Annotated in this window: 81 protein-coding genes, 5 pseudogenes and 2 riboswitches (1 of these 88 only partly in view); of the genes and pseudogenes, 32 read left to right on the top strand and 54 right to left on the bottom strand. The window is 34.5% G+C overall.

Going from position 1 to position 110312, the window contains the following annotated elements; all coding sequences use genetic code 11:
* The 4 genes from BM350_RS17080 to BM350_RS17065 all read right to left on the bottom strand — a co-directional run.
* On the bottom strand, positions 1-1841 hold a 1841-nt coding region (locus BM350_RS17080; protein WP_139232927.1), incomplete at its 3' end, for a condensation domain-containing protein.
* Positions 1842-1859: 18 nt separating this feature from the next.
* On the bottom strand, positions 1860-9593 hold the full coding sequence (locus tag BM350_RS17075; protein WP_244548032.1) for a non-ribosomal peptide synthetase: 7734 nt from the start codon (positions 9591-9593) through the stop codon (positions 1860-1862).
* A gap of 16 nt (positions 9594-9609) precedes the next feature.
* Positions 9610-25164 (bottom strand): non-ribosomal peptide synthetase, encoded by a 15555-nt coding sequence (locus BM350_RS17070; RefSeq protein WP_090916528.1) that lies wholly within the window; start codon positions 25162-25164, stop codon positions 9610-9612.
* Positions 25165-25373: 209 nt separating this feature from the next.
* Positions 25374-26357, bottom strand: coding sequence for an ACP S-malonyltransferase (locus BM350_RS17065; RefSeq protein ID WP_090916530.1), 984 nt, complete (start codon positions 26355-26357; stop codon positions 25374-25376).
* Positions 26358-27575: 1218 nt separating this feature from the next.
* On the opposite strand from BM350_RS17065, the gene BM350_RS17060 reads away from it, so the two are divergent.
* Complete coding sequence (locus BM350_RS17060) at positions 27576-28271, top strand: 4'-phosphopantetheinyl transferase family protein (protein WP_090916532.1); 696 nt, start codon at positions 27576-27578, stop codon at positions 28269-28271.
* A 9-nt stretch (positions 28272-28280) separates the two neighbouring features.
* On the opposite strand, the gene BM350_RS17055 is transcribed toward BM350_RS17060, so the two are convergent.
* Positions 28281-29009 (bottom strand): thioesterase II family protein, encoded by a 729-nt coding sequence (locus BM350_RS17055; RefSeq protein ID WP_090916534.1) that lies wholly within the window; start codon positions 29007-29009, stop codon positions 28281-28283.
* A 742-nt stretch (positions 29010-29751) separates the two neighbouring features.
* Entirely contained in the window at positions 29752-30951 is a 1200-nt protein-coding gene (gene metK, locus BM350_RS17045) for a methionine adenosyltransferase (protein WP_090916536.1), read from the bottom strand.
* Between the two features lie 164 nt (positions 30952-31115).
* Positions 31116-31238: riboswitch (SAM riboswitch) on the bottom strand.
* Positions 31239-31456: 218 nt separating this feature from the next.
* On the opposite strand from metK, the gene pckA reads away from it, so the two are divergent.
* Positions 31457-33043, top strand: a complete 1587-nt coding sequence (gene pckA / locus BM350_RS17040; RefSeq protein WP_090916667.1) for a phosphoenolpyruvate carboxykinase (ATP) — start codon at positions 31457-31459, stop codon at positions 33041-33043.
* Between the two features lie 152 nt (positions 33044-33195).
* Here pckA and BM350_RS17035 read toward each other — a convergent pair whose 3' ends face one another.
* Positions 33196-33567, bottom strand: coding sequence for an ATP synthase subunit I (locus BM350_RS17035; protein WP_090916537.1), 372 nt, complete (start codon positions 33565-33567; stop codon positions 33196-33198).
* A gap of 378 nt (positions 33568-33945) precedes the next feature.
* Between BM350_RS17035 and BM350_RS17030 the strand changes: the two genes are divergently transcribed.
* Positions 33946-34167, top strand: coding sequence for a hypothetical protein (locus BM350_RS17030; RefSeq protein ID WP_090916538.1), 222 nt, complete (start codon positions 33946-33948; stop codon positions 34165-34167).
* 291 nt (positions 34168-34458) lie between these two features.
* The gene (locus tag BM350_RS17025) at positions 34459-36162 is read left to right on the top strand and encodes a glycosyltransferase family protein (RefSeq protein ID WP_090916539.1); all 1704 of its coding nucleotides are present in this window, start codon (positions 34459-34461) and stop codon (positions 36160-36162) included.
* Between the two features lie 71 nt (positions 36163-36233).
* On the opposite strand, the gene BM350_RS17020 is transcribed toward BM350_RS17025, so the two are convergent.
* From BM350_RS17020 to BM350_RS16990, 6 genes are all read right to left on the bottom strand, one after another.
* Positions 36234-36557, bottom strand: a complete 324-nt coding sequence (locus BM350_RS17020; protein WP_090916540.1) for an iron-sulfur cluster biosynthesis family protein — start codon at positions 36555-36557, stop codon at positions 36234-36236.
* 616 nt (positions 36558-37173) lie between these two features.
* Positions 37174-38814, bottom strand: a complete 1641-nt coding sequence (locus BM350_RS17010) for a family 14 glycosylhydrolase (protein ID WP_090916542.1) — start codon at positions 38812-38814, stop codon at positions 37174-37176.
* A gap of 627 nt (positions 38815-39441) precedes the next feature.
* The gene (locus BM350_RS17005) at positions 39442-39936 is read right to left on the bottom strand and encodes a DM13 domain-containing protein (protein WP_090916544.1); all 495 of its coding nucleotides are present in this window, start codon (positions 39934-39936) and stop codon (positions 39442-39444) included.
* 89 nt (positions 39937-40025) lie between these two features.
* Positions 40026-41084 carry a sensor histidine kinase gene (locus BM350_RS17000; RefSeq protein ID WP_139207684.1) on the bottom strand — a complete coding sequence of 353 codons (1059 nt, stop codon included), beginning with the start codon at positions 41082-41084 and terminating at the stop codon, positions 40026-40028.
* The gene (locus BM350_RS16995; RefSeq protein ID WP_090916545.1) at positions 41081-41794 is read right to left on the bottom strand and encodes a response regulator transcription factor; all 714 of its coding nucleotides are present in this window, start codon (positions 41792-41794) and stop codon (positions 41081-41083) included. Before BM350_RS16995 ends, BM350_RS17000 begins: the two co-directional genes overlap by 4 nt.
* A 328-nt stretch (positions 41795-42122) precedes the next feature.
* On the bottom strand, positions 42123-42503 hold the full coding sequence (locus BM350_RS16990; protein ID WP_090916547.1) for a hypothetical protein: 381 nt from the start codon (positions 42501-42503) through the stop codon (positions 42123-42125).
* A 534-nt stretch (positions 42504-43037) separates the two neighbouring features.
* Here BM350_RS16990 and BM350_RS16985 point away from each other — a divergent pair.
* A pseudogene (locus tag BM350_RS16985) lies at positions 43038-43232 on the top strand (transposase); the annotation flags it as partial.
* Between the two features lie 93 nt (positions 43233-43325).
* Here the strand turns inward: BM350_RS16985 and BM350_RS16980 are convergent.
* Both BM350_RS16980 and BM350_RS16975 read right to left on the bottom strand, forming a co-directional pair.
* A complete protein-coding gene (locus BM350_RS16980; RefSeq protein WP_090916551.1) occupies positions 43326-43700 on the bottom strand; it encodes a DUF1433 domain-containing protein in 375 nt (124 codons plus the stop codon).
* Between the two features lie 82 nt (positions 43701-43782).
* Positions 43783-44166 carry a DUF1433 domain-containing protein gene (locus BM350_RS16975; protein WP_090916553.1) on the bottom strand — a complete coding sequence of 128 codons (384 nt, stop codon included), beginning with the start codon at positions 44164-44166 and terminating at the stop codon, positions 43783-43785.
* Positions 44167-44224: 58 nt separating this feature from the next.
* On the opposite strand from BM350_RS16975, the gene BM350_RS16970 reads away from it, so the two are divergent.
* Both BM350_RS16970 and BM350_RS16965 read left to right on the top strand, forming a co-directional pair.
* Positions 44225-45421, top strand: a complete 1197-nt coding sequence (locus BM350_RS16970; RefSeq protein ID WP_090916555.1) for an alpha/beta hydrolase family protein — start codon at positions 44225-44227, stop codon at positions 45419-45421.
* A gap of 1 nt (position 45422) precedes the next feature.
* Positions 45423-45806 (top strand): hypothetical protein, encoded by a 384-nt coding sequence (locus tag BM350_RS16965; protein WP_090916557.1) that lies wholly within the window; start codon positions 45423-45425, stop codon positions 45804-45806.
* Between the two features lie 774 nt (positions 45807-46580).
* Here BM350_RS16965 and BM350_RS16960 read toward each other — a convergent pair.
* The 3 genes from BM350_RS16960 to BM350_RS16950 form a co-directional block, all read right to left on the bottom strand.
* The gene (locus BM350_RS16960) at positions 46581-48833 is read right to left on the bottom strand and encodes a cell wall-binding protein (RefSeq protein WP_090916559.1); all 2253 of its coding nucleotides are present in this window, start codon (positions 48831-48833) and stop codon (positions 46581-46583) included.
* 297 nt (positions 48834-49130) lie between these two features.
* Positions 49131-51419, bottom strand: coding sequence for a binary toxin-like calcium binding domain-containing protein (locus BM350_RS16955; protein WP_090916561.1), 2289 nt, complete (start codon positions 51417-51419; stop codon positions 49131-49133).
* Between the two features lie 133 nt (positions 51420-51552).
* Positions 51553-52386, bottom strand: a complete 834-nt coding sequence (locus tag BM350_RS16950) for a metallophosphoesterase (RefSeq protein ID WP_244548034.1) — start codon at positions 52384-52386, stop codon at positions 51553-51555.
* A gap of 851 nt (positions 52387-53237) precedes the next feature.
* Here BM350_RS16950 and BM350_RS16945 point away from each other — a divergent pair.
* The 5 genes and pseudogenes from BM350_RS16945 (at position 53238) to BM350_RS16930 (ending at position 59479) form a co-directional block, all read left to right on the top strand.
* Positions 53238-54557 carry a hemolysin BL lytic component L2 gene (locus tag BM350_RS16945; RefSeq protein WP_090916565.1) on the top strand — a complete coding sequence of 440 codons (1320 nt, stop codon included), beginning with the start codon at positions 53238-53240 and terminating at the stop codon, positions 54555-54557.
* Between the two features lie 70 nt (positions 54558-54627).
* On the top strand, positions 54628-55857 hold the full coding sequence (locus BM350_RS16940; RefSeq protein WP_090916567.1) for a hemolysin BL lytic component L1: 1230 nt from the start codon (positions 54628-54630) through the stop codon (positions 55855-55857).
* A 30-nt stretch (positions 55858-55887) separates the two neighbouring features.
* Entirely contained in the window at positions 55888-57015 is a 1128-nt protein-coding gene (locus BM350_RS16935; RefSeq protein WP_090916569.1) for a hemolysin BL binding component B, read from the top strand.
* Positions 57016-57882: 867 nt separating this feature from the next.
* Positions 57883-58017, top strand: a pseudogene (locus BM350_RS27655) (hemolysin BL lytic component L1); the annotation flags it as partial.
* Positions 58018-58078: 61 nt separating this feature from the next.
* Positions 58079-59479 carry a hemolysin BL regulatory component HblB gene (locus tag BM350_RS16930; protein ID WP_090916571.1) on the top strand — a complete coding sequence of 467 codons (1401 nt, stop codon included), beginning with the start codon at positions 58079-58081 and terminating at the stop codon, positions 59477-59479.
* A 425-nt stretch (positions 59480-59904) separates the two neighbouring features.
* Here the strand turns inward: BM350_RS16930 and BM350_RS16925 are convergent, their stop codons facing one another.
* The 5 genes and pseudogenes from BM350_RS16925 to BM350_RS27015 all read right to left on the bottom strand — a co-directional run bounded on the left by BM350_RS16925 (position 59905) and on the right by BM350_RS27015 (position 64415).
* Positions 59905-60471, bottom strand: coding sequence for a 2-phosphosulfolactate phosphatase (locus tag BM350_RS16925; RefSeq protein WP_244548033.1), 567 nt, complete (start codon positions 60469-60471; stop codon positions 59905-59907).
* Positions 60472-60788: 317 nt separating this feature from the next.
* Complete coding sequence (locus BM350_RS16920) at positions 60789-61442, bottom strand: potassium channel family protein (protein WP_090916572.1); 654 nt, start codon at positions 61440-61442, stop codon at positions 60789-60791.
* Between the two features lie 33 nt (positions 61443-61475).
* On the bottom strand, positions 61476-62819 hold the full coding sequence (locus BM350_RS16915; protein WP_090916574.1) for a TrkH family potassium uptake protein: 1344 nt from the start codon (positions 62817-62819) through the stop codon (positions 61476-61478).
* Between the two features lie 51 nt (positions 62820-62870).
* Positions 62871-64137 (bottom strand): annotated as a pseudogene (locus BM350_RS16910) (ArsB/NhaD family transporter).
* A gap of 104 nt (positions 64138-64241) precedes the next feature.
* Complete coding sequence (locus BM350_RS27015; protein WP_170857732.1) at positions 64242-64415, bottom strand: hypothetical protein; 174 nt, start codon at positions 64413-64415, stop codon at positions 64242-64244.
* A gap of 470 nt (positions 64416-64885) precedes the next feature.
* Here BM350_RS27015 and BM350_RS16900 point away from each other — a divergent pair, with 470 nt between their 5' ends.
* From BM350_RS16900 to BM350_RS16890, 3 genes are read left to right on the top strand one after another with little or no spacing between them, the layout of a single operon-like run.
* Positions 64886-65887, top strand: coding sequence for an ABC transporter substrate-binding protein (locus tag BM350_RS16900; protein WP_090916576.1), 1002 nt, complete (start codon positions 64886-64888; stop codon positions 65885-65887).
* A gap of 11 nt (positions 65888-65898) precedes the next feature.
* Positions 65899-66663: an ABC transporter ATP-binding protein gene (locus BM350_RS16895; RefSeq protein ID WP_090916578.1), complete on the top strand. Its 765-nt coding sequence runs from the start codon at positions 65899-65901 to the stop codon at positions 66661-66663.
* Positions 66656-67462 (top strand): ABC transporter permease, encoded by an 807-nt coding sequence (locus tag BM350_RS16890; protein WP_090916579.1) that lies wholly within the window; start codon positions 66656-66658, stop codon positions 67460-67462. Before BM350_RS16895 ends, BM350_RS16890 begins: the two co-directional genes overlap by 8 nt.
* Before the next feature lie 22 nt (positions 67463-67484).
* Here the strand turns inward: BM350_RS16890 and BM350_RS16885 are convergent, their stop codons facing one another.
* The 5 genes from BM350_RS16885 to BM350_RS16865 form a co-directional block, all read right to left on the bottom strand.
* Positions 67485-67883 carry an RDD family protein gene (locus tag BM350_RS16885; protein WP_090916581.1) on the bottom strand — a complete coding sequence of 133 codons (399 nt, stop codon included), beginning with the start codon at positions 67881-67883 and terminating at the stop codon, positions 67485-67487.
* A gap of 177 nt (positions 67884-68060) precedes the next feature.
* A complete protein-coding gene (locus BM350_RS16880) occupies positions 68061-68426 on the bottom strand; it encodes a hypothetical protein (protein ID WP_090916583.1) in 366 nt (121 codons plus the stop codon).
* A gap of 52 nt (positions 68427-68478) precedes the next feature.
* On the bottom strand, positions 68479-69564 hold the full coding sequence (locus BM350_RS16875) for a hypothetical protein (RefSeq protein ID WP_090916585.1): 1086 nt from the start codon (positions 69562-69564) through the stop codon (positions 68479-68481).
* A gap of 375 nt (positions 69565-69939) precedes the next feature.
* Entirely contained in the window at positions 69940-70419 is a 480-nt protein-coding gene (gene ytkD, locus BM350_RS16870) for an RNA deprotection pyrophosphohydrolase (RefSeq protein WP_090916587.1), read from the bottom strand.
* An 81-nt stretch (positions 70420-70500) separates the two neighbouring features.
* Positions 70501-70815: a hydrolase gene (locus BM350_RS16865; RefSeq protein ID WP_090916589.1), complete on the bottom strand. Its 315-nt coding sequence runs from the start codon at positions 70813-70815 to the stop codon at positions 70501-70503.
* Positions 70816-70924: 109 nt separating this feature from the next.
* On the opposite strand from BM350_RS16865, the gene ytzI reads away from it, so the two are divergent.
* Complete coding sequence (ytzI, locus tag BM350_RS16860) at positions 70925-71074, top strand: YtzI protein (RefSeq protein WP_090916591.1); 150 nt, start codon at positions 70925-70927, stop codon at positions 71072-71074.
* A 1-nt stretch (position 71075) separates the two neighbouring features.
* Positions 71076-71309, top strand: a complete 234-nt coding sequence (locus BM350_RS16855; RefSeq protein ID WP_090916593.1) for a DUF3953 domain-containing protein — start codon at positions 71076-71078, stop codon at positions 71307-71309.
* Between the two features lie 434 nt (positions 71310-71743).
* Here BM350_RS16855 and luxS read toward each other — a convergent pair whose 3' ends face one another.
* On the bottom strand, positions 71744-72217 hold the full coding sequence (luxS, locus tag BM350_RS16845; RefSeq protein ID WP_090916597.1) for an S-ribosylhomocysteine lyase LuxS: 474 nt from the start codon (positions 72215-72217) through the stop codon (positions 71744-71746).
* A gap of 129 nt (positions 72218-72346) precedes the next feature.
* On the opposite strand from luxS, the gene yidD reads away from it, so the two are divergent.
* Entirely contained in the window at positions 72347-72577 is a 231-nt protein-coding gene (yidD, locus tag BM350_RS16840; RefSeq protein WP_020061405.1) for a membrane protein insertion efficiency factor YidD, read from the top strand.
* Here the strand turns inward: yidD and BM350_RS16835 are convergent.
* Positions 72574-73137, bottom strand: coding sequence for a beta-class carbonic anhydrase (locus BM350_RS16835; protein WP_090916599.1), 564 nt, complete (start codon positions 73135-73137; stop codon positions 72574-72576). The genes yidD and BM350_RS16835 overlap by 4 nt on opposite strands.
* 218 nt (positions 73138-73355) lie before the next feature.
* On the opposite strand from BM350_RS16835, the gene BM350_RS16830 reads away from it, so the two are divergent.
* From BM350_RS16830 to BM350_RS16820, 3 genes are all read left to right on the top strand, one after another.
* Positions 73356-74702, top strand: coding sequence for a cytochrome ubiquinol oxidase subunit I (locus BM350_RS16830; protein WP_090916601.1), 1347 nt, complete (start codon positions 73356-73358; stop codon positions 74700-74702).
* Positions 74692-75720, top strand: a complete 1029-nt coding sequence (gene cydB / locus BM350_RS16825) for a cytochrome d ubiquinol oxidase subunit II (RefSeq protein WP_090916603.1) — start codon at positions 74692-74694, stop codon at positions 75718-75720. Before BM350_RS16830 ends, cydB begins: the two co-directional genes overlap by 11 nt.
* Positions 75721-75932: 212 nt before the next feature.
* Positions 75933-76964 carry a YdcF family protein gene (locus BM350_RS16820; protein ID WP_090916605.1) on the top strand — a complete coding sequence of 344 codons (1032 nt, stop codon included), beginning with the start codon at positions 75933-75935 and terminating at the stop codon, positions 76962-76964.
* 52 nt (positions 76965-77016) lie between these two features.
* Here BM350_RS16820 and BM350_RS16815 read toward each other — a convergent pair whose 3' ends face one another.
* The 4 genes from BM350_RS16815 to BM350_RS16800 form a co-directional block, all read right to left on the bottom strand.
* On the bottom strand, positions 77017-77826 hold the full coding sequence (locus BM350_RS16815) for a DUF4247 domain-containing protein (protein WP_090916607.1): 810 nt from the start codon (positions 77824-77826) through the stop codon (positions 77017-77019).
* A gap of 15 nt (positions 77827-77841) precedes the next feature.
* Positions 77842-78348 (bottom strand): DUF4178 domain-containing protein, encoded by a 507-nt coding sequence (locus BM350_RS16810; RefSeq protein WP_090916609.1) that lies wholly within the window; start codon positions 78346-78348, stop codon positions 77842-77844.
* A 22-nt stretch (positions 78349-78370) separates the two neighbouring features.
* Positions 78371-78775, bottom strand: coding sequence for a DUF350 domain-containing protein (locus BM350_RS16805; RefSeq protein ID WP_090916611.1), 405 nt, complete (start codon positions 78773-78775; stop codon positions 78371-78373).
* A gap of 281 nt (positions 78776-79056) precedes the next feature.
* Positions 79057-79722 (bottom strand): PspA/IM30 family protein, encoded by a 666-nt coding sequence (locus BM350_RS16800; protein WP_090916613.1) that lies wholly within the window; start codon positions 79720-79722, stop codon positions 79057-79059.
* A gap of 427 nt (positions 79723-80149) precedes the next feature.
* Here BM350_RS16800 and BM350_RS16795 point away from each other — a divergent pair, with 427 nt between their 5' ends.
* Complete coding sequence (locus BM350_RS16795; RefSeq protein ID WP_090916616.1) at positions 80150-80728, top strand: lipoprotein BA_5634 family protein; 579 nt, start codon at positions 80150-80152, stop codon at positions 80726-80728.
* 41 nt (positions 80729-80769) lie between these two features.
* Here the strand turns inward: BM350_RS16795 and BM350_RS16790 are convergent, their stop codons facing one another.
* Genes BM350_RS16790 through BM350_RS16780 form a run of 3 tightly spaced genes read right to left on the bottom strand, consistent with a single transcriptional unit; the run spans position 80770 to position 83166 of the window.
* The gene (locus tag BM350_RS16790) at positions 80770-80937 is read right to left on the bottom strand and encodes a FeoB-associated Cys-rich membrane protein (RefSeq protein WP_139207685.1); all 168 of its coding nucleotides are present in this window, start codon (positions 80935-80937) and stop codon (positions 80770-80772) included.
* A 16-nt stretch (positions 80938-80953) separates the two neighbouring features.
* Positions 80954-82942, bottom strand: a complete 1989-nt coding sequence (gene feoB / locus BM350_RS16785) for a ferrous iron transport protein B (protein WP_090916619.1) — start codon at positions 82940-82942, stop codon at positions 80954-80956.
* On the bottom strand, positions 82939-83166 hold the full coding sequence (locus BM350_RS16780) for a FeoA family protein (protein ID WP_090916621.1): 228 nt from the start codon (positions 83164-83166) through the stop codon (positions 82939-82941). Before BM350_RS16780 ends, feoB begins: the two co-directional genes overlap by 4 nt.
* Before the next feature lie 204 nt (positions 83167-83370).
* Positions 83371-83472, top strand: a riboswitch (TPP riboswitch).
* An 86-nt stretch (positions 83473-83558) separates the two neighbouring features.
* Here BM350_RS16780 and thiT point away from each other — a divergent pair.
* Complete coding sequence (gene thiT / locus BM350_RS16775; RefSeq protein ID WP_090916623.1) at positions 83559-84158, top strand: energy-coupled thiamine transporter ThiT; 600 nt, start codon at positions 83559-83561, stop codon at positions 84156-84158.
* 139 nt (positions 84159-84297) lie between these two features.
* Here the strand turns inward: thiT and BM350_RS16770 are convergent, their stop codons facing one another.
* Genes BM350_RS16770 through phnD form a run of 3 tightly spaced genes read right to left on the bottom strand, consistent with a single transcriptional unit; the run spans position 84298 to position 87267 of the window.
* Positions 84298-84948 carry a response regulator gene (locus tag BM350_RS16770; RefSeq protein WP_090916624.1) on the bottom strand — a complete coding sequence of 217 codons (651 nt, stop codon included), beginning with the start codon at positions 84946-84948 and terminating at the stop codon, positions 84298-84300.
* Positions 84917-86380: a sensor histidine kinase gene (locus BM350_RS16765; RefSeq protein ID WP_090916626.1), complete on the bottom strand. Its 1464-nt coding sequence runs from the start codon at positions 86378-86380 to the stop codon at positions 84917-84919. Before BM350_RS16765 ends, BM350_RS16770 begins: the two co-directional genes overlap by 32 nt.
* The gene (gene phnD / locus BM350_RS16760) at positions 86377-87267 is read right to left on the bottom strand and encodes a substrate-binding domain-containing protein (protein ID WP_090916628.1); all 891 of its coding nucleotides are present in this window, start codon (positions 87265-87267) and stop codon (positions 86377-86379) included. The genes BM350_RS16765 and phnD overlap by 4 nt, the downstream gene beginning before the upstream one ends.
* A gap of 675 nt (positions 87268-87942) precedes the next feature.
* Between phnD and BM350_RS16755 the strand changes: the two genes are divergently transcribed.
* Positions 87943-89307: a phosphoglycerate transporter PgtP gene (locus BM350_RS16755; RefSeq protein WP_090916630.1), complete on the top strand. Its 1365-nt coding sequence runs from the start codon at positions 87943-87945 to the stop codon at positions 89305-89307.
* A gap of 158 nt (positions 89308-89465) precedes the next feature.
* Here the strand turns inward: BM350_RS16755 and BM350_RS16750 are convergent, their stop codons facing one another.
* The 3 genes from BM350_RS16750 to BM350_RS16740 form a co-directional block, all read right to left on the bottom strand.
* Positions 89466-89789, bottom strand: coding sequence for a hypothetical protein (locus tag BM350_RS16750; RefSeq protein ID WP_090916632.1), 324 nt, complete (start codon positions 89787-89789; stop codon positions 89466-89468).
* Between the two features lie 382 nt (positions 89790-90171).
* Positions 90172-91089, bottom strand: coding sequence for an ABC transporter permease subunit (locus BM350_RS16745; RefSeq protein WP_090916634.1), 918 nt, complete (start codon positions 91087-91089; stop codon positions 90172-90174).
* Entirely contained in the window at positions 91082-91984 is a 903-nt protein-coding gene (locus tag BM350_RS16740; RefSeq protein WP_090916636.1) for an ABC transporter permease subunit, read from the bottom strand. Before BM350_RS16740 ends, BM350_RS16745 begins: the two co-directional genes overlap by 8 nt.
* 140 nt (positions 91985-92124) lie before the next feature.
* On the opposite strand from BM350_RS16740, the gene hpt reads away from it, so the two are divergent.
* Positions 92125-92655, top strand: coding sequence for a hypoxanthine phosphoribosyltransferase (gene hpt, locus BM350_RS16735; protein WP_090916638.1), 531 nt, complete (start codon positions 92125-92127; stop codon positions 92653-92655).
* 69 nt (positions 92656-92724) lie between these two features.
* Here the strand turns inward: hpt and BM350_RS16730 are convergent, their stop codons facing one another.
* The 6 genes and pseudogenes from BM350_RS16730 to BM350_RS16700 form a co-directional block, all read right to left on the bottom strand.
* Positions 92725-94671, bottom strand: coding sequence for an ABC transporter permease (locus BM350_RS16730; protein WP_090916640.1), 1947 nt, complete (start codon positions 94669-94671; stop codon positions 92725-92727).
* Entirely contained in the window at positions 94658-95428 is a 771-nt protein-coding gene (locus tag BM350_RS16725) for an ABC transporter ATP-binding protein (protein ID WP_090916642.1), read from the bottom strand. The genes BM350_RS16730 and BM350_RS16725 overlap by 14 nt, the downstream gene beginning before the upstream one ends.
* A 569-nt stretch (positions 95429-95997) precedes the next feature.
* A pseudogene (locus BM350_RS26325) lies at positions 95998-96175 on the bottom strand (IS4 family transposase); the annotation flags it as partial.
* A 130-nt stretch (positions 96176-96305) separates the two neighbouring features.
* A pseudogene (locus BM350_RS28065) lies at positions 96306-96492 on the bottom strand (hypothetical protein).
* Between the two features lie 965 nt (positions 96493-97457).
* Complete coding sequence (locus BM350_RS16705) at positions 97458-98108, bottom strand: SdpI family protein (protein ID WP_090916648.1); 651 nt, start codon at positions 98106-98108, stop codon at positions 97458-97460.
* A 13-nt stretch (positions 98109-98121) separates the two neighbouring features.
* Positions 98122-98385, bottom strand: coding sequence for an autorepressor SdpR family transcription factor (locus BM350_RS16700; RefSeq protein ID WP_090916650.1), 264 nt, complete (start codon positions 98383-98385; stop codon positions 98122-98124).
* Between the two features lie 512 nt (positions 98386-98897).
* Here BM350_RS16700 and BM350_RS16695 point away from each other — a divergent pair.
* Together BM350_RS16695 and BM350_RS16690 are read left to right on the top strand one after the other, a co-directional pair.
* Positions 98898-99323 carry a thioredoxin family protein gene (locus BM350_RS16695; protein ID WP_090916652.1) on the top strand — a complete coding sequence of 142 codons (426 nt, stop codon included), beginning with the start codon at positions 98898-98900 and terminating at the stop codon, positions 99321-99323.
* Between the two features lie 205 nt (positions 99324-99528).
* Positions 99529-99885, top strand: a complete 357-nt coding sequence (locus tag BM350_RS16690) for a hypothetical protein (RefSeq protein ID WP_090916654.1) — start codon at positions 99529-99531, stop codon at positions 99883-99885.
* A 57-nt stretch (positions 99886-99942) separates the two neighbouring features.
* On the opposite strand, the gene BM350_RS16685 is transcribed toward BM350_RS16690, so the two are convergent.
* On the bottom strand, positions 99943-100596 hold the full coding sequence (locus tag BM350_RS16685) for a hypothetical protein (protein ID WP_090916656.1): 654 nt from the start codon (positions 100594-100596) through the stop codon (positions 99943-99945).
* A 211-nt stretch (positions 100597-100807) separates the two neighbouring features.
* Between BM350_RS16685 and BM350_RS16680 the strand changes: the two genes are divergently transcribed.
* From BM350_RS16680 to BM350_RS16655, 5 genes are all read left to right on the top strand, one after another.
* Positions 100808-101503, top strand: coding sequence for a response regulator transcription factor (locus tag BM350_RS16680; RefSeq protein ID WP_090916658.1), 696 nt, complete (start codon positions 100808-100810; stop codon positions 101501-101503).
* A 3-nt stretch (positions 101504-101506) separates the two neighbouring features.
* Positions 101507-102508, top strand: a complete 1002-nt coding sequence (locus tag BM350_RS16675) for a sensor histidine kinase (RefSeq protein WP_090916660.1) — start codon at positions 101507-101509, stop codon at positions 102506-102508.
* A 301-nt stretch (positions 102509-102809) separates the two neighbouring features.
* Complete coding sequence (locus BM350_RS16665) at positions 102810-104774, top strand: FtsX-like permease family protein (RefSeq protein ID WP_090916663.1); 1965 nt, start codon at positions 102810-102812, stop codon at positions 104772-104774.
* A 404-nt stretch (positions 104775-105178) separates the two neighbouring features.
* Positions 105179-105931: an ABC transporter ATP-binding protein gene (locus tag BM350_RS16660; protein ID WP_090920490.1), complete on the top strand. Its 753-nt coding sequence runs from the start codon at positions 105179-105181 to the stop codon at positions 105929-105931.
* On the top strand, positions 105928-107910 hold the full coding sequence (locus tag BM350_RS16655) for an FtsX-like permease family protein (protein WP_090920487.1): 1983 nt from the start codon (positions 105928-105930) through the stop codon (positions 107908-107910). Before BM350_RS16660 ends, BM350_RS16655 begins: the two co-directional genes overlap by 4 nt.
* A gap of 52 nt (positions 107911-107962) precedes the next feature.
* Here the strand turns inward: BM350_RS16655 and BM350_RS16650 are convergent, their stop codons facing one another.
* From BM350_RS16650 to BM350_RS16635, 4 genes are all read right to left on the bottom strand, one after another.
* On the bottom strand, positions 107963-108157 hold the full coding sequence (locus tag BM350_RS16650) for a YjcZ family sporulation protein (RefSeq protein WP_090920485.1): 195 nt from the start codon (positions 108155-108157) through the stop codon (positions 107963-107965).
* A gap of 316 nt (positions 108158-108473) precedes the next feature.
* Entirely contained in the window at positions 108474-108776 is a 303-nt protein-coding gene (locus BM350_RS16645; RefSeq protein WP_090920482.1) for a nucleotidyltransferase family protein, read from the bottom strand.
* Between the two features lie 4 nt (positions 108777-108780).
* The gene (gene menC / locus BM350_RS16640; protein ID WP_090920480.1) at positions 108781-109887 is read right to left on the bottom strand and encodes an o-succinylbenzoate synthase; all 1107 of its coding nucleotides are present in this window, start codon (positions 109885-109887) and stop codon (positions 108781-108783) included.
* Positions 109888-110312, bottom strand: partial view of an o-succinylbenzoate--CoA ligase gene (locus BM350_RS16635; RefSeq protein WP_090920477.1) — the end only. Its footprint extends 1021 nt past the window's final position; the window shows 425 of its 1446 coding nt (coding positions 1022-1446); the start codon falls outside the window, past its right edge — the gene reads right to left on this strand; it ends in the stop codon at positions 109888-109890.

The raw sequence follows: 110312 nt of genomic DNA, 5'->3' as shown, positions 1-110312 counted from the left end.
ACATATACCATATCACTTCCGTGATAATCTAAATCTAAATTAGGAACCGAGTTAACAACTGGCACTGATAACTCATCCTCGATTGAGACTATTTCAACATCTCCTAGACGAGATTCAAGCTCATCTTTCAAATGTCTTTGCGTTAAAACAAGATTCGTTTGACTATCTTCTATTAAATAGTTAAAACGTTCAGTTGGATCATCCGGCTGGATTGGTAAATACGCCCCGCCCGCCTTTAAGATGGCAAGCAAACCAATCATCATCTCAGGAGAACGATGTACGGCAATTCCTACAATTTGATTCTTTTCGACACCTTTTCCTCGCAGTACTCGGGCAAGATGGTTAGCTTTCTCATTTAATTGACGATATGTCAGCGTGCTTCCTTCAAATCGAACCGCAATATGATCTGGTGTTTTCTCCACTTGTTTTTCAAACAATTGATGAACCGTTTCATACTTAGGATACTCATAAGCTGTACGATTAAAGTCTTTCAGAAGAATCTCTTGTTCTTCTTTAGACACAATTTTCATATCCGAAATAGCAATATCGGGATTTTCTATTATCTGTTGTGCAATTCTCCTAAAATGCTTTGCTATCATTTTAATTTTGCTTTCCTTGTAAGCCAATGCATTGTAACTAAATTTAACACATAACTCTTTACGAGGAATAACAGAAATAGTACAATCATAATTCGTTTGTTCGAAACCATCCATATCTAAAACTTCAAAATTTTCCTCATAACTCCCATCTAATTCATCATTTCCTGGAAAGTTTTCAAATGCCATAATATGATGAATTAAATTATTTTTTAGAGGGCTAACATCTTGTATATCCGCTAAAGAAATGTAACCATACTCATTAGCATTTATCATATTTTGATGTACTTTATTTAATAAACTTGAAAAAGTTTCTGAAATTCCACTTTGTACTACTAAAGGAATCGTATTAATAAATAAACCGACCATATTTTCAATTCCTTGAATTTCTGAAGGCCTTCCAGAAATCACTGAACCAAAGGCTATACAATCTGTATTGTTGTATCTTTGTAATAGGACTCCCCACAATGTATGTACAACTGTACTTAAAGTTACCCTAAATTTCCGAGCAAGTTCTGTTAATCCTTCTGTCATTTCTTCACTTAAAGACATCGTATAATTTTCTAACATGTACCTATTATTACTACTATTACGTAAACTTGAAGGAAGTAAGCTTTTTTCCTCAATATCACTAAGATGATTTCTCCAATAAAACAATGCCTCTTCTTTATCCTGTTGCTCTAACCAATTTATATATCCTTTATAAGGAGAAACAGGTTCTAGAAGAACCGGTTTCTCCTTAAGAAGTAATTCGTAAACTTCAAATAAATCTTTTAAAACAATGTCTACGCACCAACCGTCCATTATAATGTGATGAAAGCTTAAAACAAATTTACAACTTTTATCATTCATTATAAGAACAGAAATTCTTAATAAATCATCTGTAAGTAAATTGAATCCTTTTTCTTTATCTTTTTTCAAGAACTGTTCAACAGATAATTTACATTCTACGTCATCCAGTTTTGAAAAGTCTTCAAATTGAATATGAGGAATTTTTTCTTTAAATACAACAAACTTCGGCTCCTCAATATTCTTGTAAAATATATTTCCCCTTAGATTTTCGTGGCGGTCAAACAGGATTTTTAAGCTTTTTCTTAATACTGTCATATCTAGTGTTCTATCTATCGTACAACTAACTTGTTCAAAATAAGCAAATGATTCTTTATCCATTAGCTCATGAAATAATATTCCGTTTTGCATAGGTGTCAAATTAAATACACTTTGTACTTGTAATTTAGGAATCAAACAATCCACCCCACATTTTTAATCATTATAAAAATTTAAAATACTATTTAGGTCTTCTATTGATAGATCTGTATTGCCAACATCATTAGGTGTTAGTTCCTTTTCAGTCCTATTCGTACAATGATTAATCACTTCCAACAAACGGTGAATAAATTCATTTGCCAGTTTCATAATATCTTCTATTGAAAATTGATACTTATTAAATTCAATTTTTATAAGTAATGAATCTTCTTCAACACTCCCATTAATATCTAAAGCAAACGGTGCCATAGCATTTGGACTTACAGATTTTCCTGTAGATAAATTTGAATTTACAAATATATGCGATTTAGTTTCTTGCTCTATCTGACCATGGTAATTAAATCTAATTTCTTGTCCTATAGCTTGATTTAATGTACTTGGATTTATATATCTGTAAATACCATAGTCAATTCCTTTATTAGGAATACGACGTAAACTTTCTTTTATATGTTTAATTTGATACGATAAATTTTCGCTAAACTGCATATCCAAATGAATAGGATACATTGTTGTAAACCAACCAACAGTTCTTGTGACATTCATATCCTTAAATAACTCTTCTCTACCATGCCCCTCAAGAGTAATGGTAAAATCAGATCGATTAAAACTACTCTTAAGAGCCATACCGAGTGCAGTTAATAATAAATCGTTTATTTCTGTCCCGTATGCATAATGTGCCTCACTCAATAAAAGATCCGTTTCCTTTTTGGATAAAGCCACTGTAAATTGGTCCATATTTTCAAAAGTTCGTTCTTTATCTGATACAGTTTTAAATAGATTATGATATGTCTTATTTTCACTACTACTCCAATACCCTTTATGTTTTTTAAACTCGTTTGTTTGAACATATTCATAAATTTCATTAACCCAATCTTTCCAAGAATTTGTCTTATCTTGAAAAACAATATCTTTTCCATTCACCCCTTGTATATAACCACTCTCTAAATCTTCTAGAATAACTCTCCAAGATATACCATCTATAACTAAATGATGAATAACTATTAATAGATAGTCCCCTTTTTCTGTTTGGAACACCTTCGTATGCACCAAAGGCCCCTCATATAAATTTATTTGTTTTTGAGTTTGATTTGCTATACGCTCAATTTCCTCTAAATAGTTACTATCTTTTCTTAAATCTACTACTTCATATGAATACGCAGTATGTGTAACATCATTTATTACACCTATATAATCTTTTTCTTCTATCTTATAAGTTGTTCTAAGAGCATCATGATGTTCTACCAATTTGTCGAATACTATTTTTAAAACATCTTTTTCTAAATTCATTTCACTGTAGAGCATAACAGATTGGTTCCAATGTTCCATATCTTCACATGACTCTTCAAAGAACCATTTTTGAATTGGTGATAGTTTAACCTTTCCTGTAACTATTCCTTGTTCGATTTTACGACGCTCTTCTTTTATATAAGGCGAAAGCGCTGCTATAGTTTGAAGTTGAAGAAGATCTTTAATATTTATTTTTAAATTATATTTATTTAATCTCGTTGCAACTTGAATTGCCTTAATTGAGTCTCCTCCTAGTTCAAAGAAATTATGATGAGTTCCAATTTCTCCATCATAATTTAGTACTTCACTCCAAATGTTCACTAATAATTCCTCAATCTCATTTGCAGGTGGCACATAATTAACAGTAACCTTTAATTGTCCTATTGGATCTGGCAAAGCTTTACGGTTTACTTTACCATTTGATAGAAGCGGCATTTGTTCTAGTTGAATATACAATTTTGGAACCATATACTCAGGTAATCGCTTATTTAAATAGTTCCTAAATGCTATTTCTGAAATTGGTGTATGACTTACAATATATGCACATAATATTGGACTTTCATTTTTATTTTGTTTAGCTAAAACTACAGTTTCTTGAACCGTCTCATGTTGTAATAACGTTTGTTCAATTTCTCCTAACTCGATACGATGGCCTCTAATTTTCACTTGGTGATCAATACGCCCCAGATATTCAATTTCTCCATTTTCTTTCCAGCGTACAAGGTCACCTGTTTTGTACATTTTTTCCCCTTCAACAAATGGATCATTCACAAAAGTCTTCGCTGTTAATTCTTCCCGGTTCAAATATCCTCTTGCGAGACAATCGCCTGCAATGTGTAATTCACCGGAAACCCCAATTGGTACAACTTGTTTATGCTGATCAAGAATATATAAACGAGTATTGTCAATTGGTCTGCCAATTGGAATTAAATCTGGTACAGCCTCATTTTCAGTAGGACAGTCATAATACGATACATCTACTGTTGCCTCAGTTGGCCCATACAAGTTATGCAATGTTGTTCCACATTCATGATGCCACAGATTATTGAACCGTTTTACATGTTCTGACATCAATGCTTCTCCACTGGCAAAAACATATCGTACACCTTTTAACCGTTTTGCCGTACCGCTTTCTTTCACGTACTCTAAAAATACATTTAACATAGACGGTACAAAATGAAGAATGGTTACTTTACTATCTTCAATAGTTTTTGTAATAATAGACGGATCTTTCTCACCACCTGGAGGTAAGAAGCTAACTGATGCACCTTGAAGCGCCCAAGCAAATAGTTCCCAAAGAGAAACATCAAAGGTATACGGTGTTTTTTGTAAAATAATATCATTTTGGTCGAATTGATACGCATCAATCATCCAATTCAAACGATTAATAAGTGAGGCATGTTCGACCATAACACCTTTTGGTTTTCCTGTAGATCCTGATGTATAAATGACATACATCATATCATTTTCATGATAATCCAAGTTTAAATTTTGGCTGGATTCAACAGTTGAAACTAACAACTCATCTTCAATTGAAACTATTTCAACATCTCTTAGACGAGATTCAAGCTCATCTTTCAAATGTCTTTGTGTTAAAACAAGATTCGTTTGGCTATCTTCTATTAAATAGTTAAAACGTTCAGTTGGATCTTCCGGCTGGATTGGTAAATATGCCCCACCCGCTTTTAAGATGGCAAGCAAACCAATCATCATCTCAAGAGAACGATGTACGGAAATTCCTACAATCTGATCCTTAGCCACACCTTTTCCACGTAGTACCCTGGCAAGGTGATTAGCCTTTTCATTTAATTGACGATAAGTCAACGTGCTTCCTTCAAATCGAACCGCAATACGATCCGGCGTTCTCTCTACCTGCTTTTCAAACATTTGATGAATCGTTTCATTTTTTGGATAGTATTTATTTGTCCGGTTAAACTCCCTAATAAGAGTATTTTCTTCTAATAATGACACCATATTAATTTGGTTAATCTTAGCATTTTGGTTCTCTAATAACCTATCTAAAATCTGCATGAAATGATTAGCCATTCTTTCCACACTCTGTGGATAAAATAACGCGGAACTATATTCAAAACTTAATTGTATTGTTTCATTATCCTCAGCTGCACTTAATGTTAAATCAAATTTAGATACTTCAGGATTGTAAGAAACTGGCGTAATTTGTGTGCCGTCTACTTTAATTTGCTGATTTCCTTCTTGCATAACAAACATCGTATCAAAAATTGGATTTCTATTAATATCTCTTCGCAAATCTAATTTCTCTACTAACATTTCAAATGGATACTCTTGATGTTCAAATGCTGATAAAGTATTTTCTTTTACTTCTAATAAAAACTCAGTAAAAGTCTTTTGTGCAGAAGGAAAATTTCTTAGAGCTACTGTATTAATAAATACTCCTATTGTATTATTAACTTTTGGATGCCTTCTCCCTGAAACAGGTGAGCCTATAATAATATCTTCTTGTCCTGAATATTTAGATAACAATACGTTATATGCTGTTAAAAGGACCATATACAGTGTCACATTTTGTTCCTTCATTACTTTACTAATTTTTTCTGTTATCTTTTTATCTAATATTCTAGTAATTGTCGATCCTTTAAATGTCTGTAGTGTCGGTCTGGACATATCCGTTGGCAAATTTAGAATCGGAATTTCATCTTTAAAAATGTTCATCCAATAGTTCTCTTGCTCTTTCATTCTCCCCTTCTCTACCTCTTCTATTTGCCATACTGCATAATCTTTGTATTGAATTGATAAAGGTTCGAGAGAATCACCACTGTATAATTTGTTGAATTCATTAACTAAAATTGATATAGATACACCATCAGAAACAATATGATGCATATCAATTACTAATAAATGCTTAGTTTCTTCAAATTTTATTAACGTTGCTCTTAGTAAGGGCGGAACTTCTAAATCAAATGAATGTATACAGCTTCTTATCTCATCCTCTATCATTACTTTTTCTAGTTTATTTTTTTCAGATATCGTTTTGTAATCTAATTCAAATTCAATATTCTCATGAATTTTTTGTACTGGTTGCCCTTCATTCCAATGAAAAGAAGTCCGAAATGCTTCATGTCTATCTACAATTTTTTGCAAAACTTCTTCAATTCGGCCTTTATTAATTTCACCATGAATCATTAGAGCTGCAGGCATGTTATAGGATAATTCAGTATCTTCTAATTGCGTTAATACCAATTGCCGTTTTTGTGAAAATGATACTGGATAATAACCTCTACCATCACGAATTGGATTAATTTCACTATATGCTAAACTTTGATCTTGTTTTGCTATTAAAGAACTCAGATCTTCAAGAGTTGGGTAGTCAAATATATCTTTTAATTTAAGGTTGATATTAAACTCACTATTAATTGCTACTAACAATAAAGTTGCCTTTAAAGAATGACCACCTAATTCAAAGAAATGATCTTTTATTCCAATATGATTAATATTTAAAACATTTTCCCATATCTTTACTAATCTACGATCTATTTCATTACTTGGCGGAACATAAGTAGTACTACTTACTACTTGCTCTGGTTTTGGTAACGCCTTACGATTTAATTTTCCATTTGATAAACGCGGTAATTCATTTAATATAATAATATGTGTCGGCACCATGTACTCTGGCAAAGAAAGCCTTAAGTACTCTTTAACCGCTTCAGGTTCTAAATCAAATTCAGTTACCAAGTATGCACATAAATACTTTCCTAATTTGTAATCATCATATGCAACCACAATAGCCTCTTTGATATTCCGATTATTCAGTAATTTAGTTTCAATTTCTCCCAATTCAATTCTAAATCCTCTAATTTTAACTTGGTGATCCATTCTACCTAAATATTCAATATTTCCATCAGGTAGCCAGCGAGCTAAATCCCCAGTTCTATATATTCGTTCATTTTCGACAGGTCCTAATAAAAACTTTTCTTCAGTTAATTTTCGATTATTTATATATCCTCTTGCCAAACCTACTCCAGCAATACAAAGTTCCCCCGGGATACCAATAGGCAATAATTTCCCAGCTTGGTCTACAATGTATAAACGAGTATTATCAATTGGTTTTCCAATCGGTACTATATTAACATCACCAGTTATAGGACAGTCATAATAAGTAACATCAATTGTCGCTTCTGTAGGACCATATAAATTATGCAACCTTGTCCCATTTTCTTCATATAATAATTTGTTAAATTGTTCAACATGAACTGGTAGTAACGCCTCACCACTTGTAAAGACTCTCCTAATACTGCGAAGTTCTTTACATACTCGCTTAGCCTGAACATAATCTAAAAATACAGATAGCATGGACGGAATAAAATGTAAGTTAGTTACTGAATACTTATTTATTGCTTGTACAATACTTTCTGGATCCTTCTCTTCTCCTGGTGCTAACATACATAAAGTTGAACCGCTTAATGCCCATAAAAAAAGCTCCCAAACTGAAACATCAAACGTATAAGAAGTCTTCTGTAAAATCACATCTGTTTCATTTAGTGGATATTTTTTTTGCATCCAATTTAGACGATTGATTAACGATTTATGTTCAATCATTACACCTTTAGGTCTACCAGTTGAACCCGAAGTATATATAATATACGCCAAATGATTTGGAGAAGCTACTGGCTCTAAATCAAGAGTATTATAACTCTTATCCTTATTGATATTAATAATATCTAATTGATTATCATAACCTCTTACTTGGCTTACAAACTGCTGTTGAGCTAATACCACTTTCGCACCACTATCTTGTAAAATATATCGAATCCTATCTACTGGATCATTCGGATTAATTGGTAAATAGGCAGCTCCGGCCTTTAAAATAGCCATTAACCCAATCATCATTTCACATGAGCGTGTTGTTGCGATTCCAATAACTTGATCAGCCCCTACTCCTTTTTGTCTTAGAATGTGAGCAAGATCATTTGATTTTTCATTTAATTCCTTATAACTAAGCTTCTCTTCTCCGGATACTATAGCAAGTCGATCAGGCATTTTCTTTACTTGTTCTTCAAAGAGCTGATGAATCATTTTGTCTTCAGGAAAACTTGTACTAGTGTTATTAAAATCGCATACAATAAGCTGTCTCTCTTCAAGATTTATCATATGAATATCTTCTAGCTTTATCATTGGATGCTCTGCAACTTGAAGGGCAATTTCTTTAAGATGAGATTTCAATGTTTCAATATGCTCTTGACTATAAATATAAGCATTGTATGCAAACTTAATCGTATATTCCTCTCCAGGTATAACCCCTATATTAAAATCATAATTAGTTTGTTCAAAACCATCCACTTCACCAACTTGAACAATTGTCTCTGTACCTTCACCTGATATCTCTTCAGATACTGGATAATTCTCAAATGCAATAATGTGATGGATCAGATCGCTTTTTATAGGACTAAGCGCTTGAATATCTGCAAGAGAAATATAATGATTCTTATTTGCATTCATCATTGTTTCTTGAACATGAAGTACTAATTCAGAGAAAGTATTAAGGTTTCTAGCTTGTACACGTATAGGTACTGTATTGATAAATAGCCCTACCATATTTTCAATACCTTCAACCTCAGGTGGTCGTCCAGAAACTACTGATCCAAAAACAACATCGTCTGTATAATTATATTTTTGAAGTAATATAGCCCATAAAGCATGAAAAACAGTACTCATAGTAACTTCATTATATTGAGCAATTTGAGTTAATTTGGAACTTAATTCCTTATCAAATGTAAAAATATTATTTTCTAATTTATATTCGGTAATTTTATTTAGTTGATTATTACCTGAAATTGTACTCTTACCTGTTACCCCCTCAAGATTCTGTTCCCAGTATGCTTTAGCCTCCATTTTATTTTGCTTTTCAAGCCAATGGATATACTCACTATATGGATAAACAGGATCCAAATTTAATTCCGTATTCTGCTTCATCGCCCTATATATTTGAAATAAATCTTTGATAACTGTTCCAATACACCAACCATCCATTATAATATGGTGAAAGCTAAGGATTAGCTTGCAACTGCTTTTATTTAAATCTAATACTGACATTCTAATTAGAATGTCCTTCTCAAGATCGAAACGATCTTGTCGATCTTGAGAAGTAAAATTTTCTATATATTTATCTTGATCTACCTGCGATAAATATGAAATATCCTCATATTTAACGTCTACGTCCCGCCCCTCCAAAATAATTTGGAGGGGTTGTTTCGTTTCTTTATATACAAATAAAGTTCGTAAAGCATCATGTCGATTAACTAGCAATTGAAAACTTTTCGTAAATAAATCTAAATCTAGCTTTTCTTTGATTGTAATAACAGTCTGATCAAAATAGGCTTCAGATTCATTATTCAACATGTCATGAAATAGTAGCCCTTCCTGCATAGGAGTTAATGGATAGATATTCTTTATAGCTACCTCGTTCAATGTGCTAACCACCTTTTTAAGATTTTAGTTTTAGAGACAATTTATTAGCAAGGTTCCCTAATTCCTCAATAGATAATTGATTATAGGTAAAATCTGTTGGTGTCTTTTCTACAGCTGTCTTATTACAACAATGATTAATAATTTCAATTAATTTTTGCTGATACAACTCTACAAGTTGTTGAACAGTACTCTCTTTAAATTCTTTTGTATTGTAATTAAAAACAACAGTTAACTGCCCATCTTTAATCATACAATTAATATCTAAAACAACTGATCTAACAATATCCTTACCAATTTCTTGACCACTTGAGATATTCGAATGGTTAAATAAACTTGTATTTACGTCCGTATCAAATTGACCAAGGTAATTAAAACTAACTTCTGGTTTTTGGTTTAACTCTACTTTAGCTGCTTCATTCAAATATTTCAGTACAGCGTAACCGAACCCTTTATTAGGGATGCGCTTAATACTATCCTTCACCTGCTTTATTTGGTAAGAAAGTTCCTTTTCCACATCTATATCCAGTAATACCGGATATAAAGACGTAAACCATCCAACTGTTCTAGAAATATCAATATCTTCTATAAAGGATTCTCTCCCATGACCTTCTAAGTAAATTAATGTTTGTCCAGATTTTTTCCACTCCGCCATACTTAATCCTAATGCAGTTAATAAAATATCACTGATTTCTGTGTTATATACTTGATGAGCTTCATTTAATAGTTTTTTAGTGTATTCATTATCTAAAGTAAATTCGATATTTGAACTTACACCAAAAGTATCATCTTCTGCATATTTATCTTTTTGAATTAAGTGAGCTGGATCTTGTTGAACATTTAACCAATATTCTTTTTCTACTAAAAGTTCTTCACTTGTAGCATATTCATAAAGGTGATTTGCCCATTTTTGATATGAGTCCGTTTTTGGTGGTAATTGAATTTTATTTCCTGTAATCAATCCTGTATACAGGGATTCCAAATCTTGTAATATAATTCTCCACGATACACCATCTATTACAAGATGATGAATAACAATTAATAAATGATCTCCATCACTTGTTTTAAATAAACCCACTTTCATCAATGGACCTTCAAAAATGTTTAAACTACTTTGTATTTGATTTGCCTCTAATTCTATTAATCCATCAACATTATCATAATCTTCAAAATTCTTGACAATTAAATCTACAGTAATATTATCTATACCTGTATTCGTTTGTTTAAATAAACCACTTTCATTTTCATACTTCATTCGCAATGCATCATGATGTGTTAATAGTTTTTCAAATACAAGTTTAATGTAATCTTCATTAAAACCTTCGGAATTAAATAACATTACAGATTGATTAAAGTGATTCAGACTTTTTCCCTGTTCTTTAAAAAACCTGCTTTGTATCGGAGACAGAATCACGTCTCCTTCAATAGGACCTTGATTTGGTATTCTTGCATTTTTTTTCACGTATAGTGCTAGATTTTGAATCTTTGGGTTTTGGAATAAGTCTTTTAACGTTAATTCGTAACCCTTAGCCTTTAGTTTTGAAATAATTTGCAAACCTTTTATTGAATCTCCACCTATATGAAAGAAGTTATCATGAGTCCCTACTTCTGATATATTTAAAACTTCTATCCAAATTTGCGTCAATAATTCCTCCATCTCATTTTTAGGAGATTCATAAGAGACTACACTATCCGTCCAATCAAACTTCGGCAATGCTTTTCTATTCGCTTTACCACTAGAAGCAATTGGGACTTTGTCTATTTGCATTAATTTAGTCGGAATCATATATTCAGGCAATTGTTTTGCCAGCGCTTCGAGAATTTGTTCTAAATCGATGTTTTTCTCTCCGACAACATATCCAAATAAGAACGTAGTACCATTTATTTCTTGAGTTGTTACAATCGCTTCGTTAATTTCTTCAAATTGTTCTAAATAAAATTCAATTTCATTTAATTCAATTCTATATCCTCTAATTTTAATTTGAAGATCTGATCTTCCGAGATATGCAATATTTCCATCCGGCAAGTACTTTGCTACATCACCCGTTTTATACATTTTTTTATAGCCTTCTGTTCCATAAGGGTTTTCAATATAGGCTTCCCGTGTAGCTTTCTCATTATTTAAATACCCAATTGCAAGTGGTTCACCTGATATATATAAATGCCCTGGAACACCCACTGGTACGCGTTTTAAATATTGATCTAGAATATAAATCTTTGTATTATCTATTGGTTTACCAATTGGAATTTTATCCTCATGACCATTAACTTCATAGAATATACAACCAATACTCGCTTCCGTAGGACCATATAAATTTGTAACTTTTACATGTGGAAATACCTTAATAAAATATTGAACAGTCTTAGGTGTAATTTCTTCTCCCCCAATAATGACTTGCATAAGAGATTTTAACTTCTCATGAATAACCTGATTTTTTTCAAGTTGACTTACTATCGTATTGAACACAGATGGTACAAAATCAGTCATTGTAATTTTCTGTTCATGTACAATTGAACAAATGTAATCAGCATTTAAAGTATCTTCCTTATTTGTAAGAGTTGTCTTACCACCATTCATCAACGGCCAAAAAATTTGCCAAACTACACTATCATAAATATGATCAGTTGTTTGAAGTACGCTTTTTGCCGATTCAATACCATAATAATCATTCATCCAAAGTAAACGATTTATCACACCTCTATGCGGAACAATTACTCCTTTAGGCTTTCCTGTTGAACCAGAAGTAAAGATGACATAGAGAGGATCCTCTTTATCTACTTCTACATCAGGATTTTTATCTACTCCTGAAAAGTTTTCCAATTGGATATAATAAAATTCATATGGTAGTTCCCCATTAACATTAGTTAACTTTTCATTTGTGATAACCACTGGACTCTCTAGTTCTTTTAAAACATCTATTTTGCGATTAATTGGCCAGTTTATGTCTATAGGTGCAAATGCAGCACCTATCTTCATAACCGCTAACATTGATACAACTACTTCAAGGTCCCTGTTCATAATAATTGGCACTCTATGCGATGCATTAATCCCTTTACTTAGGAGCAAGTTTGCTAGTTCATTGGCATAATCATTGAGTTCTTTATAAGTTAATTTTTTATCTTCAAATACTACTGCAATCTCCTTAGGGTTATTTCGTACTTGCTCTTCAACATAGTAGTGTAGTGGTTGACTTTCCTGACGATCTTTAAAAGTATTATTAAATTTGAAATCCATACTCGCTTTCTCTTTATTATCCAAAATTTCTATTTGTGAAAGCTCTGTATCTCCTTTTAAGATTACTTCCCTTAATACCTGAATATAGTGACGTCCAAGCTGTTCAATAGTCTCTGACTTAAATAATTTTGTGCAGTATTCAAATTCTAAATAAATGTCATCAGCTTTTTGCTCTGCATTTAAAACAAAATCAAATTTAGAAATATTTGTTTTAAATTCATACGGTTTAATACTTAAATCTTTTGTATCCCATTGCTGAGAATCCGTATTGAAAAACGAGAACATTGTATCAAACAGGAAATTACGACTTAGATCTCTCGTTAATCCTAATTTGTTGACTAAATTTGAAAAAGCATAGTCTTGATGATCTAAAGCGCCTAAGATTGTTTCCTTTACTTCTGCTAGGAAGTTATGAAAAGATTTATTTGCCATTGGATAATTTCGAATAGCTAATGTATTTACAAATAAACCAACAATACCTTTTGTATCTTCATGCATCCTTCCAGCAGCAGGAATTCCGACAATAATATCCTCTTGGCCGGTATACTTAGAAAGTAAAGTGTGATAAGCAGCTAGCATAATCATAAATAACGTTGTATCAGTTGTCTCACTTAAGGTTTTTAAACCTTCTTTTATATCATCTGGTAACATAAATTTGTACGTGTCACCTTCAAAACTTTGCATTTGAGGTCTCAAATAATCAGTCGGCATATCCAATATTGGAATTTCGCCTTTAAACTGATCTAACCAATATCTTTCTTTTTCTTGTATATCATTTTGTTCTTTAGTGTTAGCCCAAGATACATAATCTTTATATTGTACTCTTAACGGTGGCAATTCTTCTCCATTGTATAGTCGGCTCCATTCAGAAATAATTAAATCCACCGATATGCCATCTGCAATAAGATGATGCATATCTATATTGAGCAAGTACTGACCTTTTAATTTAATAAGTTCTACACGTAATAGTGGTGCCTGATTCAGATTAAAAGGACGAATAAATTTACGAACTAAAGGCTCTAATTCATCCGCATCATCAACTTCTAAATAATCTATTTTAAAAGTAATATTCTTAGATATTCTCTGAACTGCTTCTCCATTTACATAATCAAATTCTGTGCGAAAAGCATCATGTCTCTCCACTAAAGTGTTAAATACTTTCTCTACACGCTCTTTATCTACTTCTCCTTCAAGAATCAGTGCCGCCGACATATTATAAGCTAAACCAGTTTCATCCATATTCTGAACTGCAAGCAATCTTTCTTGAGAAGAAGAGACAGGATAATACTCCTGCTCCTCCATAACTTCCATTGGCTGGTATTTAGTCTTTTGTGCTTTTGATACAACATCTAAATATTGATTAAATGTTGGCGCTTGAAATAACTCCCTCGAAAGCAATTCTATTTCAAACTCTTGATTTACCTTAGCCGTAAGTAACGTAGCCTTTAAAGAATGCCCACCTAATTCAAGAAAATGGGTATCTTTTTCTAAATGGTCTATATCCAATACTTCTTTCCACACCTCAACTAATTTAGCCTCAATATTATGGGATGATGAGTTCTTATCTTTTTGTTCTAATGATTTTATGTCTAACTGACTAAGTGATCTTTTATCTATTTTCCCATTTGGCGTTAATGGTATATTACTAAGGAAAATAATATTAGTTGGTATCATATACGTAGGTAGTTTCGTCATTAAATATTTCTTCAACTCGGCCTCTGATAGAGGATGAACAAGTACTACATAAGCCCATAATTCTGTATCACTGCTACTTTCCTTTGCTAGAACTACCGCTTCCTTAACAGCCTCATGTGTCATGATTACACTCTCAATCTCAGAAGGTTCAATGCGATGTCCTCTAATCTTAACTTGTTCATCAATTCTACCTAAATATTGAAATGTCCCATCAGATTGTTTACATACTAAATCGCCTGTACGATAAAGTTTTGATTTTTTATAGCTTGGGTGAGCAATGAACTTTTCGTTAGTAAGCTGTGTATTATTTAAGTACCCTCTAGCAAGTCCTTTTCCTCCTACACATAATTCACCTGGTACATTTTCTGGTTGAACTTGTAAGTGTTCATCTAAAACAAAAATATCAGTATTGTCAATTGCTTTCCCAATATTATTAAGCTCTTTGCTACTCATATTTCTATTAAAAGTAGTAATAACACTATACTCTGTAGGGCCATATTCATTAATTAATTCAATATGAGGTAACTTTGTTTCACTACGTTCTAATAATTGTTTACTTATTTTTTCTCCACCTAAAGTAATAGCACGTATTGATTTAGCTTCTTCAACTGTTAGGGCCTCTAAAATTGCTACATAAATCGAAGGTGTGCATACTATATGCGTCACTTCTTTATTTAAAATTAGTTTTTTTATTAAAACGGGCTCTCTAACTTCATCATGAGTTGGTAGAATTACTGTTATACCTGACAATAAAGGAGTAAATAACGCTGAGACAAATGCATCAAAAGAACTGGACACAAGCGGCATTACTTTATCCGTTTTCTTAAATGCATACTCTTCTTTTCTCCATAGTAATGTGTTGGTAATTGCTGATTGCTCTATACAAACCCCCTTAGGTAGACCAGTAGTTCCAGAAGTATAGATAATGTATGCCAAGTGACTAGGTTCATAAGTCACTTGTAAATTAGCTGTTTTTTCTTCCCTGAACCAAGATGAATCCGCTATATTTAATACCTTACAAGATAAATCTTCTATATCTTTAAATTGATCCTGTACAATGATAAAATCTGCTTTACTTTCTGAAAGCATATGTTGCATTCGCTCTTTAGGAGTATTAGGATCAATAGGTAAATATGCGGCGCCTGCTTTTAACACACCTAACGTACTAATTAAATTATCAATCGAACGCTCTTGTATAATACCTACTACGTTTTCATTACTCACTCCACGACTTGTTAGAGCGTTTGCAATTTGATTTGCTTTTGCATTTAATTCTTGATACGTCATATTTTGACCATCAAATGATACTGCAATTTGATTCGGGCTTTTCTCTACTTGTAATTGGAAAAGTGATTGAATCGTCATGCAATTTTGTTCTCCTATTTCCAGTTTATTATGCAATTCCTCAATAGTAGATTCACTATTAACAGCAATTGATTTAAGTAAGTACTTGTACTGCTCCATTAAATTATTTATTGTTTCATCCTTAAATAACTTTGAAGAATAATTCACTCTTACAGCGTAATTTCCTCTCCACTCGTCAATACTAAAAATCAAATCAAATTGCGTTACACTTGGAATAATTTCACTAGGGGAAAAAGTGATACCTTTAGCTTCTTTCTCTCCCATATCAAAGTTCTGCATAACAAAAAGTGTATCTATAAGTTGCCCCTCACTTAAATCAATTTCTCTTCTTAAGTTCTCAACTAACTCTTCATATGGATACTCTTGATTTTCAAATGCTTGAATACAATTTTCTTTCATTTCATTTAAGTATGACAAGAATTCTTTTTGAATATTCGGATTACTACGAATGACTAATGTATTGACAAACATGCCAATAATACGTTCAAAATCCAAGTGTGTTCTTCCAGCTGCTACCGTTCCAGAAGAAATATCTTGTTCTCCTTTTATTTTAGATAATAATATATGGTACGCTGCCATAAATACCATGTATAGTGTTGCACCATTTTTATTAGCTATCTCTTGTAAACAATTAATAACTTCTGAATCTAAATCATATTTTAATACTGCCCCTTCAAAATCTTGAAATTTTGGTCTTGCAAAATCAGTTGGCAGTAATTTATTTGGTTGCCAGTTATCCTTTAATTTATTTACCCAATATTCACCTTGTTTCGCTTTTTTATCATGAAAAAACTTAGAATTTTGCCAATGAGCAAAATCTGTATATTCTATTTTACATACAGGTAGTACTTTCCCTTTATATAAGTCTATTAATTCTTCTATAAAAATTGACATTGAAACCCCATCAGCAATAATATGATGCATATCTAGCATTAGAACATATTGCCTTGGATTTATACAAAATAATTCTACTCGAATTAAAGGCGCTTTCTTCAAATTAAATGGTCTTGCAAAATGAGTAACCACCTGATTTAATTCAGATTCATTAATATTAGTCACTTTAATATCAAATTCTATGCTCTTATCTATAATTTGAACAATACGATCTCCTCTAACTTCAAACGATGTTCTAAACGATTGATGTCTTTCTAACAATTCATTTAATACTGCTAGAAAATGAGTTACATCTAGCTCTCCGCTAATATCTACCCTACCAGTGATGTTATATGCTGTACCACCACCCATATCATTCATAATGAACATCCGTCTTTGAGCTGCGGATATATCAAAATATTCCCTGTCCTCTAAATGAATGATCGGTTGATATATATCCTCTTTGGCATCATCTATAAACTCAGCAAGTTCTTTTATAGTTTGAGCCTTAAAAATTGTACTAATTGGCAACTCTTTTTCAAACTTACCTTGTAATCGCGCAAGTATAGTTGTTGCTTCTAAAGAGCTCCCACCTAAATTAAAGAAATTATCATCCTTACTAATATCATGAGTCTTTAACACATTTCTCCAGATTTCTAGTACAGCTTGTTCAGTCTTTGTTAATATTTCAAATTCAATAGATTTTGCTTTATTTCTTAATGATACAAGCACCTGTTCATCAATATCTCCGTTTTCTTTTTTAGGAAATGTATCAACAATTATTATCTCCTTAGGTACATAATATTCAGTAATTTCATCTGACAATTGTTTTTTCAAATGAGCAGCATCGCTATTACTATGGCCTTTAACAAAAGCTATTATTGCTTTCTCTGTTTCATTATCTTCTATATATTCCATGACATACGCTTGTTCTATTTCTTCTTTAGATTCTAAATAGGACCGTAGATTACTTAAATAGACGTTATGCCCTTTAATCAACTTGCGCTCTTTTACAGATCCCATATGAATAAATTTACCATCCTCATTATATAAACCTAGTAAATCAGTAGATTTCATTTTATTAGGTTGATGTTTATCCGCTTCATAAAGTTCACCTACTACACCGACTAAAGATGGGTTTCCATATTGATCTAATAAATGAGTGCCGCTTTCCAACTTATCCCGATTTCTTAATTCTTCATTTGTCAAGAGGGATATATTAGATATCTCTTCATTGCTTTCATTTATTAAGCTCTCAATTAATTTAGTAAAATAGTTTTTCCAACATGAAAGTATTCCTGGTGTCACAATATCCGTATTTACATCAAAGTCAAAGCTCAGTTCACCACTTTGTTCCATAACATTTAAGAAAATATCGTATTTTGAACATTGGATTACAGAAGGAATTACATTTACTATTGACTCATGAAAATATAACTGTTTTAATGGTCTATCCATGTTAAAAACGGCGTTAATTTCCGGTGCTATAGCATTCTCAAATTGTTCTGCTAAGCTAGCAAACGAGAAATTTTGAAACTTATTCATTTCTTTCATAACTTGTTTCACTTTAGATAAATAGTTAGTAAAGATCTCTTTCTCACTGATTTCAGTATAAATAGGTAATACATTTACACAGTTCCCAACTAATAGATGCTCGTCCATTTGTGCTTGTCCTGATGTTGGGACTCCAACAATCAGCCTTTTTTCCCCTGTTAAACGGTGAAGTAACACTTTATATACCGCTAGTAAAGTTACAAATAAACTATTGCCTTGTTGAAGGCTAAACTCCTTTAATTTCTTTGTTAAGCTTGGACCAATTTTTAAACTTTCCCTTTTTCCTTTAAAATTCTTCTTTATGATTCCACCGTGTGTAGAGGGTAAGTTCAATCCTATCGGTGATGCAGGTAACTTATTTTCCCAATAAGATAACGCTTCTTTACTTAATAAAGATGATAATTGTTCTTTTTGCCAAGAACTATATTCTTGAAATTGAACCGGGCTTGATAGTAAAACATTTCTTTCTCCTCGACAATACGATGTATACAGCTGCTCTAACTCTTTTACAATTAATGCAATTGACCAACCATCAATGATAATGTGGTGAAAAGAAGCAAATAGTGCATAATGATTATAGTCCAGCTTCACAACGTGCACTCTGAACAATGGTTTTTTACAATCAAAATCAAATGGAGCAAGCCCCTCTTCCTCAAACCACTTCTTTAATCCCCTACCTTGAGACTGCGATTCATTATTTGATAGATCTGTAAATTCAACAGGAATGTTGATACTTGATAAAACCTCTTGATATTCACCGTTCAAATCAATAACTGAGCGCAGTGCTTCATGACGCTCGACGATCGTTTCAAAGGCTTGATTTAAAATATCTATTTTTACTTCACCTTTAATTTCCAAGGCAACAGTTTCTATAAAAGCAGATGAATCAGATTCTCTAGCATTAACTGCAAACCATACTTGCTGCTGTTCTTTTGTTAATGGAATAATTTTATTTTTTTTGTGAGCATTTTCATCAAAAACGTGTTCATTTTTGCTTTCCTTCATATTCTTCTTAGGAAAAAAACCGATATCTTGTAATTCCTTAATTGTAGCTTCAACTGCTTGTATTATACGATTTATATCATCATCAGTATGGGCAATCGATAAAAAGCAGTTTCTGCCTTCCCATATATATATACCTTTATCAAGGAGTAAGTAAAAGAAAAGTTCTATATCACCAAAAGATACAAATCTAAATAATGATCCAAAGTTAACCATATAAATAGGAATCTCATTTTGTTTAAATACTTGGTTGAGTCTTTCTATTAACTGTTCACATCTTTGATTTAGTTTCTCCTGTAATTCATTTCCATGTTGCTTCATATACTCTAATACTTGAATAGCGGCATCCATAGTGAGTGGATGTGTACAGAATGTTCCCCCTACAAATGTCTTTTTATCCGCATTTACCGGATAAGATTCATCACCAAAATTCCAAGAACCTCCGTCTATTCCATCCATAAAATTAGCTTTTCCAGCAACAATTCCAAGAGGTAAACCACCCCCAACTATCTTTCCGTAAGTTACTAAATCCGCTTCGATATCAAACCACTTTTGAGCTCCGCCTAAATGAATTCTAAAACCAGTAATGATTTCATCAAAAATCAGTGCTGTGCCTGAGTTTCGTGTGATATCTCTTAGCTCTTGTAAAAATTCTTTTGGTTGAAGGTCTGGTCTTCTACTTTGGACCGGTTCAACTAAGACTGCTGCAATATCATGGGCTTGTTCTCTAATAATATCTAGAGATTTTGGATTGTTATAATTTAAAATAATTATATCTTCCATCATTCCAGCAGTTACGCCTGGAGCCATCGGCAATGCGTTCCCTTCATCACTATTCGGATCGGAAACTGCTAGTACACCATCAAACGTACCATGATACGAGCCTGCAAACAGAACGATCTTAGAACGACCCGTTTTTGCTCTTGCCAATCTCAAAGCTACCATAACTGCCTCAGTTCCTGAATTGTAGAAAGCTACGCGTTCAACACCAGTTAATTCACTAATTAATTGCGCCACTTTCCCTGCAGTATTAGACATAGGGCCTAATGGAGGGAAATCGGTATCAATTTTTCGCATTAATTCACGGTTTATAAATTTTGGATTATGACCAAATAAGTTAACTCCAAACCCCATAGTTAAGTCAATGTATTCATTTCCATCTAAATCCCACATTTTAGACCCAGATGATTTCTCTGCGATAATTGGATAATTTAATTCTTTCCAATAAGAACGAAATCCAGCAACATTTCGATTATTAGCATGTACATAACGAGTCTTTTGAGTATATTGTTTTGATTTTTCTGTACGTTTTGTATAATTTTCAATAAATTTATTAAGAAATTCCTTTTGCTCTAGTGTAAAGTTTCCCTCTTCTTCAAGAATGAGTGGCTGATACGGAATAAATGGCTTAGACTTTTCCTTCTCAATTACATTAGTTAGAATTTTTTTTTTTCTAGTTACCTCATTCCTTTTTTCAGAAGTTGGAATTTCTAAACTTGTCGCAACTTGCTCATATGCTGCAGACTCTACCGTTGTACGCTCAAGCCCTAGATATTGTAATTGCTGATTAAAAAGATTTGTCATGTTTTGTTGCTGCTGATTAAGTGTTGCAATCTGTTGACTTATAATCTCTCCCATTACTGAATTTTGAACGAACTGTGGTTTAGCCATCTGCTCAACTGGCTCTTCTAATTTATTAAACATTTCCATATCTTTACTATTAGTTTTTGATTCTATTATTTTCACATGTGGCTCAGATTGATTGACTATTGTTGCACCCGAATTAGCAATGAACATAGATAATTTATCCAACGTCGTAAGTGACTCAAAGAAATTTTCAACTGGAATTTCAATGTTAAATTCTTTTATAATCTCTTTTCTCACTTGAGTAAGCATAATTGAATCGAGTCCCATTTCTAAAAAATTACTCGCTTTATTAATCTCATCCAGCGAAAAGCCAGTTGTTTTTTGTATGATTTCTTTTAATACGGACATAACACGATCAGTTGATATCATATCTGGCACCTCTTCTGTTTTTACTATTACTTGCTCTTCTTGTTCAACCCAACATCTCTGTTGATCAAAGTGATAAACTGGAAGAGAAATTCTTCTCCTTTTTTGACCATCATTATATATATGTTCCCAATCTACTTCTTTCCCCAAAATATATAACTTACATAAATACGTTATAAACTCTTTTCTATTATTAGAATTTATTTTGCTCTTCTCTATAAGTCCATTTGTTTGCTGTAGTAAATCATACGACTCATTATCTACAGTTAATACATTAGTATACAGATAAGTATCTTCACTTCCTTGAATAAAGGAAGTCAACTTATTTATTAGTTCATCAATATTTTTCACCATGATTGCTAATCTATACCGCTCATGCCTTCTACCTGTATTCAACGTATAACATACATCCTCAAGAGACACTTCAGTATTCAAAAGAAGATATTCAACATGCTTTTGAGCCATTTTTTTCAAAGTAGCTACTGAGTGTGCAGATAAAGTGTACATATTTTCTAAATCCGCATTTTTTTTGTCCACATTTTTATCTTTTATAAACTCCTCTAAAACTATGTGACAATTCGTTCCACTAAATCCAAATGAACTAACTCCACATCTACGTGGATGGTCACTTGTTTTCCACATTGTCGGCTGTGTTGGAACGTATAATGGCGAATCTTCAAAATGAATTTTTTTGTTTGGTTTATTAAAATGAGTTAATGGTGGTATCATCTTATTTTTCATACACAATATAGCTTTTATTAAACCGGCTATACCCGCACACTCATAAAGATGGCCAATATTTGCTTTAACTGAACCAACTGCACAGAATTGCTTTTGATCAGTAAACTGTTCAAAAGCTCTTTTAATCCCTTTAATTTCTATCGGATCACCTAAAGAAGTACCAGTTCCATGAGCTTCTAAATATCCAATAGTCTTCGGATCAATTCCAGAATTTTTCCAAGCTTGGACAATAAGATCACCTTGAGCTTGAGAGTTTGGTGCTGTAATTCCAACGGTCGTCCCATCTTGATTAATAGCACTTCCTTTAATTACAGCATGCACATGGTCACCATCTTCAATTGCCTTTTTCAGTGGTTTTAATAATACAGCCCCTACACCTTCACCAAGCCCTGTTCCATCCGCTTCATTATCAAAAGGTCGAGCTCGCTGATCTGAAGACTCAATTCCAATTCCTACTTCCATAGGTAAAATTGTTGTTTTTACTCCTCCAGCTAAAGCAACTTCGCACTCTCCACTTAACAAACTTTGACAAGCTGAGTGAACTGCCACTAAAGAAGATGAACAAGCAGTGTCAATTGTCATCGCAGGACCTTTAAAATCTAATAAATAAGCAATTCGGCCAGAAATAATAGAAGCTAAGTTACCAACTGCATATTGTGCTAAAGATTCCGGATTATTTTCTGATAAAAGACGTTCATAGTCATATCCATTTTTAGAAAAACCTACAAAAGTACCTACAGATTTTTTTGAAAGCTTTCCTCCACCATATCCTGCATCTTCTAACGTATTCCAAGCTATTTGTAAGAATAGTCTTTGATTTGGATCCATCAAACTAGCTTCTTTAGGGGTCATATTAAAAAACGAATAATCAAACTTATCGATGTCCTCTAAGTATCCCCCTTCTAATAAGGTAATATCTTCTGTTCTCCAACCTAAACTACGAATAAAATGCTGAGTATCTTTAAGTCTTTGTGACGAAAGGGAATCAATGCAATCTTTTCCACCTACAATATTCCTCCAAAAAGTATCAATATTGTTCGATTTTGGAAACAACCCAGACATCCCAATTACAGCGATATCATCTTTAATACGCTTCTCTTTTTGTCCCTTCTTTTCTTTCTGTCTATCGCCTTCCAATTTCTCTATTGATTTAGTTAACAAGCTAATTGTTGGATTTTCAAAAAAATCAGACACTTCCAGACTAATATTAAGCTCATTTTCAATTGCTTCTGCAATTTGGACAAGTTGAATAGATGATATCCCCATTTCAAAGTATCTTCCGTTCACATCAACCTCATTCATTTTCAAAACACTTAAAAAAACTTGTTTTATTCTTTCTATATCAATCTTCTTATTACTCTCCGTCTCTTCCTTAAATTGCTCATCATTACTTGATATTAATTTTTTTAAATCATTAGAAATATCTTCATATTTTTTCTCTAAATAATCCTTAGCTAATTGATAACGTTGTACTTTCCCACTAGTAGTCTTTGGGATTTGCCTAATTGGTATTACATCAGAAATTTTCCATCCTGTACGTTCATTAATATAGCTACGAATCTCTTTTGCTAAATGTATAAAGTTATCTAAACTATTTTTATATAGAACAAAAATCACAATATCGTCTACTTGTGTTTCAGAATTCCTTACACCACAAGCAACTACCCTTCCCAGTTCAATTCCTTCAATATCTTCTGCAATTCTCTCAATATCATGCGGATAAACATTTTGTCCATTAACAAATATGACATCTTTCGCCCTACCTGTTACTACAATCTCCCCTGAACTTATATATCCTAAATCACCAGTTCTAATCCAACCATCACTTGTTATCACTTCTGCTGTAGCTTCTGGATTATTATAGTAGCCTCTCATTACATTTTTCCCTTTTATTTGCAAATTACCTAAAACATTTTCAGGTAATACTTCTTCGTTTTCATCACATACACGTACTTTACAATCATTGATAGGGAATCCTTCTTTCACAAATACTAGTCCCTCTTCACTCTGTGGCTTAACTTCCTCAACTTGTCTACCTACTTGCAAAATGTGCCTATTTAGATAAATCTTATCAAAGTGATAACGACCAATTGAAACTCCAACCGAAGCTTCAGCCATTCCATAACCCATATGCATTGAATCTTGCCTTAATCCGTATGGTTCAAGATATTTTAAAAATTCATCAACAAGATCAGCATTGATTGGTTCGGCACCATTTAAAATCACTTTCACACTAGATAAATCTAAATTCTCTAGTTTCTCTTTGTTTACTCTTTCTAAAAAATATTTATAGCCAAAGTTAGGAGATGAAAGAATAGTCGCCTTATGATCATGTGCTTTTGTAATCCAAAGCAAAGGTCTTCTTATAAATAGTGCAGTTGGCATCAAAGTCTGATTTACACCAGCAACAATAGGAGCAATATGAAAAGCGATTAACCCCATATCATGAGTCAACGGCATCCACGTTAAGAAACTATCTTCTATACCTACCTCCAAGCGAGCATTAAGTGCCTTTGTATTATAAATAAGATTTTTGTGCGTTAATGTTACCCCTTTAGGTAAACCTGTTGAACCTGAAGAAAATTGAATCATAGCAATATCTTCCTGATTTGCCTGATTAATACTAGCTTCTACGGTAGAATCGTAAAATTCTTCAATTAGAATTGCTTTTTGATTAATTTCATTTATAATCTCAATATCATCTAACTCTTTTGTATAAAAAAAGAGTTTATCTATAATTTGTTGAGTTGTAATAATATGAGGGTTGTTCATTATTTTCCATATATTAAACAATTTTTTTCTATGAATGCTATTACTCCCTACCGTAACAGGAACGGCAATAATTCCCCCAAGAATACATGCCCAATATACTGTCGAAAAAGCTCTTTGGTCATTTTCATTAATTTGAAATACAAGTTCATCTCCTGGCTTTAATCCTCTTAATTGTAAATTTGCTAGGACATTCATTGACTCCATATACAATTCACGATAAGATAAAAAAGTTTCTTCTTTTCCATTTTCTACAAAAGTAATTCCAGTTTTATTTTCATTTTTCAATCCCACTATGACATCTACTAAAGTTTGATTAGCTAGCAATAGAAATACACTCCTTAATTAATATTTCAAATATAGCCATTGTATTAAGGAAATATTCTTTAAGTGCCTTCTTGTTATAATCATACCGATTTTAATCATGACAAGGCCTCATAAAATATATTCCCTAAATCCTTCTCTAATATATTTTTTTATGTTAAAAATGAAATTTGATTTATAAGTCTAGATATGTAATTTCCTATTTCAACATCTTATAAAACAGTCGATGATAAAACTGCTTTAAATGATTCATCCTTATTTCTTTCTATATCACCAAGCCATTTTTTTGCTCGATTCATATCGTTTGAGTTTGTAATTGAAATAGCATGGTTTGGGCCATTTAATTGATTCCATAAATTTTTTAAAACCGCCCTTGGCCCCATTTCTATCGCTTTAATAATACGTTTTTCTCTAATATATTTCATTGTATTCCACCATTGTACTGGATGCGTAATTTGTAATATTAATCCCCTTTTAACATCTTCAGGGCAAAAATATGGTAATCCTTCTAAATTTGAAATGACATTACATCCCGATCCAAAATCAATCGCTTGGATAGTTTTAGTTAGTTTATTTGCTGCTTCTTGCATTAATAAACTATGAAATGCTCCTGAAACTTTTAAAGTTGTATACTTAATATTAAAATGCTGTAAAGATTGTATAACTTTATCTATTGCTTTTTTCTCTCCAGAAATAGTGTATTGATTTGCAGAGTTATAACAGGAAATCACAGCAAAATACCCTTCATTTTTTAAACTGTCACAAATCCCTCTTAAATCATCTAGCTTTGAATGAGAAATTGATATCATTCTACCATCACTGTCCTCAGAAGCTCGTTGCATTAGCTCCCCTCTTAACTTAACAAGCTTTAATCCATCTTCAAGTTTTAAAGTACCACTTGTAATTAAGGCGGAGTATTCCCCTAGACTATGTCCTGCAAAAATAACGGGTTTAATCCCAAATTCACTCATAAAGGCTTGATAAGCAGCTAAACTAACAGTGACTATAGCAGGTTGTGCATAGGATGTTTTCGTTAACAAATCATGTTCATTAAAACATAGCGATTTAATATTCATTCCTAAAAGATCACTTGCTTCTTCAAAGACTAAACGGGCTTCCCGATAGTTTTCAAACAAATCTTTCCCCATACCTATGTACTGTGAGCCCTGCCCTGGAAATAACATAGCAATTTCCATAAATAAATCACCTCTCTGGTTACATTTGAAATACAAATAAAAGCTGAGAATTTGGCTTCTTTTAATGACATTTAATAATCCAACGTTTACAATAACTAGAATCTAAATATTCAATTAATACTTCCAAAACCACAGGGCTGTTATAAAAATAACACACTATTTTGTATTTTTTTGTAAAATCATTGTAAATTTTTAGAATTATTTACAGATTATATTTGTTTTTTTATCCAGTCAATGTCTTTTTTTGTAGTAATTTGCCTTAAAATTTTATTATTAAAATCCTCACTATCCTAATATAAAAAAACATTTTTTATATAGCTTTACTGCTATATAATCCACATCAATATTCAAAAAAATATATAAACTTAATCCCCATACAAAAACAACTTATTGTATAAAGCAATAACACCTGTACTAAACTTTCCTACAAAATTATTATAAAAATAATTCACGTAGAAAATATTTATATTCTTATAGAATTATTTTTCTAGTTTTCAAAATATAGATAGCTGACATGCTAATAATTTTATAATATTTCTATATTTTAGATTAGCTATTTATTAATAAGTTAAGACATTAGACATGAGCATTTTAAAATTCACTACTCTTTTTTTATGCCTTGTCTATAATTTTTATTGACTTATTCAATTGAGATTCCCATCTTCAACCACTTGTATGTATGATTATCATATATCCCTTTACATATGATAATTATTGATTCCTTTCGTGATGATCCTAAATAATATAATTTATTTCTTTGAATGATGTATCAAATTTCTTGTTTAACATACAAACATCACTTGCCTGAGGTCCATCATTGCAAGGACTTCACTAGATTGCGTTCATACAACTACTCTCATCTTGTTATAGATTTAGAATATTATGGAATATTTAACACGCGGATTATATAATAAAGCTAAAAATCTCTATACTAATTTAGTTAGTATATATAAATACAAATTAAAAAATCGACATAAAACCCTCTTTCTTTTTAGGTGGGCGAGAGCATCTGGCCATGCATAGAAGCGGTCAGGGCCTTTTTCTGCCACATGCAAGGTTGAAAACAAAAGGAGAAAGCAAGTAGCGGTCATGTTGTATTCTGCATAGCAGTAATTATATGTAAGAAAATTAAAATAAATATATATAAATTTATTTTAATTTCTTCTTGGCTGAGTATATTATTATTTTTTTAATAATTCCAACAAAGGAGTGGGTTAAATGAAAATATATGCCGTTCGTATTGATAAATCACCTTCGGATGATGAATTTCAGCGTATGATGCAAATTATTTCATTAAGTACGCGGAGAAAAATAGAAAGATATAAATTTAGAGAAGATATGGAAAGGACTTTAATTGGGGAAATACTCGTTCGTCACATTATAAAAGAAAAGTTCGGAATCTCTAACCATGAAATTCATTTTTCTAATAATAGTTATGGCAAGCCATACGCTGTCAATTTAGAGTCCTTTAATTATAATATATCTCATTCTGGGTGTTGGGTTGTTCTTGCTGTAGATCATGCTCCTATAGGAATCGATATTGAGAAAGTAAAATCTATTGATTTAGATATTGCAAAACATTTTTTTAGCACAAAAGAATATTTAGATCTTATGAATACGGATATTTCTAAAAGAACTTCTTACTTTTACCAACTGTGGTCTATGAAGGAAAGCTATGTAAAACAAGTAGGAAAAGGATTAACAATTCCACTTAATTCATTTTCAGTCCAATTCGATCCAAAAAAGGGTGCCTCTATTGATGTACCCCAAATGCAACCCGATGTCTTTCTGAAAACTTATCTAATTGATATTAACTATCATATGGCTGTGTGTGCTACGAATCCATACTTTCCAAAAGAGATTATAATCAAAAACTATACAGATTTGTTTAAAATGAAAGAAGTAGGAACGTAACCTACTTCTTTAATAATGATATATCCCTATATTTTGAAGGATTTGTTGGATTTTTAATGCTACTTTTTCAGGATTTGACAAAGGAAACATATGCCCACCGTCAAAATCATGATAATTTATCGTCTGTATCCACTGACTCCATTCTGTTTGGTTATTAAAACATTTATAATCCTGCCTACCATTAAATATATGTACTGGTGTTTGAACTATTGTATGATTTTTATGTTTAAATTCTTCTAAAGCACGATAGTCTGACCTTAAAGAAGGTAAGAAATAATCCAAAATATCTTTATTTTCCAATAATTCTTCAGGTATTCCCCCTAATTTAGCAACATAATTCACAAACTCTTCACGGCCGAGTTGTGACATTTTCTTCCTTTTTATATTTGGAGCTTGAATAGCAGAAATAATAGCTACTTCTGGGTACACACCTTCCATCTCTAGTTCTTGCAAAAGACGGTAGACCATTAGTCCTCCCATACTATGTCCAAACAAAATAAAACGATCATTTCTGAATTCCAATAACATTTGCCTATATAAATTTACTAGATTTTCAAAATTAGATTCTAAAGGCATTGTGTTTGTACCATGTCCAGGTGGCTCTACTACATGCATTGTACAAGTATCTCGCAAGTATTTATGTAGCGGACGAAATGAGGCTGAATACCCTCCAGCAAATGGAAAACAAATTAGGTGTAAATCATTCATATCACTATCTAATCGTTTTAAAATTTTCATCAATTTAGCCTCCTTCAGTTTGTCATTTGTAAAGATAATTATTTAGCTTATACATTATTTAAACTAATAAAAGTTCCTTCTTTCATTCGCCAATCACTACTTTAAAAACGCAATTATATTTATCACCTACAGTCCATATATAAATACATGCTCTTTCTTAAAGAAGATTATAAAGCTTTAGCTAAATTGTGTCCATGTAACTATACAAGCTTTAAGCTTACTAATTAACTTAAAATCGGGTAACTACAGAAACATTTATTTCATAAGTTACTAAAAAATCAACATTAAAAATCGAGTATTGTTTCAAGATTCGACCGCTAAATTAAGTCATTTCTTGCATTTTTTTGTGAAACAACCATCTAACATAGTCAAACAGCCTTGCTTATTTTTAAAATAAGCAATCATTCTCTATAAGAATATACATCATTGTTTGAACACAGCTTATAAAGTGAAACTTCCGTCAGTGGGGGTTTTCTTCATCCCCCACCTATCTTCTTTAGAAAGGCGGAAGCGGCTCGCTCAGAATCGCAGGACGTTGGAGCCCCTGACAAAGAGGTGCTTTTTGCCTCGTCCGAGGGGGCGAAACGACCGGAGATTCTAGCCGCTAGAGCTGGACAACGCTTCTCTCTGAATCTTGAGGTGGGGGTCTTACTGCCCGTTAATGCGGGATAAAGAGAACTTAATGTATTTCCAGAAATAAAAAAAGCTTTGCGCACACGCGCAAAGCTTTTTTCTTCCTATATTATAGACCAGCTTGTTCTTTTAAAGTTTCAGCTTTGTCTGTACGTTCCCATGAAAGATCTACATCAGTACGTCCGAAGTGGCCGTAAGCTGCTGTTTGTTTGTAAATTGGGCGACGTAAGTCTAACATTTTGATGATACCAGCTGGGCGAAGATCGAAGTTGTTGCGAACTAGTTCTACTAGTACTTCTTCAGATACTTTACCTGTGCCGAATGTATCAACAGAGATAGATACTGGTTGTGCTACGCCGATTGCATATGCAAGTTGTACTTCTGCTTTGTCAGCAAGTCCTGCTGCTACGATGTTTTTCGCAACGTAACGAGCTGCGTATGCTGCAGAGCGGTCAACTTTTGTTGCATCCTTACCAGAGAATGCACCGCCGCCGTGACGAGCATATCCGCCGTAAGTATCTACGATAATTTTACGACCTGTTAAGCCAGCATCCCCTTGTGGTCCACCGATAACGAAGCGGCCAGTTGGGTTAATGAAGAATTTTGTTTCTTCATCGATTAATTCAGCTGGTACAACTGGTTTAATTACAAACTCTTTTAAGTTGCGATCGATTTGTTCCCAAGCAATTTCTGGATGATGTTGCGTAGAAATTACGATTGTATCGACGCGAACTGGTTTACCATTTTCATCATACTCAACTGTTACTTGTGTTTTACCGTCTGGACGTAAGTATGGTAATGTATCATCCTTACGAACTTCCGTTAAACGACGAGCTAATTTATGAGCAAGTGAGATTGGAAGTGGCATTAATTCTTTTGTTTCATTACATGCGAAACCAAACATTAAACCTTGGTCGCCAGCACCGATTGCTTCAATCTCTTCGTCAGTCATTTGACCTTCGCGTGCTTCTAACGCTTGGTCAACACCCATTGCGATGTCAGCAGATTGCTCATCGATAGATGTTAAAACTGCACAAGTTTCTGCATCGAATCCGTATTTTGCACGAGTATAACCGATTCCTTGAATTGTTTCACGAACGATTTTTGGAATATCTACATAAGTAGAAGTTGTAATCTCTCCCGCTACCAATACTAAACCAGTTGTTACTGTTGTTTCACAAGCTACACGTGCGTTTGCATCTTTTGCTAAGATTGCATCTAAAATAGAATCAGAAATTTGGTCACAAATTTTATCTGGATGTCCTTCAGTTACAGATTCAGATGTGAACAGATGACGTTTTTTTGTCATGTGGTAAACCTCCCTACAGTAATTGTATATATTGTACGGAACTCATCCTTAATTTGCCACAAACTGCGACATTCATGTATTTTCCCATACAAGTGCAAAAGAAAAACCTTTCCTTATAGAGGAAAGGTTGTATTTGCTACTTGCATACTGCTTTTTGCCCTTCGCTCTTATCGTTCGAGACCATTAGCCTCGCACAGGTTTAAGCACCTATTCACTTGTTTGTCATTCATACAAGTGAGGTTGCCGGGCTTCATCGGGCCTGTCCCTCCGCCAGCTCGGGATAAGAGAGTATCCGTCCTCAACTATACTAAAGAAATGACTTTCATTTGTCAATCCATATACACATATTCCTATAAGTTTTTAACCACAGAAATTTATGGAAAAAATAAGATAATAACACAAACAAAAATAAATAAATAGTATACATTATTTATATGATTGTGTTATACTTTTAGTGGGGATTACGATGAATATTCATAAATCAAATAAAGGATGGTATATAAATATGAGTACTGCGAATGTCCAAATTGGATTACATGAACTATTGAACGGAAGCAATGCACAGGTTCAATTGAGCGTTCCGCAATTAACGGAAAAGGTATTAATGAGAAAAGAAGGTCGATTAACTTCTACTGGCGCTGTTTCTGTTTCAACAGGAAAATATACAGGACGTTCTCCGAAAGATAAATTTATTGTAGACGAAGCATCTGTTACGGATAAAATTGCTTGGGGATCTGTAAACCAACCAATTTCTGAAGAGCATTTTAATAAATTATATGCAAAAGTGCTAGAATACTTAAAAGATAAAGAAGAACTATTCGTATTCAAAGGATTTGCAGGAGCAGACCGCAACTCCCGTCTTCCTCTTCAAGTTATTAATGAATACGCTTGGCATAACTTATTTGCGCATCAATTATTCATTCGTCCAACTGAAGAAGAATTAAAAAGTCATGATGCACAGTTCACAATTGTATCTGCACCAAACTTCAAAGCAGATCCAGAAGTCGACGGCACGAATTCAGAAACGTTTATTATTGTTTCTTTTGAAAAGCGTATCGTGTTAATCGGGGGTACCGAATACGCTGGTGAAATGAAAAAGTCAATCTTCTCTATTATGAACTACTTACTTCCAGAGCAAGATATTTTATCTATGCACTGCTCTGCAAACGTAGGTGAAGAAGGCGATGTTGCTTTATTCTTCGGTTTATCTGGAACAGGGAAAACAACATTATCTGCTGATCCGCACCGCAAATTAATTGGTGATGACGAGCACGGCTGGTCTGATAACGGTGTATTTAATATCGAAGGCGGTTGCTATGCGAAATGTGTGAACTTATCTCGCGAGAAAGAGCCACAAATCTTTGACGCGATTAAATTCGGCTCTGTTTTAGAAAACGTTATGATTAATGATCAGACACGCATTGCAAATTACGATGACACTGCATTAACAGAAAATACACGTGCAGCTTATCCAATTGATGCAATTGATAACATCGTATTACCTAGCGTTGCAGGTCATCCAAATACAATTATTTTCTTAACTGCTGATGCATTTGGCGTATTGCCTCCAATCAGTAAATTAACGAAAGAGCAAGCTATGTATCATTTCTTAAGCGGTTACACTAGTAAACTAGCAGGAACTGAGCGCGGTATTACTTCACCACAAGCAACATTCTCAACATGCTTCGGTTCTCCGTTCTTACCGCTTGATGCATCTCGCTATGCAGAAATGCTTGGTGAAAAAATTGAGAAACATGATGCAAAAGTATTCTTAGTGAACACTGGCTGGACTGGCGGCGAATACGGCGTTGGAAAACGTATGAACTTAGGTCATACACGCGCAATGGTGCAAGCTGCATTAAACGGCGAGCTTGATAACACTGAAACAGTAAAACATGATATCTTTGGCCTTGAAGTACCACTTCATGTTCCTGGTGTACCTGATGAAGTATTAATGCCAGAACAAACATGGGCTGATAAAGAAGCTTACAAAGTAAAAGCAACTGAACTTGCAAATAAGTTCAAAGAAAACTTCAAGAAATTTAATACTGTTTCTGAAACAATTGTAAACCTTGGCGGTCCAATCGCTTAACCTGACTTTACTGTGAAATATCCTAAATCATGTGAATAAGTATGTTGTTATTGCAAGAAAACAAGTACTCACCGACAAAGCCCACGTTTTCTTGTCATTGCACATACTTACATATAAAAAGAGGCTTACGAGTAATCTCGCAAGCCTCTTCCCTATTTCTTCGTATCTTTCATACTATAATATGCTAAATTAATAACGATTAATATATATCCGCCCATAATCCCGACAGCAAATGCCCACATTACCATATGATGCTCAATTTCGTACATAATAATAGCACCAAGTATCGCTGCTGCAAATCTGTTTATTATACCAAGAGTTGGTGATTTACTTTTTTTCACTATACTCTCTCCAATTTTTTCAATGCGGCGTCCTAAAATCCAAACACAATATGTGCTCACCAGAAAACCAAGACCAATTCCTAAAAAGTGCGGAGAAAAAGGAGTAAATGCCCAGCCTAACAGCATAAGTGCTAAAATATAATAAGTTTGTACTTTAAATGTTTGTAACGACATGCTAATCATGTTGTGACTCCTCTACTGCAAAATCTCTATATCAAACTTCATCCAAATTGAAAAAACACTTTTTTAGGTGGGCGAGAGTGATTGGCCATGCATAGAAGCGGTCAGGTCCTTTTCCTGCCACGTGCAATACAAAAGCAAATTACTTCTCCATAACAGTGATTTATATATTGGATAATCAAAACAGTTTTTACTATTCCTATAGTGTTTACGTTATTAAAATATTTGTGAGAAATAACATTATATAAGATTTCTTTTGCGAGCAGCATGACGAATTGTGTCGTTTTTGTAAACATTTTTTATGATTCTTGCAAAATACGATATCAATCTAACAAAATATGGATATGATATAGTAAGTACACAATAAAGGAGGGACTTCCATTGCTCTTCTTTCTCATCGCTCTTATTCATTTCGTTATCCCGGCTCTCGTCGGCTTAACATTATATTGGTACACACCTAAGCATAGTGTTTTCTATGCCGTCCTCAGCGTTCTTCTCACCGGCATGATTCTCGTCACTTATTTCCGCTTCCCTTTTCTTAACTGGATTCCATTTGTTATAGCTATTTTGTATCTAATTTTATTACCGAAAATCAAAAAATAAGAAAGCAGATCTACTCTGCTTTCTTATTTTGATATAATTTCTTTTACAAGTTACTGTTTCTCTGACCTTACAAACCATAGGACCATTGAACTACTCCCACCTATCTTCCTCGCTTCTCTCTGCATCTTGAGTACTATATTTATAAGTGATACCTTTCTCTTCCTTTCATTTGCGAATTCGACAAAATACGACAAAGTATTCACCGTTTATTTGCTAAGATAAGTTAGGTAAGACAACCTTATATTCCTATATAATATATGAAAAATCAAAATATACGGGGGATAAAAAATCGTGAAGTTAATAAAGGTTAATAAAAAAGATGCTTTAGCATTCTCCGCTATCATATTCTCTATATTAATATGTTCTATTATTCAAATGAATTTATTTTGGGACAAAGATTTAGTATTGACGGGAGATGATATAGGATTCCATTTAAATCGTGTATTTGGATTAGCTGAAGCAATCAAAACATCTCACTACCCATTTTATATTGATAGTACCTTTTTAAATGGATATGGTTACGCAGCAAATTGGTTTTATCCTAACCTCTTTCTATTTCCAATAGCTATTTTATTGAATTTAGGATACAGTTTAGTAGTTTCCTATAAAACTTATATAATCCTTTATACAATAGCAACAGCATGCGTAACTTATTATTGCACCTATAAAATGAGCAAAAAAGTAACTTCATCAAGCTTTATGACTATATTGTATGTTTTTTCGCTCTATAGAGCATTTGATGTTTATCAAAGAGCCGCGCTTGGGGAATCATTGGCGTTTATCTTTCTCCCTGTTATATTGTATGGAATTTATGAAATTTTATATGGACATAAGAAAAAGTGGTACATTTTAACGATTGGATTTACTGGAATCATTTATACTCATGTTTTATCAAGTGTATTAGCTTTTTGCATGCTACTGCTCTTCCTGCTCCTTTCAATTCATAGACTCCGGGAGGATAAAACAAAAATAATTTATTTTGTTGTTGCTGGCGGAGTAACAATTTTATTATCAGCTTTTTTTATTTTTCCAATGGTAGAGCAAATGACATCGAATACCTTCTATCTCAATACATATACTTTGACAACACCTAGCAATACGACATATTCACTCGGGGCATTATGGAGAAGTATTACATTATATTATAAAGATTCTTCAATTATAGGATTAGGATACGTTCTATTTTTACCATTAATATACAGATTTAAAATTAAAAAGAAGAATACAATAATAAATTTTGCTGACAAATGCTTATTAATCGCAATGATATTTTTACTAATGACAACAAGCTATTTCCCATGGCAACACTTCCATACGTTAGACGTTATACAATTCACATTTAGGCTTTTTGCACTTGTAACGTTATTAATGGCATTTAGCTGTTCGATTTATGTAGGCTATTCTGTTAAGAAAAAATATCATTCAATCGGTTTGCTATTTATTGTTCTTTCCCTATCAATCAGTAATGCATCGACAATAGCTCAATATTATAAAGATTTTCGCATACATGACAAGAATCAAGTTAGAGGAGAGCAAACTTTTAAAGATTCATACAATATAGGCGCAGGTTCTGAATACCTACCTTCTGTTACAAAGATCGATGTTTTAAAATCACGAAAGAAAGACGAAGTGAAAACAAAAAATCGTACAACGAAATTAAGTCATATAGTAAAGGAGGACAATGAACTTTCTATACATTTTGATGCAAAGAATAAAGATATCTTAGAACTTCCAATGATTTATTACAAAGGCTATGAAGTGAAAATTAACAACAAAATCGTTCCGATAAAAATGTCTAACAACGGATTGATAGAAGTACCAATCCAAGGAAAAGGGAAAATGGAAATATCATATCCAGGAACAGGTATTCAAAAATTCTCCTTTTACACGTCTATTACTACTTTCATTTTATTGATGATTTTCATTCTTTTAAGAAGTATTATAAGAAATAAAGAACAGCAGCATAGTGGGGATTCTATAATGAAATATGCATAAAGTGAAACTTTATATTGAGTAATAAATTAAAGAAGAAAGCAAATTTTATCTGCTTTCTTCTTTTCCAGCAATTACACCCGAACATGCAATTTCATATTCGGATTATAATATTGACTCGGGCTTTTTAATTGAAAAGTTCCTCCAGATTCAGAAAAATCAACAGTCAAGTTATCATCCATAAAAACAAGCTTCGTTCGATCGGCAATAAACTGGAACTGGTTTGATGAAATTTCTACGTCGCGCTCATCTTTTTCAGATACAGCGACTAAGTCAATAATCCCACTCATTACACAGCCGCATCCTTCTGTATCGTAAAATAATTTTATATATTTTGCCTCACTTGGAATCATCTCTTTTATTTTCGCATATGCTGCGTCCGTCACTGTAACATTCATTGGTTTTCCTCCTACATATATCGAGATTATCCTATTGTAGCATTCTTTTTTTATAAATCGATTCGATTTTTATATACAGAAAATTCGTTATCAATGAGATACTTTATTTTCCATAAACAAATACGGAATAGGCCCTACATTTAGCCGCTTTATTCCCGCTGTTTCTAATCCTATTTCGTTTCCGTGGCAAAATTTCTTTGAAGATGATTTCGTAACATACTTTAACGGAATCATGTTAAGAGGAGCAGATACTGTTCACAACATCTTTTTAGCTGTATTTCCAACCGACGAGGTACTAAATAGATTTCTTGCTGAAGGAACCGCTAGAGACTTACTATTCATGCATCATCCGTACTCGTTTTCTCCTTTTGTTTTAATTGCATGTGGTAGGAAAAGGCCCTGACCGTTTCTATGCGCGGCCAGATGCTCTCATCCCCCCTAAAAAGAAAAGGTTTTTATGTCGGTTTTTTAACTTGTATATATAGAAAGCGGTATTCTTTCTGTATGAAAAAAGCAACCAAATTTATCATATATTTGGTTGCTTAGTTTGCTCTTATTGTTTACTTCAACAAAGCCACTATACTTTCATGTTAAAAAATTCTTTTAAGCAATGAAACTACCACAAATCCGTATACACAGTAGAAGTCGCTGGAATTGGCGTCCAATATTGCTGATTTGGCTGCCATGCTTTAATCGTTCCATCTTGGCGCTTAATAAACGCTTTGAATTGAACATTGCGTTCAGCCGGTAAATAAACTGTGCCTCTCCAATCTCCGTAAGTAGAGTTGTATGATAATTTAATAGGGTATGACGTTGTATCCCATTGTCCTAACTCGGCACGATCTCCAGTAATATACACTGTATCTCCAGTAGCTGTTGGCGCATTTTTTACAACAATTGTTTGCTGAGTAGGAGTGACTCCTAAAATATCTTTAAACTGCCCCATCAATGTATTATTGTACATAACATCTTGATAACGAAGCAGTGTAAATCCCGCAAAATTATAGTTAAAAGCCATTTCAGCTGTTTTCTTATATTCATTGTCGCTTCCTATGCTTAACGCATTTTCGCCATTTAGTACAATCCCTTTTTCATTCGCAAGCTTAGCTACTTGTTGTACAAGTGTTTTTGGCATTGAATATTCTGGATATGTTCCCTTATCTGACATCTCTAAGCAAGTAAATGTTAAATCTAATTTTGCACTCTTAAAAGCGTCTAATAAACTACTGTAATCATTATATCCCGCTGGTTTTTCAGCGCTGTGCGGAAGATTTGAATTGTTGTATTGCCAGTGAACGCCGGCAACTTTTGCTCCAATTGGTACATGGAACGTATTATCAAATGCAGAATGAGCTAACTCTCCTATCAATTTTGTATGCTCTTCTAACACACCTTCATACCACTTTAAGAAATCTTCACCGTACTTTGTTTGATAACCGCTTGCCAAAAATTGATATCCATCAGATGGTGGAAGTACTTGTGACATAGCAGTCAAGTTTGTCCCCCAAGCTTTGTTTATTCCTGCTAAAGATCCATATTTTTGTAATGTCCAAGAACGAAATTGTGCTTTCGCAAATTCTGTATAAGCTTGAAACTTTCCTCTAGACGGATAACCTGATCCATCAGCTGACGTATAAGATGGATAACGTGTTTCTCCAGCCGGCCCGCCTGATAAATAAACCTTCGCAATGACATCTTTATACGGAGCCATCGCCTGTGCAAAAGCATTATATAATTCTCCGTACTGCTTTCGAATTACGTCTGAAGCTAGCGGATTTAATGTTTCTTTATTAATTGTTCCTGTTTCCGATTTAAAATACAAACTATCATCTGATTTTTGATTCCATATCCAAGAAGGAAGCGGTACATTACAATCATCTCCAACATTACCGCCGCATTGATGCGTTGAAATAATCGGAATCATTTTCATACCAGCATTTCTTACAGATTGTGCAAAGCGCTGCGCATAAGAAAAATCAAATTGTTGATCTCCATTCTTCTCCATATCTCCCCACCAAAAATCAACAGTAATAGCAGAGAAACCGTTTTGTTTTGCCCAGCGTAAATCATTTTCAAACGTCTCCCATGTCATAATATCCGGCACTTTCTTTAGCGGTGCCATAATATATGCTTTGTAATTTCCGTTCATTGATTGCCCGTTTACAGCTGCATGACTCTGGCCCGAAAATATTGAAGAAACAAGCAACATAAGAACGGATAACATGGCAATACTACAGCCTTTTAAATATTTCTTCATACGCTCTCCCCTTTTCTGAAAATTAAGACTAACAGTAATAAAAAAGTCGAATGAAAGCAAAGGGTTTCATTCTATGTTTGTAATTACAAATATACGTGTATACGCTTACATATTATCATTTATTGCAATCGTTTGCATTATTTTTTTATATTTTATTAGCTTTTTATATGCATATAAAGTGAAACTTCCATCAGTGGGGGGCTTACTGCCCGTTAATGCGGAATAAATCCATTTTCATTTTTCGACATATAAGTCACTGCTATGCAGAACACAACACGACCTGCACTCGCCTCCTTCCTTTGTTTTAACCTCGCATGTGGCTGACCGCTTCCGTGCACCGCCCCCCTAAAGTTTTTATGTCGTTTTTGCACTTATATATAGAAACAAACTTCTGTAAAAAGTAAAAAAACAGGTAATAGATTTTGATTCTATCACCTGTTTTTTATATAAATCTATTTTCATTTTTCGACATATAAGTCGCTGCTATGCAGAATCCAACATGACCTGTACTTACTTGCTCCCTTTGTTTTAAAGCTTGCACGTGGCAGAAATAGGCCCTGACCGCTTCTATGCATGGCCAGATGCTCTTTCCCACCTAAAAGAAAAGGGCTTTTAGGTTAATTTTTTTCAATTTGTATTTATATAAGCTGCACCAAAGTTCTCATTAAATCTCTTACACCATACAGAAACTGCGCCGTATGCACTTACGTCAATCCCCTCAGGAATCTCATAGTTTTGGTCGCCTTTGTTTCCCTTTAACTTTCCTAATTCAATATACTTATAATTTTTAACATCTTCATTATTTTTCAATTGCTTCGTAGGAACTAATACAACTCGAACGTCTGGACCGTTAGAAGTTGAAAAATGAGTAAGGCGTAAAATACGTTTTCCATCTGCTAATTGATAGATTGTTGCTGTTCCAGTTGTTTCATGAACACCGCTTTGAAACTGTCCTTCGCTTATTACTTGTTCTTGCTTTGTTTCTTTTGACTTCATTTCTGTTTGCGGCAATGTTTCATTTACTTTCTTATCAATAAATAATTTCTCTGGGCGGAACAAAGACCACAATATCCCCCCAACAATTAAAAATGCTCCTATAAAGAATATATATTTTCTTTTCATAAAGTAAGTCCCCTCCTCTAACACTTATATGTTAGCAAGAAAACCTCTCATTTTCATAACATAACTATTACAAAAGTCTTTCAGCGATCTTATTTCTTTTCTGATGTAATAGGAAGGGTAAACCAAAATTCACTTCCTTGTTTCCCATCTGAACGATCTCGCACACCAATTTCTCCTTTGTGCATTTCAACTAATGATTTTGCGATAGCTAATCCAAGCCCTGATCCTCCAGATTGCGAACTTCTGGACTGATCCGTTCTATAGAAACGTTCGAATATGCGTAATTGATCATTGTATGCGATACCTTCTCCTTCATCACGCACAATAAATTGAACATGTTGCTGCTGCTTATTTTCCTTCACAATCAAATCAATTGTGGAAGATGCAGGAGAATACCGGATTGCATTATGTAACAAGTTGCTAATAACCCGTACTATTTTACACGGCATAATCCAAAGCCGAGGCAATGTATCAGACACCTGCACTTCTAAATACATCTGTTTTTCCTCTAGTAAGATAGAATGTGAATCTAGTACTTCTAATAGTACTCTGTCCACATGTGTTAAACTTGGATGAAACTCTTCTTGTCCAAGTTCTAACTTGGACAGATCAAATAAGTTATTAATTAAGCCATTTAATCTTTGCATTTCCTTTAATATTGTCGCTAAGTACTGCTTTTTCATGTCTGGGTCTGTAATTACATCATCTTGTAGTGCTTCTATCATCAATTGTATGCTGGCTATAGGTGTTCGTAAGTCGTGTGAAATATTTGCAATCAGCTCTGTACGCGCTTTTTCCCCTTCTTCCAACTTCGTAAACCCTTCTTCTAACTTTTTAGCCATCTTTTGAAAAGCTGTTGCTAATTCTTTAAACTCTTGTGGTTCCTTTCCAATTATATACATCGTTCCAAAATGTCTATCACTAAATTGTTGCGTTAATGCAATTAGATTTTGAATGGATCTCATAATCGGACGTGTTAATAGCCAGTAGATAAAAGTTGAAAGAATCATTGCTACAATCGCAATTCCTGTTAATAACCGTGTTTGTTCCGGCTCCAACAGCATTTTTCTATCACCATACCATATCGCAATGACCATGATACTTGTGCTTAATACATTCATCAGTAACAATTGATAACGTAGTTTCATGTTTCATTTCCTCCATTTGGATCAAAGCGATACCCTATGCCCCAAACTGTATGAATCCAACGGTTCTTTGTCGTATGTTTATCTAATTTTTCACGTAAACGACTCATTAATACCGTTACTGTATTGGTACATCCTTCATATTCAAATTCCCAAATTTGTTCAAGAAGCTGTGACCGAGAAAACACTTGTTTTGGATGTTTTGCCATCGTATAAAGTACTTCAAATTCTTTAACTGTTAAATCAACTGCATGCCCACAAACAAACACACTTCTCTTCGTTGGATAAATCTTCAAATCCGGAAACTCCATCATTTCTAATTCAGGTTCTTTCGTTTGCACGACTGGTTGATTTCCTCTTCTTAATATAATTTGAACCCTTAATACTAACTCACGAGGCGAAAACGGCTTTGTCACATAATCATCCGCTCCCATTGTTAAACCTAAAATTCGATCCCTTTCCTCTCCCCTAGCAGTTAACATAATAATAGGAACGTTAGATTGTTCACGAATTTCCTCACATAGTTCCCAACCATCTTTTTTCGGCATCATCAAATCTAAAATAATTAAATCTGGCTGACATTGTTGAAATATATCCCAGCCTTCCGCTCCATTTTCAGCTGTATATACTTCATATCCTTCTCTCTCTAAATACCTTTTACATATTTCTCTAATATTCTCTTCATCTTCTACAATTACAATTCTTTGCTTCATATGTAGATCCCCCGCTGCTCTTTTCTAATAATGTGAAACCATTTTTCTTATTTAAAATACTTATAGTAATCTTTCATATAGATATAATAATTAGCAATCTGTTCATTCCAAGTGAAGTGCCATAGTCATACATTCACTAAAAATTATGAAAAATAATTATGTAATTTAGGTGACATACTTAAAAGAAGAATACTGTATATTTACAATCCTTGAAGGATTAAATATCGAAGTTTTAAACTTTAGGCATAGAAGTGGAAAGGCTTTATTACATAATATAAGTCTCCATTGCTATCAACGAAGACCTTGTTACAAATGATCAATACTATAATCAATTTCTACTAAGCTTAGAAACATCTTGTAGCAAAAATACAAATGTTATGATAGCCATCCCAAAATTGACTGCAAGAGCTATTATAACAGATAAATCAGTGATATATGATAACACAATACAAATTGAAAAGATTGAAGCAAGAAAAGGAATAATTTTTCTCGTTGCTGTTACTGCATATCCCTTATTCTTCTGAAGATAAATCATAATGACTCCAATACTTAGTAATAAAGGAGCAGTAATCAAAATCCCAAACCAACCGAAAGCATCCTCAACAAACCAAGGTAAAAAACGCATCGTTGAAGAGAAGATAAATAAGTTAAGTACGAAAACAAATAATTGCATGATAGATAATTTTATATTTAAGCTTTTTGGATTCATGGTGTCAAACTCCTAATGAAGTGTAATTTTACACTATTTTATTAATCATCCACTTTTATGTCAATATCATTTTTCAATATATAAGTCGCTGCTATGCAGAATACAGCATGACCTACACCTGCTTTTTCCTTTTGTTTAAAATCTTGCATGTGGTAGGAAAAGCCCGGACCGTTTCTATGTGCGGCAGATGCTCTCGTTCCACTAAAAACAACCTTTCCTATAATCTCTAAAAAATTTATTATCACTTCTTATGATTTTATTATTACATTTAAACGTTAAGCAAACTATCTAATAACCTTACATAAAGATGACAGTTCTGTAAGAATAAAAATTCCAACAGCATGAAATGAAGCGAGGAGAGTTTTTATGTATGTTACATATTCCATGAAACAAGTTGAAGAGAATCGAAGGTACTATGAAATGATGTATGATGCTTCATTTCATCTAGTAAAGGTAGATCAAATAATGGATTAGGATTTTGTGACAAGGCAGTTAGAAGTGTTTTATCCACATCATATTGGTCGTCTACCTATAGTGGAATTGAGTTTTGCACATAGTAAAAAACTCCACGGTTTGCGCTATGCGCGATACCGTGGAGTTCAAAAGGTTAAAGCACAAGTTTTGATGACGGCCATCATACAAAACTTAAAAAAGTGGACCAAACTTCGCTCACTTAAGCAAGTTGGTTTACACCTAACAAATCAAATTATAGAAGAAACTACTTTATAAAACAAATACAAATCAAAGAAAATGCAAAAAAAATTTGGCATTTTCTTTGACATAATCTTTTTTCAACAAAGTGGGCAAGAGTAGTTATAAAAACTACTCTTGCTTCTTTTCTTTTTCTTCTTTTTCTATTTCTGATACGGATTTTGCTGGATGTTTACTCAATTCATCTAGTTCACCAGAGCATCCAAATTTATTCTCAAAATCTTTCGTAGTACTTATACTAGCTACAAACCATAGTTTTTTATCATTGTTTATATATCCATTTATATGAGGAATTCCCATAGGAGTTACCTCTCTTTTTGTAAACGTAATAGATTTCACATTATAACGAATATACTTTTCTACTCTTGCTTCTTGTGTCTTCCAAAATTTTTCTTCTTTTTCCTTTTGTTTTAAGTATTCCATCGTAATATACCCTCCTGCTATGATCAACACGGCGGATATAATCAATATCATTACTTTCTTCATTTGGAATTCCCTTATATTACAAGCTCATTCACATATGTTTTTTCTAGAAATAAAGAAAAGACATCAAGAGTAGTTATAAAAATTACTCTTGCTTCTTTTCCTTTTCTTCTTTCTCAATTTCTGATACAGGCTTTTCTGGTTTTTTTATAAGTTTCCCCAGTTCTCCAGAACGTGAAAATTTATCCTCAAAATTTTCTGTAGTACTAATACTAGCTAAAAACCATAATTCCTTATCATTGTTTATATATCCCTTTATATGAGGAATTCCCATAGGACTTATCTCTCTTTTTGTAAACGTAATAGATTTCACATCTTTCACATTATAATGAATATACATTTCTACTCTTGCTTCTTGCACTTTCCAAAACTGTTCTTTTTTTTCTTTTTGTTTTAAGTATTCCATCGTAATATACCCTCCTGCTATAATACAAATAATGGATAATATAATTACCAGCTTCTTCTTCATACGGAAACCCCTAACATTTAAATATAGTTAAAATATACCATGAAATGAGTTGAAACATATGAAAGAATTTTTAAAAAATCCTAGTGCGACAGAGGAAGATTATCTTGATTTATCAGATCAAGTCTATGATAATGTTTTTTTGCATAAAGGAGCAGAGATAAAAGGTACTAGTGGTAAAGTGTGGAAAGTTATAGAATACATAGATGCAAATGGGCCTAAACAAGTAAGAAATGGATTACAAGCTATTGCAGTAGTACCGGCGGACGAGTATGACGAAAATAAAACGCATTATGATAATATCATCTTGTCATTTCGTGGAACAAAACCAGCGGAACTTGATGGAGATACCACTACAGACCTTGAACAACTTGGATTAGGAATAAAATATCATACAAAAACAATGACGCCAAGTAACAGTGATACTATAAAACCTGAACTTTCATCATTTGATTCTGGATTAAAATGGGCAAAAGAAGATATCGTAGAAAAATATGATCCTGATTCTCTTCATACTACTGGACATAGTAAAGGTGCCGCAGAAGCTCATTATGTAGCTGCCGAATTAAATTGTTATGCAACTACATATGCCGCACCAAATGCTTATCGTTTACTTAGTGCTGAAGCAAAAAGACGAGTAGATGCGGGAGTAATGGATCCAAAAGTTGTAGATTTAGCCCATGATAATGACAAGATAGGACTTTTGGATTCGTTTGGTGCACCTTTAATCGGTAGACAATATATAGTTAAATCTAATGGTACAAAACATGGATTAATGGCTTTATTTGGTATAGAGGGACATCCAACAGATACATTTACAAACATGTTTCATGCCAATGGAAGTCCTATATTACAATTAGAACCAGACGAAATTATTAGAGAAGCAGATCAACTTCAAGCGATAGGTGATACACTACTAAATATTGCAAAAAATATAGAAGCGTTTCAAGAAAAAGAAGAAGCAGCCATTGCTGAATTAAAAAGCAAATTAAAGCATGAGACAGGGCCAGGCGGGAAATATCATTTGTTAAGTGAACACGATATAGACGAAGCAATTACTGAAATTGCTAAAGCCAGAAGAAATGGAAAAGATTATTTTTATGATATCGATTTGGCTGAAGAATTAATTAATTGCTTACGAAAAGAACAAAAGAGTTTAATTGATTTTGGAGGAAGGGTTGCTGATGCAGCAAAATCATTGCGAGATGAAGATGGTAGATTAGCGGAAGAAAATTTCCATGGGCTAGGGAGTAGATAATATGGTTGATTTTATTGGGGAAATTAAAAAAATTGAAAAAGAAATTGAAAATGCAGCGAAAGATGTCGCGAGCCATGTCGTTGATGAATTACAAGCTGCTAAAAAACGTCTGGAAACAGATATGGAACGAATGCTTTTAAAAACAGAAGTGTCATTTAAAGTAAGTGAAATGATACATGAACAGCAATATATGATTCGAAAAAATCAAGATTTATTTCATGATGTATGTAAAGATTTAGCAGATAAATCTGAAGCCTTAAATAAAAGTTTTGAAAGTCGAACAGGAAGCAACATACAAAAGGAATTAAATGAACATTTGAGTAAAATTCGCAATCAATTTACTTCAACTTATTATGAGTTTTATAACAGTTGCGGAAAGAAATAATTCATTAAAATGTTATTTTATTGAGTATGAAATAATCCTTTCCTTATTGAGGCTCCGTATGTGTGGAGCCTATTTTTTTTGAATAAAGTTACTTTGTTTATTTCCACTCAGCTTCATAACTTAAGATTTTCGATAAATAGAAAGTCTTAGAAGCCAACTTCCAACAAATGTATTACCGTTCAGAATATGATATTTCATTGACAATACCCCCATATGAAATATTGCATACTAAAACGTATTAATAAAAATATAAACGTTTACTATGATAGTGATATAAAGATAAAACCTATCATAGTACCAACAAAAAAGGAGGAAATCATATCGAAATCGCAGTAGCAGTTTTATCATTCTTAGGTGGAGTACTTCCATTAGTAACACAACTTTTAAAAGCATTTATGTAAGTTCATGATTCCGCAATTATTTATAACTAATTATCATACAAATGATCTGTATAGCAAAATTGAATTGTTGTGCAGATCATTTGTATGAGCAAGGTCCCTTTAAATATTTATATGAAGGGACCTTTTGGGATTTCTACATACTTGGACTACTAATAAGTGAAATTCTGTTACCTAAGGGGTATAAAATATATAATTGAGTAATCATACATAATAGAATAAACACAGAGATTACCATAAAAAACTCTATCATTACAGTGTTTTTTCCAATCACTTATGGAATCATCCCAAAATAGAAATAGACCGCAAAGCTTTCTGAAAGAAACGCTCTGCAGTCTTATAATTTCTTACTTCATCTCATATTTTGGGTATTATTCTAACTATTCCATTTCACCTTATAATGTCCATTATGATCAAAGACAAAGTCCCTAGGTCCATGTTTTGTATCAAGTCTAACAGTTTCGTTTTGATAAATTGAACCATCGTCTTTAGCATAGTACTGGAAGTATCCATAATAAGGGAAGAAGTATCCCCAAACTTGGAATTTTCCTATCGCAGCTTCTCCAGAATCCTGGAAGTAATACCACTTACCATTGATTTCTCTCCAACCTGTTTGCATTACGCCTTTATCATCATAATAGTAGATCTTACCATCAACTTTATCAAACCCTGTTATCTTAGCTTCTCCGTCATGGTTAAAATAATATCTTTTTCCGTCAATTTCTTGATGACCATCGAAAGTATAATTTGCACCATCTTTAAAATGGTATTTTTTACCATCAATTATTTTCCAACCAGTATAATTAGCGCCATCTTCTAAGCTATAATAGTGGATTGCATCCTTTTTCGTTCCATCAGGTTGAGGGAACGCTCTCTTTCCAGTCAATCCTGGTTTTCTACTAGAACCTTCGTTCTCAAATGTTACTTGTTTTCCGTCAAGAGTAACCGTTTTAGGACTAGTTAGTGCGTTTCCGTTCAAATCAGTAGCTCTCTCAAGCACACCTTTGTTAGAAAAGTGAAGGATGACATGTTGCTCTTCTAGACGTAGTTGCTTTGTAGTAGGCTCGTAATTTTGGAAATAATACGTTTTTCCATCGATTTCTCGGAAACCTTCTTTAATAAACGCTCCAGACTCGTCAGAATAGTTTTGATCTCTCCACGCTGATCGTTGCAAAGCACCTTTATCATCAAAATGGTAGTGCTTCCCATCAATCTCGTGATTCCCATTCGAGCCACTTGTCGATAATACTGCCCCGAAATGATCTGGATGGAAATAATATTTCTTACCTTCAATTTCATGCCAACCCTTTAAGAAAACTCCATCAGAACCTGCATAATAATAATCAGAACCTCGGTTTACCCAACTGTTTTTTATCACGTTCCCAGAAGAATCTTTTGCAGACCATTTCGTAAGATCCTTTTCATCATCTTTGATCTCTACTTCGTCATATTTCTGTTTTTCATTTTCTTTCCCCGGATACCAGTCTCTTAACCAGTTGTGAATTTCATTGTTGTTTTTTGAAGTGAAACGAATTTCAGATTTGAAACTCCAATCAGTACCAAATTGTTGAACGTAAGCATTACCAGCCAAACGTACTCCATTTTTATTTACTAAATGGAACTGGAATGTCCCCTCATAAGAATTGCCTGTCTGAACAAGTTCAAACACTTCATCATCACCAATCGAATCGGAATATTGAAGCGCTTTTCCTTCTTTCCCTGAAAGATATTTTGAACCTGTTTTTACCAATACCTTATTCGTCCCTTTTTTATAAGGGATAATTTGATAAGATTTACCGTCATTTAGTGTACTGAATGGTAGTGCAATAGATGTTTCTAAGATATTAGTAGATTCCGCCAATATATTCGTTGATCGGTCATTAAAATCTGCAAGAGCTTGAGGGTTATTCATCACATAATTAGAAAGAACTTCTCTTCCTACTGGATGCGAAGTCAATGTTGCTACCTTCTTTTGTTCTTCTGTTAAATAAGAAAAACGGTCTACCCCTAAACCTTTAAAGCCGTCAAGAGAATTTGCTCCAAATCTCTTCTTATAAAACTCATCAACAAGAACTTTATTTTGACCAGATGTTTTTTCTACATATAAGGTGATCTCTTGATTAAGCGCAACTCCAGTTTTTCCTTCATCCAATTGTGCTTGTGTAATGTAAAGAAGATCGTGTTCTGAAGTAGATTTTGCATAGGGCTTTAAATCTACAATTGTACCCGCTTCTGTAATTTTAAGCTGTTGTCCTGATTTTAATTTGTGAATTTCACTTTTTCCATTTGGATAGAGTACTTTAACTGGTTTAGTAAAATTCGAATCATCTTTCGTATGATGCATAGAAATATTAAATTCTCCAGGTTTAAAACTAGGAGCTCTATAAGATACATTTTCTGCATAAGGGCCAGTGTAATCTGTTAAGTCAGGATCCCCCACCTCTATCCCAAGTGCTTCATAAATGTCTTTCACTATGCCTAATGAAGTAATCCCCACATCTAGCACAGTAGCTATACTTGCGCTAGCCTTATTCTCTGCAATAGGAGCCATAGAAAAAAGAATACCTAATGCCGCTGTAGCAGGAATTATTTTCTTTCCAATTCCATTTGTTTTAAATGTTTTTTTCATTTTCGTTGTCCTCTCTCATTCATGTTGACTTCATCATATCTAACAAATCTTTCATTTCTCTCTCGTAAATATTACAAAAGTCTTGCAAATATCTTTCATAATTATTATGACGTTATCAATTCTTTAGAGAAAAAACAGGTGCGCAAAACAAAACATAACCTGCTCTCGCTTGCCCCCTTTATTTTCACCTTTGCATGTGACAGTAACAAACCCGGACTGCTTTACTCTCACCCAAAAATAAAAACAGACCGCAAAGCTTTCTGAAAGAAACGCTTTGCAGTCTTATGATTTCTTACTTTACTTAATACTTTCTAATTCCCATTTATGGTTGTTACCTGGTGAAGTTGTGTGATCAGGTTTTAAAATATATTCAGTAACACTTACAGGTGGAAAAATCCCATTATCTGCGACACTACCAACCCATTTATTGAATCCATACGTAATATAAGTCGAATCAGATTTTAGATAGAAATTCTTTTCATTCGTAACTTTATCTAATTTAATTGTGGATCTGTTGCGTTCTTGATCTAACCAGCTATAATCATATCCATTTCCAACGTTAAGATACTGATAGCCGCCATGAGTACTGTTTGTAAACTTAAGGAATACTTCTTCATCTTTTCGAATTGGCTCTCCTGGTTTAGATTGCCCTTTTCTCTCAATGATTACTGGTGTAGCTTGAATGTCATTTCCATGTATCTCCTGATTCTTCGGTCCAAGTCTTAATCCATCCCAGTTGTTCCCTTTTACATTAAAGTGTACATATTTCCCGTTTACACTTTGGAATAAAGTACTTACATGCCACTCTTCTCTTACATTCTCACCACGAATTTCTGAACTAGATGTTTTCAAATAATATGGTTTTCCTTCTACAATCAATTCACCTGCGTTATCCACTAATAAGTTATCAAACTCTTTATTATACTTAACAACTGTAGAGACTTTTTGTGTCGGAAGTTTCTTTTGTGCATCATTGATTTCAAATGTAACTTCTTTTGATGGATCGAATTGATCTAAACTTACAGTTTCTTTAGACTCATATACGTTTCCATTTTTCACTAATGTTACTTTCTGTGTTGTTTTAGAATTTTTCTTTTCAAAAGAAGCGGTGATTTCATTACTTGCTCCGAATAACCCTGGTACAACTGCCGCATAAATCTTTTTCGCAATTGGGTTATAAGCACTATATGATAATGTTGGTGGCTGTAGGTGTTCAAAAGCACCAACTCTCCATCCTTTCGTTACAGCCTCTTCTTTTACATTTTCTACATATTCTTTCGGAAGGATATTTCGAGATCCATTGTTATTATCTATAATCTCATTTACCTTTTTAGAATCTACGTTAATATGCTTTAAAACCTCATTCAACTTTAAATTTGTATTCTCACCAACACCATTTGGTGCATACACTCTAAACTTCGGTTTATTTCCGATATCTGTTTCTAATAATGCAGTAGATGCATTTACACGAGATTCAAATTTTCCTGCATCTCCTAAGTTTGTAAATTCCCCATCTTTCTCAATAGACAAGTCCATTGTACTCGTAGGTAATACTTCAACAGAGAGAAGCGCACCTTGTTCAACAGCCTTTAATTCATCAAGCGTTAAGTAAATATTTACATCTGCTTGACCATCTAAACTGTCAATTAATACTTCTGTTTTATTTCTTCCGCCTTTTTCTGTGCTTAAATGCTGTGCTTTATAACGATCTTGCGTTGCCTTTACTGTATTAATAATCTTATCTCCTAAGCGAATGTTAAAATGAGGAGACACATTTTCAGCTGATGCTGTACCTGTATTTTTATATTCTAACTGTAAGCTTACCTTTGCTGCTTTTGCTGTATCAACCGTTGTTGCAGTAGACCAATCAAAATTATTAGAATAGCTTTCTGTTTCAGTGTCAGTTTTTGAATATCCATAACCTACATTTAATGAAGCATCGCCTTTTGGTACAGGTCCCGCTGCTGAACCTTCAACACCGCCTCCCACAGTTAGACCAACATTAAAAGAATGCTGTGTTGATACACTTTTCTCCCAACCTTTATTAATAGATCCGCCTTTTGAATCTGTAATCTCCTTAATAGGAGTAACTCCAATGCGTTTGATTCCAATTTGTAAGTTCGGAATATTGGCAACTACTGGATTGAACTCAGTATCAGAATCACTGCCAAAGTACTGAACTTCATACGCATCTGAAAAAGGATCTCCATCCGAATTCGCACTCATAGAATTTGTGATGAATTTTAATTTTCCTTTGTCTTTCTCTGGGTCCCATGCTCTCGCTTCATTTTTTCCAGTCTTTGGATTAAACTCGATTTTATATCCGTTTATTTCTAAATCATTCGGAATGCCATCGTTATCCCAATCATTATTTTGTACTTCAATATTTTCAGTAGAAATCTTTCCTATTTTTCCGTCAGTTCCATAAAGAACATCTTTTCCTTCTTTTACATTTACATCCTCTTTGAACATCTCAACTTTACTATTTGGACTTGGCTGTTGTACCTCTGCTAAAGCAGGGGATGCCAAAGTTAATGCCATCGTTACGCTACTTAATACAGCAAATGCTGGTTTCAATTTTTTCATCTTCATTTTCCTCCTTTTTTCTAGGGACGTTAGAACATCTACTAGTAAGGTTGATTTCATCTTATCTAACAAACCTTTCATTTCTCTCTCATAAATATTACAAAAGCCTTGCAAATATCTTTCTATGACGTTATTAATTCTTTAGAGAAAAAACAGAGAGTTCCGGCTTACTAAAAAAACGCAATGGCACTCTCGTCGTGCCGATACCACGATTTACGTACAGTTGTAGTGGTTTCATGTTCCCCTTTATTGAATAAAGTCCTTCTACATATTGATTTGCTAGTGAGGTCGTGATGATTGGCCCAATAAACGGAAGTTGTACTTGTCCCCCGTGACTATGACCAGATAGTTGAAAATCGACTGGATACGCAAGAACTTTCTCTATTACATCAGGCTCATGCACGAGCAATATGTTAAAATCCTTTTCCCTGAGATTCTGAAGAGTTTGCTGCATTTTAGGCTTGCCAAGTAAAAAGTCATCTAATCCAGAAATGGTAATGTACTCACCATTGTTTGCCATGATCTTTTTCGTTTCATTGACTAAAACAGTGAAACCAGCTTCTTCCATATACTGTTTGTACAAATACCCTCCGCCTCCTCCGCGGTCATGATTACCAAACACCGCATATTTTCCAAGAGGAGCATGAATTTGTGACAAAATCGTTTGTGAGTCTTTTCTTTCAGAAGCATACTCTCCAAACTTATCAATTAAATCACCTGTAAACACTACAATGTCCGGTTTCAGCTCATTGATTTGATCAACTAACATTTGCTGTTGTTTATGAGAAAAATGAGGACCAAAATGTGTATCAGAAAACTGCACAATCTTTACACCTTGAAATCCTTCTGGAATATTTGCATTCTTAATATCAGTCCATGTGATAGACAATGATTTTGGTTCAAATTGAAATGCATATAAATAAGTAGCTAGCGGAAAAATAAAAATCATAAGGAAAACGACGCACATCCTCTTAAGCTTCCGGCGGAAAATATCCCCTTTTTGTTTTTCTATATTCACTTTCATATGTTCACCTCTGTATATATCATAAAAAAACTACTATTTAAAAACTGTTGTAGCATGTTTATGTTACAGATATTTGTCTTTTCGAGGATTCAAACAAAAAGGATTCGCTTGAATGCGAATCCTTTTTGTTGCTTTTCATTTTATACTCTTTAGGCGTTTTATTTCCTATACCATTATCCTTTTTTTTGCTTTGTATTCTCCTAGCGTATACCTATCGGTTTAGAAATATTTTTAGCATATCTCATTCTCTGTAAAAGAAAATTATTTTCTGTAATGCTTACAGGAAATATAAATACTATTCACAAGATAATAATATACTGGATTATTTACCGTTGATATGGCCATATTTATATGCAATTTTGCATTTCCTAAATAAAGTAAATCAACATACAGAGCACTAATAAATTATATTAAAAACATTTTTTATCAAACAATTCATATAGATCAATGAAAAACATTATATTTTAGGCTTAATTATCAAATTATAATTATTTTACTTAGTGAATTAATTCATAGTATTTAATTTTATAGATATAATGTTTTTGATAATATAAATATATAATATATGAATTATAAAATTCAGGAGATAAAATTTTATTGTTTACTTATCAAAAACATAATGTTTAAATGAGGGCGTAAGGTCCTTACATTCTACGGAAGTAAATAATAACGAGATTTTCTTGAGTTTAACACTTTACCCGAAAGAATTCTCCTTTCTGAAATAAGCAAGGAGAGAGCCAGTTCAAAATGTATGAATAAAATTGTAAAAAGACAATAGTGAAGAGGTGTACGAAATGAAAAATAAAATAATTACAGGATTTTTAATAACATCCATTGTTACTGGGGCAGCTATTCCTATCAATACTCTCGCAACGCCAATCGTTCACGCAGAAACGCAACAAGAGAACACGGATATTTCCTCATCATTACGAAAATTAGGTGCACAATCTAAATTAATTCAAACATATATAGATCAAGCTTTAATGAGGCCTAATGTACAGCTTATAGAAGTTCCATCTTTAAATACGAACCAATCCCTAATCAAACAAGATATGAACGAATGGTCATCGGAACTTTATCCAAAGTTAATTCTATTAAATTCAAAAAGTAAAGGATTTGCAACTAAATTTAATAGCTATTATCCAGCATTAAAAGTGTTTGTAGACAGTAAAGAAGATAAAGAGGGGTTTTTGGATAGACTTGAAGTTCTTCAAGACATGGCTATGACGAACCAAGACAACGTACAACGTCAAATTAATGAATTAACAGATCTTAAATTACAGCTTGATACAAAACTTAAAGATCTCGATGCTGATGTTACAAAAGCGCAGGGTGTACTAAGTTCAGATGGAACAGGAAAAATAGACCAGCTAAAAAATGAAATACTAAATACCCAAAAATCAATTCAAGATGATTTACAACAAATAGCGTTGTTACCAGGAGCTTTAAATGAACAAGGGTTTGTTATATTCAAAGAAGTCTATAATCTTTCAAAAGATATCATTGAACCTGTTGCTCAAACAGCGGTGGCAGCGTATAACAAAGGAAAAGAAATTAACAACTCTATTTTAGAAGCAGAGAAAAAAGCAGAGCAAGAAGCGACAGAAAAAGGTAAATCTGCTCTAGAGATTGAGGCTGCCAAAAAAGCAGCTCGTGAAGCAATTGAGAAAAGCAAACAAGCTGAAATAGCGGCAGCTGCAGTTACAAAAACGAAAGAGTATGACCTTACAAAAGTTATTGACCCTGAACAAATTAAAAAAACATATAGTGCCTTCGCTGAAGTAAATAAACTAACAGCAGAGCAACGAGCACATTTAGCTGATTTAGAGACACAAAACCAAAAATTTTATGATTTAACAAAGAACCTAACAGTAGCAGATTTACAAAAATCAATGCTTCTTATTATGCAAAATGATTTACATACATTTGCAAATCAAGTAGATGTAGAACTTAACCTACTAAACCGCTATAAAGAAGATTTGAATTTAATCAAAAATAATATTACAAAATTATCTACTAATGTTGATACAGCTGACCAACAGTCTCAAAAAGATACATTAAGACAATTAAAAAATGTAACAAGTTATCTTGAAGAACAAGCTAATAAGTTTTAATATTATGAATTTAATAAAAATAATATGAAGATTATAATAATCTATCAAAAAACTGAGAAGGAGAATAGTTATGAAAAAACTTCCATTTAAAGTGTTAGCTGTAGCCACTCTAGCAACACTTATAACTGCTACGAACGGTAACACTATTCATGTACTTGCACAAGAACAGACTGCTCAAGAACAAAAAGTAGGGAATTATGAATTAGGGCCTGAAGGGCTGAAGAAAGCATTAGCTCAAACAGGATCTAATATTCTTGTAATGGATTTGTACGCAAAAACAATGATTAAACAACCAAATGTAAATTTATCCAATATTGATTTAGGTTCAGAAGGAGCAGAATTAATTAAAAGTATTCACCTTAATCAGGATCTGGCGCGAATCAATGCGAATTATTGGTTAGATACAGCGAAGCCGAAGATTCAAAAAACAGCACGTAATATTGTAAATTACGATGAACAATTTAAAAATTATTACGATATATTGGAAGCTGCTGTACAAAAGAAAGATAAAGCAGAGTTAAAAGAGGGCCTAAATGATTTAATCACTACAATTAATACAAATTCAAAAGAAGTTACAGAAGTAATTAAGATGTTACAAGACTTCAAAACAAAACTGTATGACAATTCTACAGGGTTTAAAAATAATGTTGGTGGCCCAGATGGACAAGGTGGATTAACGGCACTATTAGCCGGAAATAATGCACTGATTCCACAACTTCAGGCTGAAATTGAGAAGCTACGTTCTACTCAGACAGAGCATTTTAACAATGTATTAGCATGGTCAATTGGTGGTGGATTGGGAGCATTCATTTTAATTGCTGCAGCCATTGCAGGAACGGTAGTAATTGTTGTGACTGGCGGTACAGCAACACCAGCTGTTGTTGGTGGCCTTACGGCTCTAGGTGCAGCTGGTATCGGTTTAGGAACAGCTGCTGGTGTCACAGCGTCTAAACATATGGACTCCTATAACGAAATTTCTAAAAAAATCGGAGAATTAGGTACGAAAGCCGATCTTGCTAGCCAAGCAGTTATTTCGCTTACTAACGCGAAAGCAACTTTGACAGATCTGTATCAAACAGTAGATCAAGCAATCCTGTCTCTAACAAGTATCCAACAACAATGGAATAAAATGGGGGCCAATTATACAGATTTACATGATAATATCGATTCTATGCAAGAACATAAATTCTCTTTAATACTTGATGATTTAAAAGCTGCGAAACAAAGTTGGAGTGATATTCATAAAGATGCAGAATTCATTTCGAAAGACATCGCTTTTACACAAGAAACAAAGAACTAAAAATCAAAACCTATATAGGAGGAATATGAAATGCTAAATAAAATCCCTTACAAAATACTCGCTGCATCGGCGCTTTTAACTTTGACAACAACTTCTGTAGTCTCACCAGTAGCAACTTATGCAAGTGAAATTGGGCAAACTAACAATGGAGATATGTCCCTTTCAGCAAATGAAGAGAAGATGAAAAAAGCTTTGCAAGATGCTGGGGTATTTGCAAAATCTATGAATGAATATTCTTATTTGTTAATTAATAATCCAGATGTTAATTTTGAAGGGATTACTATTAATGGATATCCAGATTTACCTGGTAAAATTGTACAAGATCAAAAGAATGCTAGAGCACATGCTGTTACATGGGATACGCAAGTAAAAGGACAGCTTTTAAATACATTGACAGGCATTGTTGAATACAATACAACGTTTGACAATTATTATGACACAATAGTAGATGCGATTACTACAGGCGATGGAGATACTTTAAAAGAAGGGATTACAGATTTACGAGGTGAAATTCAACAAAACCAAAAGACTGCACAAAATTTAATAGCAGAATTAACTAAGTTAAGAGATAATGTTGGACAAGATGTTAGAGCATTTGGAAGCAATAAAGAACAATTGTACTCGATTTTAAAAAACCAAACAGCTGGGCTTGAGGACGATCAAAAACGTCTAGATGACGTTTTAGGGCAAGTAAACTATTATAAAAAATTAGAATCTGATGGATTTACAACAATGAAGGTTGGCGTTTTTGGCCTATGGTGGATTGGTGGTATAATAGTAGGTACAGCAAGAGATAATTTAGGCAAATTAGAGCCATATTTAGCAGAAATACGTCAAACTGTAGATTCTAAAACAACATTAAATCGTGTAGTTGGAGTTGCATATAATAATACTGATCAGATGCATAAGGCGATTGATAATGCGATTAATGCTCTTACTTATATGCAAACGCAATGGACTGATTTAGATAATCAATATGCTGGAGTACTGCAACAGATTGATAAGGCAGCTGGAAAAGCTGATCAAAATAAATTTGGCTACTTAAAACCTACCTTGAAGACAGCTAAAGATCTTTGGAACACATTACACGAAGATGCAGTCACAATAAAAAATGGAATCAAAGAATTAAAAGTGGAGCCTATTACTCCACAACAATAGGGAAACATCGGTTCTGAATCCAGAATCATATCTTTAAATGTTGGTATAACAATTAATAATTCCTTATAAACCGAAAAGGCGGAGTCTGATGAAAGACTTCGCCTTTCACTTTTATATAAGTTTCATCCAAATGCCAAGATAACCGTGCCGTTTTGCTTATTTTTAAAACCTTTACAACAGAACCTGTTCATTTCATGATGTTTTATCCCCCACCTATCTTCTTTACTTCTCTCTCAATCTTAAAGTAGGGGCTTGCTGTCTGTTAATGAGAGATCAAATTCTGCTCTGTATTATTTTTCATTTTATACCCTTCAAGCGTTTTATCTTCTATATCGTTATCCTTGTTTTTTGCTTTGTATTCTCCGGATGTGTCTAGTTTATATCTATACATTTAGAAATATTTTTAGCATGTCTCACATTACTCCCTGCATAAGAAATTTTCCCCCGTAATGTTTACGGGGAATATAATTACTATTCATTGGATAATAATATTTTGGATTATTTATCGTTGAAATAACCCTATTTATATGCAATTTTGCATTTCCTAAATAAAGTAAATCAACATACAAAGTACTATTAAATTATATTAAAAACATTTTTTATCAAGCAATTTATATAGATCAATGTAATTCATTATATTTTAGATTTAATTATCAGATCATAACTATTTCACTTAGTGAAGTGATTCATAGTATTTAATTTTTTAGCTATAATATTTTTTCTGATGTTAATACCAAATATAAAAATTTAATAATATATGTGGTGAAATTTTATTATTTACTTCTTAAAAACATAATGTTTAAATGAGGGCATAAGGTCCTTACATTCTATAAAAGCACATAATAACGAGAATTTCTTCAATTTAACAATCTAACAAATATTCAACAACAATCGAATACAATCTGGGTCAATTATAAAGATTTACGTAATAATATCGGCCCTATGCAACAACATAAATTCTCTTTAATACTTGCTGATTTAAAGGCTACTAAGCAAAATTAGAATAATATTTTTTAAAGAAAAGTAGAACTTACAATCAAAGCCTATATAGGAGGAATATGAAATGATGAAAAAGCTCCCTTACAAACTACTTGCTGTATCGACTTTTTTAACTATTACAACAACTTATGCAGTCACACCAATAGCAACTTTTGCAAGTGAAATTGAACAAACTAACAATGGAGATATGTCTCTTTCAGCAAATGAAGAACAGATGAAAAAAGCTTTGCAAGATGCTGGGGTATTTGCAAAATCTATGAGTGAATATTCGTATTTGTTAATTCATAATCCAGATGTGAGTTTTGAAGGAATTACTATTAATGGGTATGCAGATTTACCTATTAAAATTTTACAAGATCAAAAGAATGCTAGAGCACATGCTGTTACATGGGATACACAAATAAAAAAACAGCTTTTAGATACATTGACAGACATCATTGAATACGATACAAAATTTGATAGTCAATACGGAACATTAGTAGAGGCGATTAATACAGGGAATGGAGATACTTTAAAAAAAGGAATTACAGATTTACGAGGTGAAATTCAACAAAATCAAAAGTCTGCAAAAGCATTAATAGAAGAATTAACTAAATTCAAAAACGATATTGGAGAAGATGTCAGAGCATTTGGAAGCCATAAAGAGACCTTGCAATCGATTTTAAAAAACCAAGGTGCTGATGTGGAGACTGACCAAAAGCGTTTAGATGAAGTTTTAGGACAAGTAAACTATTATAAAAAATTAGAATCTGATGGATTAACAATGGTAAAAATCCCTTTTATTCCCACGTTGATTTCTGGTGGTATAATGATAGGTACAGCAAGAGATAATTTAGGCCGATTAGAGCCTACATTAACAGAATTACGTAAGACTGTAGATTATAAAATAACATTAAATCGTGTAGTTGGAGTTGCATTTCATAATATTAGTGATATGCATAGTACAATTGATAATGCTATTACTGCTCTTACTTATATGTCCACGCAATGGGATGATTTAGACTCTCAATATTCAGGCGTACTGGGACATATTGATAAAGCAGCTCAAAAAGCTGATCAAAATAGATATAAATTCTTAAACCCTAACTTGAATGCAGCTAAAGACAGTTGGAAAACATTAAGAACAGATGTTGTCACATTACAAGAAGGGATGAAAATTGCAGAGAAAAAAGAACAGGATCTTATGAATCAGCTTCGTCCATCAAACGTTTTCTACTTTTATAAAAAAATTCATAACGCATACACATTTGAAATAAAGACTGGAACAAATGCACCAAATGCGTCTTATAAAGTTATGAATTTAACTAAAAACACTGTTCATAACATGTGGAGTGGAGGACCAAATACAAACATGTGGGCTGACTGGCTTTCATTCAATCCAAAAGATGAATTTGCGGTGGTAGCAGTAGTGGATGGGAAAGAATACATTGTATATAAAGACAAAGTAGAAAATATAATGAACTGAACCCGAAAAGTTAGACAGAAAAATTACGTAGCTATTGAAGATGGTACACTAAACTGGACACTATGTTAAGTGAAAAAGATGATTCAGAGAGTTCTGTTGCAAAGTTTAAAAATTGTTCGAATTTATGAAGAGTGATTTATCCTATCTCAAAGACGAGGGCATTTGAGATAAATGAAATTGAACAAACATGACAAACCTAAGTTTAGGCTATAACAGTTTGCGATTTGTAGTATATGAAAAAGCGGAGTCTGATGAAGACTTCGCTTTTTCATATAGAATATAAGCCTCCTATCAAGAATAGGAAAACATACCCATCTAGTTAAAACAACTTTGCAACAGAACCTTAAAGGAGGTCTTATTTCACAAAATTCACAAATCGACCATTCTGTAAAATAGGTACTACTTGCAGCACATCTAAAAATGCACTATGCGTTACATCTTCCGCAATCCCAAATGTATTCATTAAGATTAGATTTTGCATACTGAAAAGCGCCCATACATAATTGTGCTTCAACCGACTTACTCCCTTGTAATTTCTCTATGAGCGCACCTGCGCCTAGGTAATCTTCTATCACTGGTCTTAAATCATTTTCATCATCTTTTGGATCTTCCCAATGTTCACCGCAAGGGACAACTGTAATATTAGCGCCCGTTTGTTTTTGGATATGATTCGCTGCTTCTGCAACTGCTGAAGCGTTGAGTAAACAGCCAATCAAAAGAGCAGGAACTTTCGAAGCAATCCATGTACAAGATGCACCGTTTAACGAACATAAAACAAATCTTTTCCTGAAATCAACGCCGCTAAATATTACCGGAGATAAAGAATGCTTCCCTGTTTTCACAGCTTCTGCCCTGCTTACTATAAGCTCTGCCCCCAATTGTTTCGCATACGCTTTTGCTTTTTCATTCAATGGCGGCGGATATGGAAAAATTTCAGCACCTACATGTAAGGCGGTGACTACTGTTGAAGAAAAGCTAAGAACATCTACAATAGTGGTAATATCACCACGCTTTGCTGCTTCCCTAGCTCCACGCCGCCCCCACCCCCCACTCTACACGGCACTGAAATGAAGATTGCGCAAACACTAACATAAACTAACCCCCATTCATCATCGCTTTCACTCTCATGTTAGCTGCATGATACAAAAAGAAATAGACTGTTTTTCGGAATTTTGATACAATATTAAATGAGGTCTGTATAAAAAAGCGATGTAATAGCTTACATACGTAGTGAGCTATTACATCGCTTTTTTCTTACTTTCTTCTATTATAATTTCGTATACATCCATTTCATCCTGGAGATAACTTCTTATTCAAAATCTGCAAAACGATGCAAATTACTCTTTTCTCCAATCATAACTAAGCCATCCCTTTCTTGCACAACTTCATCTGGGGAAGGAGAAATATTGATTCTCCCCTTACTTTTAATGGCAATGACATTTAAATTTAATTTTGCTCGAATATCCAGTTCTTTCAGGCTTTTCCCTGACATGTTAGGAGGTACTTTAATTTCTTCAATATTATAATCCTTGGCGAGTTCAATAAAATTAAGAACATTCGGTAGCATAAGCTGATGCGCTACACGCTCGCCCATATCCCACTCAGGAAATACGACCCAGTCTGCACCTACCTTCTCTAACACTTGACCGTGGCGTTTATTAAGCGCCTTGACTACAACTTTATTTACTCCTAATTCTTTTAGTACTAAAACCGTTAAAATACTTGCTTGAATGTCATTTCCAATTGCGACAATGATTGTATCAATATTCCGAATGCCAATTGCTTTTAATGCCTCTTCATCTGTCGCATCAGCAATCACAGCATGGGTAGCAGCATCCTCAAGCTCATTTACACGTTTTTCATTGCTATCTATTGCTAACACTTCATTACCTGCTTCTACTAATGTATTTACAATACTTGAACCAAATCTTCCTAATCCAATGACTGCGTATTGCTTTTTCATATTCCTATCGCTCCTCTAAGGATGAATGAACATTTATCCAATCATAATTTTTCCTTTCGGATAACTGAACGGATCTGAATTTCTTCGAAGTGTAACGGCAAAAGCGATGGTCAATGGACCTACCCTTCCTGCAAACATCGTTAAAATAATGATGATTTTTCCAAGCGGAGATAATTCAGGAGTCAGTCCCATAGAGAGACCTACCGTTCCAAAAGCAGAAGTTGCTTCAAAGAGAATCATTAAAAAATCTTTTCCTGGCTCTGTTATTGTTAGCAGCATGGCAGCCATTATAACGATAAAGAGACCAGCTAACATAACGGTAAGTGATTTATAAATTGTATCGTATACAATTCTTTTGCGAAAAAAGATTACATCTTCTTTTCCTTTTATTTGTGACCATACTGCCCCTAAAAGGATTGCAAATGTAGTTGTTTTGATTCCTCCACCCGTAGATCCGGGAGAAGCCCCGATATACATGAGAATAATCATAATAAAAAGGGTTGAATGGTGTAAATCTGAAATACTTAGCGTATTTGCCCCAGCTGTTCTTGGTGTGATAGCTTGAAACAAAGAAGCTAACCATTTACCAAACATGGATAATGGTTGTAACGTTTTTGGATTATGAAATTCCAACAAGAAGATTAGGAGCGTTCCCGCTACCACTAGCAAAGAACTTGTAAAAAGAACTACCTTTGTATGCAAGGAAAGGCGCCTAATCCGTCTGTATTCATATACCTCATTCATAACGATGAAACCAATACCGCCTAATGTAATCAACGCACAAACTACCAATGTAACAATTGGATCTTCTACATACTCAGTCAAGCTTTTAAACTCTCCCATTATATCGAATCCTGCATTATTAAAATTTGAAACGGAATGGAATATCCCGTAATACATAGCCTTGGAAAGCGGCATATCAAACGCAAAACGAATTGCTAATAAAATCGCGCCAATCATTTCAATCACGACTGTAAAAATAAGAATTCTCTTTGCCAAACGGACAATACCGGCAATGGATAAATGATTCAACGCCTCTTGTAATAACAGCCGTTCTTTAAGAGAAATCCTTTTTCCTAACAAAACAGCAAAAAAGATGGCAAACGTCATAAATCCTAAACCGCCTACTTGAATAAGAAACAATATAACGAGTTGGCCAAACAAAGTGAAGGTTGTTCCGGTATCCACTACGACAAGCCCCGTTACACATGTAGCAGACGTAGCTGTAAACAATGCATTTAGCCAAGGAAGACCTTGACCATCTGTTGTTGCAACCGGAAGAGTTAACAGGAGCGAACCGATGAAAATAATGAAAGCAAATCCTGTTACTAACGTTTTTGGAGGATCCATATAAATTATTTTTTGTTTGTTCTTCATAGTTGTTTCTCCTATACATTTTTTAAGGACAACTGCTCTTCTATTCTTTCTTCACATTAAATACCTAACATATATGTAAATAGTTGATAAGATAATGGAGATAATCATCATAGGAAAGCCAACTATTAAAGATGTGATGACCTTGTTTCGCCGCTAACCCAGCTACTACTAAATTGGCACTTGCTCCGATCAGAGTTCCATTACCACCTAAACAGGCCCCTAGCGACAAACTCCACCATAAGGGCTCTAAATTCGTTATTCCAATTGAACCCATTTCTTTTATCATAGGAATCATTGTTGCTACAAATGGAATATTATCCACAAAAGCAGAAACAATCGCACTCATCCATAAAATTAAGAGCGTTGTCATTTTCACCTCTCCGCCGGTTAGAGCCATAGCTTTTTTTGCTACCATTGCTATAAGTCCTGTTTCCACCAATCCACCAACTATAACGAATAAACCGATAAAAAAGAAAAGAATTGTCCATTCAACTTTTTCCAATGTCCTATCTAAATACTTGTCACCGGTCATCAGCAACAGGAGAAAAGCTCCAAATAAGGCGATTGTAGCCGTTTCAATATGAATAAATTGATGAAGAAAAAAACCGCCAATTGTCACTGCAATCACAAAGAAACACTTTTTTAACAGCTTTGCATCTTTAATCTCGTTTCTTTCATCCTTGTTCAGTAATTCGTTTGTTAAATCAGGAGTTGTTTTTAACTTTTTTCTATAAATGAGAGTAAATATAACAAGAGACACTAATAAAATAACAAAACTAATAAATGTTAAATTATTCATGAACGCAAGAAATGTTAGTTCTTTTACAGCACTACCAATCATAATATTGGGCGGATCTCCAATCATGGTGGCAGTACCGCCGATATTCGAAGCGAAAATTTGGGTAATTAAATAAGGAGTAGGATTTACCTTTAGTTGCGATGTGATGCTTAATGTAACTGGAACGATGAGTAAAACTGTCGTGACATTATCTAAAAAAGCGGATGCGAGGGCAGTAATCAGTCCGAGTACAAAGAGAAGTCGAATTGGATTTCCTTTCACCTTTTTCGCAGCCCATATAGCAATGTATCCAAATACACCTGTCTGAGCAGTAATCGATACAATAATCATCATCCCAACTAACAAACCAATTGTATTAAAATCAATATGATGAATAGCTGTTTTTTGATCGATAACCCCAAAGACCACCATCATGATTCCACCTAACATAGCAATAAGCGTACGGTGGATTTTTTCCGAAATAATCCCAGCGTATGTAATCAAGAAAATCCCTAGCGCTATAATCGCTTTCGTTTCCACGTTTATCCTCCATAATCTTTGTATGTTCTTTATTGTAACGATTGCTGTATTTTTTTATGCACAAAAAGAACCCTGCTACTAAACAGGGTTTAAAAAAACACTTCTTAAACAAATGTCAAAAAGTCTACATTTGTATATGGAATTTCACGTTCAATCCGGTACTGTAAATCTTGCAATGTATATTCATATACTTCATTTTGAAATCCGCTAGAGAGCTTTACACAGCTTTCTTCTTTTCCTCTAAAATATTGCATTGCTTCTTTGACTTTTGCGTTCATGTTATATACCTCTTCTCTTCTTTTCCGTGTATATTTCCTTCATCTCTTTTAACAAAGTGACACTTCCATACATACCTATGAATCAGAAATTGTAGTACTGTGAAACCGGTAGCCAATATTAAAAAGAAAACAAGCAAGTCGATCATAAAGAGCCTCCTTATCGCTTCGTTATTTTCTCTAACATTTGATATACTAACGGCCATTCTTCCAATTTCGCACCACCTTTGTCATTCACGTATGTATTCTCCCACTAAGTCTCTATAGAGAATACGGCGTAAATGGAAGAAAATCCATCCCACACACTTTCATAATAGCCGCTATGCGCATACGTACTATCATTATATTCACATTCATATTTCATCTCTTACAATTCACTTCTTTCCTACTCAAAAAATTCCTCCTCTGTCCACTCACATATAGGCATTTACCCACATACATTAAAGTAAATGTATTTTGGGAGGTGTCATACATTGCGAAAAATTCTAGCGTGTTTTTTAATTGTTTTTCTTACTGCCTTTACATTTGTTGCATGTAATAAAAAAGAAGAAAGTGCAAAGGTAGAGAAAGTGCGCGTTGGTGAGGTGACACATTCATTATTTTATGCTCCGTTATATGTCGCGATGGAAAAAGGATTTTTTAAAGATGAAGGACTCGAAGTTGACCTGCAAACAACTGCTGGCGGCGATAAAACGATGACAGCTTTATTATCAAATGGCATTGATATCGCGCTTGTCGGTTCAGAAACATCTATTTATGTTCATGCGCAAGGGGCAAAAGATCCGGCAATTAACTTTGCACAATTAACACAAACAGATGGAACATTTCTCGTTTCTCGCAAAAAGTTGGATTCTTTTAACTGGAATGATATGAAAGGCGCAACTTTCCTCGGTCAGCGCAAAGGCGGGATGCCACAAATGGTTGGGGAATACGTACTGAAAAAGCATGGAATTGACCCGCACAAAGATACAAATTTAATTCAAAATATCGAATTTGCGAATATCGCAAATGCCTTTGCATCTGGCACTGGTGATTTCGTACAGCTCTTTGAACCGACTGCTAGCATTTTCGAGAAAGAAGGGAAAGGCTATATCGTTGCTTCCTTTGGCGTTGAATCTGGAACTGTTCCGTATACAACCTTTATGGCAAAAGAAAGCTTCTTAAAGAAAGATAAAAGGGTTGCCGAAAAATTTACACGTGCTATTTATAAAGCACAGCAATGGGTCGATACACATAGCCCAGAAGAAGTTACAAAAGCTGTTGAACCACGCTTTAAAGATACGTCAAAAGATATTATGGTAAAAGTCATTGATCGTTATAAACAACAACATTCATACGCAACGAATCCATTGTTAGACGAGGCAGAATGGAAACAACTGCAAAGCATTATGAAAGAAGCTGGCGAATTACCGAAAGAAGTGCAACATAAAGAGTTAGTAAACACATCCATCGCAGAAAGCGTTATTAAGAAATAGTGGAGCAGACAATGAACCTTCTCCAGCTTTCTAACGTATCTCATTGCTTCTTCTCAAAAGAAAATGCCAGCCTCGTTTTATCGAATATTTCCTTAACAATCGAGGAAGGAGAATTTATCTCCTTCCTCGGTCCAAGCGGCTGCGGCAAAACTACATTACTTTCTATCATTTCAGGCTTACTGCAGCCAATGAAAGGGAGTGTCTTTCTAGATGGTGAATGCATCACAAAACCAACATCCTCCATCGGTTATATGCTCCAGCAAGATTACTTGTTTCCGTGGAAAACAATTGAAGATAATACCTTCGTCGGCTTACAGATTACGAAAACATACACATCAAAGACGAAGCAACATGCCTTGCAACTATTAGAACAAGTTGGCCTGCAAGGTGTTGAGAAGCAATATCCACGTGAGTTATCAGGCGGAATGCGCCAGCGCGCTGCTCTCGTCCGGACGCTTGTAACAAACCCGAAAATATTATTACTAGACGAACCGTTCTCTGCACTTGATTATCAAACAAAATTAAAATTAGAAGAACTCGTTTTTTCTATTTTAAAAGAATATAAGAAAACATCGCTCCTCGTTACACATGACATTGAAGAGGCAATTGCGATGAGCGATCGCATTTACTTGTTACAAGCAAAGCCAGGTCGCATTGCCAAGGTGTTTTCGGTTCCAGAAACCATTCGCTTCCTCTCGCCATTCGAAGCACGTCAGCACCGTGATTTCCCTTCATTCTTCCAGATAATATGGAAGGAGTTGGAACGACTTGGATAATATAAAAGAATTTCATCAAGACTTTCAAAAACGTGAAACGAAGCGGACATTTGCCGTTCGAACATTGCAGCTGCTCATGCTCATTCTCTTTTTCGCATTATGGGAAATCGCTAGCCGAAACGAGTGGATTGATCCATTACTATTTAGCTCACCTTCTAGCATCTTTCATTTACTCATCACAAAATGGCAAGATCATTCCCTTTGGCCGCACATATATACAACGCTCCTTGAAACGTGTCTCGGTTTTATCCTTGGAACACTTCTCGGTACGTGCATCGCAACCTTTTTATGGTGGAGCCCATTCATTGCTCGTGTACTCGATCCGTACCTTGTCGTCTTAAACGCAATGCCAAAAGTAGCGCTCGGACCCATTATTATCGTCATCTTCGGGCCAAATATTTCATCTGCCGTAGCGATGGGTGTTATCATTTCCATCATCGTTACAATCCTTGTCATTTATAACGCTTTTCAAGAAGTAGACGCCAATTATTTGAAAGTCATGCAAACATTTGGCGCAAACAAATGGCAATGCTATAAACAAGTAATTTTACCAGCATCGTTCCCGGCAATTATTTCTACATTAAAAGTAAATGTTGGTCTCTCTTGGGTCGGGGTTATTTTCGGTGAACTGCTCATTTCAAAAGAAGGGCTCGGCTATTTAATTAGCTACGGTTTTCAAGTCTTTAACTTTACACTCGTCTTGCTGAGCGTCCTTCTCACATGTATTCTCGCCACGCTTATGTATGTGCTTGTCGCAGCATTTGAAAAGTTCATTACGCGCACGAAAAAAGCAACCTAAGTTAACTAGGTTGCTTTTCTTATTAGTCACGAATAACTTGTGTTCCTGCAATAAAATCGTGAATAGAGCGTTTATCTTGTCGCAGTGCTACCATAAATGCACTTACGATAATAGCAATTCCAAACGTAATTCCATATACCATGCTACTTAATAGGTAACGTTTTAACGTAGTCCAAATTGTAATTTCCTGTCCATCAATACGTACAATTCGAATGTTTACCGCTTTCTTACCCACTGTAAACCCTGCCCATACAATAGGAACGATTAAGTAGTATAGCGCTTGTAAAATACCTATTATCTTATCTGATGTCTCATCAGACACACCTAATAACATAAAAATCACCAAAAATGGAACGATCACTAATCCATCGATAAAATTGGCTCCAAATCGTCTCCAAAACCCTGCTAGTTCTTGATTCATATCATCTTCTCCGTTCTATTATGTATTCATTTTCGATGTATTTATAGATTCTCTCCTCTTGCTAAAACAAAGAAGCTCGCATCTTCTCTATAAATCGCATCTAAAATTACATTTAAATTATAACAAATTTCGAGTTAATTCGACATTTTTTCACGGATTATAAGATTACTGCCTTACTCACTGATTAAAAAATGGTATTTCAAAAGCACCTAGATACATAGGAATGAAAAGCGCAAAAACAAGAAAAATCCCTTGAATCACTATTTTTTTCAAAATAGATTCAGGTGCAAACTTTTGATATAAATAACAAAAAAATAGAGATAATATTAAAAATAAGCTGCCAATCAAAACAGGATATAAATGCGGCATTACTATAGGAAGATAGAACGTCGTCATATCGGCATTTGGACTATCCCAGAACATAAAAACAGTAATTGCAAAAAATGAAAAGATTGTAAAATTAATCGTATGAAAAAATATGATTAATATAAATACTATTAAAATAAATTTATTTTTTAATGGATTCATTACACTATTATTCATAACTGATGCATTCTCTCCCTTTTATATCATGACTTTATCTCATTTTTTCATTCTACGCTTCTTCCACTTCCTCCGAAATTTCCTGTAGCCCTGCTAACACTTCCGCTCTCATCTTCACAAGCTCTGGGAATTGATAAAAGAAAGCAATTTTTTGATACTTTACTTCTTTTGATTCTTTCACCTTGTGAGAATCTTGTAAAATGAATGCTGTAAATGTATCGGCAATATCTTCTGCGACGTTCGTTGTTGCATATTCAGAAACAAATTTGTCTTCATGTTCTTCAAAAAACTGCATTTGCGCTTCTATATCTGTTTCTACTTTCTTCTCTTTCCATTCACTTTCAAGCGGTTTCCAAAACTGCTCATAAAATTGATTCACATACGACTCTTTCTTTGTGCAGCCTTCTGTTAAAAACAGCGTCGTACATTTTGATTCATATACAGAGATATCTTTTTCTTCTGTAACGGCTTTTACATACTTTTTATCTATAGGAATTTGCGTTTTGTTTAACGTTACAACGTGAGCAGTTTCATGAATTAACGTTTTCACCACTTCGTTTATATTAATGCTGGAATCTAGTGCATCTAAGCTTAATATCCAGTCCTCAGGATTATCTTCATTTTGCATCACATGAGCAACGACATTATCATATCCATCCGATACAATATCAAATTCCTTTATATTCTCTCTATATTTTGCTGGAATTAAAACACTGTACATATCCCATAATATTTGGTGATAATCCATGTCTTCATGAAATGCGCTAATTTCTTTCCTCGCCTCTTTATCATCAGCAAAGACTTTCTGTAATCTTTTTTTATCTAGCTTTTCAAAATACGGATCTACTAATTCATTGTTATCAATATAATAAGATGCTAAAAAGAAGTAACGCTCATCATCTTTTCTTTGTTCTTCGTACGCTGTTATTTCGTCTTTATTTTCTACTTCTGTATATGTTTCTAGTTCAGAGATTCCCTGCATGTTTTTATTAATCTTACTAAGGAATGCATCCCCGGTTTTTAAACACTCTTCCTTTGTTTTACATACTTCTTTTGCAACATCATTTGCTTTACTACAGCTACTAATTATGCAAATAAATAGGAGCAAAAATAAAAAATGAATATAGTGTTTCCTCATAACGTCCTCCTTGCACTCTATTATGTCATTGAAATCATAATCAATTTTGGCAAAAGATACAATAATACGAATCAGCTATATACATACAAGTTGATAAAAACCTTTTCTTTTTAGGGTGGGCGAGAGGATCTGGCCATACATAGAAGTGGTCAGAGCTTTTTTCTGCCACATGCGAGGTTTAAAACGAAGGGAGGAGCATCTGACCGCGCATAGAGACGGTCAGGACCTTTTTTGCTAAATGCAAAGTTTAAAAAGCAAGTGCAGGTCAAGCAGCTTATATGTTGATGGATTTATATAGACGCCGTCGTTCGCTGCAACTGTTTATCCCGTACTAACAGACCTACTTCTGTAAAATAAAAAAAGAAATCGGTTGCTCTACTTCGTAAAACAGCCGATTTCTTCTATATGCTGCATTGTGCGCGCTAGTACGTCATCGCGCATAATGAAACTGAAGCGTCTATTTTCTTTAATGTCCTCTGGAATATGTGTTAATAATACAGATCCCTTCGTTTCTTCATAGTGCGTATGTTGTTCTACGGCACTAATTGTTGCGAAATAAATGTTTTTAATGATTATTTTGTCTTTTCCGGATACTTTATATTGTCCGATATACGTTAAACTCGATACAATACCGCCCGTTTCTTCGTGAACTTCACGAGCTGCTGCTTCTTCCGGTGTTTCTCCCTCTTCTACCTTTCCACCTGGAAATTCAAGACCACGGCGCAAATGATGGGTTAATAACCATTGATCCCCGTACCGGCACACAACCCACACATGCTTTGGCTCAGGAGAAAATGGGTAACGTTCAAACGATAATTGTACAGTGTTATGATAGTAATCTTTAAATGTGTACATGCCCTACTCCCCTATTGATGGTTACAAATTTCTTACCATAAATTGTAGCACATTCTGACTAGTATGACTAATCTTATCCTATCATAACCCATCGATAATACCCATCTGTGCAATTAACTCTTTCGCCTCATTGTCCCCAAGCTCGTAAATCATTCGATACGCTTTTTGCAGCTGTTCATCATACCGGTCATTATTGGAATCATGATGATATTCTACAAACGGCACATGCGAACGTACAAACGTCCCAAGATCTTCACGGTACGCGTTATCAAAATACTCTCGCAGCCTCAGAATTTCCTCATCCGTCGCTTCAATCGTAAAACTATATGTATTGGCCGTTTTCGCTTGTGAAATTTCGCCATTTGCAACTGAAATATAGTATGTTTTTTTATCCATAGAACGCCCCTTCTTTCACCTTCTTTACTTTCTATTGTTTTCATTTTTTGCAAAAATATGTAAAGAGGGGTATCTGCGATGATAAAATAAAGAAAAAGGAGGTCTTTCTATGGTGAAGATATTAATTATATCAATTATTGTAGTCATTGTTGTGCTATTGCTCTCAGTACTAACAATTAATAAAGGATATTCCTATAAACATTCAGTAGATTCTGTCGAGGATAATCCGTATCAAGAAGAAAATGTAAAGGAGAAATAACATGCTAAAAATATTACGGATTACCTTTCCCATCATCACGCTACTTTTAGGAGCATTCGGATTTTTTACAGATAACATTCCATTCATTTTACCTTATATGCTCATCTCTTTAGGACTCATGTGTTTCATTTCTAGTATTACGGAATTTCAAAAACAACAAACAGCTGCTGGGATTTTCTTGTTTCTTACTGGCGCATTTACGTTATATGTTTCTCTCTCACAGTTCCTTCGCTAAACGAAACACTATATGAGTGCAACGACCACAAAAATGATAAGGAGTGCTACCATGCTAAAAATACTTCGCATTCTATTTAGTACAATTGTTTTAATTTTAGTTATTTATTCCTTTTCTCATGAAGGAGATCAGTTGCTTTTTTATATACAAATATTCCTAAGTCTTACCTTCTTAACATGGGGGATTTCTGAGATAAAAGAGCAGCGCAAGTTAATGGGGATTTTGCTCATTTGTGGTGCTATCTTCATATCCTTTGTCTCCCTCTTAAAAATGTTCCGGTAATATTCTCACTACTTTATATCGGCGATTTTCACGATATATCGGCGGTATTTTCAATATATCGGCGATTCGACACGAAATAAAGACCCTTCGACAAAATTAAACATACGTTTACTAATAAAAAAGCTGCCTTTCCCAGGCAGCTTTCCCACGTATTATCCAAATACTTTCTCAAGTTCGTCTTTATCTTGGCTTAACCAGAAATTCATTAAGCGTTTTGCACCTTCTAAGTCATGAAGTTTCGCTTGACCGCACTGCGTTTCGTTTGCCGCAGGAATTTCGGTAATTTTCACTGCGTCTTGCAGTGTTAACTCTAATAAATCGATGACTTCGCGTACTGTTGGCGTACCGCTTACGACAAGATAATATCCTGTTTGGCAGCCCATTGGCGAAATGTCAATAATATCAAAGTGTGGATAACGATCGATATATTTACGTAAGTTAAATGCTAATAAGTGCTCTAGCGTATGAATGACATCTGGCTTCATCGCTTGTTTATTTGGTTGGCAAAAACGAATATCAAATTTATTTACGATACCGTCGCTGCCTACTTGATGAACGCCGCAATGTCTTACATAAGGCGCTTTTACAATTGTATGATCTAATTCAAAGCTTTCTACTGATGGCATATTCATCTCTCCCGCTTTCATTTTTAATCCCTATATATCCAATATGATATAACGGAATTGTAAATTAGTAAAGTATTATGTACAGACCGTGCTATAATACTTACAGCATATGCCGGAAAGGAGCTTATTATGAAACGCATTTTCATCGGTATCATCCGCTTTTACCAAAAGTTTATTTCTCCAATGACACCGCCGACGTGCCGCTTCCATCCAACATGTTCTCACTATGGGCTTGAAGCTATTCAAACTCATGGTGCATTAAAGGGAAGTTGGCTTACAGTGAAACGCATTTTGAAATGCCACCCATTTCATCCAGGCGGATTCGATCCTGTCCCAGAGAAGAAACAAAAGAAGAATTAACCTTCGTAACCATTCACAACAATATCTAACTTTCCTGTGTCCGGATGAATAACAAGTCCATGTACAGGAACTTCTGTTGGCATAAGCGGATGATTATGAAGTATAGAAACACTATGCTCTACGCTTTCTTCTACACTTGAGAATCCACGTAAAAACTTCTCTAAATCGATTCCAGAATAACGAAGTGTGTCTAGTTTCTCTTCTGAAACACCGCGCTCTTTCATCTTTTCAATTGTGCTGCTCGCTTGAATTTTTGCCATACCGCAATCGTGGTGACCAATTACACACACTTCATCTGCACCAAGTTCATAAATCGCAACTAAAATACTGCGCATAATACTTCCAAATGGATGTGAAATAACAGCGCCAGCTACTTTAATAATTTTCACATCACCATTACGCATGTTCATCGCTTTTGGCAATAGTTCGACAAGACGCGTATCCATACATGAAATAATCACCATTTTTTTATTTGGAAATTTTCCTGTTACGTATTCTTCATATTTTTTACTTTCAACAAATTCCTTATTATATTGCAAAATCTCTTCTAGAGCTTTCATAGTCAACCCCCTTTTTCTTTATGTACCTACAATGTAAGTGTACCAAAGAACAAAAAAAACAAAAAATGTATTGTTTTATCCTAAGAATATAATTTTTCAGATAACAGTCATAATTCTTCCATAATTTCCACACAGTTCTGTAACAACTACATCGTACTTTGCTCACCTTTTCACTATAAACTAAATGTAGATAATGAAAAGAGGGAGTGAGCTTTATTATGTCCGACGTTCTGTTACTGAGTCGTTTTCAATTTGCAATTACAATCTTTTATCATTTCTTATTTGTACCGTTAACACTCGGACTTGTTATTTTAGTAGCGTTTATGGAAACGCAATATGCACGTACATTAAATCCAACATATCGAAAAATGGCAAATTTCTGGGGTAAGTTATTTACTATTAACTTCGTAATGGGGATCATTACCGGGATTACAATGGAATTCCAGTTTGGGACAAACTGGTCTGAGTACTCGAAATATATGGGAGATATTTTCGGATCTCCGTTAGCGATAGAGGCACTTGTTGCTTTCTTCTTAGAATCTACTTTCATGGGAATTTGGTTGTTCGGTAAAGATAAAATTTCACCAAAGTTCCGTGCTTTCTCTATGTGGATGGTCGCAATTGGAACAAATATTTCCGCACTTTGGATCATCACAGCGAACGGATTCATGCAAAACCCAGTTGGCTACGTAGTCCGCAATGGCCGCGCTGAATTAAATGACTTTTGGGCACTGGTTACAAATCCATATGCATGGCATATATTCTTCCATACTGTTGTTGGTTGTTATATCGTTGGTGCATTCTTCGTTATGGCAATTAGTGCATATCACTTACTACGTAAAAATGACGTTGAATTCTTTAAAAAATCATTTAAGTTCGGTTTAATATTTGGTTTATTTGCAGCAACTGCAACACCATTCATCGGTCACGAATCCGGTGCTTTCGCAGCGAAAATGCAACCTGCAAAAGGTGCAGCAATGGAAGCTGTTTGGGACACTGGGGAAGGAAAAGGTTTCTCAATCATTCAAATTCCTGATGTGAAAAATGAGAAAAACTTCGAAGCATTAACAATTCCAAAACTCGGCAGCTTCTTCTATACAAACTCATTTGATGGAAAAATTGTCGGTTTAAAAGATATTCCGAAGGACGAGCGTCCAAACGTAAACCTTGTTTATTATAGCTTCCGTTTAATGGTTGCACTTGGCACATTCTTTATGGCACTTACATGGTTTGGCTTCTATTTAAGCCGCAAAGGAAAATTAGAAAACTCAAAACGTTTCTTAAAACTTACAATGTGGTCTGTATTGCTTCCATATGTAGCAATTAACGCTGGTTGGATTGTTGCAGAAGCGGGACGTCAACCTTGGACAGTATACAAACTAATGCGAACAGCAGAATCAGTTTCACCAATTTCTGTACCGCAAATTTGGTTCTCTTTAATTAGCTTAGTCTTATTCTACACTTTACTATTAATTGCTGATGTATACCTTATGTTAAAATTTGCGAAAAAAGGACCTGAAGCATTAGAAGAGACTACAGAGGGAGGTTTCGCTCATGTCTCATGATACACTTGCAATTATTTGGTTCGGCTTATGGGGTGTGATTTGGACAGTTTACTTTATTCTGGATGGCTATGCACTTGGTAACGGAATGATTTTCCCATTCGTTACGAAAGATCGCCAAGAACGCAATCAGCTGCAAGAAGCAATTGGACCGTTCTGGGGCGGAAACGAAGTATGGTTAATTACAGCTGGGGGAGCAACATTCGCTGCTTTCCCAATCACATATGCAAACATGTTCAGTTACTTATACACACCGTTATTCTTAGTATTACTTGCTCTGTTTGCCCGTGCAGCAGGACTAGAATTCATGCATAAAGATGATTCACCAGTTTGGCAAACTGTTTGTAAATGGACATATACCGTTGGCAGTTTCTTAATTGCTTTCTTATTCGGCGTTACATTCGCTAACCTTTACTACGGACTACAAATTGGTAAACATGGCTATGAAGGAAATTTACTTAGCTTATTACACCCTTACGGCATTTTAGGCGGCCTGTTCTTCACGGCAATCTTCGTCGTATCCGGCGCTCTTTGGGTTATGATTAAAACGACTGGTGAAGTATCAGATCGTGCTTATAAAATTGCGAAACCATTTTCAATGGCAGCAGCAATCATTCTAGCTATCTTCTACGTTGCAACAGCAAATCGTACAAACTTATTCCAAAACTTTACGGAATATCCTGTACTATTCTTAATTCCAGCACTTGCGATGTTACTAAGTGTTATCGCAATGACAATGGTATTCAAACGTAAAATTGGCTTAGCTTTCACATTTGTTTGCTTAACAATCGCTACATTTATGGCAACTGGTTTTGCTGGTATGTACCCAAGAATGCTGCCATCTCGTATTAATGATGCATACAGCACAACATTATTCCAAGCAGCTGGTAGTGAATTAAATTTAAAAATTATGTTCTTTGTCGCAATGGTAATGGTACCAATCGTTATTGGCTATCAATTATGGAGCTACACAATCTTTAAAGAGAAAATTCATAAAGACTCTGCAAAAGGGTATCACTAAAATTACGAACCATCCTCTATCCGGGGATGGTTTTTCTGTTATTTTCTTTACTCCTTGATATATAATTAAAAAGGAATTTATCCCGCATTAACGGGCAGTAAGACCCCCACCTCAAGATTCAGAGAGAAGCAAAGAAGATAGGTGGGGGATGAAGAAAACCCCCACTGACGGAAGTTTCACTTTATTAGAAAGTTGAGGTATTTACAAAAGTTATGTTTTTGGAAATCATCACGTTTATTTTACTTATCATTTTTCTATTCTTTTATTTAAGGGATCCAAGAAGTTTAATAATCGGATTTTTATTCAATCTGTTTTTTTGCTCATTCCTTATCCTTTTTGTTTATTTAGGTTTTAGCTCCGATAATGCGATATTTCAAATAATTGCCGCTATCCCTCTTTTCATCATTGGCTTTATGTTAACCTTTGGTATATTCGCTTTAATGATTGGGCTATTTCTTAATGCAAGAATTTTAATCCGAAAAGAAGGACGACGATTTTCGAATTGTTTAACTTTACTAGCTGGACTAGGTATTCTATTCAGTATAGTATTCTTATTATTTGAGCCAACTCGATTTTTCTCCCCTCATTTCGGACCGATTTTTACCGGAGTATTCTTCATTATGGTATATTTCTTTTTCCACTTATCCAACTTCTTAACAGCTTATTTTCTGTATCAATTCAACAGACCAAGACGCAATCAAGATTTCGTTATCGTTCTTGGCAGTGGATTAATTCATGATAAAGTGCCACCACTTTTAGCAAGCCGAATTAATAAGGCGATTGATTTTTATTGGAAACAAGCGGCTGTTTCTTTTCCACCTACAATCATTTTCTCTGGTGGACAAGGCCCTGATGAAAACATTCCTGAAGCTGAGGCTATGCAAATGTACGCCGTTGAAAAAGGGATTCCTATCCGACATACGATAAAAGAAGATCGTTCTGTTAACACGTATCAAAATATGTTATTTTCAAAACAAATTATGGATTCACGAAAAGAAGGAAAATACAAAAGTATCTTTACAACAAACAATTTTCATCTTTTCCGCGCTGGATTATATGCAAAAGAAGCCGGACTTAATAGCCAAGGAATTGGTTCAAAAACAGCTTTTTATTACTGGCCAAACGCAATGATTCGAGAATATATTGCGATTGTTGTCATGGGTCATAAACGTCATATTAAGGTCGTAGCAGCTATCTTAGGATTCTCCATATTCCTTACAGCGATTAGTTTTCTATTTTCTTAACACATACAAAAAAAGCGCAAGAAGCAATGGTATGCTTCTTGCGCTTTTTTCTTTACCTTCTTTTCGTAACTTTCCCCGAACCGCCAACTTTTGTTTTCGGAGGCGATGTATTTTTCGGCGGGCTTTTTATCGATGATTTCGGCTGCACATCGGATTCACTAGAACCACCTGGTGATTTTATAATTTTCCCTTTATTCTCCGTAGAAGGCGGAACAGTCTGAGTGCCTTTTTCCGTAATACTTCCCGTATCACCTACAGATGGTTTTTGTTCTACTTTATCACTTCTTTTAATAATAGAGCCTTTACCTTGCTTTGTAATTGGCGGCGGTGTTTTCTTCTCTTCTTTTGTCGGTGGTCGTTGCGTAATAACCGGTTTATGATTTTGTCTATCTGTATACCCGCGGTAATCTCCGTGATACGATTTCCGCGAATCAAATATATCGTCTAGTATACTCGCTAACAGATACCCTTGTAAGAAAGATGGTTGATAATTTTGACGAACAAATTCTTTATTACTGATTTCAATTAATGTATCCGACGGTTTCTCTTTATCCTTTTGAAGATTATAAATTTTGTCAGAATACACAAGGAACATTTGATTTTCGTCTTCTTTAGACGCTTGTTTTGGTTCCTGTTCATTCATTAATTCTTTTGCAACTTGAGGAACTGTCTGATTAGCAGCTCGATACACATAAGATTCTTGCTTACCGTCTTTCGCAACTGATTCTAACGGGTAACGGTCTTGAATCGACTTTCCATTTTGGCATCCCGATAAGGCAAAACCTGCAATTACAAGTAACATAACAATGGCAAGTATAGGGATTGCAAACGATTTAATCATGGAAAACAATCGGTTTGACATGATTACGTCCCCCCCTTACGTTGCTCTTATAATTTGTACATCAGCTGAAAGAATCGATTCTCCCTCATACATCATTGTACGTCCATCTTGCCACTCAATACGAAGCAGCTTTCGATTATCAGATTGGAACTCCCATACGTATTGTTCATCAGATGCTGCAAACGGTGTTTTCCCCATGACAACAACACGCCCATTATATTGCTCTTCCATATGATATTCTATATCGTCCATTTCAATTGTCGTTGGAATCTCATTGATAGAATCTAACCGTCCATCAATAGGTGCATACAGCTTATAATAAGTGTTTTCGCGATTTTCAATTTTTAAATACCGAATGGTTCTTCCATCTCGCAATGTTAAAACAATTTCATTTCGAGAGTGCATGCTTGTTTTTCCAATCACTTCATACATTACTAATGAAACTTCAATCATGTCACCAGGTGCTAACGTGAGTACCGTTTTCTCAGGTTTAGCAGGTTCCGGACTTTTTATTATATTTTTAATACGTTTAAATAAGCTCATTGACCTACCCATCCTTTTCTCGTTATAGACATGCTGCTAAAATAAGGGCACCGACAATATGTAACGAACCAGCTAAGAGAGCATGCGCCACATATCCTTGCTTCGTCCCCTCATCTAAATCTAAATGAACTGTTTTTCGCAAAATAAGTTCAACAAACATTTCTACAAATAATAAAATTACAAAAGATATTGCTGATGCAAGTAACGCTTGCCATAAATCGTTTGATTTCGTAATCGATTGCGATAAAATATACCCTTGTGCAAACAACTTCATAGCAAAGCGCGTCGTAACCGCCATATTCCCTTTTTTAATTTCTTCTAAATCTTTATATTTAGTAAAAATCGAATCAATCCACATCAATAGAAATAAAAGAATAGCGCTTGCGCCTGTCCATACAAGCATGGCTAAAATATTCATCCCTGTCATTAAAAAACCACCTCTGAAAAAATAATAGAAAACCGACATGATTTCCTTCTATGACATGTCGGTTCTCTTGCCTATTTTCTATAAATCCATTGTAATTTCCTAACACATACATCGCTGCTATGCAGCATACAGCATGACCTGCTCTCGCCTTTTCCTTTTGTTTTAAACTTTACACGTGGCAGGAAAAGGCCCTGACCGCTTCTACGCACGGACAGTTGCTCTCGTCCACCTTAAAAGGAAAGCGTTTTTTATGTCAGTTTTTCAACTTGTATTTATATAGATTATTTCTCATACTGCTTCATAATACGAGCTAATTCATCATCTACAGCTGAGTTTTTGTTTAAACTCGCAAATTCTTCATCTAATGACTTTTCTTTTTTATAAATTTCTCCGCTCGCTTCTGCTTCAGCTTCTAATTGAAGAGCTTTTTCTTCCATACGGCTTAAACCTGCTTTTGCTGTATTCGCATCAAAACCAGACATTGCCTGATTAATATTCTTTTGTGCTTTTGCTGCGTTCACACGCGCTACAAGCGTTTCACGTTTATTTCTTAACTCTGTTAATTGCTTACGCATTTCCTCTAATTTCGCACGAAGATTATCAGCAGCCGCTTTATTTTGCTCATAGCTTGCCTTATATTCATTCATTTTTTGTTCTGCATTTTGCTTTTCCTCTAAAGCACGACGTGCAAGATCAATGTTATTTGCTTGAACAGCCATATGCGCTTGTTCTTCACGTTTCTTTACAAGTGCTTCTTGCTCTTCAAATAATAATTTAAACTTTTTCTCAAGCGCAATTTGTGCTGCTACGCTTTTCTCCGCTTCTTGTACATCCTCTTGCATATCACGTAAATACTGATCTGTCATTTTAACTGGATCTTCTGCTTTTTCAATTAATGCATACACATTTGACATCGTTAAATCTCTTAAGCGCTTAAATACAGACATTCTAATTCCTCCTAATAAATTGCTTCATATTTCAAATTCAGTACTTGGAAAACCCAAAAATCTTCCTTCACAGTAAGAATATTCACACTTTAAACCTATGTGTACATTATATCAAAAATAAAATGCACTTACATCTTGTTTTTTAAATATATAAGCAATAATATGACATTCCCATTACAACATTTCTACATACTATACACTTACTTTTGATTTCCTCCAAATCCTCTCCCTTTTATCACATTTTTAACTCTTTTCACTAAATTACACCATTGTAATCTTAATGTAAGTTAAGTCGATAGTTTGAAGAACATTATTCTTATAAAATGAAATCAAAAGCTGAGGTTAAAACATAAACACTTTCGCTTCTCTAAATTTAGAAAACAATACAGTGTATTTACTATAACGTATACAAAAAGGAGACAAGACAATGAAAAAATTAGTAGGAATCGGGTTAGCAGCAGCAATTTCATTTGGAGCATTATCAGGTTGTTCTTTATTAGGAGAAAAAGCAAATGGTATAGTTACTTACGGAAGTGAACAACAAATTAACACAGTAATCACTAAAAATAAATCTGATATAAAAGAAAAAGACACATACAAAATGAAGCTTGCAACATTAGAAGGTAAGAAAGTGCTTGTAATGGATAAGAAGACTGGTGAGGAACTCGTGAAAAAAGAACTCATCAAAAAAGTTGAAAAAGATGATACAAAAGCACTTGATAAATTACCAACTGTAACAGCTGATCAAGGTGTACTATTTGCAAAAGAAACAGTAGAAAATGCGAAAATTGATGGAACGAAATTAAAATATAAAGGCAACACAATCATCGGTGACGCTCGTTCTTATGCAGATATGTTTGCAATCGTTGATGATGCTGCATATGGGAAAGTAAATGGTGAAGAGAAATCTGTAGGTGTACTGAAATTTGATAAGGACCCTAAAGATAAAATCCAAGATACTACTAAAGAAGCAGAAGCTGTGCAACTTGTTAAGATCAAAAAGTAATCCATAAAAAAAAGCTTTGCGAAATTCGCAAAGCTTTTTTTCTACTTATTCACGACTTGCTCCATATCAGGAATACAAGTTTTTGACTGGCACGATTTATTTAAGGAACATGCTGCACATTTCCCTTTTTTACTTCTCTTTACAAAGTTAATTAACGTATATCCTGCATATCCAAAAATGACAGCTCCAATTACAATATTGACTATCATTATGATACATCTCCTTTTAGAATCCGAGCATGGATCCAACTTGGTATATAACTAGTGTTAATACGTATGCAACAACAAGCGGATACACAACAGAGAAAATCGTCCACTTTACAGATCCTGTTTCGCGGCGAATAACCGCAACTGTTGCTAAACATGGTACGTATAATAAAATGAAGAACATAAACGCATATGCTGATAATGTTGTAAAATGCGTACCGATTACGTTTCCTAATACATCTTCTTTCACAGAATAAATAATTGCCATTGTAGAAACAACAACTTCTTTTGCTAAAAATCCTGTTAACAGAGATGCAGCTGCTTGCCATGTTCCAAAACCAAGCGGTGCAAGAATTGGAGCAAATAATCCGCCAATCATTGCTAAGAAACTATCACCCATATCTACACCGAATCCAGATGGCCCAGCATAGTTTAATAACCAAATCACAACAGAACCACCAAAGATAAATGTACCTGCCTTGCGTACAAATCCTTTTCCTTTTTCCCATGTACTGCGCCATAACGTTTTTGCTTGCGGCACACGGTAAGGTGGAAGTTCAATTACAAAAATAGACTTCTCTTCTTTTAAAACCGTAACAGACATAATTTTTGTAACAAGTAATGCAAGGATAATACCAATAAGATATAAAGAAAATACAACAATCGCTTGACTATGTGGGAAAAAGACCCCAGCAAATAATGCATATACAGGTAAACGGGCTGAACATGACATAAACGGTGTCACTAAAATCGTAAGCAGCCTCTCTTTTTCCTGTTCAATCGTTCTTGCTGCCATAACGCCTGGTACATTACAGCCAAAACCGATAATCATAGGAATAAATGCTTTTCCGTTTAGTCCAAAAAACTCCATAATACGATCCATTACAACGGCAATACGCGCCATATATCCGGAATCTTCTAGCAATGAAATGAAGAAGAACAATGCGAAAATTTGCGGAACGAATACTAATACCGCACCAACACCTGCAATGATTCCATCTGTAATGAGTGCTCGAATGAAATCAGACGCACCAATATTCGTAAGTCCTGCTGTTACCCAATCCGTAAATGGACCGCCGACAAATGCATCAAATTGATCAGATAAAGGTGTTCCAATCCACGAAAACGTAACCTGAAAAATTAAAAACATGATTCCTAAAAAGATCGGAAGTCCCAAAATTTTATGCGTAATTAATTTATCAATTCTTTCCGAAAAAGGAATGCTTCCTTCTTTTTCTTGACGAATCACACTTGTTTTCAGCTTTTCAATATACGCTGCACGTACTCCGTATATGTGCTGCTCTAGCGTAACATCTAATTCTGCTTCTAATGCAGAGCGAATTGCTACAAGTTCATTATATACATGCGACTTGGCGAGTTCTTTCTCTACCACTTCGTTATTTCCTAAAAATTGCAGCGCAAGCCACCTTGCATGCGCATCATTTTCCTGCTGCAATTTATCCATAACTCGCTGGATTTCTGTCTCTACCGCTTTACCGTATGAAAGAATAAACGGTTTCTGTCCCGCCTTATCGCTTTCATGAAGAGCAGCTAATAATTCCTCGCAGCCTTTCCCACTTCTTGCTATAACGGGAATAACTGTTACACCTAGTATTTCAGCTAACTTCTTGACATCAATCGTAATCCCCCGTTGTTTTGCCACATCAATCATATTTAAACCGATAGAAAGTGGTTTTCCAAACTCTAATAATTGCAATGTTAGATGCATATTACGTTCAAATTGAGAGGAGTCTACAATATTTAACATATGATGAAATTCTTCTGTTAATAAAAATTGCGTAACAACCCCTTCATCACGGGATACAGGATTTAAATCGTATATACCTGGTAAGTCTATTAACATTCCTTGCTTATCTTTTAACTTACCAACCTTTTTTTCTACTGTTACTCCGCTCCAGTTTCCAACATATTCATAAGAACCGGTAAGCGCATTAAACAATGATGTTTTTCCCGTATTCGGATTTCCTAGTAAAGCAACCTTGTTCACGCTAATTCCACCTTTATCATTTTCGCATCACAATGACGAATAGAGATTAATTGTCCACGGCATTCTAATGTACACGGACCATTAAGCATTGCCTTTTGTTTTATACAAAGCTCGCACCCTTCAGAAAATCCAAATGAAGCCAAGCGGCGTTTTAATAATGTATCAAGAGATTGTAAATCTTTTACACGTACTTTTTCATCTATACTCATATCAACTAAGTTCATAAATTATTCCCCCAAAAGATAACGATAATTATTATCAAAAAAATTATATCATGTTTTTTTTGGTAAAGACTATACAATTCTATATGAATTTATTACTATTTTCGTACAATTTCAGCGTTTTTATGTTACGAAACAAAGTTATGTACAATTTGTTTGCCATTCTTTTCTAACTTCATTACAATAAAACTAACAATCTAAGAATCTCGTTGTCACAGGGGGAGCCGCGTTGCTGAGAGGGAACATTTTGTTCCGACCCTTTGAACCTGTTAGTTAATGCTAACGTAGGAATTGTGCAGACGTATATACATAAGTAGTGATTTACAATTTGTATATCTTCATCCCCCTATGATCATGATTCTTCTTTTGTAACTTGGATATAGGGGGATTTTCACATGCGTAACACAAATTTACAAGCAATGATAGAGGCTGCGATTCTCGCAGCATTTGCATTAGTCATCGACATTTTGCCGCTCTCTATTAAACTTCCAACAGGCGGTTCTATCTCATTTGCTATGATTCCAATTTTTATTATTGCTTACCGCTGGGGATTTAAAGCAAGTTTCTTAAGTGGTCTCGTTTGGGGATTATTACAAATTGTCGCAGGGGATGCATCTATTTTTACGCCGGTGCAAGCGTTTATTGAGTACTTCGTCGCCTTTGCTTTTATTGGTTTTGCCGGCTTATTTCATGCACCAATTCAACAAGCAATTGTCAATAAACAAAAAGCAAAAGCAATCATGTATGTCATTATCGCTGCGTTTATCGGCAGCCTAGCTCGTTATTTTTGGCACTTCATTGCCGGCTTTATTTTCTTTGGACAATATGCACCAAAAGGACAATCGGCTGTTTTATATTCCTTTATCTTTAACGGTATTACAATGATTGGTTCTTTCGCATTATGTGCGGCTTTACTTGTCGCTTTATTTACAACAGCACCGCGCTTGTTTACAAGCGTCACTATGAATCGTACAAACAGAAAAAAGATTGCTTAATCAGCAATCTTTAGATTCTCTATTTATTTAAGAGATAATTATAATATAACGACACAAGAATCTCATTTTTCTAAAGTGGGATTTTTGGGTCATTTCAAATTAGCGAAAAAAAAGATTTTTCATAACAAACATTATCCCGCTATATCATGTTTATTAAATTATACTTTATAGCATATTGAACAAGTTCACTTTTTTTAGAAAGATTAAGTTTGTTCAACATTCTCGTCTTATGAGTATCAACCGTTTTTATACTGATTGTTAATTCCCCGGCAATTTCAGACATTGAAAAACCTTGAACAAGAAGTTGCAATACCTCTCGTTCACGTGGACTCAAAATTACATACGGATTTCGAGAATCTGTTTCGTTTTGTATTTTTTTTAGCATAGTTGAAATTTCCTTTGGACGAAGGTATATGTACCCGTCCATAACGGAATCAATAGCATTGTATAATTCTTCATCTACAGCTGCTTTAGGGACATAACCTGAAGCTCCCGCGTTCATGATTAATGTTATATAATCCTCATCTTCATGCATGGTAAGCACTATGACTTTCGCTTGTTCATAACGTAATTTAACCTCTGTTAGAACCTGAATTCCATCTACGCGTGGCAAAGATATATCTAATATCAGAATATCGGGCCTTAAATTGTCGTAAAGCCTTAGTGCTTCAAATCCATCAGAGGCTTCACCTATAACTTTTAAAGATGGCCTTTTTTGTAATAGTAGTTTTAAACCCGCTCTCATTAAAGCGTGGTCATCAACTAGCATTATGCTGATTGTCTTTTCCATCTTGACACCCTTCTCTCTGTTTTAATGGGATCGACACCATAACTTCAGTTCCACCGATATTGTGAGTTCTGATAAAAAATGAACCACCTAATAATTCTGCTCTTTCCTTCATTCCATATATTCCAATTCGATTTTGCTGGCGAGCTTTTTCAAAATCATTCTCATTTATACCGTGACCGTTATCATGAATATTTAACTCGATAGAACAATCCCTTATCTCCATGTTAATCACAACCTCAGTTGCTACTGTATGTTTCACTACATTAGTAAGGCTTTCTTGAACGATTCGATATAGTGCTACAGCAGTATGACTATCTATGACGAAGGCGTCATCATCAGGAACATGTAGAATTACTGTAAGGGCAAATTTTTCTTCAAACTTTCTTACATATTTTCTTAATGCGGGAATTAACCCCATATCATCAAGGATGGGTGGCCTTAATTCTACCGCTAAATCTCTAATTTCTCGTAAAATACCCGCTGCTGTCTCTCGGCTTGCATTAAGCAATTCTTGTTGCTCGGCATCTTTAGCTTCATTAGCCAAAATGCGCATTGTAACCATTAGAAAAGTAAGGGCTTGGCTTGTTTCATCATGAAGTTCACGAGAAATTCTTTTTCTCTCCTCCTCATGCGCGGATAATAGTTTCAAAATCAACGTATCTCGAAGGGCATCCTTTTCTTGAAGTTCCTTCAATAATTTTTCTACTGCAGTGCTGGAACTAATCAGATTGTCAGCCATTTCATTAAAAGCCCGTGCTAGTTTTCCAACTTCATCGTCACCCACTGCTTTAGCCCTTAAAGATAAATTACCGGCCGATATGCCTGCTGCTGTATCAACTAAACTATTGATTGGCCTGGTAATAATACGAGTCACATAATAAGCTATACCTGCAGCTCCCATACAGACCAAAAATGTAGCAAAAACCAATTCTATTATTTTAGTAAAAATATAGCTTTTCGCCTGTTTCTCTGCCATTCCCACTCTAACAAATCCTACATCTCCCTCTTCGATTGGAACAAGTATGTCATGGATATTTCCTTCATCTGAAGTTAGAATAGCGTAATTTTCAGTATTGATACCATCAGGCTTATGTGCGTTTAATATTCCTTTCGGCAAATGTTTGGAGAATGTATTTCCTACAAGAACATTATTATTGTTAATGACCAGTATATAACGAACGTCTTTGTTAGCTTCCTGTGCCCGGGTAATGAGAAGATGAATCGAATAGTAGTCGTCAGTCAAAACGTAATCCGAGGACAATGCCGCAATATTTTCGGCAATATTCATCCCACGTTTTTTTAAATCCTCTGTCATGATTTTTGTGAGTGATTCCCAAATGATACATCCCAATACTAGAGCGAGAAAGAGTAACGAAACGAGTATAGCTCCAAATATCTTCTGGTTTATTTGTAATTTATTCATCCATTTCATAGGTGACCCTCATATAGCTTTGGTTCAAATGGAACAAAGCGATCAATGAACAATCCATGAAATGCTGGTTTTATTATTTCTTGTTCATGCATAGAAATGAAACTTTCTTTGATAATTCGCTTCTCTTCATCAGGTAAATTACTGTTGATGACAACAGGACCAGTACCAATCGGTTCTGTTTTTGCAATGATTTTCAAATCCTTAATCTGTTCTGGATTTTTAAGTTTGGTGCGCTCAAAGACTAAACTATCAACAGCTGCAGCATCAACAACTCCATTTATCACAGCGTTTAGTGAGCTTTCATGATTATATGTAAAAACATAACGACCAAAGAAATGTTCTGGCGTTTCACTTAATTCAGCTAATTTTTTCCTCACAAAAATATATCCGGAATAACTGGTTGGATCGGTAAAAGCAACGTCTCTCCCTCTCAAATCATTTATACTGGATATTTTATTTTTCCGGTGTACGACGACATAACCATAATAATACGGAACTCCCATTCGCTCTTGCATGGCAATTGCTTCGAGCCCTTCAACATGTCTGTAGGTAATATATGCTCCTGTTGAAAGTATGGCTATATCGGCACCTCCATTTATCATCAACATACTAATCTCATTATAACTCTTGCGCTGAATTAGAATTACGGGTCTATGGAGCTTCTCTCCAATATAGTTAGCTATTTTCCTATAGTACATAATTGTATCAGCCTTTGATAACACACTTGAAATTGCGATCCGTACAGGTGAGGGCTTGTCATCTTGTGAACCAACAGGCATGGTGTCAGATTCGGAGAAAACAATTTGAGGGCTTGAATGCTCATGCTGACATCCTATTGTAAGTATAGTAATAAGTAATATTAAAAAAAGCCTCAACCAATTTATCATACTTTCCTCCATTCTTGCAGGCAGGAATAACTGCCCGTAAAAACCCGATTGGTGAGAGCTTCCCCCACTGATGGAAGTTTCACTTTATGTATTATGTGAAACTACCCTAATTGAATCCGATTTACCGAATCCTGCTTGATTCAAGGTTTTTGAAATTTATATTTATATATTACTTCAGAACAATCCGCGAAATCTATGGAAGATTGTATACAACACTACTTTTCATGTCAGAGTTGTGACAGAAATTATATACATACAAATAAAAAACGACCACTTTCTTTTTAGGAAGGCGGAGCATCTGTCCATGCATAGAATGAAGGTCCTTTCCCTACCCACATGCATAGGTTAAAACAAAGGGGGAATGCAAGTAGCGGGCATACTTTGTTCTGCATACCACCGACTTATATGTTGGAAAATGAAAACAGATTTATATAGGTATGAATATTGTTTGTAAGATAATTTCTGACAGGCTCTACTATTTTATCTTACATAAAATCAGATATTTACTGATAGTTTACCGAATTGACATATAAGATAATGTAACAAAGGGGGAATGATGTAACACAAGTATTGTTGAAAACGTCTTCACCAAACTGGCGCTCTATTGAAATACTAAATTTCATGCTAGTCTAAGTTTTTTCTGTAAATCAAAGTAAAGAAATCGAGGTAGATAGTATGTTCTCATTTTTGAAACCTAAAATTGCTACTACAAAAATAGCACCAGACCAGGTTCAAAAAACCTATAAGCTTTTTCGACTACAATCTTTACTAGGAGTGTTCTTAGGTTACATAGCTTACTATATAGTACGTAACAATTTTGCCTTATCTACTCCTTATCTGAAGGAACAACTCAACCTTAGTGCTACAGAAGTAGGTTTATTAAGCAGTTCCATGCTTATCGCTTATGGAGTTAGTAAGGGTTTGATGAGTAGTTTAGCCGACAAAGCTAATCCTAAAAGGTATATGGCGCTTGGTTTACTTCTGTGCGCTATGGTTAATATTATGATGGGCTTCAGCACGGCATTTTGGATGTTTGCAATTCTCGTTGTTTTCAATGGATTTTTTCAAGGAATGGGAGTTGGGCCTAGCTTTATTACTATTGCAAATTGGTTTCCTCGTAAAGAAAGAGGAACTATCGGTGCTATATGGAATATTTCTCACAATATAGGTGGAGGTATCGTAGCACCTATCGTTGGTATGAGTTTTGCTATGTTAGGCTCCAATCACTGGCAAACGGCAAGCTACCAAGTTCCAGCTGCTATAGCCATTGTTATGGCATTGGTAATACTAACCCTTATTAAAGGCTCACCGGTAAGTGAGGGCTTGCCTCCGTTAAGCGAAATTATCAAGGACGAATCCGATTCTAAAGTGCAACAAAGCGCTGATTCAAAACCGCCAGTAGATATGAGTGCCTGGCAGATTTTTAAGAATTATGTTTTATTTAACAAAAATGCATGGTTCGTTTCCTTCGTAGATGTCTTCGTTTACATGGTTCGTTTCGGCATCATAAGCTGGTTGCCTATTTATTTGTTACATGTAAAACATTTCACTAAAGAAGAGATGAGTGTTGCCTTTTTATTCTTTGAATGGGCAGCTATTCCTTCTACTCTTCTGGCTGGTTATCTATCAGACAAGTTATTCAAAGGGCACCGTATGCCGCCTGCAATCATTGCTATGACAATGATACTTATCTGTATCATTGGTTACTGGCAAAGCACATCTTTACATTGGGTGACTATCTTCGCAGCTATTATTGGATGCTTGATTTACATTCCACAGTTTCTAGCTTCAGTACAAACTATGGAGGTAGTTCCATCTTTCGCCGTTGGCTCTGCAGTTGGTTTGCGAGGTTTTATGAGCTATATTCTAGGTGCATCTTTAGGTACCACCCTCTTTGGTGTAATGGTTGACAAGGTAGGATGGAATGGTGGTTTCTATGTATTACTAGCAGCAACTGTTTGCTGCATCATATGCTGTATATTGGCCCATCGCGGAGCAAAAGAGCTAGAATACAATAAAAAACAGGGACTCCAATCCTGAATTGTTAAACAAGGTTCCAAGTCAATTTGGCTTTAACGGAATCTTTATCTAGCCAACCTAAACAACCTGACAATTGTTAAAAGAATTGTCAGGTGACACAAAAAAAGATTGCTTAAACAGCAATCTTTTTTTGTGTCTCAGTTTTCTAAATTACTTTCCTAATGTGACTCTCTGTTTCTTACCATTTCAGGAGTTTGAGAATGGAGTGCGCGGCTGCTTTCAAAATTATCCTTACCGTTTTGCCTATGAATCCAAGATTTCATCTCATTCCATAAAACAACTCTATGCACATCATACCCTATGTGATATTGCTCATTTATGTTCTCTTTGTAATTCTCATTCCACTTGTACCATACTATTTTATCGCGTGAATCTACTGGTCTTTCTTGCCGATCAATTACAGTTGTACAATCTTTATTATTAGCTAACATAATCGCGTCATTCTCTAATAATAAAGCAAGAGCCGCTGAGCGCTTCTCCATTCTCTTTCTCCTTTCAGTTGTAGTGCCTAACGTCTTTTTTCCCTAAAATGTGTGTGCCTTACATAGATAAGTTTATTCAAAATAATACCGCTAAACTATCGATTTACCTTACAAAAAACCTTACATTTTTGTAAGGTTATAATAGTCAATAAGGATATATAAATATAAAAATTCCCCTTGCAATCCTATGTAAATCACTGCTATGCAGGGTACAACATGATCGCTACTTGCTTTCCCCTTTTGTTTCAAACCTTGCATGTGGCAGAAAAAGGCACTGACCGCTTCTATGCATGGCCAGATGCTCTCGTCCTCCCTTAAAAAGAAAGGGGTTTTGATGTTGTTTTTTTAACTCATATATAAAGAGATATTTGTTTTTTCTTTCCTACAATCTTCCTTTCTCAAACTGTAATTCCTTATACCCATTCACAATTTTCGTCATGCAAAATAATAGAATCATATAAAGCAGAACTGGAATCATAATAATTCTTGGTTCAATCATGAGCTCTACATAATAATAGCTAATTAAATTGGACCATTCGTTTAAATATGGGAAATACAAATTAAATTCATCGTGCGTTTGTCCGGAAACAATCTTCGTTCCTCCGAGAAACAATTTAAAAATAGACAAATGCAGCATAAGAAGGAGCACTTGTACCATTTGCTCTCCAACTTGAAATACAATTTGTGGGCCTAATGCTTTAATAAGATGCGTTCTAAATACATGCCCTTTACTTCCACCCAATAAGAATGAGCTTTGCACATACTCCTTCTGCCAAAGCTGCTGAATTTCTTGCTGAAATAACCGTGTTAAACTCGGAACGGCAACGAGAATGAACACAGCAATTTGTATATATAATAATTGAATATTTGTGACGACCTGTTCTGTTCGTATTTCATATATAACGAAAGGAGTGAGTAAGAAAAAGCAAAATATTGTTTGCGGAAATAACTGCAAATTCATCACAAAGTGATGGAAGAAAGCTGATTTTCTTTTTACATTACTCATTAAAAAACCTATACATAGCGATACAATGACTCTTACAACCGCAACAAATAATGCAATGAAAATCGTATATTTTGCCCCGTCCATTATCTTATAAAATAAATCTTCTCCTCTTCGATCTGTTCCAAACCAATACTCACGAGATGGAGAGAATGGTGCCGCTTCTACAAGTGTGTCACTTTCATCATAACGATATTGTTTCACCGCAGGTTCATGCTGTACATATGGCAGGAAAAAACTTATAAGAAGCAAAAGAAAAACAACGGTAACAAATATAATATGGAAGTACCTATGCATACATCTTCTCCTTTCTCCATTGTAGAAATAGAACGACTCCATAAATAGGTACGATAAAAAGCAAAAGCAAATACACAATGACCGCTGGATCTTGACCGCTCATTATAATGGACAATATCCCTTTTGCATGAAACAGATATTCAAAAATGAGCAAATTTGTCACGAGAACTAGCAATATATATTGCAGGTGATTCATAACAGAAACAATAACATTACGAAAAATATGCTTACATAAAATATACATTTCACTAAAGCCTCGCGCTCTTGCGAAAGTAACATAATCTTGCTTTTGTTCCTCACGGATAAGTAATAGTTGCAGTTGAAATAATGAGATAGTTGGTAAAAGAGATAGAATGAGGATCGGTAGTACGATGGATGGATTTTGTTCTGTAGAAATTGGATTCAATACTAAAAAGTCTATATTTCGATATACACTTATGACGAGAAGCTGCATAAAGAAAATAAAAAAAACATCTGGAACTGTTTTAAGAATGGATACAAATCCTTCTATTATTATGCGAATATTTCTTGGCAGCATAGCAGTTCCTATACTACTGATAACCGCTAACAAAACGGATACAACAAATGCGCCAAAAATAAGTCCAATTGAATATACATAAGGCTTTATCACAACAGGAAAGAGCGGGTATTCTCTTTTTTGCACCGCAAATACTTCTACATGATCTGGAATGGTCCTCACTTGCGTTCCAATGGTCATCTTTAGCTGTGAAGGATGTAACATCGAAGAGAAAACATTTGCAATTTGGGAGAGAAACGGTTTCACATAAAATCCTACATCTTTTCCATCTACAAATAATGTTGGCAGACAGACTAACATCGTAAATGTCACCGTAAGCAAACAAATATGAACAAGACTCGCTATAAGTTTCCGCATAGTTCACCTGCTTTTTCACTCTATTATATTCTAAATCTTCTGTATCTTCCATTTAAAGTAAGTACTCTCTTTTTTGACTTTTTCCTATCAATCCTTTACAGTCAAACTGTTCATAAGTTTTATAATGTAGGAGGCTTTCAATGGATATTCAAATAAAAGACACTTTAATCTCACAAGAACAACTGCAAGAAAAAGTAAAAGAATTAGCAATGCAAATTGAATGCGATTTTGAAGGAGAAGAAATTTTTGTGATTGCTGTATTAAAAGGTTCTTTCGTATTTGCAGCAGATTTAATTCGCCATATTAAAAATGATGTAACAATTGACTTCATTTCTGCATCTAGCTATGGAAACCAAACAACAACAACTGGAAAAGTGAAGTTACTAAAAGACATCGATGTAAATATTACTGATAAAAACGTAATCGTAGTAGAAGATATTATTGATTCTGGTTTAACGCTTCATTTCTTAAAAGACCATTTCTTGATGCATAAACCAAAAACATTAAAATTCTGTACGCTTCTTGATAAACCAGAACGCCGTAAAGTTGATTTAACAGCTGAATATGTCGGCTTCGTGATCCCGGATGAATTCATCGTTGGCTACGGCATCGACTGTGCTGAGAAATACCGTAACTTACCGTATGTTGCATCAGTTGTAACAGATAAATAATACGACATACATACTTAACAAAAAAGGAGCTGACCAAAAAGTCCACTTTTTGATCAACTCCTTTTTCTACTACTTTTCACTTACAATCTTCAAGTAAGAACGAACTGTTAAGAAGTAATAGCCAATATAGATAACACTATATACTCCAATACTCATTAATAATGGAATTAAAATTTCAAACGGCAATAAATTTGATAATCCTTTTAACGCAAATAAGCTATGCAAAATTCCAACTAGCAATGGAATCGCAAAGATAAAGAAGATCTGTTTTGCGATCGCTTTCTTCATTTCTTGCTTCGTTACCCCAATTTTACGAAGAACGACGTAACGGTCACGGTCTGCATTTGCTTCTGTTAACTGTTTAAAGTAAATGATAGACCCTGTTGCAAGTAAGAATACAAGCCCTAAGAAAACGCCAATAAACATCATCATCCCCGTTGCTTCCATTCCGCCTTTAAATCCTGTATAGAAATCTCTAAAGACCGGTGCAGTTTCAGACTCTCTCGGCATAGTCTTTACTAACTTCTCCGTTAATGATTTACTGTCTTTCTCATTTTTCACATTAATATTTTTAACAACTCTTGTTTCAGCTGTCTTTTTCGCCTGCTCGTATACGTCATCTGGCACAACAACAACTAATTCTCCTAAATTCGTAACGTTACGACCTTCAGCACCTTTAATTGTTAATGTCTTCGTTTCATTCCCAATAGGAAACACTGCTTTGTTTCCTTTATATGCTGTACTAAATTCATGTCCTTCGCTGTACATGCCATCAAATACAAATGCTTCCTCAGCAGTTAAACTTACCGCATCCACATCCATTTTTTTCGCAATTGTATTGAAGGCGGATTGCGATACAAGTTGATATCGCTCTGTCATCATATAATGAACATTCATACTTATATCTGCTTTTTCGCCTGTAAATTTCCCTTTCATTGGAACCATTTCAATTTCAAATTGCTCTGTAATTGGATTATGCTTTTTCTCTTCTGCGAAGAGTGCATTCACCTTTTGTTCGAAAGCGGCATCTTTTTTCTCATAAGAAAAACTATACGGCGCAAACTCTTTCGCCTGAGTAAATGTATTATAATACGTCGTAACAGATGTACCAACAGCCGTTAATGTTATCGCGCTCAAAATAGCAATTGTCGCCAAAGATTTTGCATTTCCTTTAATGCGGTATAAAAGCTGAGATGTTGTTACCATATTCATTCCATTATAAAAGGATGATTTATGATTTCTTGCTCTTCTTAAAACAACAACTGTAAAGAACATAAATAATAAATACGTACCAAGTACGGTCGCAAATAAAATATAAAATGCGATCATCATGAATTCTGCGTATTTAATAGCTTTCGTAAACATAAGTGATAAGAAATACCCAGAACCTATTAAGAATACAGCGGTACATGCCATCATAATAGATTCTTTTGGCATTTGTTCTCCTTCGCGCTCAGCACGGAACAACTCAATAAGTTTAAAGCGATAAATTAAACGATATCCTTGCAACGACGTGTATAAAATAATAAGAAAGAATACAATAACTGTATTTATAATCGCCGCTAGCGGCACCTCAAAATGAACTTGTAAATCAAGTCCCATCAAGCCTACTAATAATTCAAGGAATAACTTAGACAGTACGCTGCCAATTACAATACCAATTACTAGCGACATTAACCCCATTAACATATTCTCATAAAACAACATTTTCCCAATTTGGCGTTTACGAATTCCTAGTAAAGAATATAAACCAACTTCTTTTTTCCGTTTACGTGTAAAGAAACCATTGGAATAAATAATAAATACCGCTACGAAAATAATGAGCATCACGCTAGAAACTTGGAATGCACCGCTAATTTTCTTTGATCCTTCCGCTGCTTTTTCCATTTGCGTATTATATTGAAGCGATGCAAATGTAAAATAAATGACGATGCTAAAAATCATCGACATAAAATATAAAGCATAATCTTTAAAGTTACGCTTTATATTGCGAAAGGCAATACTAGATAACGTCATCTACTGCACCTCCAGAGATCGTAGACATTACGTCTAATACTCGCTCGAAAAACTGCTTGCGTATTAATTCTCCTTTGTGCAGTTCTTTAAATAACTCACCATCTTTAATAAAAATAACGCGCTTACAATAACTTGCGGCAAATGCATCATGTGTAACCATTAAAATTGTCGATTGGTCATATTCATTTAATGCTTTCAAACTCTCCAATAAATCAGTTGCAGAATTAGAATCTAGCGCCCCCGTTGGCTCGTCTCCAAAAATCATACTTGGATTTGTAACAATGGCACGAGAAGCTGCACAGCGCTGTTTTTGCCCACCAGATACTTGGTATGGATATTGATCTAAAATATGATCAATGCCAAACTTTTTCGCGATTTCAAGAACACGGCGGTCAATTTCACTTGTCTTTACTTTTGATAGTGCAAGTGGGAGCGCAATGTTTTCTTTTACCGTTAACGTATCTAATAAATTATAATCTTGGAAAATGAACCCTAAGTGATCACGACGGAACAACGCTAATTTATCATCATTCATTTTCACAATATCATTTCCATCAATTAAAATTTCACCGCTCGTCGCGTTATCAATTGTAGAAAGAACATTTAATAAAGTTGTTTTCCCTGATCCAGACGGCCCCATAATTCCAACGAACTCGCCTTCTTTCACTTGCAAGTTAATGCCTTTTAACGCTTCGTATGTATTTCCACCGGTATTATATACTTTTCTAATATCTTTAGCTTCTAACACTGTCTTCATTACTATATCCCTCGCTTTATCCTATCTCATCATTACTGTTGCCACGATCACACTTCCTTACACAATTTGAATTGTTATATAAAAAATTATATTAAAATTCCTTTCCAAATCACCTTGTTACTATAACATTCTCAATAATAACCGGCTATCTATTTCTCTTACATAAACCTTACATTTATGTAAGGTTTAAAAAAAGCCACTCTTCTAAATGGAAAAGCGGCTTTTTTCTTTCTGTCTTTTTTCGAAAACTTTGTTGTTATGTAAATAAAGTGAAACTTTAATCAGTGGGGGTTTTCTTCATCCACCACTGATTATTAGCCCTCCCAATCGGGCTTTTACGGGCAGTTTATCTCCCTCCTAACTTCTTTGCTTTCGCTGCATTTTGAGGTGGGAGTATTACTGCCCACGAATAGCGGGATAAAATATAATAAATAGATTACTGATATAAGATTCATATTATGATTACACCTTAATATAACTATTTTAATATAATATTATATCTGCATATCAGGGAAAATACTCTTTTAAAACAGAACTTTTTTTCATACCTTATGCTTGTTGTTTTGTTATATAGCTTGATACAACAAATATAAATGATCTTGAATCATTCTAATTGCTTATATTCGTTTCATTCTCTTTTCTTTTTTTTCAAAAGAAGTTGACGCATTTTAAATATAGTAGAGGAGCATAAAAAATAGCGATTAGCTTTCCATATAATTGGCACTCTAATCGCTCCTGTTTTACATTACAATAAAGGACTTTGCTCATACAAATGACCTGCACATCAATTCATCTTTGATATACAGGTCATTTGTATAATAATTGTTATACATAATTGCTATACATAATTGCTATACATAATTGCTAAATAATGAACTTACATAAATGCTTTTAAAAGCTCTTGTACAAATGGAAGTAATCCACCTAAAAATTTTAAAACTGCCATTGCGATTGCCATATTATTTCCTCCTCTTTTTAAATATTAAGATGTGTTACGTCTTTATGCTTTTATTATAGTAAGCGTACACACCTTTATCAATACATTTTAATATGCAATATTTCATATTAAGATGTATTTTAAATTCTCTTCTTTTTATGTGTTCATAGATTAAGTGATACAGGGAGCCCTTATTACAAATCTAGTTCTTCAAATTCTTTCTTGGCTTTCTGAAGAAAATGCCGTCATTCCGAAGATTCTATAGGCTAGAGTTACCCCAGATGCTTATACAGTAAAAGGATTCTTTAATTTTTGTTTACCAGGAGGATACAAGTAGTGCGGAAAAAGGTGTGATAAAATCGACGGTTGCTGCTATATCCACAATAATTACGATGACGAATATAGTTCAAATCTTTGTAATAATTGCAATAAACCTCTTATTTCTTGTGTATCTAACCGAATTAGTTATGCAACTGATCCATCAACTACATCAGCAATTATTTTGTATTGCTCTCAAAAATTCTATTAATTAAAGTAGTATAAATATGTAAACAAGGTAAATAATTGGTGTTACACCGATTACAATATGTCCTATAAAGTTCACTTTCCAGTGAATGGTCTTAACTCGATTCTTTCTTAACAAAATGTTTATAGCCAAAACTGAAATGAGGGGACAAACAAAAGAGATAGCATCCCATTCACCGATTCTATCGACCATCCTTGTTAATAATGGTGTTAAAAGAAGAAAATTGATTATTAGTAGGGTGTATTCTAATACAGTTTTCACCATTTCACCAATCCTTACATTTTTATCCTAATTTTAGCCTTTGATATGTTTATTTTACAATAGATAAAATGGTATAAGTTTTAATTTATCAATCTTGTAATAGCACAATATAAAAAAACACTTATAATTTTAGTCAACATTAAATTGACATATGAAAACAGAGATGCAAAGCCCTCCCTCTCCTCTCTACAAATAAAAAGAAGACTTTCCATAAGCCTCGCAAACGTGGAAAGTCTTCAAAATACAAAGAAGAATAATGACGAAAATATGTTTCTTCATCTCATGTATCCCCCTCTACCATACTTTTATGATTTGCCTTCTAATCCTATTTCTTTTTTATAAATAGAATAAGATTTTATCGTCGGGATAATAGCACCTAATAGCACGATACCTGCCCCAATAAATAGATTAATAGGGTCTTTCAAAAGAGCCGCAGCATATACAAAGAAGCCTGCGATTACCATTGATTTCGAAGCAAATCGATGGGTTTTGCGCCATACTTCTTTATTCTCTAATGTCCAAGATGTACGAATCCCAATTAAGTAATTTGGTTTCGTTTGTTGCATATAGTTCCCTAATATAATCGATAGCGTACCAAGTGCAAAATTGACTATTACAGAACCTTTCACATCATAACCTACGGAATGAAGTATACCCAATATGTTAGAACCAAATATGGTGATAAGAATCATATAATTAATCTTTGAAAGGGCCTTAGCAAAGTATTTATACTCTCCTTTTGTTAAATCAATTCTTCTTATGAAAATCCAAACAATATAGAAAAATATCATACTTCCCATCGAAAAAGATATAATGCTTACTTTAGAAAAATATCCGTCTACCTCTCCTTCGATATTGTAATGCCTTGGAATTTGCTCTGGTAAATATGGCCAGGCTATATACCAGCCTATTGCGATTGTGAAAATTAACAGCCATGGAACAATATGCTTCCTCACTTTCCATCCCCCTCTATTCTCCTCTATTCGTAAACGTAAACACCCATGTTAACAAATCTTGAAACACAGTCGTATTTAATGAATACACAACAAACTGTCCTTTTTTCTCATCTTGAATAAGCTCTGCGTTTTTGAGCGCATTTAAGTGATGAGAAATACTCGGCTTTGTCATGTTGAAGTGATCGGCAATTTCTCCTGCTGTTAAGTTTCCTTCTTTTAATAAGTCTAAAATTTTGCGCCTTGTTGGATCTGCTAACGCTTTAAATGCTTGATTCAATGTCTTTCTTCCTTTCATTAATTAGACATTTAGATATTTATCTAAATATTAAATTCATTTCTTAAATTTGTCAATTTCATCACTACTGTACCTAACCGCGGGAGCATCAATACATAGCAAGCTAATATTTGGAAGGAAAATTTTCTCAATATCAATTCCGAAAATATTCCATAAAAAATATTCGAAATAATCAATTAATAATTTATAATAACTTTTGAACTCTTCATTGTAATTATAAGTTCTCTATATATCCATTTTAATTTTTCGACATATCAGTCGCCGTTATGCAGAATGCAACATAACCGCTACTTACTTTCTCCTTTTGTTTTAAACCTTGCATGTGGCAGAAATAGTCCCTGACCGCTTCTATGCATGGCCAGATGCTCTTTTTCATCGAAAAAGAAAGGGGTTTTATGTCGATTTTTTAATTTGGATTTATAACAATAGCATTTCTTATCATTATCATTTGTAATTGTATTCTTATTAAATGAAATAGGGGAGAGACAAAGTATATGAAAAAAATGCTTATTTTTGCTATCACTATCCTTTCGATACTTGTAATCATTACTTTTATCACAAATAAGGAAACAAACAGCGAGAAAACAACAAGTGTAGAAACAATTAATTATTATGAAAATCAAATTACACCAGAACAATTACAACAAGATATTTCAAATCACAAAACAAAAATTGTTTATTTTTACAAGCCAGCATGTCCTCATTGCTCAAGAATTTCCCCAATTGTAGTTCCTTTGGCTAAAGATATGAATATTGATATGCAAGTTATGAATTTAGAAGATTATCAAAATGGTTGGAATATGTTTCAAATAAAAGGGACACCTACAATTATTTCTTATAAAGATGGAAAAGAAATAAATCGAATTTTAGGGGAACAATCTCGAGAAACATTTAAAAACTGGTTTGAGAATAATAAGTAAAGACAAAAGTTGAGAAATAACGAAATCTTACTTTTATTGTTGTTTTTACCATTTTTTATATGTATTTTATAGTAGAGCAATATATTTTCAGGGGATACTCCCTCATGCTTACCAAGAAAAATTAAATATTTACCTATCTTAGTTTGATAGGCATGAGGGGGGAATCCCCTATTAAAATAAATAAAAATATACTAGGAGGTAAGACATGTTTAAAAAGATTGCATTCTCAATAGCTTCAATAGCAGTAGCTGGTTCTGTTTTGTTTGCAGATCAATCAGTAACCCATGCTCAGGGGTTCTACCCAGTTCAAAAAACTGGTGGTGCAGGTTTGGATCTTCGTAACACTCCAACAATAAATGGTACGCGGACTGAAACAGATATTCCAGATGGGAACAGCCTCTTTTTATACTGCTATGTTAATGGTGAATCCTACTATGGAAGTAAAGTTTGGGATTTGGTACATGATAATTATTGGCGCGGCGATCTAAATTATGGTTATGCTCCTGATTATTTTATTAAAACGGGTTCATCTAGTCCAGTTGTTAGTTATTGTACATTTTAATTATAAAATAAAAAGGAATGAACCAAGCCATGTAGGCTTGGTTCATCCCTTTTTTACTCACATTTTAATCTCTACGGTTTTCAGAGCGCTTACCTCATTATTGGTCGTTTTATCTCGCACTACGTCTGTAGTCACTTTTACATCCTTTAAATCCCCTGGAACTTGTGATAGAAAACAGATTAACGTAAATTTCATTTTTTCTCTTGCTTTTAAGCTCCGCTCTTTCGGATCTGCACTCATTTTATACACATCTACTTGTTCTCCGTTACTTAAAACTAGTGTTTTTATGGGACCTTTCCCCAAATCAAGCGGTTGATCCGAAGTATTTTCTAAAGTGGTTGTTAGTTGAATTGCATTCATTTCCTCTGTATTCAATCCTCGTTCTTCTAAATTATACTTTCCGATATCACTTAATTCTGTGCTCCGTACGATTTTAATTCGCTCCACTTTGATATTGAGTGGCCCCAGTTCAATAGTCGTATTTGGTTCACTCAATTGGTTCAAGACAAACATTCCAAGTGGATGCTGTGCCTTATCTCCTACTTGAGTTAATGGTTCTTTATAAGGCTTAACTTTTACATTCGGTTGAGACGTTGTGGAATTTTTTCCACTGTCAGATTTCATTTCTGTCTCTGATTTTGTTTGACTGGAACAAGCAGATACAAATATACACACCCATACAATCATCAAGAAGGAACATGTTTTTTTCATTTATAGACTCCTCTACTATAAAATATTGTTAAGGCACTTAAAGTTCATAAACAATTGTAAATTAATGGTTTATAATTTTAAATAGATTCATTAGAAATATAAGTACTCTTTACATTGAGAAAATTTATACATGGAGCACCCTCAACATAATGAAAACGAAGAAAACAAATGTTACACTATATATACACAAAGTTAGAGGAGGCATTTACGTATGTACAAGATTTTAATTATAGAAGATGATCCAAGTATTTCATCTTTACTGCAATCTCACATTCAAAAATACGGTTACGAAGCAGTTGTTGCAGATAACTTTGATGATATTATGGCTTCATTTAATCATACAAAACCACATCTTGTTTTATTAGATGTAAATTTACCAAAGTTTGATGGTTTCTACTGGTGCCGTCAAATTCGTCATGAATCCACTTGCCCAATTGTTTTCATTTCTGCTCGCGCTGGTGAAATGGAGCAAATTATGGCAATCGAAAGCGGTGCTGATGATTATATTACAAAGCCATTCCACTATGATGTAGTGATGGCAAAAATTAAAGGTCAATTACGCCGCATTTACGGTGACTATGCACCAAGTATGACAGAACGTATTGTTGAAGTAGAAGGATTAAAACTATATCCTGAACGACCAGAACTTCATTTTAAGAATGAGCAAGTATTACTCACAAAAAAAGAGGCAATTCTAGCAGAGATGCTTCTTTCTAAACATCCTCGTACAGCAGGCCGAGAAGATTTGTTATCTGCACTTTGGGATGATGAAAGCTTTGTTGAAGAGAACACACTAAACGTAAATATTACACGTCTTCGTAAAAAGTTTACTGAGCTCGGAATTGAAAATGCGATCGAGACGGTACGTGGCTTAGGCTATCGGTTAAACGCAACTTGGAGTGAATAGAGAATGAAGTTATTTTTACGTGATCACATTGGCTTTTTACTTCTTTATATTTTAAACTTTGGGATCATCTTCGTTTTGTATGATTCCGTTGATGGGTTTAAAAACAATAAATTTTATTTTATTGTACTAAGTTTGTATCTATTCATTTGTTTTCTTGCTTATCGATACGTTCGAAATCGCAGATTATATAAACGACTAAGTGAACTGCCTGACAAAATAGAAGATGCGTTCATTGAGCGAGCAACTGCTCCTATGCCGCATGGCGTAAATGAACTTGTTCGTACACAATATCGTCTATTCCAAAAAGAATTGCAGGCATATGAAGTAAAACAGCAAGAGCATCAAATGTTTATTAATCAATGGGTACATCAAATGAAAACGCCCGTTTCTGTTATGCAGCTAATGGTATTTGAAATGGAAGATGAACATCTTATTCCAAAATTTAAACAAGAGCTAGAAAAATTAAATCAAGGATTAGATATGGCATTATATATGGCACGGTTAAATAATTTCCATGAAGACTTTCATGTAGAAACCATTTCTTTAAAAGACGCGGTCACCAAAAATATAAATAGCTTAAAAGAGCTATTTATTCGAAACGGTGTCTTTCCTGTTTTAGAAGTGCATTCTGATTTAATGGTTGCTTCTGATGCAAAGTGGCTGAAATTCATTATTTATCAGTTAATGACAAATGCGGTTCGGTATTCAGGAGAAAGAGGAAAAAAAGTATTCTTATCTGCTGTTCAAAGCGGAAAAGATATTATTTTAGAAGTGCGTGATGAAGGTGTCGGTATTCCGCAGGAAGATATTCGCCGTGTATTTGAACCGTTTTATACAGGAAAGAATGGACGAGTGTTTGGAGAGTCTACTGGTATGGGCTTATATATTGTGAGTAAAATTTGCTCCTATTTAGGTCATTCTGTCAAACTAGACTCTGAAGTTGGCAAAGGTACAAGTATCAAAATTATTTTCCATAATGCTATAAACAAAACAGATGAAGGTTAACTTATAGAAATACAAGTTAAAAAACCGACATAAAAACCTGTTCTTTTTAGACAGGCAAGAGCATGTGGCCATGCATAGAAGCGGTCAGGGCCTTTTCCCCTGCCACGTGCAAGGTTTAAAACAAAGTGAGAAGGCACGTAGACGGTCATTTTTTGACCTGCATAGCAGTGACTTATATGTCGAAAAATTAAAATGGATTTATATAGCTTATAGAAATTCTATGACAAAGTGTATGAGGAATCCTTTCCTCATACACTTTTGCAACATATAAGAATGATTTTAAGACTGAGAGGATAAAAATATGACATTTTGGCAATTTGCATTTAAGAACGTAACACGTAACTCCCGTGCTTATTTTGCCTACTTTCTAAGCAGTTCCTTTTCCATTGCAATTTTCTTTTCATTTGCCGTGTATTTATTTCATCCTCGTTTGCAAAATGCTGATACAACTTCCGGTATCGACACCTTAATGGGGGTATCTGAGGCTGTTATTGTATTCTTTTCATTTTTCTTTTTATTATATTCTACCGGTACGTTTTTAAAGGTTCGAAAAAAGCAATTTGGCGTTTTAACTGTTTTAGGTATATCAAAAAAGCAATTAAAACGACTCATTTTCATTGAGAATATGTTAATTGGGCTTCTTTCTATTTTTATCGGAATTCAAGTTGGGATTGTCTTTTCACAACTTTTCTTATTAGTTACAGCAAAAATTACGCACATGCCCGGATTATATTTATATTTTCCAAAAGGTGCAATTCTGTTAACAACGTCAACCTTTCTTGGACTCTTTATCTTCGTATCAGCTTTTACCCCTGTGTTAATTCGAACGAGAAAAGCTGTACGTCTTTTAAAAGAAGGAAAAATAAATCAAAAAGAAAAGAAGCCATCCATTATCATTTCCTTGTTTGGCATTTCATGCTTGCTTTCTGGATACACACTAGCAATGTGTCCAAATTACTTTATGTCACTAGGTGATATGATTGGTGTACTATACATTTTATCTAGTATTTTTTCCATTCCAACACTGGTGGCAATCGGGACATATTTTTTCTTTTCACAATTTAGCTTTCTGCTCATTCATATGTTGAAAAGAAGACGGAAATTTTATATGAAACGAATTAATTTGCTGTGGATTTCTGATTTAGCAAGCCGTATTCGTACAAATATTAATATGCTCTTTGTAGTAACGATGTTGTCTACTCTCGCCTTTACCATGATGACCTTCATATATGGTTTTGGTAAATTTACAAAAACACAAATTGTGAAAGATAACCCATTTCCATTTACTTATCTTTCCTATGATGCTAATCCAATCGCTTCGCAGCATATCGATTGGTTAGAACAGCGATTAAAAGATGAGAAATTTGAATACAAAAAAATAAAAGTAGACTTATATGGTATATCGCTACAAAAAGGAACAAATTCCTCTTATGAAGATGAAGTGTATGTATTAAAACAAAGTGATTATAATCAGTTAGCTACTGCACTCCATCATAAAAAGGTTTTCTTGAAAGATGATGAAACGTATGTACTCCCTGGGTACTCTTATGAAATTATGACTGGTAAGTGGGACTACCAAAAACAGTCAATTACGCTTTCTCCAAATTCCTTGAAATTACACGTGCAAGGTATTGGTGATAAAAATGTGATACCCTCTGGAATTATTCCAAATGTACTCGTCTTATCCGACAATACGGTACAATCGCTATCACATGCTATGAAACATATGACGTTATACAATTTCCAAGTACAAAATTGGGAACATACACATACAATAGCCGCCGCATTCATCGAAAAGCTTTATGCAGATCGCAAACAAATTCATTCTGAAGAACGTTTATATGAAGCTTTTGAAGGAAGCAATCAACTATATGAAACGAAACTACAAAATGCTTCCTTTTTCTTTATTGGTACGTTCCTTGGTGTTATCTTCTTTATCGGGGCTGGAAGCGTACTTTACTTCCGTATGTATACAGATTTAACGAATGAACAAGACAAGTATATTGCGATTACAAAAATCGGCTTAACAGAATCAGAAATGAAGCGGTCAGCTACCATTCAGCTTGCTATCTTATTTTTTGTGCCATATATAATGGCTTCCATTCATACGATGTTTGCCGCAAAAATGTGGAAAGGCATAATCAAACTATCCTTGTTTACTGAGGTTAGTGTTGTCCTTATCATTTTTGGAACGGTTGAAATTCTCTTTTTCCTTTTAATTCGTTCATTATATATGCAAAAGTTGTCCCAGCATATTAAACTATAAAAAATATAAGGAAAAAATTGTTCCTCCCTTATATATATACAAGTTAAAAAACCGACATAAAAATCCCTTTTTTTAGGGGGATAAGAGCATCTGGCCTCGCATAGAAACGGTCAGGGCCTTTTCCTACCACATGCAAGGTTTAAAACAAAAGGAGAAAGCAAGTAGCGGTCATCCTGTATTCTGCATAGCAGCGACTTATAAAGAAAAGCGGAAGCGGCTCGCTCAGAACAAGACGCGAAGCCACCGACTGTTCTAGCCGCTGGAGCTGGATCATAAAGAAAAGCGGAGCCGACTGTTTAGGCCCGTTGGCTAAGGTTCTTAGACATGAGGGCTTAGGAGGCCGAGTTAGACAAAAATGTTGAAAAATTAAAATGTATTTATAACGTTAGAAAGGTGATTGATATATGGAAGAAGTACTACATATTCGAAATGTATCGAAAGTGTATGAGGGGAAAGTCCCTCATACTGCTTTAAAAAATATTAATTTACATGTAGATAAAGGAGAATTTGTTGCGATTATGGGCCCGTCCGGAAGCGGGAAATCAACTTTATTAAATGTTATTTCAACCATCGATTCTCCTACAGCAGGAGAAGTCTTTATTAACGGAAAACAGCCTCATACGTTTCGCAACGAAAAATTAGCTATCTTTCGCCGGCAAGAGTTAGGATTTGTATTTCAAAGCTTTAACTTATTAGACACATTAACAATTGGAGAAAACATCGTTTTGCCCTTGACGTTAGATAATGTTCCACTTGCTGAAATGGATGAAAAGCTAGATACTATTTCAAACAAACTCGGGATCGATCATATTTTAAATAAACGAATTTTTGAAGTTTCCGGAGGACAAGCACAGCGTACCGCAGTGGCCCGTGCAGTCATCCATAAACCTTCATTACTGCTTGCTGATGAACCAACAGGAAACTTAGATTCAAAAGCTGCAACTGATGTAATGGAACTATTTACGAAGTTAAATAAAGAAGAACAAGCGACAATTTTAATGGTGACACATGACCCATTTGCTGCTAGTTATTGCAACCGCATCATTTTTATTAAAGACGGTGAGCTTTATAATGAACTGCACCGCGGCCTGCACCGTGAAAGGTTCTATCAAGAAATATTAGATGTATTAGCATTACTAGGAGGAAGACGTGGATGAAGTTTTGGCAATTCGCATTACGAAATGTTATCCGCAATGCCAGAGCTTATTTTGCCTATTTTTTAAGCAGCTCATTTTCTATTACGGTGTTCTTTTCATTTGCTGTGTATCGGTATCATCCACGTTTACAACATATACAAAGCTATAAAGAAACAGGACCTCTTTTCACTTTAATTGGTTTTACACAATTTGTAATTGTACTGTTTTCTTTTTTCTTTTTGGTGTACTCAATTGGAACGTTTTTAACCGTACGCAAAAAGCAGTTTGGCGTTTTAACGATTTTAGGTATTTCACACAGGCAACTCAAACGACTTATTTTTTTAGAAAATATGATTATTGGGCTTCTTTCTATTTTTGTTGGCATTCAAGCTGGTCTTGTATTTTCTAACTTTTTCTTATTGATTACATCAAAAATTTCAGGTATTAACGGCCTTTATTTATATTGGCCATCAGAAGCAATTCAGACAACTGTAGCGACATTTCTCATACTCTTTACAATTGTATCTATCTTTACACCTGCTTTAATTCGAACACAAAAAATTGTTCATCTTCTAAGAGGAGGAATTCGCGGAAAGAAGGAGAGATCGCCTTCTGTTATCATTTCAATTTTTAGTTTACTATGTCTATTTTCTGGTTATATTTTTGCAGCTTATCCACAAAGCTATATAACAGAAAAAAGTTTAACAAACGGGATTGGTCTACTCATTATTCTGGCCATTATTCCTCTCGTTACAATTGGGACGTATTTTCTATTCTCCCAGGCTAGTTTTCTTTTCATTTGGATATTAAAAAAACGTCGACGCTTTTATATGAAAAAAACGAATATGCTATGGATCTCTGATTTAGCATCACGCGTTCGCATCAATATTAATATGCTTTTTGTAGTAACAATGCTATCTGTAATAACTTTTACGACTATCACAACATTATATGCTTTTAATAAATACACAAAGGCTTCTATACTAGAGGCATTTCCTTTTCCATTTACTTATGTATCTTACGAAGGAAATATTTTAGAAGCAAAGCATATTGCAGCATTAGAAACAGAATTACGTACAGATAAATTTACTTACCAAAAGCATAAAGCAATTATTTATAAAGATAAGGCTGCTAATGAAGAAATTTGGATTATAAAGCAAAGTGACTATAATATTCTTGCTAAATTTCTAAACCGTCCTCAAGTTCAATTAACGGGACATGAAACATATATAGTTCCAAGATATTCACCAATACCATTAGAGCTATTAACAAATCCTTTTCTTAAACAAACAAAGATTACGCTACAATCTAATAAAAAAGAATTTCATATAAAAGAAATAGCTACCAAACCGATTATACCGGAGAACGCTTATGCTTACTTGATCGTACTGCAAGATCATGCTGTAGACAATGAAATTCCACATCTTGAACCAATGGCGTTCTATAATTTTCAAGTAGATGATTGGGAAAATACACTGCCGCTTACAAAGCGCATTTTGCATATGACCACAGAAGATGCAGAAAGTGTATCTCCACATACAGATCAGCAGGAAGAACAGGATAAGGCCGTTCCCTTCCGAATTTTTACATCAAGTGATGAATTATATGTTGATAAACGCTGGAACGTTGCCAACTTCTTTATCGGTACATTTCTTGGCATTATTTTCTTCATGGGAGCAGGAAGCGTTCTTTATTTCCGTATGTATACCGATTTAACTAGAGAAGCCGAAAAATATAAGACCATTACAAAGATTGGATTAACAAAAGCCGAAATGACATGTTCAGCAACCATTCAATTAGCAATCCTATTTTTCGTTCCTTATGTTATCGCTTCGATTCATACAATATTTGCAATTAAATTCATACAAAGTACACTTTCTTTTTCTTTATTAAAAGAAGAAATTTTAATATTAGGTCTCTTCGGCATCATTGAAATCATCTTCTTTTTCCTGATACGCTCGTTTTACATTCAAAAACTGTCACAACATATTAAACTGTGAATAAAATAGCCCTGTGCTCTGCACAAGGCTATTTTCAATAGTTTTTAGCTTATTAGCAACAAAAGCCGCCGCCATAACCGTAGCCTGGATAACCGCCACCATAACCACCGTAACCACCGTAACCACCGCAGCCACCAAAGCAGCTAGCGCCGATAATGATTAACAAAATAAATAATACGATTAAAAGCGCAAAGCCATTGCCGTGACGATGCCCATGTCCATGTCCATGTTCGCAACTTTCACCCATTACTCTTTTCCTCCTTTAATAAAAATCCTTATTCTTTGTCGGATCCTTTCAGTGGATTCCATTTATCCTATGTTTAGGACAAAAATAAGAAGCTTGTTCTTTTTAAAAACAGGCTTGTTCTAACATAAGATCTTATAAGATGCCAAACAGATCCCGTAGTAAAAACTCCCATGAAGAATTTCGAAAAAAGATGAAAATGGAACAATCCATGGTAACGCTCCAAAAAGTGCAGTAGATTAAAAAGTAAGGGAAAGTATTTTCAGCTAATAATGCTATTTCACACAAAAAGAGCGGCGATATGAATGACGCCACTCTTTTATATACGCTGTGCAAACAACCGGCCTTCTCGTAAAATATGACGCTTCAACTCGCTATCGGACAATGTATTCAAATGAACCGCATCTACTTTTCCCACTCCGCTTAGCTCTTCCATTAATTGAAATAAAAGCCATTGAAACTCACCTACTGAAATATGCGTTGTCTCAATCGCTATATCATAATCCGAAGAAGGTGTTGCTTCTTTTCTGGCATGAGATCCGAAAATGTACGCCACTTTTACAAATGGTGTTTCTAATAAACGATTTTGTATATGACGCATCACCTGTTCATGCTTTTGCATATGTTCACCTCTCACATACAATGCATTGTTTCGTTATCTCTTCTAGTCTTGTCCGATTTATGTTATATCCAAACCCAGCTTGCTTAGGAACAATAATTTTCCCATGTTGCAGCGTTACTTCCGGCGAGATAATATCTTGCTCCCAATGTCTTTTAGAAGCAGAAATATCACCGGGAATTGTAAAATTAGGCAGCGATGCGAGCGCAATATTTTGCGCCCGGGAAATTCCCATTTCTACCATGCCTCCGCACCAAACAGGAATACGATGCTGCTGACAATAATCATGGATACGAATGGATTCTGTTAATCCGCCAACTCGCCCAGGTTTTATATTGATGATACGGCAGCTCCCAAGTCTTATGGCCACTCTTGCATCTTCTAAACAATGAATGCTTTCATCTAGGCAAATGGGCGTTTCAATTTGCTGCTGCAAACGGGCATGATCAAGAAAATCATGATCTGCTAACGGCTGTTCAATCATCATTAACTCAAATTCGTCCAACCTTTGTAACTGCTTCATATCCGCCAGCGTATAGGCAGAATTGGCATCTGCCATCAATGGAATAGTTGGAAACGCTCTGCGAACTTCGTGAAGCAAAGCATAGTCATTGTCCGGTTTGATTTTCACTTTAAAACGTTTATACCCTTCTTCAGCGTATGTTTCAATCCGTTTTAACATATTAGGAACTGTATCAAGGCCAATCACTACACCAACTTCAATCTCCTGTTTTACACCGCCAAGCAGCGCGGCAAGCGATTGATTCTTGCGCTTTGCATACAAATCCCATAATGCACCCTCGATTCCTGCTTTCGCCATATTGTTGCGTTTTATATGTTGAAAAAGAGACGTAACATCAGAAGGATGGGAAAGCTCCTGCTCAAATAACACCGGCAACAAAAAGTCTTGCAGCATATGAAACGCCGTTACGACTGTTTCTTCTGTATACCAAGGCTCCGAAAAAGCGACCACTTCGCCCCAACCGCTTCGTCCTTCTTCATCTATTAGTTCTATCACAATACTTTCACGCTTTTCATACGTCCCATAACTTGCAGCAAATGGAATAACGAGCGGCATTTCTGTTACATACAGCATTGCCTTTGTAATATGCATTTATATCTCCTCCGCCAGCTGCCGCAATTCACGGCGCAGTAATTTCTTAGAAGCATTGCGCGGCAGCTCAGAAAGAAAATGAACCTCTTTTGGCACTTTATATCGTGCAAGTTTATCTTCACAAAAAGCAATGAGTTCCTCTGCCGTTATCTCTTTTGATTTCACAACGAATGCGACAGGAACTTGTCCCCATCTCTCATCACTTAATCCAACAACTCCCGCTTCCAAAACAGCGGGATGCATAAGTAAGACTTCCTCAATTTGCGCCGGGTATATGTTCTCTCCGCCGGAAATAATTAAATCACTGCGGCGATCTAGCACATAGAGAAAACCATCTTCATCTAAGTAGCCAATGTCTCCCGTATGTAACCAACCATCGTGAATACTCGCTCTCGTCGCCTCTTCACGATTGAAATAACCACCCG

It is taken from the genome of Bacillus sp. 103mf (assembly GCF_900116295.1).
Taxonomy (GTDB): domain Bacteria; phylum Bacillota; class Bacilli; order Bacillales; family Bacillaceae_G; genus Bacillus_A; species Bacillus_A bruguierae.
Note: the sequence above shows the minus strand (reverse complement) of the source record. Positions and strands in the feature narration are given on the sequence as shown.

What these genes read in the sequence shown, in the direction of transcription:
- BM350_RS16935 (WP_090916569.1), top strand. Translation starts at nt 55,888, where the DNA reads ATGCTAAATAAAATCCCTTACAAAATACTCGCTGCATCGGCGCTTTTA.
- pckA (WP_090916667.1), top strand. Translation starts at nt 31,457, where the DNA reads ATGAGTACTGCGAATGTCCAAATTGGATTACATGAACTATTGAACGGA.
- BM350_RS16995 (WP_090916545.1), bottom strand. Translation starts at nt 41,794, where the DNA reads ATGAAGCAAAGAATTGTAATTGTAGAAGATGAAGAGAATATTAGAGAA.
- BM350_RS16980 (WP_090916551.1), bottom strand. Translation starts at nt 43,700, where the DNA reads ATGAAGAAAGTAATGATATTGATTATATCCGCCGTGTTGATCATAGCA.
- BM350_RS16680 (WP_090916658.1), top strand. Translation starts at nt 100,808, where the DNA reads ATGTACAAGATTTTAATTATAGAAGATGATCCAAGTATTTCATCTTTA.
- BM350_RS16875 (WP_090916585.1), bottom strand. Translation starts at nt 69,564, where the DNA reads ATGAGGAAACACTATATTCATTTTTTATTTTTGCTCCTATTTATTTGC.
- BM350_RS17055 (WP_090916534.1), bottom strand. Translation starts at nt 29,009, where the DNA reads ATGAAAATTTTAAAACGATTAGATAGTGATATGAATGATTTACACCTA.
- BM350_RS17065 (WP_090916530.1), bottom strand. Translation starts at nt 26,357, where the DNA reads ATGGAAATTGCTATGTTATTTCCAGGGCAGGGCTCACAGTACATAGGT.
- BM350_RS16655 (WP_090920487.1), top strand. Translation starts at nt 105,928, where the DNA reads ATGAAGTTTTGGCAATTCGCATTACGAAATGTTATCCGCAATGCCAGA.
- BM350_RS17000 (WP_139207684.1), bottom strand. Translation starts at nt 41,084, where the DNA reads ATGAAACTACGTTATCAATTGTTACTGATGAATGTATTAAGCACAAGT.
- BM350_RS16675 (WP_090916660.1), top strand. Translation starts at nt 101,507, where the DNA reads ATGAAGTTATTTTTACGTGATCACATTGGCTTTTTACTTCTTTATATT.
- BM350_RS16815 (WP_090916607.1), bottom strand. Translation starts at nt 77,826, where the DNA reads ATGTCAAACCGATTGTTTTCCATGATTAAATCGTTTGCAATCCCTATA.
- BM350_RS16645 (WP_090920482.1), bottom strand. Translation starts at nt 108,776, where the DNA reads ATGCAAAAGCATGAACAGGTGATGCGTCATATACAAAATCGTTTATTA.
- BM350_RS17035 (WP_090916537.1), bottom strand. Translation starts at nt 33,567, where the DNA reads ATGATTAGCATGTCGTTACAAACATTTAAAGTACAAACTTATTATATT.
- BM350_RS16885 (WP_090916581.1), bottom strand. Translation starts at nt 67,883, where the DNA reads ATGAATCAAGAACTAGCAGGGTTTTGGAGACGATTTGGAGCCAATTTT.
- BM350_RS16810 (WP_090916609.1), bottom strand. Translation starts at nt 78,348, where the DNA reads ATGAGCTTATTTAAACGTATTAAAAATATAATAAAAAGTCCGGAACCT.
- hpt (WP_090916638.1), top strand. Translation starts at nt 92,125, where the DNA reads ATGGATATTCAAATAAAAGACACTTTAATCTCACAAGAACAACTGCAA.
- BM350_RS27015 (WP_170857732.1), bottom strand. Translation starts at nt 64,415, where the DNA reads ATGAACGCAAAAGTCAAAGAAGCAATGCAATATTTTAGAGGAAAAGAA.
- BM350_RS16745 (WP_090916634.1), bottom strand. Translation starts at nt 91,089, where the DNA reads ATGCATAGGTACTTCCATATTATATTTGTTACCGTTGTTTTTCTTTTG.
- BM350_RS16920 (WP_090916572.1), bottom strand. Translation starts at nt 61,442, where the DNA reads ATGAAAAAGCAATACGCAGTCATTGGATTAGGAAGATTTGGTTCAAGT.
- thiT (WP_090916623.1), top strand. Translation starts at nt 83,559, where the DNA reads ATGCGTAACACAAATTTACAAGCAATGATAGAGGCTGCGATTCTCGCA.
- BM350_RS16865 (WP_090916589.1), bottom strand. Translation starts at nt 70,815, where the DNA reads ATGGATAAAAAAACATACTATATTTCAGTTGCAAATGGCGAAATTTCA.
- BM350_RS16880 (WP_090916583.1), bottom strand. Translation starts at nt 68,426, where the DNA reads ATGAATAATAGTGTAATGAATCCATTAAAAAATAAATTTATTTTAATA.
- BM350_RS16695 (WP_090916652.1), top strand. Translation starts at nt 98,898, where the DNA reads ATGAAAAAAATGCTTATTTTTGCTATCACTATCCTTTCGATACTTGTA.
- BM350_RS16990 (WP_090916547.1), bottom strand. Translation starts at nt 42,503, where the DNA reads ATGAATCCAAAAAGCTTAAATATAAAATTATCTATCATGCAATTATTT.
- phnD (WP_090916628.1), bottom strand. Translation starts at nt 87,267, where the DNA reads ATGATAAATTGGTTGAGGCTTTTTTTAATATTACTTATTACTATACTT.
- BM350_RS16740 (WP_090916636.1), bottom strand. Translation starts at nt 91,984, where the DNA reads ATGCGGAAACTTATAGCGAGTCTTGTTCATATTTGTTTGCTTACGGTG.
- BM350_RS16750 (WP_090916632.1), bottom strand. Translation starts at nt 89,789, where the DNA reads ATGGAGAAGCGCTCAGCGGCTCTTGCTTTATTATTAGAGAATGACGCG.
- BM350_RS16685 (WP_090916656.1), bottom strand. Translation starts at nt 100,596, where the DNA reads ATGAAAAAAACATGTTCCTTCTTGATGATTGTATGGGTGTGTATATTT.
- BM350_RS16770 (WP_090916624.1), bottom strand. Translation starts at nt 84,948, where the DNA reads ATGGAAAAGACAATCAGCATAATGCTAGTTGATGACCACGCTTTAATG.
- BM350_RS16960 (WP_090916559.1), bottom strand. Translation starts at nt 48,833, where the DNA reads ATGAAAAAAACATTTAAAACAAATGGAATTGGAAAGAAAATAATTCCT.
- BM350_RS16780 (WP_090916621.1), bottom strand. Translation starts at nt 83,166, where the DNA reads ATGAACTTAGTTGATATGAGTATAGATGAAAAAGTACGTGTAAAAGAT.
- BM350_RS16765 (WP_090916626.1), bottom strand. Translation starts at nt 86,380, where the DNA reads ATGAAATGGATGAATAAATTACAAATAAACCAGAAGATATTTGGAGCT.
- BM350_RS16950 (WP_244548034.1), bottom strand. Translation starts at nt 52,386, where the DNA reads ATGTGCGTCGTTTTCCTTATGATTTTTATTTTTCCGCTAGCTACTTAT.
- BM350_RS17020 (WP_090916540.1), bottom strand. Translation starts at nt 36,557, where the DNA reads ATGAATGTTACAGTGACGGACGCAGCATATGCGAAAATAAAAGAGATG.
- BM350_RS16805 (WP_090916611.1), bottom strand. Translation starts at nt 78,775, where the DNA reads ATGACAGGGATGAATATTTTAGCCATGCTTGTATGGACAGGCGCAAGC.
- ytkD (WP_090916587.1), bottom strand. Translation starts at nt 70,419, where the DNA reads ATGTACACATTTAAAGATTACTATCATAACACTGTACAATTATCGTTT.
- BM350_RS16650 (WP_090920485.1), bottom strand. Translation starts at nt 108,157, where the DNA reads ATGGGTGAAAGTTGCGAACATGGACATGGACATGGGCATCGTCACGGC.
- BM350_RS16915 (WP_090916574.1), bottom strand. Translation starts at nt 62,819, where the DNA reads ATGAAGAACAAACAAAAAATAATTTATATGGATCCTCCAAAAACGTTA.
- BM350_RS16730 (WP_090916640.1), bottom strand. Translation starts at nt 94,671, where the DNA reads ATGACGTTATCTAGTATTGCCTTTCGCAATATAAAGCGTAACTTTAAA.
- BM350_RS16790 (WP_139207685.1), bottom strand. Translation starts at nt 80,937, where the DNA reads ATGATAGTCAATATTGTAATTGGAGCTGTCATTTTTGGATATGCAGGA.
- BM350_RS16970 (WP_090916555.1), top strand. Translation starts at nt 44,225, where the DNA reads ATGAAAGAATTTTTAAAAAATCCTAGTGCGACAGAGGAAGATTATCTT.
- BM350_RS16795 (WP_090916616.1), top strand. Translation starts at nt 80,150, where the DNA reads ATGAAAAAATTAGTAGGAATCGGGTTAGCAGCAGCAATTTCATTTGGA.
- BM350_RS16930 (WP_090916571.1), top strand. Translation starts at nt 58,079, where the DNA reads ATGATGAAAAAGCTCCCTTACAAACTACTTGCTGTATCGACTTTTTTA.
- BM350_RS17010 (WP_090916542.1), bottom strand. Translation starts at nt 38,814, where the DNA reads ATGAAGAAATATTTAAAAGGCTGTAGTATTGCCATGTTATCCGTTCTT.
- BM350_RS16975 (WP_090916553.1), bottom strand. Translation starts at nt 44,166, where the DNA reads ATGAAGAAGAAGCTGGTAATTATATTATCCATTATTTGTATTATAGCA.
- BM350_RS16835 (WP_090916599.1), bottom strand. Translation starts at nt 73,137, where the DNA reads ATGAAAGCTCTAGAAGAGATTTTGCAATATAATAAGGAATTTGTTGAA.
- metK (WP_090916536.1), bottom strand. Translation starts at nt 30,951, where the DNA reads ATGACAAAAAAACGTCATCTGTTCACATCTGAATCTGTAACTGAAGGA.
- BM350_RS16965 (WP_090916557.1), top strand. Translation starts at nt 45,423, where the DNA reads ATGGTTGATTTTATTGGGGAAATTAAAAAAATTGAAAAAGAAATTGAA.
- BM350_RS16945 (WP_090916565.1), top strand. Translation starts at nt 53,238, where the DNA reads ATGAAAAATAAAATAATTACAGGATTTTTAATAACATCCATTGTTACT.
- BM350_RS16690 (WP_090916654.1), top strand. Translation starts at nt 99,529, where the DNA reads ATGTTTAAAAAGATTGCATTCTCAATAGCTTCAATAGCAGTAGCTGGT.
- BM350_RS16895 (WP_090916578.1), top strand. Translation starts at nt 65,899, where the DNA reads ATGAACCTTCTCCAGCTTTCTAACGTATCTCATTGCTTCTTCTCAAAA.
- BM350_RS17005 (WP_090916544.1), bottom strand. Translation starts at nt 39,936, where the DNA reads ATGAAAAGAAAATATATATTCTTTATAGGAGCATTTTTAATTGTTGGG.
- menC (WP_090920480.1), bottom strand. Translation starts at nt 109,887, where the DNA reads ATGCATATTACAAAGGCAATGCTGTATGTAACAGAAATGCCGCTCGTT.
- BM350_RS16830 (WP_090916601.1), top strand. Translation starts at nt 73,356, where the DNA reads ATGTCCGACGTTCTGTTACTGAGTCGTTTTCAATTTGCAATTACAATC.
- BM350_RS16940 (WP_090916567.1), top strand. Translation starts at nt 54,628, where the DNA reads ATGAAAAAACTTCCATTTAAAGTGTTAGCTGTAGCCACTCTAGCAACA.
- ytzI (WP_090916591.1), top strand. Translation starts at nt 70,925, where the DNA reads ATGGTGAAGATATTAATTATATCAATTATTGTAGTCATTGTTGTGCTA.
- BM350_RS16955 (WP_090916561.1), bottom strand. Translation starts at nt 51,419, where the DNA reads ATGAAAAAATTGAAACCAGCATTTGCTGTATTAAGTAGCGTAACGATG.
- BM350_RS16665 (WP_090916663.1), top strand. Translation starts at nt 102,810, where the DNA reads ATGACATTTTGGCAATTTGCATTTAAGAACGTAACACGTAACTCCCGT.
- BM350_RS16800 (WP_090916613.1), bottom strand. Translation starts at nt 79,722, where the DNA reads ATGTCTGTATTTAAGCGCTTAAGAGATTTAACGATGTCAAATGTGTAT.
- cydB (WP_090916603.1), top strand. Translation starts at nt 74,692, where the DNA reads ATGTCTCATGATACACTTGCAATTATTTGGTTCGGCTTATGGGGTGTG.
- BM350_RS16855 (WP_090916593.1), top strand. Translation starts at nt 71,076, where the DNA reads ATGCTAAAAATATTACGGATTACCTTTCCCATCATCACGCTACTTTTA.
- yidD (WP_020061405.1), top strand. Translation starts at nt 72,347, where the DNA reads ATGAAACGCATTTTCATCGGTATCATCCGCTTTTACCAAAAGTTTATT.
- BM350_RS17060 (WP_090916532.1), top strand. Translation starts at nt 27,576, where the DNA reads ATGAAAATATATGCCGTTCGTATTGATAAATCACCTTCGGATGATGAA.
- BM350_RS16820 (WP_090916605.1), top strand. Translation starts at nt 75,933, where the DNA reads ATGTTTTTGGAAATCATCACGTTTATTTTACTTATCATTTTTCTATTC.
- BM350_RS16755 (WP_090916630.1), top strand. Translation starts at nt 87,943, where the DNA reads ATGTTCTCATTTTTGAAACCTAAAATTGCTACTACAAAAATAGCACCA.
- luxS (WP_090916597.1), bottom strand. Translation starts at nt 72,217, where the DNA reads ATGCCATCAGTAGAAAGCTTTGAATTAGATCATACAATTGTAAAAGCG.
- BM350_RS16660 (WP_090920490.1), top strand. Translation starts at nt 105,179, where the DNA reads ATGGAAGAAGTACTACATATTCGAAATGTATCGAAAGTGTATGAGGGG.
- BM350_RS16725 (WP_090916642.1), bottom strand. Translation starts at nt 95,428, where the DNA reads ATGAAGACAGTGTTAGAAGCTAAAGATATTAGAAAAGTATATAATACC.